General features: G+C 70.7%; 116 protein-coding genes and 2 pseudogenes (1 of these 118 running past the window's edge). 63 read left to right on the plus strand and 55 right to left on the minus strand.

Annotated features, from left to right (window positions below):
- Positions 1-197: IS200/IS605 family transposase (gene tnpA / locus KIK09_RS51950; protein ID WP_214327033.1), on the plus strand; the 197-nt coding region annotated here is incomplete at its 5' end.
- Positions 198-487: 290 nt separating this feature from the next.
- Here tnpA and KIK09_RS51955 read toward each other — a convergent pair.
- From KIK09_RS51955 to KIK09_RS51985, 7 genes are all read right to left on the minus strand, one after another.
- Positions 488-1,012 carry a hypothetical protein gene (locus KIK09_RS51955; RefSeq protein WP_214327034.1) on the minus strand — a complete coding sequence of 175 codons (525 nt, stop codon included), beginning with the start codon at positions 1,010-1,012 and terminating at the stop codon, positions 488-490.
- Positions 1,013-1,295: 283 nt separating this feature from the next.
- Positions 1,296-1,913, minus strand: coding sequence for a 2'-5' RNA ligase family protein (locus KIK09_RS51960; RefSeq protein ID WP_214327035.1), 618 nt, complete (start codon positions 1,911-1,913; stop codon positions 1,296-1,298).
- 722 nt (positions 1,914-2,635) lie between these two features.
- Positions 2,636-3,256: a phosphotransferase gene (locus KIK09_RS60430; protein ID WP_214327036.1), complete on the minus strand. Its 621-nt coding sequence runs from the start codon at positions 3,254-3,256 to the stop codon at positions 2,636-2,638.
- Between the two features lie 20 nt (positions 3,257-3,276).
- Complete coding sequence (gene narI, locus KIK09_RS51970; RefSeq protein WP_214327037.1) at positions 3,277-3,945, minus strand: respiratory nitrate reductase subunit gamma; 669 nt, start codon at positions 3,943-3,945, stop codon at positions 3,277-3,279.
- Positions 3,942-4,496 (minus strand): nitrate reductase molybdenum cofactor assembly chaperone, encoded by a 555-nt coding sequence (narJ, locus tag KIK09_RS51975; RefSeq protein ID WP_214327038.1) that lies wholly within the window; start codon positions 4,494-4,496, stop codon positions 3,942-3,944. The genes narI and narJ overlap by 4 nt, the downstream gene beginning before the upstream one ends.
- Positions 4,493-6,097: a nitrate reductase subunit beta gene (narH, locus tag KIK09_RS51980; RefSeq protein WP_214327039.1), complete on the minus strand. Its 1,605-nt coding sequence runs from the start codon at positions 6,095-6,097 to the stop codon at positions 4,493-4,495. The genes narJ and narH overlap by 4 nt, the downstream gene beginning before the upstream one ends.
- Positions 6,098-9,625: a nitrate reductase subunit alpha gene (locus KIK09_RS51985; protein WP_372455817.1), complete on the minus strand. Its 3,528-nt coding sequence runs from the start codon at positions 9,623-9,625 to the stop codon at positions 6,098-6,100.
- Between the two features lie 166 nt (positions 9,626-9,791).
- Here KIK09_RS51985 and KIK09_RS51990 point away from each other — a divergent pair, with 166 nt between their 5' ends.
- The 3 genes from KIK09_RS51990 to KIK09_RS52000 all read left to right on the plus strand — a co-directional run bounded on the left by KIK09_RS51990 (position 9,792) and on the right by KIK09_RS52000 (position 14,617).
- Positions 9,792-11,000: an MFS transporter gene (locus KIK09_RS51990; protein WP_214327041.1), complete on the plus strand. Its 1,209-nt coding sequence runs from the start codon at positions 9,792-9,794 to the stop codon at positions 10,998-11,000.
- 180 nt (positions 11,001-11,180) lie between these two features.
- Positions 11,181-12,839, plus strand: coding sequence for an ABC transporter ATP-binding protein (locus tag KIK09_RS51995; protein ID WP_214327042.1), 1,659 nt, complete (start codon positions 11,181-11,183; stop codon positions 12,837-12,839).
- Positions 12,839-14,617 carry an ABC transporter ATP-binding protein gene (locus KIK09_RS52000; RefSeq protein WP_214327043.1) on the plus strand — a complete coding sequence of 593 codons (1,779 nt, stop codon included), beginning with the start codon at positions 12,839-12,841 and terminating at the stop codon, positions 14,615-14,617. The genes KIK09_RS51995 and KIK09_RS52000 overlap by 1 nt, the downstream gene beginning before the upstream one ends.
- Here KIK09_RS52000 and KIK09_RS52005 read toward each other — a convergent pair.
- A complete protein-coding gene (locus KIK09_RS52005) occupies positions 14,577-15,944 on the minus strand; it encodes an alpha/beta fold hydrolase (protein WP_214327044.1) in 1,368 nt (455 codons plus the stop codon). The two genes, KIK09_RS52000 and KIK09_RS52005, sit on opposite strands and share 41 nt — an antisense overlap.
- A 145-nt stretch (positions 15,945-16,089) precedes the next feature.
- Positions 16,090-16,740, minus strand: coding sequence for a DUF998 domain-containing protein (locus KIK09_RS52010; RefSeq protein ID WP_214327045.1), 651 nt, complete (start codon positions 16,738-16,740; stop codon positions 16,090-16,092).
- An 83-nt stretch (positions 16,741-16,823) separates the two neighbouring features.
- On the opposite strand from KIK09_RS52010, the gene KIK09_RS52015 reads away from it, so the two are divergent.
- Entirely contained in the window at positions 16,824-17,141 is a 318-nt protein-coding gene (locus KIK09_RS52015) for a YciI family protein (RefSeq protein WP_214327046.1), read from the plus strand.
- A pseudogene (locus tag KIK09_RS60880) lies at positions 17,138-18,364 on the plus strand (RNA polymerase sigma factor); the annotation flags it as partial. The gene KIK09_RS52015 and the pseudogene KIK09_RS60880, both read left to right, overlap by 4 nt.
- A gap of 754 nt (positions 18,365-19,118) precedes the next feature.
- Here KIK09_RS60880 and KIK09_RS52025 read toward each other — a convergent pair.
- Positions 19,119-21,185 carry a S9 family peptidase gene (locus KIK09_RS52025; RefSeq protein WP_214327048.1) on the minus strand — a complete coding sequence of 689 codons (2,067 nt, stop codon included), beginning with the start codon at positions 21,183-21,185 and terminating at the stop codon, positions 19,119-19,121.
- A 29-nt stretch (positions 21,186-21,214) separates the two neighbouring features.
- On the opposite strand from KIK09_RS52025, the gene mshB reads away from it, so the two are divergent.
- From mshB to KIK09_RS52050, 5 genes are read left to right on the plus strand one after another with little or no spacing between them, the layout of a single operon-like run.
- Positions 21,215-22,087, plus strand: a complete 873-nt coding sequence (gene mshB / locus KIK09_RS52030) for an N-acetyl-1-D-myo-inositol-2-amino-2-deoxy-alpha-D-glucopyranoside deacetylase (protein ID WP_214327049.1) — start codon at positions 21,215-21,217, stop codon at positions 22,085-22,087.
- Between the two features lie 10 nt (positions 22,088-22,097).
- Positions 22,098-22,511 (plus strand): DUF6113 family protein, encoded by a 414-nt coding sequence (locus tag KIK09_RS52035; protein WP_214327050.1) that lies wholly within the window; start codon positions 22,098-22,100, stop codon positions 22,509-22,511.
- A gap of 18 nt (positions 22,512-22,529) precedes the next feature.
- Entirely contained in the window at positions 22,530-23,024 is a 495-nt protein-coding gene (locus KIK09_RS52040) for a flavin reductase family protein (RefSeq protein ID WP_308164806.1), read from the plus strand.
- 36 nt (positions 23,025-23,060) lie between these two features.
- Positions 23,061-23,714 (plus strand): TetR/AcrR family transcriptional regulator, encoded by a 654-nt coding sequence (locus KIK09_RS52045; protein ID WP_214327051.1) that lies wholly within the window; start codon positions 23,061-23,063, stop codon positions 23,712-23,714.
- The gene (locus KIK09_RS52050; protein ID WP_308164822.1) at positions 23,711-23,986 is read left to right on the plus strand and encodes a DUF6204 family protein; all 276 of its coding nucleotides are present in this window, start codon (positions 23,711-23,713) and stop codon (positions 23,984-23,986) included. The genes KIK09_RS52045 and KIK09_RS52050 overlap by 4 nt, the downstream gene beginning before the upstream one ends.
- Before the next feature lie 47 nt (positions 23,987-24,033).
- Here the strand turns inward: KIK09_RS52050 and KIK09_RS52055 are convergent, their stop codons facing one another.
- Positions 24,034-24,948 (minus strand): hypothetical protein, encoded by a 915-nt coding sequence (locus KIK09_RS52055; RefSeq protein ID WP_214327053.1) that lies wholly within the window; start codon positions 24,946-24,948, stop codon positions 24,034-24,036.
- Between the two features lie 75 nt (positions 24,949-25,023).
- Between KIK09_RS52055 and KIK09_RS52060 the strand changes: the two genes are divergently transcribed.
- Complete coding sequence (locus tag KIK09_RS52060; protein ID WP_214327054.1) at positions 25,024-25,476, plus strand: hypothetical protein; 453 nt, start codon at positions 25,024-25,026, stop codon at positions 25,474-25,476.
- On the opposite strand, the gene KIK09_RS52065 is transcribed toward KIK09_RS52060, so the two are convergent.
- The 3 genes from KIK09_RS52065 to KIK09_RS52075 form a co-directional block, all read right to left on the minus strand.
- Positions 25,429-26,229: a hypothetical protein gene (locus KIK09_RS52065; protein ID WP_214327055.1), complete on the minus strand. Its 801-nt coding sequence runs from the start codon at positions 26,227-26,229 to the stop codon at positions 25,429-25,431. The two genes, KIK09_RS52060 and KIK09_RS52065, sit on opposite strands and share 48 nt — an antisense overlap.
- Before the next feature lie 63 nt (positions 26,230-26,292).
- Positions 26,293-28,776 (minus strand): penicillin acylase family protein, encoded by a 2,484-nt coding sequence (locus KIK09_RS52070; protein ID WP_214327056.1) that lies wholly within the window; start codon positions 28,774-28,776, stop codon positions 26,293-26,295.
- Positions 28,777-29,127: 351 nt separating this feature from the next.
- A complete protein-coding gene (locus tag KIK09_RS52075; RefSeq protein WP_214327057.1) occupies positions 29,128-29,841 on the minus strand; it encodes a FadR/GntR family transcriptional regulator in 714 nt (237 codons plus the stop codon).
- Positions 29,842-30,113: 272 nt separating this feature from the next.
- On the opposite strand from KIK09_RS52075, the gene KIK09_RS52080 reads away from it, so the two are divergent.
- Positions 30,114-31,652 (plus strand): 2-isopropylmalate synthase, encoded by a 1,539-nt coding sequence (locus KIK09_RS52080; protein WP_443678894.1) that lies wholly within the window; start codon positions 30,114-30,116, stop codon positions 31,650-31,652.
- A 3-nt stretch (positions 31,653-31,655) separates the two neighbouring features.
- On the opposite strand, the gene KIK09_RS52085 is transcribed toward KIK09_RS52080, so the two are convergent.
- Together KIK09_RS52085 and KIK09_RS59785 are read right to left on the minus strand one after the other, a co-directional pair.
- Positions 31,656-32,786, minus strand: coding sequence for a hypothetical protein (locus KIK09_RS52085; RefSeq protein WP_214327058.1), 1,131 nt, complete (start codon positions 32,784-32,786; stop codon positions 31,656-31,658).
- 84 nt (positions 32,787-32,870) lie between these two features.
- A complete protein-coding gene (locus KIK09_RS59785) occupies positions 32,871-34,310 on the minus strand; it encodes an FAD-dependent monooxygenase (RefSeq protein ID WP_214327059.1) in 1,440 nt (479 codons plus the stop codon).
- A gap of 47 nt (positions 34,311-34,357) precedes the next feature.
- Here KIK09_RS59785 and KIK09_RS52095 point away from each other — a divergent pair, with 47 nt between their 5' ends.
- On the plus strand, positions 34,358-34,978 hold the full coding sequence (locus tag KIK09_RS52095) for a TetR family transcriptional regulator (protein WP_214327060.1): 621 nt from the start codon (positions 34,358-34,360) through the stop codon (positions 34,976-34,978).
- On the opposite strand, the gene KIK09_RS52100 is transcribed toward KIK09_RS52095, so the two are convergent.
- From KIK09_RS52100 to KIK09_RS52130, 7 genes are all read right to left on the minus strand, one after another.
- On the minus strand, positions 34,975-35,610 hold the full coding sequence (locus KIK09_RS52100; RefSeq protein WP_214327061.1) for a hypothetical protein: 636 nt from the start codon (positions 35,608-35,610) through the stop codon (positions 34,975-34,977). The genes KIK09_RS52095 and KIK09_RS52100 overlap by 4 nt on opposite strands.
- Before the next feature lie 9 nt (positions 35,611-35,619).
- Complete coding sequence (locus KIK09_RS52105) at positions 35,620-37,449, minus strand: sigma factor-like helix-turn-helix DNA-binding protein (protein ID WP_214327062.1); 1,830 nt, start codon at positions 37,447-37,449, stop codon at positions 35,620-35,622.
- Positions 37,450-37,496: 47 nt separating this feature from the next.
- Complete coding sequence (locus tag KIK09_RS52110) at positions 37,497-39,317, minus strand: UvrD-helicase domain-containing protein (RefSeq protein WP_214327063.1); 1,821 nt, start codon at positions 39,315-39,317, stop codon at positions 37,497-37,499.
- A gap of 3 nt (positions 39,318-39,320) precedes the next feature.
- Entirely contained in the window at positions 39,321-41,432 is a 2,112-nt protein-coding gene (locus KIK09_RS52115) for a cell envelope integrity TolA family protein (RefSeq protein WP_214327064.1), read from the minus strand.
- 102 nt (positions 41,433-41,534) lie between these two features.
- On the minus strand, positions 41,535-42,326 hold the full coding sequence (locus KIK09_RS52120; protein ID WP_214327065.1) for a class I SAM-dependent methyltransferase: 792 nt from the start codon (positions 42,324-42,326) through the stop codon (positions 41,535-41,537).
- Positions 42,327-42,400: 74 nt separating this feature from the next.
- The gene (locus KIK09_RS52125) at positions 42,401-43,447 is read right to left on the minus strand and encodes an ABC transporter substrate-binding protein (RefSeq protein ID WP_308164807.1); all 1,047 of its coding nucleotides are present in this window, start codon (positions 43,445-43,447) and stop codon (positions 42,401-42,403) included.
- A 17-nt stretch (positions 43,448-43,464) separates the two neighbouring features.
- Entirely contained in the window at positions 43,465-43,686 is a 222-nt protein-coding gene (locus KIK09_RS52130) for a putative acetyltransferase (RefSeq protein ID WP_214327066.1), read from the minus strand.
- Positions 43,687-43,791: 105 nt separating this feature from the next.
- On the opposite strand from KIK09_RS52130, the gene fdxA reads away from it, so the two are divergent.
- The 3 genes from fdxA to KIK09_RS52145 all read left to right on the plus strand — a co-directional run bounded on the left by fdxA (position 43,792) and on the right by KIK09_RS52145 (position 45,982).
- Positions 43,792-44,118, plus strand: coding sequence for a ferredoxin (fdxA, locus tag KIK09_RS52135; RefSeq protein WP_214327067.1), 327 nt, complete (start codon positions 43,792-43,794; stop codon positions 44,116-44,118).
- Positions 44,119-44,173: 55 nt separating this feature from the next.
- A complete protein-coding gene (gene dapC / locus KIK09_RS52140) occupies positions 44,174-45,244 on the plus strand; it encodes a succinyldiaminopimelate transaminase (RefSeq protein WP_214327068.1) in 1,071 nt (356 codons plus the stop codon).
- Between the two features lie 66 nt (positions 45,245-45,310).
- Complete coding sequence (locus KIK09_RS52145; protein ID WP_250575210.1) at positions 45,311-45,982, plus strand: DUF4178 domain-containing protein; 672 nt, start codon at positions 45,311-45,313, stop codon at positions 45,980-45,982.
- A 2-nt stretch (positions 45,983-45,984) separates the two neighbouring features.
- Here KIK09_RS52145 and KIK09_RS52150 read toward each other — a convergent pair whose 3' ends face one another.
- Positions 45,985-46,815, minus strand: a complete 831-nt coding sequence (locus KIK09_RS52150) for a hypothetical protein (RefSeq protein WP_214327069.1) — start codon at positions 46,813-46,815, stop codon at positions 45,985-45,987.
- A gap of 36 nt (positions 46,816-46,851) precedes the next feature.
- Between KIK09_RS52150 and KIK09_RS52155 the strand changes: the two genes are divergently transcribed.
- The 4 genes from KIK09_RS52155 to KIK09_RS52170 all read left to right on the plus strand — a co-directional run bounded on the left by KIK09_RS52155 (position 46,852) and on the right by KIK09_RS52170 (position 50,368).
- The gene (locus KIK09_RS52155) at positions 46,852-47,676 is read left to right on the plus strand and encodes a 2,3,4,5-tetrahydropyridine-2,6-dicarboxylate N-succinyltransferase (RefSeq protein WP_214327070.1); all 825 of its coding nucleotides are present in this window, start codon (positions 46,852-46,854) and stop codon (positions 47,674-47,676) included.
- On the plus strand, positions 47,676-48,731 hold the full coding sequence (dapE, locus tag KIK09_RS52160; protein WP_214327071.1) for a succinyl-diaminopimelate desuccinylase: 1,056 nt from the start codon (positions 47,676-47,678) through the stop codon (positions 48,729-48,731). The genes KIK09_RS52155 and dapE overlap by 1 nt, the downstream gene beginning before the upstream one ends.
- 231 nt (positions 48,732-48,962) lie before the next feature.
- Complete coding sequence (locus tag KIK09_RS52165) at positions 48,963-49,757, plus strand: LOG family protein (protein ID WP_214327072.1); 795 nt, start codon at positions 48,963-48,965, stop codon at positions 49,755-49,757.
- A 23-nt stretch (positions 49,758-49,780) separates the two neighbouring features.
- The gene (locus KIK09_RS52170; protein ID WP_214327073.1) at positions 49,781-50,368 is read left to right on the plus strand and encodes an LOG family protein; all 588 of its coding nucleotides are present in this window, start codon (positions 49,781-49,783) and stop codon (positions 50,366-50,368) included.
- Here the strand turns inward: KIK09_RS52170 and KIK09_RS52175 are convergent.
- On the minus strand, positions 50,345-50,626 hold the full coding sequence (locus tag KIK09_RS52175; protein ID WP_214327074.1) for a hypothetical protein: 282 nt from the start codon (positions 50,624-50,626) through the stop codon (positions 50,345-50,347). The two genes, KIK09_RS52170 and KIK09_RS52175, sit on opposite strands and share 24 nt — an antisense overlap.
- A 28-nt stretch (positions 50,627-50,654) precedes the next feature.
- Between KIK09_RS52175 and KIK09_RS52180 the strand changes: the two genes are divergently transcribed.
- Positions 50,655-51,428: a DUF2339 domain-containing protein gene (locus KIK09_RS52180; protein ID WP_214327075.1), complete on the plus strand. Its 774-nt coding sequence runs from the start codon at positions 50,655-50,657 to the stop codon at positions 51,426-51,428.
- Positions 51,425-51,973 carry a DNA-3-methyladenine glycosylase I gene (locus KIK09_RS52185; protein ID WP_214327076.1) on the plus strand — a complete coding sequence of 183 codons (549 nt, stop codon included), beginning with the start codon at positions 51,425-51,427 and terminating at the stop codon, positions 51,971-51,973. The genes KIK09_RS52180 and KIK09_RS52185 overlap by 4 nt, the downstream gene beginning before the upstream one ends.
- Before the next feature lie 175 nt (positions 51,974-52,148).
- On the opposite strand, the gene KIK09_RS52190 is transcribed toward KIK09_RS52185, so the two are convergent.
- The 3 genes and pseudogenes from KIK09_RS52190 to KIK09_RS60435 all read right to left on the minus strand — a co-directional run.
- Positions 52,149-52,925, minus strand: coding sequence for an enoyl-CoA hydratase/isomerase family protein (locus KIK09_RS52190; RefSeq protein WP_214327077.1), 777 nt, complete (start codon positions 52,923-52,925; stop codon positions 52,149-52,151).
- Between the two features lie 15 nt (positions 52,926-52,940).
- Positions 52,941-53,549, minus strand: a complete 609-nt coding sequence (locus KIK09_RS52195; protein WP_308164823.1) for a PaaX family transcriptional regulator — start codon at positions 53,547-53,549, stop codon at positions 52,941-52,943.
- Between the two features lie 3 nt (positions 53,550-53,552).
- A pseudogene (locus KIK09_RS60435) lies at positions 53,553-53,717 on the minus strand (PaaX family transcriptional regulator C-terminal domain-containing protein); the annotation flags it as partial.
- A 180-nt stretch (positions 53,718-53,897) separates the two neighbouring features.
- On the opposite strand from KIK09_RS60435, the gene KIK09_RS52200 reads away from it, so the two are divergent.
- Together KIK09_RS52200 and KIK09_RS52205 are read left to right on the plus strand one after the other, a co-directional pair.
- On the plus strand, positions 53,898-54,065 hold the full coding sequence (locus tag KIK09_RS52200; RefSeq protein WP_020545024.1) for a DUF3117 domain-containing protein: 168 nt from the start codon (positions 53,898-53,900) through the stop codon (positions 54,063-54,065).
- A gap of 74 nt (positions 54,066-54,139) precedes the next feature.
- The gene (locus KIK09_RS52205; RefSeq protein WP_214327079.1) at positions 54,140-55,546 is read left to right on the plus strand and encodes a leucyl aminopeptidase; all 1,407 of its coding nucleotides are present in this window, start codon (positions 54,140-54,142) and stop codon (positions 55,544-55,546) included.
- A 33-nt stretch (positions 55,547-55,579) separates the two neighbouring features.
- Here the strand turns inward: KIK09_RS52205 and KIK09_RS52210 are convergent, their stop codons facing one another.
- Positions 55,580-56,218, minus strand: a complete 639-nt coding sequence (locus tag KIK09_RS52210; protein WP_214327080.1) for an O-methyltransferase — start codon at positions 56,216-56,218, stop codon at positions 55,580-55,582.
- Positions 56,219-56,379: 161 nt separating this feature from the next.
- Between KIK09_RS52210 and sigE the strand changes: the two genes are divergently transcribed.
- The 3 genes from sigE (at position 56,380) to KIK09_RS52225 (ending at position 59,071) form a co-directional block, all read left to right on the plus strand.
- Complete coding sequence (gene sigE, locus KIK09_RS52215; protein WP_214327081.1) at positions 56,380-57,009, plus strand: RNA polymerase sigma factor SigE; 630 nt, start codon at positions 56,380-56,382, stop codon at positions 57,007-57,009.
- A gap of 2 nt (positions 57,010-57,011) precedes the next feature.
- Positions 57,012-57,512 carry an anti-sigma factor family protein gene (locus tag KIK09_RS52220; RefSeq protein WP_214327082.1) on the plus strand — a complete coding sequence of 167 codons (501 nt, stop codon included), beginning with the start codon at positions 57,012-57,014 and terminating at the stop codon, positions 57,510-57,512.
- A gap of 125 nt (positions 57,513-57,637) precedes the next feature.
- Complete coding sequence (locus KIK09_RS52225) at positions 57,638-59,071, plus strand: S1C family serine protease (RefSeq protein ID WP_214327083.1); 1,434 nt, start codon at positions 57,638-57,640, stop codon at positions 59,069-59,071.
- Positions 59,072-59,468: 397 nt separating this feature from the next.
- On the opposite strand, the gene KIK09_RS52230 is transcribed toward KIK09_RS52225, so the two are convergent.
- Complete coding sequence (locus KIK09_RS52230; RefSeq protein WP_308164808.1) at positions 59,469-60,191, minus strand: TetR/AcrR family transcriptional regulator; 723 nt, start codon at positions 60,189-60,191, stop codon at positions 59,469-59,471.
- A 106-nt stretch (positions 60,192-60,297) separates the two neighbouring features.
- Between KIK09_RS52230 and KIK09_RS52235 the strand changes: the two genes are divergently transcribed.
- Positions 60,298-61,782 (plus strand): MFS transporter, encoded by a 1,485-nt coding sequence (locus tag KIK09_RS52235; protein WP_214327085.1) that lies wholly within the window; start codon positions 60,298-60,300, stop codon positions 61,780-61,782.
- 73 nt (positions 61,783-61,855) lie between these two features.
- The gene (locus tag KIK09_RS52240) at positions 61,856-62,221 is read left to right on the plus strand and encodes a sec-independent translocase (RefSeq protein WP_214327086.1); all 366 of its coding nucleotides are present in this window, start codon (positions 61,856-61,858) and stop codon (positions 62,219-62,221) included.
- Positions 62,222-62,712: 491 nt separating this feature from the next.
- Here the strand turns inward: KIK09_RS52240 and KIK09_RS52245 are convergent, their stop codons facing one another.
- Positions 62,713-63,855: an Mrp/NBP35 family ATP-binding protein gene (locus tag KIK09_RS52245; protein ID WP_214327087.1), complete on the minus strand. Its 1,143-nt coding sequence runs from the start codon at positions 63,853-63,855 to the stop codon at positions 62,713-62,715.
- An 84-nt stretch (positions 63,856-63,939) separates the two neighbouring features.
- On the opposite strand from KIK09_RS52245, the gene KIK09_RS52250 reads away from it, so the two are divergent.
- Positions 63,940-64,392 (plus strand): MarR family winged helix-turn-helix transcriptional regulator, encoded by a 453-nt coding sequence (locus KIK09_RS52250; RefSeq protein ID WP_308164809.1) that lies wholly within the window; start codon positions 63,940-63,942, stop codon positions 64,390-64,392.
- Here the strand turns inward: KIK09_RS52250 and KIK09_RS52255 are convergent.
- Both KIK09_RS52255 and KIK09_RS52260 read right to left on the minus strand, forming a co-directional pair.
- Positions 64,310-64,846 (minus strand): DUF1003 domain-containing protein, encoded by a 537-nt coding sequence (locus KIK09_RS52255; RefSeq protein ID WP_214327088.1) that lies wholly within the window; start codon positions 64,844-64,846, stop codon positions 64,310-64,312. The two genes, KIK09_RS52250 and KIK09_RS52255, sit on opposite strands and share 83 nt — an antisense overlap.
- Complete coding sequence (locus KIK09_RS52260; protein ID WP_308164810.1) at positions 64,833-66,047, minus strand: magnesium transporter MgtE N-terminal domain-containing protein; 1,215 nt, start codon at positions 66,045-66,047, stop codon at positions 64,833-64,835. The genes KIK09_RS52255 and KIK09_RS52260 overlap by 14 nt, the downstream gene beginning before the upstream one ends.
- Positions 66,048-66,141: 94 nt before the next feature.
- Between KIK09_RS52260 and KIK09_RS52265 the strand changes: the two genes are divergently transcribed.
- Positions 66,142-67,098, plus strand: a complete 957-nt coding sequence (locus tag KIK09_RS52265; RefSeq protein ID WP_214327089.1) for an EamA family transporter — start codon at positions 66,142-66,144, stop codon at positions 67,096-67,098.
- On the opposite strand, the gene KIK09_RS52270 is transcribed toward KIK09_RS52265, so the two are convergent.
- Positions 67,070-67,417, minus strand: coding sequence for a hypothetical protein (locus KIK09_RS52270; RefSeq protein WP_214327090.1), 348 nt, complete (start codon positions 67,415-67,417; stop codon positions 67,070-67,072). The genes KIK09_RS52265 and KIK09_RS52270 overlap by 29 nt on opposite strands.
- A gap of 112 nt (positions 67,418-67,529) precedes the next feature.
- Between KIK09_RS52270 and KIK09_RS52275 the strand changes: the two genes are divergently transcribed.
- Entirely contained in the window at positions 67,530-68,462 is a 933-nt protein-coding gene (locus tag KIK09_RS52275; protein ID WP_214327091.1) for an HpcH/HpaI aldolase/citrate lyase family protein, read from the plus strand.
- Here KIK09_RS52275 and KIK09_RS52280 read toward each other — a convergent pair.
- On the minus strand, positions 68,452-68,997 hold the full coding sequence (locus tag KIK09_RS52280) for a DUF6529 family protein (RefSeq protein WP_214327092.1): 546 nt from the start codon (positions 68,995-68,997) through the stop codon (positions 68,452-68,454). The two genes, KIK09_RS52275 and KIK09_RS52280, sit on opposite strands and share 11 nt — an antisense overlap.
- Complete coding sequence (locus tag KIK09_RS52285; protein WP_214327093.1) at positions 68,994-69,659, minus strand: hypothetical protein; 666 nt, start codon at positions 69,657-69,659, stop codon at positions 68,994-68,996. Before KIK09_RS52285 ends, KIK09_RS52280 begins: the two co-directional genes overlap by 4 nt.
- Positions 69,660-69,814: 155 nt before the next feature.
- Here KIK09_RS52285 and KIK09_RS52290 point away from each other — a divergent pair, with 155 nt between their 5' ends.
- From KIK09_RS52290 to KIK09_RS52300, 3 genes are all read left to right on the plus strand, one after another.
- A complete protein-coding gene (locus KIK09_RS52290) occupies positions 69,815-70,714 on the plus strand; it encodes a CPBP family intramembrane glutamic endopeptidase (protein WP_214327094.1) in 900 nt (299 codons plus the stop codon).
- A gap of 227 nt (positions 70,715-70,941) precedes the next feature.
- On the plus strand, positions 70,942-73,914 hold the full coding sequence (locus KIK09_RS52295) for a hypothetical protein (RefSeq protein ID WP_214327095.1): 2,973 nt from the start codon (positions 70,942-70,944) through the stop codon (positions 73,912-73,914).
- A 75-nt stretch (positions 73,915-73,989) separates the two neighbouring features.
- The gene (locus tag KIK09_RS52300) at positions 73,990-74,772 is read left to right on the plus strand and encodes an Imm10 family immunity protein (protein ID WP_214327096.1); all 783 of its coding nucleotides are present in this window, start codon (positions 73,990-73,992) and stop codon (positions 74,770-74,772) included.
- On the opposite strand, the gene KIK09_RS52305 is transcribed toward KIK09_RS52300, so the two are convergent.
- Complete coding sequence (locus KIK09_RS52305; protein ID WP_214327097.1) at positions 74,745-75,419, minus strand: hypothetical protein; 675 nt, start codon at positions 75,417-75,419, stop codon at positions 74,745-74,747. The two genes, KIK09_RS52300 and KIK09_RS52305, sit on opposite strands and share 28 nt — an antisense overlap.
- A 61-nt stretch (positions 75,420-75,480) precedes the next feature.
- Between KIK09_RS52305 and KIK09_RS52310 the strand changes: the two genes are divergently transcribed.
- Positions 75,481-75,798, plus strand: coding sequence for a hypothetical protein (locus KIK09_RS52310; RefSeq protein WP_214327098.1), 318 nt, complete (start codon positions 75,481-75,483; stop codon positions 75,796-75,798).
- Here KIK09_RS52310 and KIK09_RS52315 read toward each other — a convergent pair.
- The 5 genes from KIK09_RS52315 to KIK09_RS52335 all read right to left on the minus strand — a co-directional run bounded on the left by KIK09_RS52315 (position 75,788) and on the right by KIK09_RS52335 (position 78,890).
- Positions 75,788-76,561, minus strand: coding sequence for an alpha/beta fold hydrolase (locus KIK09_RS52315; protein ID WP_214327099.1), 774 nt, complete (start codon positions 76,559-76,561; stop codon positions 75,788-75,790). The genes KIK09_RS52310 and KIK09_RS52315 overlap by 11 nt on opposite strands.
- Positions 76,558-76,932, minus strand: a complete 375-nt coding sequence (locus KIK09_RS52320) for a VOC family protein (RefSeq protein WP_214327100.1) — start codon at positions 76,930-76,932, stop codon at positions 76,558-76,560. Before KIK09_RS52320 ends, KIK09_RS52315 begins: the two co-directional genes overlap by 4 nt.
- Positions 76,933-77,032: 100 nt before the next feature.
- A complete protein-coding gene (locus KIK09_RS52325) occupies positions 77,033-77,989 on the minus strand; it encodes a helix-turn-helix domain-containing protein (RefSeq protein ID WP_214327101.1) in 957 nt (318 codons plus the stop codon).
- A 10-nt stretch (positions 77,990-77,999) separates the two neighbouring features.
- Positions 78,000-78,401, minus strand: a complete 402-nt coding sequence (locus tag KIK09_RS52330; RefSeq protein WP_250575211.1) for a hemerythrin domain-containing protein — start codon at positions 78,399-78,401, stop codon at positions 78,000-78,002.
- Between the two features lie 102 nt (positions 78,402-78,503).
- Positions 78,504-78,890, minus strand: coding sequence for an NUDIX hydrolase (locus KIK09_RS52335; protein ID WP_214327103.1), 387 nt, complete (start codon positions 78,888-78,890; stop codon positions 78,504-78,506).
- Between the two features lie 47 nt (positions 78,891-78,937).
- Here KIK09_RS52335 and KIK09_RS52340 point away from each other — a divergent pair, with 47 nt between their 5' ends.
- From KIK09_RS52340 to pqqE, 10 genes are all read left to right on the plus strand, one after another.
- Positions 78,938-79,597, plus strand: a complete 660-nt coding sequence (locus tag KIK09_RS52340) for a DUF6758 family protein (protein WP_250575212.1) — start codon at positions 78,938-78,940, stop codon at positions 79,595-79,597.
- A gap of 27 nt (positions 79,598-79,624) precedes the next feature.
- Complete coding sequence (locus tag KIK09_RS52345) at positions 79,625-80,239, plus strand: MarC family protein (protein ID WP_308164812.1); 615 nt, start codon at positions 79,625-79,627, stop codon at positions 80,237-80,239.
- 11 nt (positions 80,240-80,250) lie between these two features.
- Positions 80,251-80,958, plus strand: a complete 708-nt coding sequence (locus KIK09_RS52350; protein ID WP_214327105.1) for an MBL fold metallo-hydrolase — start codon at positions 80,251-80,253, stop codon at positions 80,956-80,958.
- Positions 80,959-80,985: 27 nt separating this feature from the next.
- Positions 80,986-81,807: a RecB family exonuclease gene (locus tag KIK09_RS52355; RefSeq protein WP_214327195.1), complete on the plus strand. Its 822-nt coding sequence runs from the start codon at positions 80,986-80,988 to the stop codon at positions 81,805-81,807.
- A 10-nt stretch (positions 81,808-81,817) separates the two neighbouring features.
- Positions 81,818-82,987: an MFS transporter gene (locus KIK09_RS52360; RefSeq protein ID WP_214327106.1), complete on the plus strand. Its 1,170-nt coding sequence runs from the start codon at positions 81,818-81,820 to the stop codon at positions 82,985-82,987.
- A gap of 118 nt (positions 82,988-83,105) precedes the next feature.
- The gene (locus KIK09_RS52365) at positions 83,106-83,261 is read left to right on the plus strand and encodes a hypothetical protein (protein WP_214327107.1); all 156 of its coding nucleotides are present in this window, start codon (positions 83,106-83,108) and stop codon (positions 83,259-83,261) included.
- Between the two features lie 9 nt (positions 83,262-83,270).
- The gene (gene pqqB, locus KIK09_RS52370; protein WP_214327108.1) at positions 83,271-84,071 is read left to right on the plus strand and encodes a pyrroloquinoline quinone biosynthesis protein PqqB; all 801 of its coding nucleotides are present in this window, start codon (positions 83,271-83,273) and stop codon (positions 84,069-84,071) included.
- Positions 84,068-84,739 (plus strand): pyrroloquinoline-quinone synthase PqqC, encoded by a 672-nt coding sequence (pqqC, locus tag KIK09_RS52375; RefSeq protein ID WP_214327109.1) that lies wholly within the window; start codon positions 84,068-84,070, stop codon positions 84,737-84,739. The genes pqqB and pqqC overlap by 4 nt, the downstream gene beginning before the upstream one ends.
- Positions 84,736-84,975, plus strand: coding sequence for a pyrroloquinoline quinone biosynthesis peptide chaperone PqqD (gene pqqD / locus KIK09_RS52380; RefSeq protein ID WP_214327110.1), 240 nt, complete (start codon positions 84,736-84,738; stop codon positions 84,973-84,975). Before pqqC ends, pqqD begins: the two co-directional genes overlap by 4 nt.
- A complete protein-coding gene (gene pqqE / locus KIK09_RS52385; protein WP_214327111.1) occupies positions 84,972-86,033 on the plus strand; it encodes a pyrroloquinoline quinone biosynthesis protein PqqE in 1,062 nt (353 codons plus the stop codon). The genes pqqD and pqqE overlap by 4 nt, the downstream gene beginning before the upstream one ends.
- Here the strand turns inward: pqqE and KIK09_RS52390 are convergent.
- Together KIK09_RS52390 and KIK09_RS52395 are read right to left on the minus strand one after the other, a co-directional pair.
- Complete coding sequence (locus KIK09_RS52390; protein ID WP_214327112.1) at positions 85,969-86,898, minus strand: oxygenase MpaB family protein; 930 nt, start codon at positions 86,896-86,898, stop codon at positions 85,969-85,971. The genes pqqE and KIK09_RS52390 overlap by 65 nt on opposite strands.
- A gap of 13 nt (positions 86,899-86,911) precedes the next feature.
- Entirely contained in the window at positions 86,912-87,802 is an 891-nt protein-coding gene (locus KIK09_RS52395) for an alpha/beta fold hydrolase (protein WP_214327113.1), read from the minus strand.
- Positions 87,803-87,884: 82 nt separating this feature from the next.
- Here KIK09_RS52395 and KIK09_RS52400 point away from each other — a divergent pair, with 82 nt between their 5' ends.
- Positions 87,885-88,454, plus strand: coding sequence for a GNAT family N-acetyltransferase (locus KIK09_RS52400; RefSeq protein WP_214327114.1), 570 nt, complete (start codon positions 87,885-87,887; stop codon positions 88,452-88,454).
- 45 nt (positions 88,455-88,499) lie between these two features.
- Here KIK09_RS52400 and KIK09_RS52405 read toward each other — a convergent pair whose 3' ends face one another.
- Positions 88,500-90,335 (minus strand): DEAD/DEAH box helicase, encoded by a 1,836-nt coding sequence (locus KIK09_RS52405; RefSeq protein ID WP_214327115.1) that lies wholly within the window; start codon positions 90,333-90,335, stop codon positions 88,500-88,502.
- Positions 90,336-90,644: 309 nt separating this feature from the next.
- Here KIK09_RS52405 and KIK09_RS52410 point away from each other — a divergent pair, with 309 nt between their 5' ends.
- The 4 genes from KIK09_RS52410 (at position 90,645) to KIK09_RS52425 (ending at position 92,323) form a co-directional block, all read left to right on the plus strand.
- Positions 90,645-91,289, plus strand: coding sequence for a ferritin-like fold-containing protein (locus tag KIK09_RS52410; protein ID WP_214327116.1), 645 nt, complete (start codon positions 90,645-90,647; stop codon positions 91,287-91,289).
- 61 nt (positions 91,290-91,350) lie between these two features.
- Positions 91,351-91,692, plus strand: coding sequence for a VOC family protein (locus tag KIK09_RS52415; protein ID WP_214327117.1), 342 nt, complete (start codon positions 91,351-91,353; stop codon positions 91,690-91,692).
- The gene (locus KIK09_RS52420) at positions 91,680-92,030 is read left to right on the plus strand and encodes an ArsR/SmtB family transcription factor (RefSeq protein ID WP_214327118.1); all 351 of its coding nucleotides are present in this window, start codon (positions 91,680-91,682) and stop codon (positions 92,028-92,030) included. Before KIK09_RS52415 ends, KIK09_RS52420 begins: the two co-directional genes overlap by 13 nt.
- A 38-nt stretch (positions 92,031-92,068) precedes the next feature.
- A complete protein-coding gene (locus tag KIK09_RS52425; RefSeq protein ID WP_214327119.1) occupies positions 92,069-92,323 on the plus strand; it encodes an SRPBCC family protein in 255 nt (84 codons plus the stop codon).
- 73 nt (positions 92,324-92,396) lie between these two features.
- Here the strand turns inward: KIK09_RS52425 and KIK09_RS52430 are convergent, their stop codons facing one another.
- From KIK09_RS52430 to ligD (KIK09_RS52450), 5 genes are all read right to left on the minus strand, one after another.
- Positions 92,397-92,627, minus strand: a complete 231-nt coding sequence (locus tag KIK09_RS52430; RefSeq protein WP_214327120.1) for a DUF3107 domain-containing protein — start codon at positions 92,625-92,627, stop codon at positions 92,397-92,399.
- A gap of 82 nt (positions 92,628-92,709) precedes the next feature.
- On the minus strand, positions 92,710-93,330 hold the full coding sequence (locus KIK09_RS52435; RefSeq protein ID WP_214327121.1) for a TetR/AcrR family transcriptional regulator: 621 nt from the start codon (positions 93,328-93,330) through the stop codon (positions 92,710-92,712).
- A 65-nt stretch (positions 93,331-93,395) separates the two neighbouring features.
- Positions 93,396-93,605 (minus strand): hypothetical protein, encoded by a 210-nt coding sequence (locus KIK09_RS52440; protein WP_214327122.1) that lies wholly within the window; start codon positions 93,603-93,605, stop codon positions 93,396-93,398.
- A 42-nt stretch (positions 93,606-93,647) separates the two neighbouring features.
- Positions 93,648-94,520 carry a non-homologous end-joining DNA ligase gene (gene ligD, locus KIK09_RS52445; protein WP_308164814.1) on the minus strand — a complete coding sequence of 291 codons (873 nt, stop codon included), beginning with the start codon at positions 94,518-94,520 and terminating at the stop codon, positions 93,648-93,650.
- Positions 94,517-95,431, minus strand: coding sequence for a non-homologous end-joining DNA ligase (gene ligD, locus KIK09_RS52450; RefSeq protein ID WP_250575213.1), 915 nt, complete (start codon positions 95,429-95,431; stop codon positions 94,517-94,519). Before ligD (KIK09_RS52450) ends, ligD (KIK09_RS52445) begins: the two co-directional genes overlap by 4 nt.
- A 48-nt stretch (positions 95,432-95,479) precedes the next feature.
- Between ligD (KIK09_RS52450) and ku the strand changes: the two genes are divergently transcribed.
- Complete coding sequence (gene ku, locus KIK09_RS52455; RefSeq protein WP_214327124.1) at positions 95,480-96,328, plus strand: non-homologous end joining protein Ku; 849 nt, start codon at positions 95,480-95,482, stop codon at positions 96,326-96,328.
- Between the two features lie 492 nt (positions 96,329-96,820).
- On the opposite strand, the gene KIK09_RS52460 is transcribed toward ku, so the two are convergent.
- The 3 genes from KIK09_RS52460 to KIK09_RS52470 form a co-directional block, all read right to left on the minus strand.
- On the minus strand, positions 96,821-97,594 hold the full coding sequence (locus KIK09_RS52460) for an SDR family oxidoreductase (RefSeq protein ID WP_214327125.1): 774 nt from the start codon (positions 97,592-97,594) through the stop codon (positions 96,821-96,823).
- A 193-nt stretch (positions 97,595-97,787) separates the two neighbouring features.
- The gene (locus KIK09_RS52465) at positions 97,788-98,075 is read right to left on the minus strand and encodes a hypothetical protein (protein ID WP_214327126.1); all 288 of its coding nucleotides are present in this window, start codon (positions 98,073-98,075) and stop codon (positions 97,788-97,790) included.
- A gap of 518 nt (positions 98,076-98,593) precedes the next feature.
- Positions 98,594-98,884, minus strand: a complete 291-nt coding sequence (locus KIK09_RS52470; RefSeq protein ID WP_214327127.1) for a hypothetical protein — start codon at positions 98,882-98,884, stop codon at positions 98,594-98,596.
- Positions 98,885-99,092: 208 nt separating this feature from the next.
- Between KIK09_RS52470 and KIK09_RS52475 the strand changes: the two genes are divergently transcribed.
- The 9 genes from KIK09_RS52475 (at position 99,093) to KIK09_RS52515 (ending at position 108,886) form a co-directional block, all read left to right on the plus strand.
- Complete coding sequence (locus tag KIK09_RS52475) at positions 99,093-99,989, plus strand: alpha/beta fold hydrolase (protein ID WP_214327128.1); 897 nt, start codon at positions 99,093-99,095, stop codon at positions 99,987-99,989.
- 41 nt (positions 99,990-100,030) lie between these two features.
- Positions 100,031-101,212, plus strand: coding sequence for an adenylyltransferase/sulfurtransferase MoeZ (gene moeZ, locus KIK09_RS52480; RefSeq protein WP_214327129.1), 1,182 nt, complete (start codon positions 100,031-100,033; stop codon positions 101,210-101,212).
- 19 nt (positions 101,213-101,231) lie between these two features.
- A complete protein-coding gene (locus KIK09_RS52485; protein ID WP_214327130.1) occupies positions 101,232-101,951 on the plus strand; it encodes a hypothetical protein in 720 nt (239 codons plus the stop codon).
- Positions 101,945-103,147 carry a S8 family serine peptidase gene (locus KIK09_RS52490; protein WP_214327131.1) on the plus strand — a complete coding sequence of 401 codons (1,203 nt, stop codon included), beginning with the start codon at positions 101,945-101,947 and terminating at the stop codon, positions 103,145-103,147. The genes KIK09_RS52485 and KIK09_RS52490 overlap by 7 nt, the downstream gene beginning before the upstream one ends.
- Before the next feature lie 69 nt (positions 103,148-103,216).
- Entirely contained in the window at positions 103,217-104,119 is a 903-nt protein-coding gene (locus KIK09_RS52495; RefSeq protein ID WP_308164815.1) for a hypothetical protein, read from the plus strand.
- Complete coding sequence (locus KIK09_RS52500) at positions 104,113-105,279, plus strand: S8 family serine peptidase (RefSeq protein ID WP_214327132.1); 1,167 nt, start codon at positions 104,113-104,115, stop codon at positions 105,277-105,279. Before KIK09_RS52495 ends, KIK09_RS52500 begins: the two co-directional genes overlap by 7 nt.
- Before the next feature lie 22 nt (positions 105,280-105,301).
- Complete coding sequence (locus KIK09_RS52505; RefSeq protein ID WP_214327133.1) at positions 105,302-105,643, plus strand: hypothetical protein; 342 nt, start codon at positions 105,302-105,304, stop codon at positions 105,641-105,643.
- On the plus strand, positions 105,637-105,945 hold the full coding sequence (locus KIK09_RS52510; RefSeq protein ID WP_214327134.1) for an MGMT family protein: 309 nt from the start codon (positions 105,637-105,639) through the stop codon (positions 105,943-105,945). Before KIK09_RS52505 ends, KIK09_RS52510 begins: the two co-directional genes overlap by 7 nt.
- A gap of 103 nt (positions 105,946-106,048) precedes the next feature.
- Positions 106,049-108,886 carry a CDP-glycerol glycerophosphotransferase family protein gene (locus KIK09_RS52515; protein WP_214327135.1) on the plus strand — a complete coding sequence of 946 codons (2,838 nt, stop codon included), beginning with the start codon at positions 106,049-106,051 and terminating at the stop codon, positions 108,884-108,886.
- Here KIK09_RS52515 and KIK09_RS52520 read toward each other — a convergent pair.
- Both KIK09_RS52520 and KIK09_RS52525 read right to left on the minus strand, forming a co-directional pair.
- A complete protein-coding gene (locus tag KIK09_RS52520) occupies positions 108,883-109,599 on the minus strand; it encodes an SGNH/GDSL hydrolase family protein (RefSeq protein WP_214327136.1) in 717 nt (238 codons plus the stop codon). The genes KIK09_RS52515 and KIK09_RS52520 overlap by 4 nt on opposite strands.
- 15 nt (positions 109,600-109,614) lie before the next feature.
- Positions 109,615-110,694 carry a serine hydrolase domain-containing protein gene (locus KIK09_RS52525; protein ID WP_214327137.1) on the minus strand — a complete coding sequence of 360 codons (1,080 nt, stop codon included), beginning with the start codon at positions 110,692-110,694 and terminating at the stop codon, positions 109,615-109,617.
- 427 nt (positions 110,695-111,121) lie between these two features.
- On the opposite strand from KIK09_RS52525, the gene KIK09_RS58785 reads away from it, so the two are divergent.
- On the plus strand, positions 111,122-111,329 hold the start of the coding sequence (locus KIK09_RS58785; RefSeq protein ID WP_308164816.1) for an ATP-dependent helicase. It continues 3,293 nt past the right edge of the window; the window shows 208 of its 3,501 coding nt (coding positions 1-208); its start codon is at positions 111,122-111,124; its stop codon lies beyond the right edge, outside the window.

A 111,329-nucleotide genomic window follows, 5' to 3' on the forward strand; every position in this document is an offset into this window, starting at 1 on the left:
AGGTCGCCCTGTCCAAACTCGTCAACTCGCTCAAGGGGGTTTCGGCTCGGATGCTTCGTAAGGAATACAGCGCACACGTAGGCAAATACCTCTGGGGCGGACATTTCTGGTCTGGTTCCTACTTCGCCGGGTCGGTCGGCGGGGCGCCGCTCACCGTGCTCGAGCAGTACATCGAGCAGCAGAAACGACCTGTGTGAGTGAAACTGCTGCCGACAAACCTGAAAGGTCAGGGCACGCTCGCGCCCTAGCGGGCACTCCCATGTGGGCCTTCACCTCCGGCGTAACGCCGGAGCACTGGCCCACATTCTGGTAGATCCGCCCGGGGGCGCTGGCCGCGACCCGATCCAGGTAGTCGATGGAGCTCATGCCGAGCAGCCAAGCAGACGGACGTGCGCTCGACGCGGAGGCGATGTCAAGATCCGGTGCACGGCTCTCCATTTCCGCTTCGGCGGCGCCGTACCGGATGAGGTGCGTGAGCTGCCGTCATCTAGGCGCTGAGCGCCAGCATCGCCAGCACCAGCAGGGAGCCGCCGAGGACCACGACGTGCCTGACGTTCTGCAGCCCGGGCATCACCCAGGTCGGGAACCCGCGCTCGGCGGCCTTCAGGAACGCGCGCACGTCGATCCGCGCCAGCACCGGGTCGTTCTTCCGCCTGAACGCCGTCTCGACAGATTTCACCGCGGTCAGGTTGCTGTAGATGATCAGCAGGTTCCCCAGCAGGACGATCGGCTGGAACACCCACGACAGCGTCACCCCGAGCCCGGCACCCGCCAGGTTGAGCACGGCCAGCGTCACCATCACCACCGCGACCGTGGCAGGGACGGCGGTCTCGTGCCCGCCGGCATCGAACCGGATCTTGTTCTCCTCGAGCACGGTGACCGGGATCCCCTGCCGCCGCAGCTCACCCTCGGCCGCCGCCTTGGCCTGAGGCCCGTAGCGATGCCGTACCACCGGGATGCTCACGAAGGCCAGCGCGATCAGAATCTGCAGGACAGCGGCGAAGCTCATCATCGGGATCTCCTGTTAGGGGTGCTCGTCGTTCATCGACGAGAAGACGATCCCGTGACCGACTGACACGCCCCTGACCCGCCGCTGTCACGCCCTGACACCGGGCTGATCCGTACTCCATACTGTCTGAACCGCTCTCGCCCGAGTGGGACGGGTGAGCCTTTCCGGCAGGCGGCACGATGGGTGAGCCTTTCCGGCAGGCGGCACGATGATGCCCAAGCCGACGCCGTCTGCGAGGTCCTGCTGGACGGCGGGACCTTGGGCTGGACGGCGGGACCTCGGGAGGTCAGCCGAGGAGGAGGGCGGAGCCGATGTGGCGGCAGTCCCAGTCGCGTTCGGCGCCGAACTGGATGATCAGGCTCACCGCGTCGACGGTGAAGTCGCACCGGGTCAGGCGGTGTCCGAGGGCCTCGACGATGAGGGCGGCCGGTTGGTCGGCTGTCGAGTAGGCGATGGTCGTGTGGGGTGACCAGAGGGCTTCGGCGTGGGCCTCGCGGCCGAGCACCTTCCTGGCGGCCGCCTGTGTCGCTTCCCTGATCGGGTTGAGATCAGTCGGCTCGAGTTCGAGCAGGATTTCCTCCGGGCTGTAGATGATCCGCTCCATGGCCACCTGGATCGGGGGTGTCCCGGCCAGCGACTCGGAGGCGGCGCCGAGCATGTCGTAGGCCTCGTCCAGGGAGATGTCGTAGGTGCTGCCCAGGGTGAGCACGGTCGCGTGCAGCCACCTCAGCGGCGTGAGATGCAGCCCCGGGAAGGGGAGGAGGCGTTCCTGAGCATCCCGCACGGCGGCTCGAACCCGGGGATCGCGGCCCGTCAGCACCTGCCAGTACAGAATTCCCTGGCCCGGATACGGCTCCACCCTGTCGTGCCATCGATCGACCAGACGGGCGGGATACCTGCTCATCGACCCTCCACGGCGGCTCGTCTGAGGCATGGGCAGGATGGGCCTCAGGCGCACGATACCTGGGAGAACGTCCCCACGTCTGGTTTATGAGCAACAGAGGGTGTTCGACGGCTTACCTTCTGCACATGACGGGCTGTCCTACGGCGGCGCTCCGCTGCGCGGCCGGGTCGTCAGGCCATTCGGGTACCGGGACGCTGCGAAGTTCTGGGGGCGAGCCGCGATCCTGCGGTGGTCATATCCTCCGATCATGAGATGACTTGTCCCTGACGTGGGTTGGATACGTGAGCCTCGCGACCGAGTTGTTCATGTGGCCGGGACTATAAAGCTTGCTGACCGTGATCGATGATGCACGCCCACGGCTCATCAGCGGACCTTGATGCGCAGTTCGGCCAACAACGCCACGGTGCGCCGACCTGTAGAGCTAGCAGGTTTGAGCAGAGGGTCTGCAGAACCCGGAGGGCGACTCCGTCTCTGGGTGGGTGTCAGGTGGGTAGTGGGCCGGGCGGGTCCGGGGTGGGGCCTTCAGAAAAACAGTCCTCGCTTTAGCGAGGGCCTATGCGCGCCGGAGGCGCGAAACCCTGAATCAGCAGAGCCCGAGCCGGAGGCGAGGTCGGCGCGGGTGCAGGGGCGCGCCCCTGCCAGGGGGTCGTGGGGGGTTTGGCCCCCCACTGAGGTCAGCCCGAAGCCGGATCCGCGAAGCGGCAACGCGAAGGGCCTTGTCTTTAGGGGGTCCAGGTTGAGGTGGTTTCTGTGCGTTTTCTCCAGAGTTTTTCGGCGTTTCCGCCGGGTTCCCAGCGGGACACGAAATCCAGGAGGTCCTGGCAGCGGGTGAGCATGGCGGCGTGCCGTACCTCCCATGAGGGCTGGGGCGCGCCGTAGGCCGTGTAGAAGGCGGGAAGGTGGGGGATGTCCGTCGGGTGGTGGGTGCGGATGATCCATTCGCACCAGGCGAGGTCCTCGACGGGATCCCCGGGGTGGGCCCATTCCCAGTCGAGGATGGCGACCGGTTCGAGGGGATCGGGGGAGAAGAGAAGGTTCTGCGGGCCGTAGTCGCCGTGGACTATCCCCAGGGTGTGGATGCGCGCCAGCAGACCGCCGCAGGCGGCGAGGACCTCGGCGGCGTGGCCGGCGTCCAGGAGGTCCTGGCCGTGCAGGCCGGGCACGAAGCGGGTGGTCAGGCTGGTCGCGGTGACCTGGTGCAGGGCCGGCACGGGCAGGCGGCCGCGCAGGCGGCGAAGGTAGCGGGACTCCGTGCGGAGTCGGCGGGCGGCGTCAGGGCCCTGGTAACACTTGACGACGAGGGCGCCGTCGCCGAACGTGCTGTTGGTGTAACCGTGCCTCACAGCGTCTGATTCTGGCCTACCTAGCGGCTCCGGTAGACGATGTAGGGACGGAAGAGATACCCGATGGGCGCCGACAGCGCGTGGACCAGGCGCGTGAACGGGAAGACGGCGAAAAGAACCATGCCCGCCAGCACGTGGATCTTGAAGACGGTGGTGGCGGCCGCCATCGCCTCGGCGTCCGGCTGGAGCGTGAAGATCCCGCGGAACCAGGGCGAGACCGTCTCGCGGTAGTCGGCCTGCTCAGGCAGCACGCCCGAGACCGTGGCCGCCAGCCCGGCCAGGATCGCCAGCCCGAGCAGCACGAACATGAGCTTGTCGTTGCGGGTCGTGGCCAGGAACACGGGCCCGGTGACGCGCCGCCGGTAGATCAGCAGCGCCAGCCCGGCCACCGTGCACAGCCCGGCGATCCCGCCGAAGACCAGGGCAGCCAGATGGTAGGCATGAGCCGGGACGAACTGGATCCAGGACGCCGGGATCAGCAGCCCGATCGCGTGGCCGACGATGACGACGAGCAGCCCGTAGTGGAACAGCGGGCTGGCCACCCGCAGCAGCCGCCCCTCGTACAGCTGCGACGAGCGCGTCGTCCAGCCGAACCTGTCGTAGCGGTGGCGCCAGATCAGCCCGCCGACCAGGATCACCAGCGTCACGTACGGCGCCACGATCCACAGCGCGCTCTCTCCCCAGCTCATCGGTAGGTCCCCACCGACTCGGCGGGCGGGCCGCTGCGTGCCAGCCGTACGGAAAGGTCCCGCTCGGCCGCCGTCAGCGGCGGCAGGGTGGCGCACACGACCTCGACCACCAGCGAGTACGGCGAGCCCTCCTGGCGCAGCGCCGCCAGCAGCGTCTCGAGCTGCACCCGGTAGGAGCGCAGCACGTCGGTGCCCGACGGGGTGAGCGCGGCGAACTCCAGCATGACCGGCAGGAAGTCGGGCAGCTCGTCCTCGAGCAGCTCCCACCCGGCGGCCCGGTAGTGGGCCTTGAGCACGGCCAGCGACTGGCCGCGCCGCCTGGTGTCGCCGTCGGTGTAGTAGGTCAGGTACAGGCAGCAACGCCGCTTGAGGTCGAAGGTGTCGACGTAGTGGGCGGCGAGCTCGCCCGGCCCGAGAGCCTCGATGCGCGCGATGAATCGGCTGAAGTGCGGCAGCAGGGCGGGGCGGAGCAGCGGCAGCCGCGCCCAGAAGCGCTCGTCGGGATAGGCCAGCAGGTGCGAGGCGCCCTGCCAGGTAACGGCCGGATTCACGATGGTTCCCCCTTCCGGGGCGGGAAGAGCCCGGCAGGTGTGCCCCTGCCGTCCCAGTTGAGGAGGTTCACCCGCTCGTGGGTGACCTTGTCGCCGGTCTGGCGCTGTTTGAGCCCGTGGAACGACTCGATCGACACCGGCACCGGCCTGCCCGAGGTCTCGCCGAAGGGCCCCTGCATGCCGGGGCCGCCGTCGTAGTCGAGGCTGCAGCCGGCCTCCTCGACGTCGCCGGGGGTGTTGCCGTAGGCGGTGGGGATGACGTACCGCTCGTCGTACTTGGCCAGGGCGAGCAGCCGGTACATGTCGTGGATGTCGTCCTCGTTGAGCCCGGTCTCCGCCAGTTCCGGCTCCTCGCCGAGGTTGACGGCCCGCATGTAGGAGCGCATCGCGGCCAGCCGGCGCAGCGCGGCGACCACGGGCACGGTGTCGCCCGCGGTGAACAGCCCGGCCAGGTACTCCACCGGGATCCGCATCGACTCGACGGCGGCGAAGAGGTTGCCCGCGTCCTCGCCGTCGTGCCCGGTGGCGGCCAGCGCGTCCACGACGGGGGACAGCGGCGGGACGTACCAGACCATGGGCAGCGTCCGGTACTCGGGATGCAGCGGCAGCGCGATCCGGTAGCGCATGATCAGGTCCCGCACCGGCGACCTGCGGGCCGCCTCGATCCAGTCGTCGGGCAGCCCGGAAGCGGCCACCGCGGGGTCGTCGGGGTCGACGAACACCGACAGCTGCGCCTCGTACAGGTCCTGCTCGGAGGCCACGGAGGCGGCCTCGGTGACCCTGTCGGCGTCGTAGAGCATGACGCCGAGGTAGCGCAGCCGGCCCACGCACGTCTCCGAGCAGACCGTCGGCAGCCCGACCTCGACCCGCGGGTAGCAGAACGTGCACTTCTCGGCCTTGCCGGTGCGGTGGTTGAAGTAGATCTTCTTGTACGGGCAGCCGGTGACGCACATCCGCCAGCCGCGGCAGCGGTCCTGATCGACCAGGACGATGCCGTCGTCCGTGCGCTTGTAGAGGGCGCCCGACGGGCAGGAGGCCACGCACGACGGGTTGAGGCAGTGCTCGCAGATGCGCGGCAGGTAGAACATGAACGCCTGCTCGAAGTCCAGCTTCACCTTCTCCGACATCCTGCTCAGCACGGGGTCGGGTGACGGGTCGCCGCCGAGGTCGTCGTCCCAGTTGGCGCTCCACGTGATCGTGGTCGGCTCGCCGCTGATGAGCGACCGGGGCCGCGCGACGGGGATGTCGGGGCCAAGCGCGGCGCCGAACAGGTTCTCGTAGTCGTAGGTCCAGGGCTCGTAGTAGTCCTGGATGGAGGGCATCAGCGGGTTGGCGAAGATGCCGAGGAGCTTGCGCATCCGCCCGCCGGCCCGCAGCCGGAGCCTGCCCTTGGCGTCGACCTCCCAGCCGCCGCGCCAGCGTTCCTGGTCCTCGTAGCGGCGCGGGTATCCCTGGCCGGGGCGAGTCTCGACGTTGTTGAACCAGGTGTATTCGACGCCCGCCCTGTTGGTCCAGGTCTGCTTGCAGGTGACCGAGCAGGTGTGGCAGCCGATGCATTTGTCCAGGTTCATCACCATGGCGATCTGGGCCATCACGCGCATCTAGTAGCTCACCTCCTGCGAGCGGCGCCGGATCACGGTGATCTCGTCGCGCTGGTTGCCGGTGGGGCCGAGGTAGTTGAAGGCGTACGAGAGCTGGGCGTACCCGCCGATCATGTGCGTCGGCTTGATCATCACGCGGGTCAGGGCGTTGTGTATCCCGCCGCGTCTTCCCGAGGTTTCGGACTTGGGGACGTCGATCAGTCGATCTTGCGCGTGGTGCATGTAGACGGTCCCCGACGGCATGCGATGGGAGACGATCGCGCGCGCGACCACGACCCCGTTGCGGTTCACCGCCTCCACCCAGTCGTTGTCGGCGACCCCGATCTTGGCGGCGTCCTCGCGGGACATCCAGATCGTCGGCCCTCCTCGCGACAGCGACAGCATGAGCAGGTTGTCCTGGTACTCGGAGTGGATCGACCACTTGGAGTGCGGCGTCAGGTAGCGCACCACCAGCTCCCCCTCCGGTCGGTCGCCGAACAGAGAGAAGATGTCCAGCGGCGGCCGGTAGACGGGCAGGGCCTCGCCGTACTCGTGCATCCAGTCGTGGTCGAGGAAGAAGTGCATGCGCCCGGTCAGCGTGTGCCACGGCTTGTGGTGCTCGACGTTGATGGTGAAGGGCGAGTAGCGCCGGTCGTGCGACTCCTTGCCGGACCACTCCGGGCTCGAGGCGACATGGGTGGGTCTGGCCTGCGTGTCGGCGTAGACGATGCGGTGGTCGCCGTGCATGAGCTCGTCCATGTCCGTCCCTGTCCGCTCGGCCAGCTGGCGGAAGCCCTGCACGGCCAGCCGCCCGTTGCTCACGCCCGACAGCGCCAGGATCGCCTCGCACGCGTTGGAGTCGGTGTCGAGCAGCGGCCGCCCCTTGGCCACGCCGTGCGCCTCGACCCCGCAGCGCTCCGCCAGCCAGGCCACCTCCTTGTCGGGCAGGAACGTCACGCCCTTGACCGGCAGCCCCGCCTTCTCGGCCAGCGGCCCGAGCGCGGCCATCTTGGCCGCGACCGCGCCGTAGTCGCGCTCGACCACGACCAGGTTGGGCTCGGCCTGCTCGGGCGCGCGCCCGCCGGGCTGGGCGATCTCTCCCGGCGTGTCGTGCTGGTACGGCACGGCCACCACGTCGCGGCGCACCCCCAGGTGCTCGGCGGCCAGCTCGCTGAAGGCCCGCGCGATGGCGTGGAAGGCGTCGAAGTCGGTCTTGGTCTGCCAGGGCGGCGAGATCGCCGGGTTGAAGGCGTGCACGAACGGGTGCATGTCGGTCGAGGACAGGTCGTGCTTCTCGTACCAGGTGGCGGCGGGCAGCACGATGTCGGAGAACATCGTCGACGAGGTCATCCTGAAGTCCAGCGTGAGCAGCAGGTCCACCTTGCCCCGCGGCGCCCGCTCGTCGGCGTGCGGCAGGTTGGACTGGGCGCCGAGCAGGTGGTGCAGGAAGTACTCGTTGCCCTTGGCGCTGGAGCCGAGCAGGTTCGAGCGCCACAGCGTGACGACGCGCGGCCAGTTGCGCGGGTCGTCGGGATCGTCGGCGGCCCACTTCAGGCGTCCCGCCCGCAGCTCCTCGCGGGTGTGCGCGACGGGGTCGTCGGCCTCGCCCAGCTCCAGCGGGTTGCGGTCGAAGGCGGGCGCCATCGGCATCCAGCCGTTGCGTACGGCCTGCGCCACCAGGTCGGCCGTGTGCCTGCCGCGGAACAGGCCGGGTCCCAGCGGCGAGCTCAGCTCCCCTGCGTCGAAGCGGTCGTAACGCCACTGGTCGGTGTGCAGGTACCAGAACGGCGTGCCGGGCGTCTGCCGCGGCGGCCGCGCCCAGTCCAGCGCGCCGGCCAGCTGCGCCCATCCGGTCTGCGGCCTGCACTTCTCCTGGCCGACGTAGTGTGCCCACCCGCCGCCGTTGCGCCCCTGGCAGCCGGTGAGCATCAGCAGCGACAGGAACGCCCGGTAGATCGTGTCCCCGTGGAACCACTGCGTGGTCCCCGCCCCGAGCACGATCATGCACCGGCCGCGCGTCTGCTCCGCGGTCCTGGCGAACTCGCGCACGATCCGCTCGGCCCGCCGCGCCGGCACCCCCGTGATCGGCTCCTGCCAGGCAGGCGTGTACGGCGCGGCCGCGTCGTCGTAGCCGGTCGGCCACGTGCCCGGCAGCCCGTCGCGGTGGACGCCGTACTGGGCCAGGAGCAGGTCGAAGACGGTGGTGACCAGGTGGCCGCCCACCCGCGTGACCGGGACGCCGCGCGTCAGCGGGTCGCCGCCGTCGAAGCGGGGCAGCAGCACCTCCACCGACTCGCCGCCGGGCACCGTGAGCAGCGGCTCGGTGCCGAGCTCCAGGTTCCAGCGCCCCTTGCCGGATTCGGTCCACCGGAAGCCCACCGACCCGTTCGGCACCACCGGCGTCCCGTCGGCATCCAGGAAGACCGTCTTCCACTCGGCGGCCTCCTCGTCGGAACCCAGGTCGGCCGCGGTCAGGAACTTGCCGGGCACGTGGGCGCCGTCGTGCTCGGCCAGCCGTACCAGGAAGGGAAGGTCGGTGAACCTGCGGACGTAGTCCTGGAAGTAGGGCACCTGGCGCTCGACGAAGAACTCGCGCAGCAGCACGTGACCCATCGCCATGGCCAGCGCGCCGTCGGTGCCCGGGTTGATCGCCAGCCACTCGTCGGCGAACTTGGCGGCGTCGCTGTAGTCGGGCGCCACCACGACCACCTTCTGGCCGCGGTAGCGGGCCTCGGCCATCCAGTGCGCGTCCGGGGTGCGCGTGACCGGCACGTTGGCGCCCCACAGCATCAGGTAGGCCGCGTCCCACCAGTCGGCGGACTCGGGCACGTCGGTCTGGTCGCCGAAGACCTGAGGAGAGGCCACCGGCAGGTCGGCGTACCAGTCGTAGAACGACAGCATGGTCCCGCCGATCAGCGACACGAACCGGGACCCGATCGCGTGCGACACCATTGACATGGCCGGGATCGGGGAGAACCCGGCGATCCTGTCGGGCCCGTAGACCTTGATCGTGTGTACGTGGGCGGCCGCGATCATCTCGGTCGCCAAGTCCCAAGAAATCCGGACAAGTCCTCCGCGTCCGCGGGCTTCCTGATATTTCCGGCGGAGCTCGGGATCGGTCGTGATCGACGCCCACGCCTCGACGGGGTCGTGCCCTGCCTTCCTGGCCGCGCCGTACATCTCGACCAGGACGCCGCGGGCGTAGGGGTAGCGGATGCGCGTCGGCGAGTAGGTGTACCAGGAGAAGGCCGCGCCGCGCGGGCAGCCGCGCGGCTCGTACTCGGGCCGGTCGGGGCCGACGCTCGGGTAGTCGGTCTGCTGCGTCTCCCAGGTGATGATGCCGTCCTTGACGAACACCTTCCACGAGCACGAGCCCGTGCAGTTCACGCCGTGTGTGGAGCGGACCACCTTGTCGTGGCTCCACCGGTCGCGGTAGAAGTCGTCGCCCTCGCGCCCGCCCCGCTTGGTGATCGTCCGCAGGTCGACGCTGGTGGCCGCGCGCCGGAAGAACCGCCCGGTCTTCAGCAGCAGGCTCTCGGGGTCGGCCACCGGTCCTCCTTCGGTCAGGGCCACTTTTCTGCGACGGTATGAGCCGTTCCTTTGGAGAAATAGGGGCTTTAGTCCCTTATCGCCGGAATGGCTTCCATGTGACGATCCCCCTGATCGGCGCCAAAAACACATTGAGCTACGATCTGTTACACAGAGTAGGGGGTGCGTGGTGGTCGAACTGCGCAGGGGTCAGGTGCCGAACCTGGCGCTGGCCACGACGGCCTTCGCGGTGACCTTCTGGGCGTGGAACCTGATCGGGCCGCTGTCGGGCAGCTACAGCAAGCTGCTCCACCTGTCGCCGACGCAGACCTCGGCGCTGGTGGCCATCCCGGTGCTGGTCGGATCGCTCGGGCGCATCCCGGTGGGCGTGCTGGCCGACAAGTTCGGCGGCCGGCTGATGTTCACCGTCATCTGCTTCGTGTCGATCGTGCCCGTGCTGTTCGTCGGCCTGTCCAGCTCGTACGGCGCGCTGCTGTTCTGGGGGTTCCTGCTGGGCATCCCCGGCACGTCGTTCGCGATCGGCATCCCCTTCGTCAACGCCTGGTACGAACCCGCCAGGCGCGGCCTGGCCACCGGCGTGTTCGGCGCGGGGATGGGCGGCACCGCCCTGTCGGCGTTCTTCACGCCCCGGCTGGTCGAGGCGTTCGGGCGCACCACCACGCACCTGATCATGGCGGCGGCGCTTGCCGCGATGGGCGTGATCATGTGGCTGTGCTCGAGGAACTCGCCCGCCTGGACGCCGTCGACCGAACCCGCGCTGCCGCGGCTGCGCGACGCCATGAAGATCAAGGCGACCTGGCAGTGCGCGTTCCTGTACGCGGTGGCCTTCGGCGGGTTCGTGGCCTTCTCCACCTACCTGCCGACGTTGCTGCAGAACGTCTACGACTTCGCCCAGACCGAGGCCGGCCTGCGCACCGCCGGGTTCTCGATCGCCGCCGTGGTCGCCAGGCCGCTCGGCGGCATCCTGTCTGACCGGTCCACACCCGTCAGGATCCTGCTCGTCGCCTTCACCGGGACCCTCGTGATGGCGGTCGTGCTGGCGTTCAAACCGCCGCTCGAGGTCCCCGCCGGGGTGAGCTTCGTGTTCATGGCCTTCTTCCTCGGGCTGGGCACCGGCGGCGTGTTCGCGCTGGTGGCCAGGCTGGTCGAGCCGTCCAGAGTCGGTACGGTCACCGGCCTGGTGGGCGCCGCGGGCGGGCTCGGCGGATACTTCCCGCCGCTGGTGATGGGCGCCGTCTACACCGCCACCGGCGCCTACACCGTCGGCTACCTGCTGCTCGCGCTCACCGCGCTGATCGCCCTGTTCTATACCGTCCGGGCGTTCGGGTCGCTTCCCAAGCAGGCCCCGCGCATCCGGCCCACGGCGGAGTCGTAGCGGCGGGGACGCGTCACCGACTCGCCGCAAGCGCCGCTCGCGGGCCCTTGGCCGAAGTATGGCGGGCGGCGGTGGTGCGGCCTGCCGTACAAGATCATTGTGGAAAATGGTTTGCTGGGCCGAGCGGCCGTTTGTCAACCTTGACGGGCTATGCGCTCCCTTCCTGAAGCCGATCCCGGCATGCCCGACATTCGCAGCCCGCTGCGCTACCTGTGGTGGAACGCGCGCAGTCAGGCGCCCAGCTTGTTGCTGGGCATCTGCTTCGCGACCCTCTGGTGGCTGGTGCAGGCTCTGGTTCCGGCTGTCCTGGGCAAGGGAGTGGACGCCGTCACCGCCAAGGACACGGGGGCGCTGGTCACCTGGAGCGCGATCCTGCTGGGGCTCGGCCTCATGCAGGCCTTCACCGGGATCATGCGGCACCGGATGGCCGTCTACAACTGGCTGGCCGCCGCCTACCGCACGGTCCAGGTGACCACCCGGCAGGCGGCCAGGCTCGGCGCGACCCTGCCCAAGCAACTGTCGACCGGCGAGGTCGTCAGCGTCGGAAACTCCGACATCGCGCACATCGGCGGCTCGATGGACATCCTGCTGCGCGGCACCGGCTCGATCGTGGCGATCATCACGGTCACCGTGATCCTGATCTCCACCTCGCTGCCGCTCGGCCTGATGGTGCTGTTCGGCGTGCCGATCATGGCGGTCGCGGTCGGTCCGCTGCTCAAGCCGCTGCACCGGCGGCAGAAGCGGCAGCGCGACCTGACCGGTGACCTGTCGACCAGGTCCGCCGACATCGTGGCCGGGCTGCGCGTGCTGCGCGGCATCGGCGGCGAGCAGGTCTTCGGCGAGCGCTACCGCGAGGAGTCCCAGCGGGTGCGCCACGCGGGCGTCGGCGTGGCCAGGGTCGAATCGCTGCTCGAGGGCGCCCAGATCCTGCTGCCCGGCCTGCTGATCGCCGCCGTCACCGGCATCGGCGCCTCCTTCGCCGTCGGCGGCCAGATCACCGCCGGCCAGCTGGTGGCCTTCTACGGCTACGCGGTCTTCCTGATCGGCCCGATGCGCACGCTCACCGAGATGGCCGACCGGCTGACCAAGGGCCACGTGGCCGCCCGCCGTGTGGTCCGCATCCTGTCGATCCAGCCGGAGGTGGGCGGCGGCACCGCCACCAGCCAGGGCGGCGTGCTGCGCGACAGCTTCAGCGGCGTCACCGTCCAGCCTGGCGAGCTGACCGCCCTGGCGGCCGGCGCGCCGGAGGACGCCATCGCCATCGCCGACCGGCTCGGCCGCTACGCCGACGGCGACGTCACCTTCGGCGGCGTCGACCTGGCCACGCTGCCGATCGAGGAGATCCGCACGCGCATCCTGGTCGCCGACAACGGCGCCCGGCTGTTCACCGGCCGCCTGCGCGACGAGCTCGACGTGCGCGGCACCGCCACCGACGAGCAGGTACGGCAGGCCCTGCACGCCGCCTGCGCCGACGACATCGTCGAGGCCCTGCCCGAGGGGCTCGACGCGCAGGTCGCCGAGTCGGGCAGGGAGTTCTCCGGCGGGCAGCAGCAGCGCCTGCGCCTGGCCCGCGCGCTGCTGGCCGACCCGGAGGTGCTCATCCTGGTCGAGCCGACCAGCGCCGTCGACGCGCACAGCGAGGCCCGCATCGCCGAGCGCCTGGCCAAGGCGCGCGCCGGCCGCACCACGCTGATCTGCACGACCAGCCCGCTGGTGCTCGACCGCACCGACCAGGTCGCCTACGTGGAGGACGGCAGGGTGCTCGCCGAGGGCGCGCACCGCGACCTGCTGGTTTCCTCGCCCGAATACGCCGCGACTGTCACGAGGGGGGAAGACTGATGGCCCGCGAGATCCTGCCGGTCGCCGACCAGAAGCAGGTCCGCGCCTACGCCAGGCGGCTGACGCTGAAGTACCCGCGACAGCTGGCCTTCGCCCTGGCCCTGCACGGGCTGGCCGCGGTGGCGGGGCTGTTCGTGCCCTGGCAGCTGGGCAGGCTGGTCCAGCAGGTCCAGGACGGCGCCGACGTCAACGTCTGGTTCGTCGCGCTGGCCATCGGCGGCTTCCTGTTCCTGCAGGCGGCCCTGATCCGCTACGCCGTGCTGGCCTCGGCCAAGCTCGGTGAGAAGGTGCTCGCCGAGCTCCGCGAGGAGTTCGTCGACCGGGTGCTGGGGCTGCCGCTGTCCACGGTCGAGCGGGCCGGCTCCGGCGACCTGCTCACGCGGACCTCCCGCGACGTCGACTCGCTGTCACGCTCGGTACGGCACGCCGTACCGGAGACCCTGATCGCGCTGGTCGCCTTCGTGATCACTGTGGGCGCGCTGGTGCTGGTGAGCCCGCTGCTGATGCTGCCCATGCTGGTGGCCACGCCGATCCTGTGGATCTCCACCCGCTGGTACCTCAACCGGGCCCGCGACGGCTACCTGCGGGAGAACGCGGCCTACGCCGACATGACCGAGGGCCTGGCCGAGACCGTCGAGGGCGCCCGCGCCGTCGAGGCGCTCGGCCTGCAGGACCGGCGCAGCCGGCGCACCGACGGCGACATCCGCGGCTCGTACGCGGCCGAGCGCTACACGCTGGGCCTGCGGACCGTGTGGTTCCCCTCGGTCGAGCTCGGCTACGTCATCCCGGTCGTGTCGACGCTGCTGGTGGGCGGGCTGTTCTACGCCGGCGACTGGGTGACGCTGGCCCAGGTCACCGCCGCCACGCTGTACGCGCAGCAGCTGATCGACCCGCTCGACCGGTTCCTGATGTGGATCGACGAGCTGCAGGTCGGCGGCGCGGCCATGGCCAGGCTGCTGGGGGTGTCCAACGTCGGCGACGACCGCGAGGCCACCGGCTCCGCGCCCTCGGGCGAGCTGCTCGAGGCGCGGGCGGTGCGCTACGCCTATCGGGAGGGCCGCGACGTGCTGCACGGCGTGTCGCTCACGGTCAAGCCGGGCGAGCGGCTGGCCATGGTCGGGCCGTCGGGCGCGGGCAAGTCCACGCTCGGGCGGCTGCTGGCCGGCATCCACGGCCCGCGCACCGGCGCGGTGACGGTCGGCGGGGTGCCGCTGGTGGAGCTGCCCCTGGACGATCTGCGCGGCCACGTCGCGCTGGTCACCCAGGAGCACCACGTGTTCAAGGGCACGCTGCGCGACAACCTGCTGATCGCCCGGCCGTCCGCCGACGACGAGGCCGTACGGCAGGCCCTGGCGGCCGTCGACGCGCTCGACTGGGTGCTGGCCATGCCCGACGGGCTCGACACGATGGTCGGCTCCGGCGGGCAGGACGTCTCACCGGCGCACGCCCAGCAGCTCGCGCTGGCCCGGCTGGTGCTGGCCGACCCGCACACGCTCGTCCTGGACGAGGCCACCTCGCTCATCGACCCGCGCGCGGCCCGCAACCTGGAGCGTTCCCTGGCGGCCGTGCTCGACGGGCGCACCGTGATCGCCATCGCCCACCGCCTCTACACCGCTCACGACGCCGACCGCGTCGCGGTGGTCGAGGACGGGCGCATCAGCGAGCTCGGCGCGCACGACGAACTGGTGGCCGCGGGCGGCTCCTACGCCGCGCTGTGGCGGAGCTGGCACGGCGCGCCTAACAAGCCGTCCCTCGCGGGGGAAGCACCGCCTCGGTGAGGTAGCGGTCGATGTGGGCCCGGGCACACGTGTTGGACAGATAGAGCGTGTGCCCCGGGCCTTCGTGGCGGACCGTGACGCTGCCCGGCACCTGGCTCAACACCCGCTCCACGGCGTCCGACTCGCCCCAGTTTCCCGCCCCCAGCAGCGGCGGCAGGCCCTTGGGCAGCGGCTTGGGCGGGTTGGTGACCGGGACCGGCCAGCCCACGCAGCCCAGCGTGGCCTCCGCGATCGTCCCGGCCGTGCCCGTGTCAGGGGCGATCCTGCGCAGCCGCTTCACCAGCGTCTCGAGTTCCGCGCGATCGGCGGGCCGCGGCCAGTCGAGGCATTCCGTGACGCCGGTCGACTGGTCGGGGTAGCGCATCCCGTGCTCGGGCACGAAGGCGGAGGCGTCCCCGCGGTCGGCCGCGGAGATCGCCTTGGCCAGCGCGGGCCACGCGCCGGGTCCCTGGCGGGCGATCCCCAGGGCGAGACCCTGCAGATCGCGCGCGTTGTAGGCGACGTCCTTGGCGCGGACGGGGTTCCTGTCGGCCTTGGCGAGCAGGGTGCGCCAGGTGTGCCTGGCGTCGCGGCAGTCGTGGGCGGCGCACCAGGTGAAGAAGCGGTCCATCGCCTTCTGGCCCGCCCCGGCCAGCTCGTCCAGTTCGGCGTTCCAGTCGGGGGCGCTGTGGGACCAGGTGCCGTCGAGCGCGATCGTGCGGACCTTGTCGGGGAAGAGGCGGGCGTAGTCCTGGCCGTAGAAGCCGGCGTAGGAGGCGCCGTAGAAGTTGAGCTTCTGCTCGCCGAGCGCCTTCCTGATCGCCTCCATGTCCCTGGCCTGGTCGGCGGAGCTCATGTGGGCGAAGAAGTCGGGGTCGTTCTGGCGGCAGGCCTCGGCGTAGCCGCGGTTGGCGTCGGACATGCGCCCCCACTCGGCGTCGTCGCGCGGGAAGGCGGGCATGGGCAGGCGCGTCCACGTGCACGGCAGGCCGGTGCCGAGGCCACCGAACTGCTTGCCGTAGCCGCGGGTGTCCCAGGTGACCACGTTCATCCGCTTGCGCAGGCCGGCCCAGGTGTCGGGGATGCCCTGGGTGATGGCGATGCCGGGCCCGCCTGGCCCGCCGTACGCCACCAGGACGGAGCCCTCGGGGGTGCCGGTGGCCTTGAGCCGGCCCAGCTTCAGGGTGATCCTGCGGCCGTCGGGCTTGTCCCAGTCGAGGGGGACCTGCAGGTCGGCGCACTCCATGCCGATCTTGTCGCCCGGGCACTGAGCCCAGTCCAGGGCCGAGTACGCCGTGGGGGTGGGCGACAGGAGAAGGGCGAGCGCCACTGTCGTCGTTGTGAACATGGCGTTCACGGTCGCCGAAGGGGCTCGCCACCCGCATCGGACCATGGTCGGGATCTGCCTGCCGCGGGTCAGACCTGGGGATGTCAGCCCGCTGTGGACATGGCTGAGCCCCGGTCCCGGCTGTCGCCGGGACCGGGGCTCGTCTTCAATGGGACTTGCGCAGGTGAGCGGCCACCAGCGAGACCCAGATCATGGCGAGGGTGACGCCGATGGCCAGGGTCAGCGAACCCATCCGGCCGCCGCTGATCGCCCAGCCGGCGCCGGCGATCACGGCCACGCCCGCCAGCCGGGAGGCGATGGCCGCGGCGCGGGCGCCGATGCGGCTGAAGTACCGGCCCAGGACGAATCCGGTCGCCGCCAGCGCGATGAACGACAGCGAGCCCGAGACCATGTGCATGATCGAGTGCCAGCTCATCGTGGTGGGCACGCCTGCCGGGGTGCCGACGGGGAAGCCGTCTCCCGGGTCCATCACGAAGACGCCGGAGGCGAGCATTCCCAGGCCGTAGCCCATCACCAGGCGCGGTGCCCAGGTGCCGCCGGGCCGGCCGTGCAGGGCGCGGCGCAGGCCGAACGAGCCGGTGATGTACAGCGTGCCCACGAGCAGGAAGTCGGTGATCTGGATCCAGCCGGGCGAGCCGGTGGACAGCTGGCTCAGCGGGTGGCGGGTGATGTCGTAACCCTCGCGGGTGAGGGTCTGGACCAGGTTCATGACCGTCCAGATAGGCGCCGCGGCGGCCGCGGCGGTCAGCAGGGTCCGGGTCGAGATGCGGGTGGCGCTGAGGGTGGTGGCGGTCATTGCCCTGTCCTTTCGTCGTCTTCTCATCCATGCGACGATCCGGAGATATGACAGGGAATGCATCTCGTCTCTAAGGTGGAGGCATGCGATTCCTGCTGACGAGCGTGAGCGAGAAGCGGACCGACGAGGCGCTGCACATCGAGATGGGCAAGTTCATCCAGGAGCTCACCCAGGCGGGGGTGCTGATCGCCACCGGGGGCATGGAGCTGGGCGGCAGCGTGCTCAAGTCCGCCGGGGGCGAGTTCTCCGTGATCGACGGGCCGTTCGCCGAGGCCAAGGAGATGGCCGGCGGGTTCGCGCTGATCGAGGTGGGCTCGAGGGAGGAGGCGCTGGAGCTCTCCCGGCGCTTCTTCGCGGTCATCGGCGACGGTGAGGGCAGGATGCAGCAGATCTACGGATGACCGCCGGCGTCCACGCGGCGGTCAATGCGGTCTGGCGGCAGGAGTCCGCGCGGATCATCGCCGGGCTGACCCGCATGGTCCACGACGTGGGCCTGGCCGAGGAGCTCGCCCAGGACGCGCTGGTCACCGCGCTGGAACGCTGGCCCGAGCGGGGCGTCCCCGACAACCCGGGCGCGTGGCTCATGACCGCGGCCAAGCGCCGCGCCCTCGACCACCTGCGCCGCGACCAGCGCCAGTACCGCACCCACGCGCAGCTCGCCCACGCCCTGGAGCAGGAGGACCAGACCTCGGCGGCACGGCAGGCCGCGCTCGACGACGACGTGCTGCGGCTGATGTTCATCTCCAGCCATCCCGTGCTGCCGACCGAGGAACGGGCAGCGCTGACGCTGCGGCTGCTCGGCGGCTTGACGGCGCAGGAGATCGGCCGCGCCTTCCTCGTGCCGGAGCGGGGCGTGGCCCAGCGCATCGCCACCGCCAAGCGCACCCTTGCGGAGCGGCGGATCCCCTTCGAGCTGCCGCCCGGCGACGAGCTGGCCGGCCGGCTGGCCTCCGTGCTCGAGGTCATCTACCTGATCTTCAACGAGGGATACTCGGCGACGGCCGGAGACGACCTGATGCGTCCCGCGCTCGCCCTGGAGGCGCTGCGCCTCGGCCGCCTGCTGGCCGGCCTGGCGCCCGGCGAGGCCGAGGTGCACGGGCTGGTGGCGCTGATGGAGATCCAGCAGTCGCGCTCCGCCGCCCGCACCGGCTCGTCGGGCGAGCCCGTCCAGCTGCACGAGCAGGACCGCTCCCGCTGGGACCGGGAGCTGATCGACCGCGGTTTCGCCTCGATGCTGCGGGCGCGCGAGGCCGGCGGCCCGCTCGGGCCGTACGTGCTGCAGGCCGCCATCGCCGTCTCCCACGCCCAGGCGCCCAGCGCCCAGGAGACCGACTGGGCGCAGATTGCCGTGCTCTACGCGGTGCTGGCGCGGCTGGTGCCGTCCCCGGTGGTCCAGCTCAACCGGGCGGTCGCGGTGGGCATGGCGGAAGGGCCGCGGGCGGGCCTGGCGCTGCTCGGCGAGCTGCTGTCGGATCCGGCGCTGAAGGACTACCACCCGCTGTCGGTGGTCCACGGTGACCTGCTGGCCAGGTTCGGACGGCACGCCGAGGCGGGAGCCGCCTTCGAACGTGCCGCCGCCCTCACCCGCAACGCCGCGGAGCGCGCCTTCCTGCTCAGGCGGGCAGCCACCCAGCACACCCGGTCCTCGCAGGCCACGGCGGAGCTGACGCTGGGGCAGGCCGTGGACGCGTTTCTGGCCCGTGACGATCTGGACGCGGGGACGATCAGGTCCTACGGGCAGACGCTGCGCCGCCTGCGCCTGGACCTGGGCGCGGGCACCCGGCTGGCCGAGGTGGACGCGGCGCGGGTGGCCAGGGTGTTCGCCGTCGCCTGGGGTTCGGTCGCGCCCAGGACGTGGAACCGGCACCGCGCCGCCGTACGGTCCTTCTCCGCGTGGGCGGCGGCCGGGGACCTGGCGGCCGAGCTGGGCAGGCGGCACGAGAGCCGCCGGCGGCGCCCGGCCGTCGACGCGGTGAGGCTGGAGGCGCTCTGGCGCCACCCGTCGGTGCGGGAGCGGGCGCTGTGGCGGCTGCTGTACGAGTCGGGCGCCTCGGCCAGGACCGCGCTGGCGCTCAACGTCGAGGACCTCGACCTGCCCGCCATGCGCACCAGGAGCGGGCCCGTCACGATCACCTGGGAGTACGGCACGGCCGCCCTGCTGCCCGAGCTGGTGGCGGGCCGGACCCGTGGCCCGCTCTTCCTGGCCGACAGGAGACCGGCCCCGGCCCGCATGCCGGGCAGGCAGGACCTGTGCCCGCACACGGGACGGCGCCGGCTGTCGTACGAGCGGGCCGAGTACCTGTTCAAGCAGGCCTCGGGCGGCTACACCCTGCACCAGCTCTCACCGGCGCAGGATGCGCGGGCCGCCGGCTGACGGGTCAGCCGCCCAGCGACTTCTTGAGGAACTCGACCTGGAGCAGCAGCAGGTTCTCCGCCACGACCTCCTGCGGCGTCATGTGGGTCACGCCCGACAGCGGGAGCACGATGTGCGAGCGCCCGGCCGCCAGCAGCGCCGACGACAGGCGCAGCGTGTGCGCGGCCACCACGTTGTCGTCGGCCAGCCCGTGGATCAGCAGCAGCGGCCGCTCCAGCTTGGCCGCGTCGCCGAACAGCGACGAGCGGTCGTAGACCTCCGGCTGCTCGTCCGGGTGCCCCAGGTAGCGCTCGGTGTAGCAGGTGTCGTACAGCCGCCAGTCGGTCACCGGCGCCCCGGCCACCGCCGCGTGGAAGACGTCAGGCCTGCGCAGCACCGCCAGCGCGGCCAGGAAGCCGCCGAACGACCAGCCGCGGATGCCCACCCGCGACAGGTCCAGGTCGTCCGGGTACTGCTCGGCCACCCCGCGCAGCGCGTCGACCTGGTCCTCCAGCGCCGGGGTCGCCAGGTCGTCGAGCACCTCCCGCTCCCAGGCGGGGCCGCGGCCCGGCGTGCCGCGGCCGTCGGCGACGATCACGGCGAAGCCCTGCTCGGCGAACCACTGGCTCTCCAGGTAACCGCCGTGGCGGGCCAGGACCCGCTGGGCGTGCGGCCCGCCGTACGGGTCCATCAGGACGGGCAGCTTGCGCGAGCCGGGCTCGTGCCAGGACGGCAGCACCACCGCGGTGGCCAGTTCGCGACGGCCGGAACGGCCGAGCGAGACGCGCAGGTCCAGGCCGGGACGCTCGGCCACGGACGGGATCGGCAGCGCCATGCCGTCGCGCAGCACGACCGTGGTGGACACGCCCTCGGCGTCGAGCGTCTGCTCGGTCAGCACGCCGACACCGCCGGACATCCGCCCCGAGAACACCCCGGAACGGGTGGAGACGGGCAGCAGCGAGTGGCCGTCCCAGGTCCACAGCTGGATCTCGGTCGGGTCGCCGCTGGCGCGGAACAGCACGCTGTCGTGGTCGACGTCGAGCACGTCCCGCACCTGCAGCGTGGGCGGGGTGACGGCGCGGTCGCCGACGAACAGCCGGTTGCCGCCCTCGTGCGCGGCCACCCACACCAGCGACCCGTCGTCCAGGTGGGCCGGCACGCCGCCGACCACGTCCACCCAGGCCGGGTCGGAGTCCTCGCGCACCAGCGTGGACGCGCCGGTGGCCGGGTCGACGGTGAACAGCCGCAGCGACTTCTGGTCGCGCGACATGGTCACGATCGACAGCGCGTGGGAGTCCCAGGACGCGGTCGTCAGGTATTCCTGCTCGTACGGCACGGCCACCCGCGACCCGTCGAGCCCGATCACGAACAGCTCGGTGACGGCGTTGGGCGTGCCCGCGGCCGGGTAGCGCTGCTCGGCGGCGGGCTTGGAGGGGTTGGCGGGGTCGGCGATGTACCAGGTGCGGACCGGCGCCTCGTCGGCCCGCTCGACCAGCAGCGCGTCGCTGTCGGGCGACCACCAGTAGCCGCGCATGCGGTCCATCTCCTCGGCGGCGATGAACTCGGCCAGGCCGTAGGTGACGGTGTCGGACTCGGGCGCGGCCAGCGCGCGGTCGTCGCCGGTGGCCAGGTCCTGGACGCGCAGCGCGCCCTGGCTGACGTAGGCGACGGTGCGGCCGTCGGGCGACAGTCGCGGGTCGATGACGCCGCCCGGCGTCTCCAGCTTCTGGGTGTCGCCGGTCGCCAGGACGGTGACGTAGAGCTCGCCCGACAGGGCGAAGACGGCTTTGGCGACCTCCTTGTCGGCGGCGTAGCCCACCACGCCGCCCGCCGACTCCCTGCTCCGCTCGCGCCTGGCGCGCTCCTCGGGCGGCAGGTTCTCCTCGTCGGCGTTCAGCGTGCGCGGGTCGACGACCAGCCGCTCGACATGGTCGCGCGTGTCGAGCTCCCACAGGCACGTCACGGGATCGGTGCCGGACTTGGTACGCAGGAAGACGACCCGACCCCCGTCGGGGGAGATCGTGAACCCGCGAGGCACCCCGAGGGTGAAGCGGCGGGTCCGGGCGGACAGGCGCGGGAAGCTCTCACTCATGGTCCCAATCCTGCCAGTACGCTCGTGCCATGACTGACCGACGGCTGCTGCTCGTGCACGCCCATCCGGACGACGAGTCGATCGGCACCGGCGCCACCATGGCCATGTACGCGGCGCAGGGCGCGCACGTCACGCTGGTGACCTGCACGCTGGGCGAGGAGGGCGAGATCATCCCCGCCGAGCTCGCGGATCTGGGGCCTGACGAGCTCGGTCGGCACCGGATCGGCGAGCTGGCCGCGGCCTGCAAGGCGCTCGGCGTCGAGGACCACCGCTTCCTGGGCGGCGCGGGCCGCTACCGCGACTCCGGCATGATGGGCGCGGCCTCCAACGACCGTCCCGACGCCTTCTGGCAGGCCGACGTGGAGAAGGCGGCGGGCCTGCTGGCCGAGGTGATCCGCGAGGTGCGGCCGCAGGTCATGGTCAGCTACGACGACAACGGCTTCTACGGCCACCCCGACCACATCCAGGCGCACCGGGTCGCCAGACTGGCCTTCGAGCTGGCCGGCGGCACGCCCTGGCAGGTCGCGAAGTTCTACCACACCGCCCAGGCCAGGTCGGTGATCAGGCGCTCCACCGAGGCGCTGCGCGAGGCGGGCACGGGCTTCCTCGTCGAGGACGACCTGGGGTTCGGCAGCCCAGACGACGCGATCACCACCGAGATCGACGCCCGCCCGTGGGTGGCCAACAAGCTCGACGCGATGCGGGCGCACGCCACCCAGATCACGGTGCGCGACCCGTGGTTCGCGCTGTCCAACAACATCGGCCAGGAGGCGCTGGGCGTCGAGCACTTCGTGCTGGCCGCCGGGAGGCCGGGGCCCGCCCTGCCGGGCGCCCCGCCGGAGGCCGGCGGGCTCGGCGAGCCGTACACCCGCGAGAACGATCTGTTCGCCGGAATCCACTAACCTCTGCGGCATGGAACAACGCAGCCATGCCGAGGCGGCGCTCAAAGGGGCGGCCTACGGCATGCTGTTCGTGCTCGGGCTGGCCATGGGCCTGGTGGGCGGCTTCACCCAGGCCTTCAAGGTGGGCGTGGTGCCCGTGGCCGCCATCATCTGGGTGATCGTGCTGTTCTGCGTCTGCCTGGCCGCCGGACGGGTGATGCGGGCCAGGCTGGCCGCCGCGCTGCCGGCGCTGGGCTGGCTGCTGGTGTCGATGCCGCTGTCGTTCCAGCTCGCCCCCGGTGACCTGGTCATCGAGGGGTGGTCGGGAATCATCTACCTGTACGGCGGGATGGCCGCGGTCGTGGTGGCCTTCTACCTGTCGCCCCCGTCGCGTCGCGACGGGTCCTGGCTACTGCGTGGGCAGCTTCCGAAGAGTCCGACATAGGGTCATAAAGTAGCGATCGTGCACTCTTTTGGGCAGGCCGTCGACCGGGCAACGTATCGCAAAGTCGTCGGCCGGTTCGCCACCGGTGTCGCGATCGTCACCACCGCCCTCGACGGTGTCGACCATGCCATGACCGTGAACTCCTTCACCTCGGTCTCGCTCGACCCGCTGCTCGTGCTCTTCTGCGCCGAGAAGGTCGCCCGCTTCCATGACGCCGTGCTGGCCTCGGGGACCTGGGGCGTGTCGATCCTGCCCGCCTCCCTGGAGGACGCCTCCCGCTTCTTCGCCCACCGCGGCCGCCCGCTGGACGGGCAGCTTGAGCGCTGGCCGCACCACCGCGGCGCCTCGGGCGCCGCGCTCTTCGACGAGGCCATCGCCACCCTGGAGTGCGCCACCACGGCCGTCCACCCGGGCGGCGACCACTCGATCGTGGTCGGGCAGGTGCTGGCGATGGGCATCCCGCACGACGGCTCGCCGCTGATCTACCACGATGGGCAGTACAAATCTTTGTAGTCGACTGCATTTTTGGAGTGCAGTTAGACTTTGCGTGTGAGTGAAGGACTGCGGGAGCGGAAGAAGCGCCAGACCCGGGAGCGGATCTCCCGGGTGGCCACCGCCCTGTTCGTGGAGCGCGGCTTCGACCAGGTGACGATCGCCGAGGTGGCCGAGGCCGCCGAGGTGTCGGTCAACACCGTCTACAACTACTTCGACACCAAGGAGGACCTTGTCCTGCCGCCGGACGAGGCCTCGCCCGACCGGCTGGCCGCGATCGTGCGCGCGCGGGCCGCCGGGGTGCCGGCCGTCCGGGCCGTGCTCGACCACCTGCGCGAGGAGGTGCGGCGGCGCGACCGCCGGGTGGGGCTGACCGAGGGGTTCGGGCGGGTGCTCGAGATGATGCGGGCCGCGCCGACGCTCACCGCCCGGCTGGGCGAGCTGGCCGAGCAGATGACCGACGCGCTGACGGCGGAACTGGCCGCCGAGACGGGGGCCGCCCCCGGCGACCCGCTGCCCCGGGTCGTGGCCTGGCACCTGGGCGGCGTGCACTCCCTCGTCTACACCGAGATCGGCAGGCGCGTCACGGCCGGCGAACCGCCCGACGCGATCGCCGCGTCGGTGCTCGCGCTTCTCGACACCGTCGAGCAGCTGCTGGGCGAGCGGATTCTCCGTTACGCCATCAGAGAGGACAAGCCTTGTTCAGAGTGATCGTTTCCGGCGTCTTCGAGTCGATGCCCGAGGCGGGCAAGCAGGCCGTGCTGGCCGTGGAGGGGGTCGCCTTCACCGAGGAGGGCACCTTCACCCACGACGGGACGCTGTCGTCGTTCACGTTCCGCTGCCAGGTCGAGGGCGAGGACGCGCAGGAGGCCACCGGGCGCGCGATCGCGGCACTGGAGAAGTACGGCGTGGAGTACCGGGTTCTGCGCACCGCGGTGACGGACATGCGCGACATCAAGATCCGGCGCAAGCGGAAGGGCTGACACGACGCGGCCGCCCCCGGGAACACGGGGGGCGGCCTGCGGTGCGGCTACTGGGCCGACGGGGTGGGGGAGTCGGTGGGGGTCTGGGTCGGGGTTTCAGACGGGGTTTCAGCAGGGGTGGGGCACGTCGGGATCTCCGTGTCGGAGACGGTCGGCGTGGCCGTGGGCGAGTCGGTGACCGTCGGGGTCGAGGTCGGGGTGTCCGAAGGCGTTTCCACGACCGTGGACGGCGTTCCCGATGGTGTTCCCGATGGTGTTCCCGACGGCGTTCCTGACGGGGTTCCTGACGGGGCTTCCGTCGGGGGCAGGCTCGGGGTCGAGGTGCCGGGCTGGCAGGTCACGTAGACCGTGACCGTCGCGGCGGGAGCCGGGGCCGAGTCCGAGGAGCTCTGCGAGGGTTCGGCCGTGACCGTGATCTGCTGGGTGACGGTGGCCTGCTCGGTGACCGTGGCCTGGTCGCTGACCGTGACGGTGGCGGCGGGCGCCGCGCTGCCGGTGACCGTGGTCGTGGCGCTTGGCGTGGCGGTGACCGTACGGGTGGGCCAGGGGAGCACCTTGATCTTGACCGTGGGCTTGCCCGTGAGCTTGTACGCGCCCTTGCCGATCTTCTTGGCCGCCGTGCCCGCGCCCGTCGTGATGGGGAGCTCCGCGGTGGAGGTCTTGCAGGACTTCGAGGTCCTGCACGCCTTCTGCTTCACGGTGAAGCGGGCCGCGCCGCCGTATTTGATGGACACATCCAGATAGGACACGCCCTTCTTCTTGACGACCCTTGTCTTCAGGGTGTACTTCCCGACCGTGGGGGTTGGGCTGGGAGTCGTGGTGTTGGGTAACGCCACCCGGATCCCGAGAGGGGTGTCGGTGGAGGGAAGTGGATCGCTGAATGCGGTCTGGGTGATGGCGAGGCCGCCCGCAGCCGCCATGGCCACGGTGCCGAGCAGCGCGCCAACGGTGATAAGTCGCATGATCCTGCTCTTGTGGGAGATTTCAGGACGTGGATCATTATCCCGGCTTGTCAAGATTGGTCAAGGTTGAGACGCATGGAACGTCGATACCGGTTCCGCCGGGTGGTGAACTACATCAACCTCGCCACCCCCTTCGGGCTGCTCATCTCCGTCATCGGCGGAGCCACCAGGACGCCAGGCCCGAACGGCCTGGTTTTCGCCTTCGGCTACCGCTACCGCTTCCCGATCGCCGGGGCTTTTACCGTCGGCAACGTCATCCTGACCAAAGAGCAATCGCTCGACGACCGGCTGGTGCTGCACGAAGGGCGCCACTCCACGCAGTGGGCCTGGTGCGCGGGCCTGCCGATGCTCCCGCTCTACCTGCTGTCCATGCTCGTGTCGATCATGCTCTGCGGGCACCAGGCCTCTTACAACGTCTTCGAGCGCCTGGCGGGCCTCGACGACGGAGGCTACCCGCACCAGCCGCTGTGGTGGAAGAGATCACGACCTGATCCTGCGCAGGGCCAGCGCACCGATGCCGAGCCCTGACACGGCGCCGGCGGCCAGGATCGAGGCGATCGACGGGCTCACCGGCTCGATGCCGGCCACGGCCAGCGCGGAGACGATCCCGGCGATCGCCGCGTAGGTCCAGGTGGCCAGCCGTACCAGGCGCAGCCGTACGGCCTCGTCGAGGGGGAGTGCGGCCAGCGCGGGCAGCAGCAGGACCCCGTGCATGAAGACCGCGTGCGCGGGCTTGACCGAGGTGGCGACCGTGTATGCCAGGTCCTGGTCGCCCGAGAACACCTCGACCATGCCGCGGGCGATCATGACGCCGCCGAACACCATGGCCGCGAGCAGCGTGCCGAACCCGGCGCGCACGGCCAGGTTCATGCTGGGCGCGACGTCAGGATTGCGGCGGAACGCGGCTACGGTCATCACGATGCCCACGGCGATCAGCACCCCGCCGCCGACCGCCAGCGAGCGGGCGATCAGCGAGTCGACCGGGGTGGACATGTTGAAGTGCGAGGGCACGCCCCGCCACGCCTGCACGGTGATCATCAAGACCTCGTACACGGACGCCACGGCGAACGCGCCGACCAGGAGCCCGCGCCGGCGCGTCCTGACGTACCGGGCCACCCACGTCATCGTCAGCACGCTCAGGCCGAACGAGATCCCGAACGTGAACGGCTTGCGGAACGACACCGGCCCGTCCCACGGACCGCCCTCGACCACCAGCACGCCCAGGTGGAACAGCCCGGCGAGCAGGAGCAGGACACCGATCGCATACCAGAAGCGAGTCATGCCGCGATGGTGTCGCGGCACGCGCCTCGCGGAATCGGGCACGCGTCTCGTGTCCGGATACCCCTACGGATGTAGCCGGAGCGTGTGGACGGGCTCCGACTGCATCGGCAGGAGGTCCCCCTTCGTCCACAGCGGGGCCTGGTCCCAGTAGTTGTCGTGGAAAGCGTGCCCGGAGGCGCCCGTCAGGTTGATCCACTGCGACTTCGACAGGTCGCTCAGATCCACGACCATGCGCATCGACGGGACAGCGGTGACCTCGTAGCCCTTCTGGGCGTTCCAGCCGGTGGCGTCCACGGCGTCCTTGCTGCCCGGCACGCCGAACGGGCCACGGTTGAACAGCGCCTCGATCGGGGCGATGCCCGAGGTGCCGAGCGAGCCGTTGGTCAGCGTCAGCTGGTGCACGTCGCCCCAGTGCCACGCCTTGACGTCGGTGCCGAGACGGTCGGCCAGCTCCTGGTAGCCGGAGGCCAGCGCCTGCCGCAGGATGTCGTCGCGGGTCTCCTTGACCTGCTCGGTCGTCGTGTCGTCCCAGAACGGGTCGTCCGGGGTGTCGAGCAGCCTGCCGACCACCTCGTACCAGCGGTCGCCACCGCCGGGCCGCGCTCCGGCCGGCAGGTCGTCGTCGAAGGTCAGCTTGAGCAGGTGGCGCCAGACCGCGTTGAAGTACGCCGCGGGGGCCGAGTCCTGGTCCTGCGCGCCGTCCCAGCCCTTCAGCAGGTCCCTGGCCTGCGCGGCGGGGCCCGCCACGTCGATCTTCAGCAGCTCGGGAACCAGGGTCTGGGCGAAGCCGTTGCGGGTGTCGCGCTGGACGGCGGTCATGGTCGCCGCGTCGATCTTGCCCTTGTCGGTCTCCTGCTTGAGCCGGTCCAGGATGCGCTGGGAGCGGTAGCCGTACGCCCAGTCCCAGGTCAGCAGCGGCTCGTAGCGGCGGGGGTCGATGACGGCGTTGTTGGCGGTGACGATGTAGCCCGCGTCGGGGTCGCGCACGCTGGGCAGCTCGTCGTAGGGGATCGTGGACACCCAGTCGTACTCGCCGGTCCAGCCGGGCACGGGCCAGGTGCCGTCGCCCTTGGCACGGACCGGGATCCGGCCGGGCGCCTGGTAGCCGATCGTGCCGTCCGTGTCCGCATATATCAGGTTCTGGGCGGGGACCTCGAACGACGCGGCGGCCTGCCTGAACTCCTGCCAGCTCGTGGCCTTGTTCATCTCGAAGATGGCGTCGGCGGTCCTGCCCGGGGTCAGCGCGGTCCACTGCAGCGCCACCGCGTTGGCGCCGTCGGACGGCTTGACGTCGCCGATCACGTCGTTGATCAGCGGGCCGTGCCGCGTGGTGCGCACCGTGATCGTGACCGGGTCGCCGCCGGCCACCTTGATCGTCTCCTGGCGCGTGGTCAGCTTGGGCCACTGGTCCTTGTAGCGGTACGTGTCGCCCTTGACCTGCTCCAGGAACAGGTCCGCCACGTCGGGGCCGAGGTTGGTGAAGCCCCAGGCGATCTTGTCGGTGTGGCCGATGACCACGCCCGGCAGGCCGGAGAAGGTGAACCCGGTGACATCGAAGGGGCAGGCGTCCGAGAGCCGGCGGCAGTGCAGCCCGGCCTGGTACCAGACCGACGGCATCGCGGGGGACAGGTGCGGGTCGTTGGCCAGCAGCGGCTTGCCGCTCTTGGTGTGCTCGCCCGACACCACCCACGAGTTGGAGCCGATGCCCTCGCCGCTGCCCAGCGTGCTCGGGATCCGGTCGAGCGTGCCGGCCGCCGACTGGAAGAGCGCCGGGGTGCCGGTGGGGGCGGGGCGGGCCGAGGCCTCGAAGCGGCCGTGCCTGATCGCGCCCTGCGTGACGATCGGGGCGTGCTCGTCGAAGGGGTAGCCGGGGTAGAGCTGCTCGACGCGCTGCCTGGGCAGCTTGGTGGCGGCCAGCGCGCGGTCGATCTCCTCGTCCATGTTGGAGCGCAGGTCCCAGGCCATGGCCTTGAGCCAGGAGATCGAGTCGAGCGCGGTCCACGGCTCGGGGGCGTAGGAGCTGTTCTGCAGCTTGAGAATCGAGTACTCCAGGCTCCTGGACGAGGCGTCGGGGTTGGCCGACAGCCAGGCGTTGACGCCCTTGGCGTAGGCGTCCAGGTAGCGGCGGGTGGGCTCGGCCAGTTGCGGCAGCTCCTGCTCGGCCACGCGGCGCCAGCCCATGGTGCGGATGGCCTTGTCGTCGTCGATCGTGGACTTGCCGAACATCTCCGACAGGCGGCCCGCGGTGACGTGGCGGCGGAAGTCCATCTCCCAGAAGCGGTCCTGGGCGTGTACGTAGCCCTGGGCCATGAACAGGTCCTCGGCCGTGTCGGCATAGATCTGCGGGATCCCCCACCGATCCCGCTTTATGTCGACATTTCCGCTCAAACCGGGCAGGCGGAGGGTGCCGTCCACCTGCGGGAACGACCTGCGCACGGTGTACACCAGCACCCCGGCGAGCACCAACGCCAGAACCAGGAGAACGGTCAACACCCGGGCGAGCCACCGCAGCGGCCACGGCATCCACGCGTAGGGTCTCAACCTCATGGGCACCAAGTTTGGCACTGGCTTGAACGCCTCGTGACCAAAGATCACCCACTTCCTCCCGTACGCCCAGCCCAGCCGCCACCAGCCCAGATTTCTACCCCACAGCCCCCGAAACCAGGGCAACCCGCATGCAACCCCACATCACCTACGTTGTCTGTCGCGTGCGCCATCCTCACCCCCGCTCGGATGGCGTGCGCCCGGGCGGACGGCCCCTACCACCCCGTCCGCCCCTCCCTCCACCCAAACCACGCACTCCCACCCACCGAGCCCGCCCGCACCGTGTGCGCGTGTCGCGTCACCCTCACTGCGCCGGGGCGCCCCGCGCTGTGTTGCGTCTGTGGTGGGTGGGGGTTAGCGGGTGCGGAGGTGGGAGAGGGTGCGGTGGAGTTCGTCGTGGAGGGCTTGGGCGGCTGTGTCGGGGGCGCCGGTGATGACGGCGTTGACGAGAGTGGTGTGGGCCTCGTCGCCGTGGTCGGCTTCCATGGTGCGGACGTCGAGCAGGTCGACCAGGTCGATGAGGCCCTGGCGCATCGCGGGGACGAATTCGGCGAACAGGTCCGTCAGCACTGGGTTGTGTGCTGCCGCGACCACCGCGGCGTGCAGGGCCACGTCGGCGTCGACGAAGGCCACGCCGGAAGAGGTCGTCCACGGGCCGCCGGGGCGGGGGGCGAGGTCCCGGCGGCGGGCCAGGGCGGCTCGGAGGGCGTCGGCGTCGGCGGGGGTGCGGCGGCGGGCGGCCAGGCGGGCAGCCTCGACCTCCACGAGCATGCGTACCTCATAGACGTCGGCGATCGCGGCCCTGCGCAGGCGGGAGGCCCAGTCTTCCACCGGTGAGGCGGCGATCACGAACACGCCCGAACCCTGGCGGGCCTGCACCAGCCCTCCGCCCGCCAGCGCGCGCAGGGCCTCGCGGACGGTGGAGCGGCCCACGCCGAGCGTCTTGGCGAGCGCGGTCTCGGCGGGCAGTTTGGTGCCGACCGGCCAGGCGCCGCCGGTGATCTGTTCGCGCAGCGTGCGGGTCGCCTGTTCGACCAGCGGGCTGGGCTGGAGTTCGCCGAGGGCCACGATCCGGGAACCTCTCAGGTTGTCTGAGGAGCTGAGGTGTGCCACTATACCCGGCATGACGCTGCGGGCTCTCCTTCTCGGCTGCCGCGGCGGGGCCTGACCAGACCGGCACCCCGCCGCGGGTGCCGTGCTGCCGGTCACCCGACTTCCGCGACCGGTGAATGCGTGTGGTGCCTTCCCGGTCGGATGACCTCTGTGACCGGTGACGGCCGGTTGCTTATCACCGTGGCCGGAGAGCGCGTGAGCTCTGCTGCCGGTCGAGAGAAGGAATCATGACCGGGTTTCCCACTCTGAACACGCCCAGCGGTCCCGTGCCCGACGGTGCGCCCGCCTGGAATCCGCAGCGGCGCAGCGGCATGCCGTACGAGAAGTACCGTCCCTTCCACGAGCGGGTGGTGGTGCCGGCGCTGGATGATCGGCGCTGGCCGTACAAGGTCATCGAGCGGGCGCCGCTGTGGGTGCCCGTGGATCTGCGCGACGGCAACCAGGCGCTGGCCGAGCCGATGGACACGCCGCGCAAGCGGCGGATGTTCGACCTGCTGGTGGCGATGGGGTTCAAGGAGATCGAGGTCGGCTACCCGTCGGCCAGCCAGACCGACTACGACTTCGTCCGGCATCTGGCGACGCGGACGGACATTCCCGATGACGTGACGGTGGTGGTGTTCACGCCTGCGCGGGCCGAGCTGATCGAGCGGACGTTCGCCTCGATCGAGGGGCTGCCGCGGGCGGTGGTGCACCTGTACACGGCCACCGCGCCGATCTGGCGCGACGTGGTGCTCGGGCGCGGCCGTGCCGAGATCAAGGCCATGATCATGGAGGCGGCCACGCTGATGGCGCGGCTGGGTCCGTCGGTGCGGTTCCAGTTCTCGCCTGAGGTGTTCAACCTGACCGAGCCGGACTACATCCTGGAGATCTGCGACGCGCTGACCGCCCTGTGGGACGCCTCGCCGGACCGGCCGATGATCCACAACCTGCCGGCCACCGTGGAGATCGCCACGCCGAACGTGTACGCCGACCAGATCGAGTACATGCACCGCAACCTGGCCAGGCGTGACTCGGTGATCCTGTCGGTGCACCCGCACAACGACCGCGGCACCGGCGTGGCCTGCGCCGAGCTGGCGATGCTCGCCGGGGCGCAGCGGGTGGAGGGCTGCCTGTTCGGCAACGGCGAGCGCACGGGGAACGTCGACCTGGTCACGCTGGCGCTCAACCTGCACGCCCAGGGCGTCGACCCGATGATCGACTTCTCGGACATCGACGTCATCAGGGACACGGTCGCGGAGTGCAACCGCCTGCCCGTCCACATCCGGCATCCGTACGCCGGGGACCTGGTCTACACCGCCTTCTCCGGCACCCACCAGGACGCGATCAGCAAGGGCTTCGCCGCACGCACGGGCCCGCTGTGGGAGGTCCCGTACCTGCCGATCGACCCCGCCGACGTGGGACGCTCGTACGAGGCGGTGATCCGGGTCAACAGCCAGTCCGGCAAGGGAGGCATCGCCCACCTCCTCCAGACCCACTACGGCCTGTCGCTGCCGCGGCGGATGCGGGCGGAGTTCTCCGCGATCGTCCAGCAGGCCACGGACGCCTCGGGCAAGGAGTACGGCGCCGCCGACCTCCACTCCCTGTTCACCGCCACCTACCTGGTGCCCGGCGCGGCCTCGGTACCGGCGGACACGGAGGTCGTCGCGCGCGAGCACGACGACCACCTCGCCTACGCCGAGATCCGCACCCCCGAGGGCACCTTCTGGGGTGCGGGCCCCACCCCGGACGCCGCCGTCCTCTCCGCGGTCACCCGATCGCGGCGCTGACGGTCAGTAGCCTCGCGGGAAGTCCACGTTGGCCACGCCGTGCGGCAGGGCGACGGCGGAGTCGTTGCCCATGTCGTGCCACATCTTCCAGCCGTAGAACACGCCGAGCACGGCATACCAAGCGGCGAAGGTGATGCCGATCTTGGTCGCGAACCTCTCCTTTATGAGGAGCGCACCGGGGTAGAAGCGGGCGGCGATGCTCAGCCCCATGAGGATGAGGATTTCCTCAGTGGCGGCGTAGAGGAGGGACTTGTAGAGCTTGTTCAGGGCGTAGACCGCCTTGCGCAGCGCGTCGAACTTGGCCACGGCCCGGTCGGTGAGCTGGATGCCCGCAGTGACGAAGTCGCGCAGCTTCAGATCGGCCGCATCGTGTGCAGGGCTGTCCCATGCCCTGGCCAGTTCATCCCGTTTCATGGGATCGCCTGCGCCGAAGACCCCGGACATCCACGCGGCGAGCGTGTGCCACTCGCTCACGCACTGGTCGATCTCGAAGTCGGACCTGACCGCGATGGCGGCGAAAATGGCGATCGGGACCAGGATCTGCGGCGAGAGCAACCTGGCGCCGCTGAGCCTGGTCTTGATCATCTCGCTATACCTTCCCGCTGTGCTCCCTCCATACAGCTCAGCCAGGTAGGCGCCGACTCGTACGGCCCCGACCGCGGCCGCACCACCCATGCCGATTTCCATCAGCCGATACCGCTGTTCGTCGGACAAGTCGGACTGCGGGATGCTGTGGCCGAGCCAGTTCTCGGAGTAGTCCTTCGCGATCAGCTTCTTGGGGATCACGCTGTAGTCCGTGTGCACATCGCGCGAGTCACGCGCGGTGCGCGCCACCAGCGCCTGGATGGCGGCGTCATTCGCGCCCAGGTAACTGCCGTTGGTCTTCCCCAGGTTGCCGACGAGCCAGTCCGCCGACTCCGCGCCATGTCCCAGCCGCTCGGCGTAGTTGTCCACGCCCATGTTGTGCCGGATCGCGGCGGGCATGCCGATCAGTCCGAGCGCGGCGAGCGGAAGCCGCACCAGGTCCATCGTCCCACCGGTCCGAAGGGTGTTGAGCTCGTCGCGGACCAAATCGGTGTTGAGACCGGCCTTGCGGAGGCCGTCATGCTCGACGGAAATGGAGGAATCGGCCATCGGTGACGCTCCCTCAGACAGCGGCAAATGTAGTAGACCAGTGTTTACCAAGCCGCCCTGCTGGACGATCGATACCGAACGGATCTACACATACCTGTTATGGATCTTGAGGGCGACAGTCAGGGCCTCGAGGTCGGGGGTGTCGTCGGTGGCCCAGGAGACGTAGCCGTCCGGGCGGATCAGGAGGGCCGCCGGGAGGCCGGGGACGGGCTTGGCACGGGTGGCGTCCAGGTCGGGAGGGAGGACGCCCGCCAGGTCCAGGAGGACCGCCTGACCCGAGCGGAACAGGGACGACAGGCGGACGTCACCCAGGTCGAGGTCCGGGACCCGGTGGCCGACCAGCGGGTGGTCGCCCGGCAGGTCGTAGGACAGGGCCAGGCCCGACATGAGCCCGGCCAGGTGCCGGTTGGCGTCAGGAAGGCGCATCAGGTCCATGAAGATGTCGCGCAGCGCCCGGACGTCCTCGTCGATCCGCGGGCTCGCCAGGACCCGCTGCGCCGCCGTGTGGTGCAGGACCTGGGCGCCCACGGGCTGACGCTCGGCGTGGTAGGTGTCGAGCAGCGAGTCCGGCGCGCGCTCCTGGAGCACGGCGGCCAGCTTCCAGCCCAGGTTGAAGGCGTCCTGCACGCCGAGGTTCAGCCCCTGGCCGCCGAGCGGCGGGTGGATGTGCGCCGCGTCACCGGCGAAGAACACCTGGCCCACCCGGTAGGACTCCACCTGCCGGGTCGCGTCGGAGAAACGGGACGCGTTCTCGATCTCCGCTAGCACCGTTTCGTCGCCGTAGACGACGCGAAGCGCGCCGGCGATCTCCTCGAAGGCCACCGGCGTCTCCCGCGAGACCTCCGTGGGCTCCCCGCCGGTGAACCGGTAGCGGTCGCCGCCCAGGGGAACCAGCATCACCCAGTGCCCATCCACCTCCCGCACGAGGTCGCTGATGTGCCCGATCTTGGACGGCACCAGGTCCGACACCGACGACATCCGGATGTCGGCCAGGATCGCCGTGTAGGTCCCTGGCCGTCCGGGGAACGGCGCGTCGAGCAGCTTCCTGACCGTGGAGTGCCCGCCGTCGCAGGCCACCAGATAGCGAGCGCGGATCCGCTGGTCGCCTGCGGTCACCACCACGCCGTCGCCCTGTTCCACGGCCGTCACGGGCGCGTCGCGCACGACCTCGACCCCCAGACCGGTGGCGCGCTCCTCGAGGACCTCCTCCACCTCCCACTGCGGGATCGCGATCGGGTGCGGGTGCCGGGTGTCCCACGGCGTGCAGTTGAGCTGCACGGGCAGCAGCGCGAAGTGCCCGCCGACCGGCTCGCGCGCCAGCGTCCTGCGCTCGATCGGCTCGAGCAGGCCGCGCAGCTCGAGCAGCTCGGCGGTGCGGGGCTGGATCGCGCCGCCCTTGGTCTGCTCGATCCGCCGCGGCAGGCGCTCCACCACCAGCGTCTCGACCCCGGCCAGGGCCAGCTCGCAGGCCAGCATCAGCCCCGTGGGTCCCGCTCCGGCGATGACGACCTCTGTCTCACGCAAAGCTCCTCCAAGTGCAAATGTAGACCGAGTGCAGTTATCATGATGCCATGACCGGGCTACGCGAACGCAAGAAGCGGCGAACACACGAGGCCATCTCCGAGGCGGCCATCGCGCTGTTCCTCGAGCACGGCTTCGACCAGGTCTCGATCACCCAGGTGGCCGAGGCGGCCGAGGTCTCCAGGCGCACGCTGTTCGCCTACTTCCCGGCCAAGGAGGACCTCGTGGTGCACCGCTTCGCCGACCACGAGACCGAGCCCGCCCGCGTGATCCGCGCCCGCCCGCCGGGCACCGCCCCGATCGAGGCGCTCCGCGACAACTTCCTCGACGGCCTGCGCAGGCGTGACCCGATCACCGGGCTCAACGACATCCCGGAGATCCTCGCTCTGTCCGGCATGATCCTGCGGACCCCCGCCCTGGTGGCCAGGATGACCCGCTTCCAGCAGGGCGCCGAGCGGGCGCTGGCCGAGGCGCTCCAGGAGACCGCGGGCACCCCGGCGCTCGCCGCGCGCGTGGCGGCCACCCAGGTGGTGGCGGTGGAGTGGCTGCTTGCCCTGGACAACGCCCGCCGGCTCACCGAGGGTCAGACCGCGGACGACCGGTTCGAGAAGGCGACGGAGGAGGCGGAGCAGGCCTTCGCGCTCCTCACCGAGGGCCTGGCAGGGATCTAGCGGCCGATCTGCGCCGGCAGGTCGAGCGCGAGCACGTGGTCGACCTGCAGGAACGACTCGAACTTGGCCCCCGGGGGCACCGCGGGATCCTCCGCGAGCACGGCCAGCTCCCGCAGCGCGCCGGGCGTGTCCAGATCGTCGTCGAAGCGATCGAGGACCCGCGCCACGTGCGAGGTCGCAGGCGGCGCGCTCGGCGACTCCGCCCACGTCGCCACCTGCGAACGCCATCCGAGCAGCGCCGCCTCCGCCTCGCCGAGCGCCTGCGCGGTCAGCTTCATGGGCTGCCGGTAGTGGCCCTGCAGCAGGGCCAGCCGTACGGCGAGCGGATCGAGACCCGGCACGTCGGGAAGGTCGGGCATGGGCGCGACCTCGACCCGGCGCCCCGGGCCGACCTCCAGGTCGAAGTCCGCGGTGCCGTCCAGATGCTCGGGCGGACGCAGGTTCAGCTCACCGGCGTAGGAAGGCAGGCCGGCCCACCAGGCGACCGTGCGGACCCGGTGACGCTCGAGCACGCGCCTGATCACGTCCGACAGCACGAGCGTGCGCAGGTCGCCCTCGCAGTAGACGCGCATCGCCCGCTTGGCGGCGAGTTCCTCGACACGTCCGGTCCGCGGGTCGTACAGGCGCAGCATCCTCCGAGCCTAGCTGCCCAGGAACCCCAGGATGTCGCGGTCGCCACGCTCGCGCAGCCGGCCGAGCACCTCCTCGCGCCCTGCCAGGTCGGGCAGCCCGATCCTGGCGCCGATCAGGCGCAGCCCCTCCAGCTCCGACGTCACGGGAGCGGTGTAGCCGATCAGGTAGAGCGCCCGGTTCAGCGGCGGCATCGACGGCGGCGCCGCCGGCAGGTGGCGGGTGAGCAGCTCGCCGCCGTCCGACACGGTCAGGAACACGTGGTCGCCCTCGCCGGCCTTGAAGTCGGCCAGCACGTTGCGGATGGAGCCCATCGTCGGCTGGTTGTGCCAGGAGATCACCACGTCGCCCGACGGCGTGGCGGCCGTGAGCTGCCCGCCGGGCGCCATGCCCAGATAGGCGGCGAACCCGGTCGGCAGCGGCGAACCCGAGCCGCGCAGGTGTTCGGCGTTGACGTCCACCCGGTGCCACCAGCGCCCGTCGCGGCTGCGGAAGCTGCGCCGCGTCTCCGAGACGTCCTTGCGCGGCTGGTACGGCTCGACGTCCCCGGACCCGGCCACCCGGATCCACCCGCGCTGCGTCCGCTCGAACCCGGGCCCGCCCGAGTAGGCGCGCACGGAGCTCTCGCTGACGTCGTACCTGGAGGTCAGGTTCGTCACGATCGTGCTGACCGAGGCCTCGCCCCCGGCCCGCTCGATCTCCCTGGCGATCATCTCCCTGATGCCCAGGTACTCCTCGCCGCCCCAGCGCGCCAGTCCGTACTTGTTGCGGTCGACCCGCATGAAGCGCTCGTCGGCGGTCAGCTGGTTGCGGATGCCGACCAGGCTGTAGTCCTCGCCGATGCGCTCCTGGATCTCCTCGGGCGACAGCGGCCGCCCGGCCACCGCCAGCACCGCCTCGGCCTTCTCGTTGATGCTGCGCGGCCACGGCACCACGTGCTGCTCGAGCACCCGAAGCTGCGGCACCGCCAGGATCCACCGCTCGGCCACGTCCTCGCGCACGCCGAGCTGGGTGACCATGGTCACCGCCTCGCCCAGCGGGCGCGGCCCGTCGGCGAACAGCTGCCTGGTCTTCTCCCGCAGCTCGTCCGCCCCGCCCGCGACCAGCCAGCCGTCGGCCTGCTCGTAGCCGGTCAGCAGCGTCCGGACGAACCGCCACACGGGGATCCCCAGCGTGCGCAGCTCGCCGCGGTGCCACGGCACCGCCGCCGCCAGATCGTCGGCCGGTACGGCGGAGCCGAGCCGTCCCCGCAGCCACGAAACGTGCGCCACCAGCGCGGCCGCCTCGGGGCTGCCCAGCCAGGCCTCCACGTGGTCGCGCAGGTCGCGCTCGATCTGCCTGATCCGCTCACGGGTGACCGAGAAGCGCTGGGCCAGCTCGTCCAGCGTGGCCCGCTGCCCCGCGTAGAGCCGGTCCCTGGCGATGGCCCGCTGCCGGTCGTCGAGCGCCGCGAACACGTCCTCGATCGGCTCGGGCAGCGGCTTGTCCACCTTGGGCACGACCGGCTGCGGCGTGGGCTCGAGCAGCCGGTCGAACACGCCGCCGAACAGCTTCTGCACGACGTCCTTGCCCAGCATCTCGGGCGTCCGTTCGGCCTCGGCGGGGTCGGAGAAGCGCACCAGCGGCAGGATGTCGCCGAGCAGCAGGTGACCCCAGCAGGCCAGGGCCAGTTCGGCCAGGTGGCCCGCCACGGTCTGGGTCCCGGCGATGGCGCACGCGCGGTCGAGCGGAATCGCCGCCCACCATGCCTCCGGCAGCTGGGGCTCTTCCACGATCGGCGCGATCTGACCAGGTGGGGTCCAGCGCAGGGGTGGCGCGAGGTCGCTCAGGCTGAGGTTCATAGGGGTCCAACCGGCAAGGGGAGATATCCGCAGTTCAGACTATGTGATCAGAGGGACAGAAATGGGCTGCCCCGTCCGGAGTGAGAGATGTAGAGCAGGGTACGGGCCCGTGTGCACGCCACGAACAGCATGCTGCGCTCCCGTTGTAAGGCTCGGGCACGGGCCGCGGGGTCGGCGGGCGGAGGTTCCGGAACGACACCCTCCGTCACTCCGAAGACCGCGACACGCTCGAATTCGAGGCCTTTGAGCCCCTGGAACGTCGCCACCCGCACCGCACGCTCGCCCAGCGCCCGCTTGGCCGCGCTCACCAGCGCCCTGGTGCGGGCCGTGACCGCGATCTGCTCCGCGGGCACGCCCTCCTCCAGCCAGGCGTCCACGGTGTGCGCGAGCCCGGCCAGCTCGGCCTCCGGTGTGTCGTACGCCCTGATCACCGGCCGTTCCCCGTTGTGGGTGGCGCGGAAGCCGTACAGGGCGGCATAGCCCTTGACCAAGCCATCCGCCGGACCCCCACCGCGCAGTCGGACACCGAAGGAAAGGATCTCCTGGGGCAGGCGGTACGAAACCTTGAGCGTGTGCTGGACCGCGGGGATCCCGACCGCGCCCAGCGCGATCCGGGTGTCGGTCACGCGCTGGTGCGGGTCGCCGACGATGAACATGTCGTCGGCCGCGCGCGGCACCGCCGCCCGCAGCAGCCGCCACTGCGCTGGGCTGATGTCCTGCGCCTCGTCCACCACGATGTGACGGTACGGCTTGCGCGCCGGATCCACGTCGTCGAGCAGGTCCCCGGTGGTCCTGGACAGCAGCCGCAGCGCCTCGTCGGTGAGTTCGGCCAGCGTGCGCGCGCCGGGGCCGACCAGGGCGGGACGCTTGCCCTCCGCGTCGGCCACGATGCGCATGGCCAGCCGTTCAGGGTTGCCGACCTCGATCCGCTTGCGCGCCACCTCGTCCTGGACGAGCAGGTCCAGCCTGGCCGCCAGGTCCTCACCGAGCCCCTGCGAGAACGTCACGAGCAGCACGGGACCTGCGCCGCGCTCGGCCAGGTGGGCGGCGCGGTGCAGGGCCACCAGTGTCTTGCCGGTGCCGGCCCCGCCCACCACCAGCACCGGATGGTCGTAGCGCGGGGCGCGGGCCAGCCGGTGCTGCGGCGGGTGCAGGAACGTGCACCAGTCGGGCGCCTGGAGCACCCTGTCGAGCTGGATCTTGTCGGCGACGAAGACCGCCCGGTCAGGGCTGCGGCGCATCGCGGCGTGGAAGTCGTCCGGGTCGATCGGGCCGGGCTCCTCGGCCACGGCGCGGCAGCCGTCGAGCTCCTGCCAGGCCTCCGTCAGGGTGCCGCCGCGGGCCAGCACGGCCAGCGGCAGGTGCTGGGTGGGCGGCAGCAGCGGCTCGAGCGCCTCGACGTCCGCCTCGGTGGTGATGAGCCTGACCAGCGGGAGCGCCCGCACGTCGATGCCGAGCGCGAGCAGGTCGCCGTCGCAGATCGGGTCGAACAGCCGCGCCGCGCCCGCGGAACGCCGTAGTGCCGGCTCGACCATCTCCAGCGTCTCGGCGTCCCATTCCTCGATCACGCCGATCACCGGGTTGACGCCGAAGCGGTGCCGCCTGGCGTCCGACCAGGCCTCCGGGTCCGGCAGCACGTTCCGCAGCCAGTAGACGTCCCGCTGGCGCACCACGATCGCGCGGTGCCCCTCGGTCAGCCGCAGCGTGGCGACCCTGGCGTCGCGGGCGCCCCTGACCCGCTCGGGGTGCGGGGCGCCGGCGGCGTTGAGCAGGAAGCGGCGAAGTGCGACCACGACGTCCCTGCGCACCGGGTGATCCAGTGCGCTGAGCTCCCTGGGGAAGTCGGGGCCGATCGCCAGCCGCGGCATGGCTCAGTCCAAGAGTTGGAGCAGGTCGCGGTCACCGCGTTCGCGGAGCCTGGTCAGCAGATCCGGTAGCCCGACAGGTCCTGTCATGCCGATCCTGGTGGCGATCACCCGGGCCGCCTGGTCCCTGGTGCCGCCCGGAGCGGTGTAGCCGACCAGGCGCAGCGCCTTGGTGATCTTCTCGGCGCCCGCCGCGGCGACCGGCAGGTGCCTGGCGCGCAGCACCCCCTCGTCCGACAGCGTCAGGAACAGGTGGCCGCCCTCCTTGGCGCCCACGTCGGCCAGCAGCCGCTCCACGTTCTCGAGCACGGGCCTGCCGTGCCAGGTCATCGTCAGCTCGCCCGCCGCGCTGCGGACCGTGCGGGACTCGCCCGGCGACAGGCCCAGGTAGGCGGCGAAACCGGTCGGCAGCGCGCACTCGCCGCCGGTCAGCTGCTCGCCGGTGACGTCCACCCGCAGCCACCAGCGGCCATCCGGCTGGCGGAAGCAGCGCCTGGTGTGGGCGACGTCCTTCAGCGGCTGGTACGGCTTGGGCGGCTCCTCCGCCACCCCGTTGGCCGGCGCCTGGACCGAGGGGGTGAACGCGTGGAACTGCGGCTCCGCCTCGTGCGGCTTCTCGACCTGCGGCGCCTGGGGTGGCGGGGTTCGCTTGGGCAGGGGCTGGGCCGCCTCCTGGGCCTGGCGCTGCTCGGGCATCGTGGCCAGGACGAACTGCCAGGCGGGCACGTCCAGGGCGCGGATCACCCTGCGGTGCCAGTCCGCGGCGCGGATCAGCCGCTCCTTGGGCGCGGCCGGGCCGATCGTCCTGCGCAGCTCGTCCAGATGCGCGCGGTACGGCGCGGCCTCGCCGCTGGCCAGCCACTGGTCGAGCTTGGCGCGCAGCTGGATCTCGGTCTCGTCGATCTCGGCGGGCGGGACGGCGAACAGCTTGGCCAGCTGGTCCACGGCCGACGGCTCGTCGGTGAACACCCGGTTCTGCGCGACCGCCCAGCTCTTGTCGTCCAGCCCCGCGAACGCGGCCTCGATCAGATCCGCCAGCTCGACAGACTCGGATGCCTCTTCCTGCGCGCCCGGCTCCTCTTCGAGCTCGGCAGCGGGGGCAGCCAGAGGCTCGTCATCAGCCTCCGCGCCCTCGGCCTCGGCCTCGGCAGGCTCCGCCTCGTCGGCCTGCGCCTCAGCGGACTCGGCGACGTCGGCAAGCTCGTCCTCGGCAGGCTCGTCGGCCTCGGCGTGCCCCTGGGGACGCTCGTCGGCTGCAGCATGCGCCTCGGCGAGCTCGTCGTCCTCGGCATGCCCCTCGGCAGGCTCGTCGTCCTCGGCGTGCTCGTCGGCCTCGGCCCGCGCTTCGGCGAGTTCGTCGTCCTCGGCCTGCCCCTCGGCAGGCTCGTCAGCTTCGACGTGCCCCTCGGCTTCGGCATGTGCCTCCGCGGGCTCGTCGGCTTCGGCGGGCTCGTCGGTCTCGGCGGGTTCCTCGGACGCCTGCTCCTCGGCGAGTGCGGCGGGTTCCTCGACAGGCGCATCGTGAGCGGCGGGAGCCTCGGCGGCATCCGGGGATGCGGCGGGCTCCTCGGCGGCTTCCTCGATCGCGGCGGGCTCGGCCGGTGCGGCGGGCTCCTCGATCACCGGGGCCTGGACGGACTCCTCGGCCACCGGAGCTTCCGCGGGGTGGACGGCCTCGGAGGACGCCGGAGGCTCGGTGTGGCGCGCCGGGGCGGGGGACGCCAGCCGTACCAGGATCGTGGCGAAGAGCGTCGTGAGGACCGGGCGCGCCTGGATGAAGGGCTGGTCGGCGAGCTCGCGGCTGGTGAGGGCGAGCAGGCCGGGCCAGGAGCCCGCACGGTCGAGCGCGATCGCCACGTGGGGCTCGTCGGCCTCGTCCGGGTCCAGCACGTGCAGCGCGGGCAGCACGTCGCCCACGGCGGCCGCGGGCCAGTGCTCCAGGGCGATCTCCGTGAGCAGCTCGCCGAGGGATTCAGGGCCGATGGCTGCGAGCACCCGCGGCATGGGCAGGCTGCGCCACCAGGCGTCCGGCAGGTCCGGCTGCCCGGTGAGCAACGTGATCGTGGACGCGTCGCTCCACCGCAATGGTGGTACGAGGTCGCTCAGGCAGAAGTTCATCCCGTTCCGTTCACCAGCCCCTCACTCCGCCGTATCGGCGCAGCCATCCCACGGAACAGACCATAGTCTGGCAAAAAGGCCCTACGCACCATGGACTACGCATCAGCGCCGAACGGCGGCGAAGCGTAGGCGAACGTAGTCGGCCATCCATCCGCTCTCGCGCCGCAGCGCGGGCGCCGCCAGCTCGTTGACCCGCCTGAGCAGCGGATCCACGATGTCGGGCGGGAGCCCGTCAAGCACCGAGGCCGCGTACATGCGCACCCAGTCGGCCGCCCCGCCGGGGCACTCGTCGAGCGGCGTGGTCCTGTCGAAGTATTCGAGCAACCTGACCACGAAGCCCTCGCGCTCCAGGCGCTGGGCGTACTCGGCAGGGGTGGGAAAGTACCACGGCAGGTCCGGCTCACGCAGGCCGTACTCCCGCCATGCGGTGAGCATCGCGGCGGTCAGCTCCGCGCAGTTGCCCGCCCCGCCCATCTCGGCCACGAAGCGGCCGCCGGGGGCGAGCGCCTCGCGCACGTTGGCGATCACGGTGCCGGGGTCGCGGCTCATCCAGTGCAGGGCCGCGTTGGAGAAGACGGCGTCGTAGGCCTGGACCACAGTGAAGTCGTGGCCGTCGCCGACGATGAAGTCGATGCCCGGGTGCTGCGCCAGGGCCTTCTCGATCATGGCGGGGGAGCCGTCGATGCCGAGCACCTCGGCTCCCCGCAGGGCGATCTCGGCGGTCATCACGCCGGTGCCGCAGCCGAGGTCGAGCACGCGCTCGCCCGGCTGCGGATCGAGCAGGTCCACCAGCGGACGACCGTTGGCGGAGACGTATCCGAAGCTGTTACTGCGAAGACGCTCCAGACTCGGTGTGTCGTATCGCAAGACGATCAGCTCACATTCGTCAGACATCGGGCCCCCGTGGCCGTGCTGTCCGCTCACTTTAGAGCCTGATTGTCTCTACGACATATCAAGTCACATCCGCATCATCGCCATTCGTGCTTGATGTATGCCTTTGCGGCATCTTGCTGCGGGATCGTCAGCAGCACCGGAGCCCCAGGTGCGGCGGGGAGTCTGGCCGCCTGCTCGGTGTCGAGAGTGCCGCGCATCATCATGGCCTCGCCGCGCGCGGGGCGGGCGTAGCCCTTCTGCAGCAGGTTCTGACCCTCGTCGGAGAACAGGAACTCCTGCCAGAGCCGGGCGGCCGCCGGGTGCGTGGCGTTCTTGTTGATCGCCTGCACGTAGTAGGCGCCGAGCGGCGCGTCGCGCGGGATCGTGACCTTCCACGCCTCGGCGTCCTTGGCGGCCCTGGCGGCGTTGAGGTGGTCCCAGTCCACGATCACGTTGGCCTTGTCCGCGGTCGTCAGCCGGCCCGCCTGCTTGATCTTCTCGAACAGGTTGACGCCCTGCTCCACGCGCGGGGTGCCGGACTGCAGCGAGGCCGCCATGACCCCGTCGAAGGCGGCCGCCGAGCGCAGCGGGTCGCCGTCGAGCGCCACCGTGTAGCCGGGTTTGACCAGGTCGGCGAAGGACGTGGGCGCCTGCACCCTGCGCGGGTCGTACCCGATCGACATGTAGCCGCCGTAGCCCGCGTACCAGGCGCCCTTCGGGTCCTTGACGTGGTCGGGCAGGTCCTGCCAGCCCAGCACCTTGTACGGGGCGAACTTGCCGGCGTTGGCGACGGCCACGTCCAGGGTCAGGTCGAACACGTCGGGCTTGAGCTCGCCGGCGGCCTCGATCTCGCGGCTGCTGTTGGCGCCGGGCTCGAGTTCGTTGACCTTGACGCCGTACCTGTCGGCGAAGGTGTCGATGATCTCGCCGTAGTTCACCCAGTCACGGGGAATGCCGATGACGTTGAGCGAACCCTCCTTCTTGGCCTCCTCGGCCAGCCGCTCCATCGTGCCGAAGCCGACCTTCATGGAGGCGGCGTGCGCGTTGACGGGCGGTGGAGGCTTCTGTGTGGTGGTCGACGCGCCGCAACCGGCGCTGACGAGGATCGCTGCAAGAGCTGCTGCGCTGGTACGTACGGTCACAGACTGAATACTTACCGCTACCCACCCTGGGGTCGAGGAGGCACCACGCGGGCGGCGACCAGCATCTCTTCAAGGATTTCCACGACCGTGCCGTCCTGTTTGCGAACGCGCAACACTCCGGCGTCCCACGATTCGAGAATTCCCACCGCGTCGCTGAACCCGCCGGGGACCCGCCTGCGCGTGGTGATCCGTGCGCCTATGTCGGCAGATGTGATCCTGATCACCAGGCGTGCGGGCACGAGTTTGCCACCCTCCGTTTCGGCCAGTTGGCAAGCACGGCAATACTAGGTGACAGCAAACCGCGGTCGGAGTCGTGCCATGGTGCGGAGAAGAAGGAGCTCGAGGTGACCTACGTCATCGCGCAGCCTTGCGTGGACGTCCTGGACAAGGCGTGCATCGAGGAGTGCCCCGTCGATTGCATCTACGAGGGCGAGCGCATGCTTTACATCCACCCCGACGAGTGCGTGGACTGCGGCGCGTGCGAGCCTGTGTGCCCCGTCGAGGCGATTTTCTACGAGGATGACCTTCCCGAGCAGTGGAAGGACTACTACAAGGCGAACGTGGACTTCTTCGAGGACCTCGGTTCGCCCGGTGGCGCCTCGAAGGTCGGCAAGATCGACAAGGACCACCCCCTCATCGCCGCTCTGCCGCCGCAGGCCGAGGGCGAGTAGTCAGTTCCCGGGGGTTCGGTACGGCCGGCCGTACCGGACCCATGTCTGGAGAGCCGTGAACAAGCTTCCCGATTTCCCGTGGGACCGGCTGGAGCCGTACAAGGAACGCGCTCTGGCGCATCCCGACGGGATCGTCGATCTGTCGATCGGCACGCCGGTCGATCCGGTGCCCAGGGTGATCCAGGATGCCCTGATCCAGGGCGCCGACAGCCCCGGCTACCCGCTGACGCACGGCACTCCCGCGCTGCGTGAGGCGGCGGCGGGGTGGCTGGCGCGCCGCCACGGCGTCACGGTCGAGCCGCGGGACGTGCTGCCGCTGATCGGCTCGAAGGAGTTCATCGCCGCGCTGCCCGGCTACCTGGGCGCACAGCGGGTGGTGTTCCCCGAGCTCGCCTACCCCACCTATGACGTAGGGGCCAGGTTGGCGGGGGCCTCCGCAGTCGCCTCGGACGGGCTGCTCGCGCTCGGGCCGGAGAAGGTGGACCTGGTCTGGGTGAACTCGCCCAGCAACCCCACCGGACGGGTGCTGCCCGTCGAACACCTGCGCAAGGTGGTCGCCTGGGCGCGCGAGCGCGGCGCGATCGTGGCCTCCGACGAGTGCTACATCGAGCTGGGCTGGGAGGAACAGCCGGTCTCGATCCTGCACCCGTCGGTGTGCGAGGGCTCCCACGAGGGGCTGCTCGCGGTCCACTCGCTGTCCAAGCGCTCCAACCTGGCCGGATACAGGGCCGGGTTCGTCACGGGCGATCCCGCGCTGGTCAAGCGGCTGCTGGAGACCCGCAAGCACGCGGGGATGCTGATGCCGCAGCCGGTGCAGTCCGCGATGACGGTCGCGCTGGGCGACGACGCGCACGCCGAGGCGCAGCGGGAGCTGTACTCGGCCAGGCGGGCGGTCCTGCGGCCCGCGCTGGAGCGGGCGGGGTGGCGCATCGATCACTCGGTGGCCGGGCTGTACCTGTGGGCGTCGAACGGGGAGAACGCCTGGGATCAGGTAAGCAAGCTCTCCGAAATCGGGATTTTGGTCGCGCCGGGCGAATTCTACGGACCAGCAGGTGAGCGACACGTCCGCGTGGCGCTGACCGCGTCCGACGAACGCATCGGTGCGGCGGTGGGCCGCCTCCAGTAGGATCGCGCCTCATAAGTTGATAAAGGGCGTTAGCCGAGGCAGACCGCGAGTGGAGCGAGCTGATCGATGAGCATGACCTCCATGGTCGTACTCGGGCTGAGCATCGCCACCGTCCTCCTGCTGCTTGGGGCCTTCGTGGCCACCATGCGCCAGGACAGGAAGGGCCGCACGACCGCGCCGCCTGCCGAGGTCGCTCCCGTCGAGACCCCGCTCGCGGCGCCCGTGAGTGTGCCCGGCCATGTCGGCTCGGACTACGACGATCCCCGGACCATCAAGGTCGGCGATCGGATCGAAGTGCACGGCTCGCCCTCGCGCGTCCGCGGCGCCGTCTTCGTGTCCTGGCAGGGGCAGGAGTGGACGGAGTACGTCCTGGAGGAGGGCGTCGCCCGCACGCGCTGGCTCTCGGTGGAGGTACGGCAGGGCCTCGCCTCCGGCGATCCGCCCCACCTGGAGGTCCTCGTCTGGACCGACGTCCCGACGCAGGGCATGGTGCCGGCCAAGAGCATGCTCATCATGGAGGGCATGGAGTTCTTCCCCATCGAGCGCGGCACGGCCGCCTTCCGCACGGAGGGCGACAGCGGCTACCCGGAGCGGGGCCTGCTGGACTTCGCCGACTACCGCGCCTCTGACGGCCGCCTGCTCTCCTTCGAACGCGTCCAGGGCGCCTCCTGGACCGCCAGCTACGCCGAGCCCCTGCCCCCCGGCTCCATCACCATCGTCAGCCGCGCCCCCAACTGAGGTCAGGAGAGTTCGACCGCGTTGGCGGTGGGTTTGGTGGTGGGCCGCCAGCCGTCGTCGTCCGTGGCGGCGGCCGCGGCGGACCAGGCGTTGCCGCCGTAGGCGACGCGCTGCAGGCCGTACTTCTGGGCGTGCGCGACCGACCAGGAGGCGATCAGCCAGCCGCGGCGCTCGGTGACGGTGTCGGTGCTGCCGAGCGCGCGGGTGAGCTGGCGGCGGGCCTCGTCGGTGCGCGGCTGCGGCTTGGGCGTCTGCGCCTTGGGCGGCGGGTAGCTGCAGTGCAGGGCCTTGGGGACGCGGCCGGTGAAGGCCGAGGCCAGCAGCTTGGCGTCCTCCTCGTGCACGGCGTAGGCGTAGCCGCCGGCCGAGCGCTGCACCGCCTGGGCGGCGTCCGCGAGCGGGATCTTGCGGTAGTTCTTGACCTTCACCAGCGCGGCGAAGAATTTGTTCGAGGCGTAGACCGGGTCCATCAGCTGCTTCTTGGTGCCCCACCCCTGCGAGGCGCGCTGCTGGAAGATGCCCACCGAGTCGCGGTCACCGTACTTGAGGTTGAACAGCTTGGATTCCTGCAGCGAGGTGGCCAGCGCGATCACCACGGCCCGCTCGGGCAACCTGCGGCGCGCCGCGACGGCGGCGATCGTGGCCGACATCTGCGCCTGCTCGGGGTCGAGCCCCAGCTCGCCCTTGTCGGTCTTGACCATGCAGTGAGCCTCGGCGACCACCAGCGGAGCGGTCTTTTTGAGCAGGTTGTACAGGCCCACGGAGATTCCCACCGCGAGCACGACGACGATGACCGCGATGGCGATGACTCCGCGGGAGAAGCGCAGGCGCACCCTGAAAAACTACCCGGCCAGATAGGCTCCGTGGCCATGAGTCTGCAGTCACCCTTGCCCGCCGCGATAGACGAGCTGTGGGCGCGCCGCGACACGCTGTCACCGGAGGACGCCGAGGCCCGCAGCCTCGTCGTGGGCGCCATCGACCAGCTCGACACCGGCAGGGCCAGGGTCGCCCGGATCTCCGGCGACGAGGTGACCGTGGACGAGCGGGCCAAGAGGGCGATCCTGCTCAGCTTCAAGGTGCTGGGCATGGCCCGGTCGCAGGTGGGTGACTTCCAGCATCTCGACAGGCATCCGCTGAAGACCACCTTCGAGGGAGTGCGGGTGGTGCCGGGGGCGATCGCCCGCTGGGGCGCCTACCTGGCCCCGGGCGTGGTGCTCATGCCGTCTTTCACCAACATCGGGGCCTACGTCGACCAGAACACCATGGTGGACACCTGGGCCACGGTCGGCTCCTGCGCCCAGATCGGCAAGAACGTACACCTGTCCGGAGGAGTCGGCATCGGCGGCGTGCTCGAGCCGCCGAACGCGGTCCCGGTGGTGATCGAGGACGACGCGCTGATCGGCAGTCGCGCGATGATCGTCGAGGGCGCCCGGGTGGGCCGCGGCGCGGTCGTCGGCGCGGGCACGATCCTGTCGGCGTCGATCCCGGTCATCGACGTCGAGAGCGGCGAGGAGCTCGGCCGCGGCCGCATCCCCGACTGGTGCGTGGCGGTCAGCGGCACGCGCCAGAAGCGGTTCCCCGGTGGCACGTTCGGCCTGCCGTGCGTGCTGGTGCTCAAGCGCCTCGAGCCGGGCCAGCGACACGACAAGGCGGCACTCAACGAGGTGCTGCGCGAGCACGGGGTGAACGCCTGATGTTGGACCTCACGCAGGACGTCGGTGACCTGACCGCCGCCATCGTGGACGTCGAGTCGGTCAGCGGCGACGAGAAGGCGCTGGCCGACCTGGTCGAGGAGGCGCTGCGGGCGCTGCCCCACCTGACCGTCGACCGTTCCGGCGACACGGTCGTGGCCCGCACCTTCCTCGGGTACGGCGAGCGGGTCCTGATCGCGGGCCATCTCGACACCGTGCCCGTGGCGGCCAACCTGCCCAGCCGGGTCGAGGGCGACCTGCTCTACGGCTGCGGCACCACCGACATGAAGGCAGGCGTGGCCGTCGCGCTCAAGCTCGCCGCGACCGTGACGAACCCCGCCAGGGACGTGACCTACGTCTTCTACGACTGCGAGGAGGTCGAGGCCGAGCGCAACGGCCTCAACCGGGTCGCCCGCGACCACGCCGACTGGCTGGCCGCCGACTTCGCCGTGCTGATGGAGCCCACCGACGGCGTCATCGAGGGCGGCTGCCAGGGCACGCTGCGCGTCGACGTCACGGTCAGGGGCAAGCGTGCCCACAGCGCCAGGTCCTGGTTCGGGGTCAACGCCATCCACGGCGTCGAGCCGGTGCTGGCCAGGCTGAACTCCTACGAGGCCAGGCTGCCCGTGGTCGACGGCCTGCAGTACCACGAGGGGCTCAACGCGGTCGGCATCAGGGGCGGTGTCGCAGGCAACGTCATCCCCGACGCGTGCGTGGTGTCGGTGAACTACCGCTTCGCCCCCGACCTGACGATCGAGCAGGCGCAGGACCACGTGCGCGAGGTGTTCGACGGGTTCGAGCTGGACTTCACCGACGCCGCGCCCGGCGCCAGGCCCGGGCTCACCCATCCGGTGGCGGCCGCCTTCATCGCCGCGGTCGGCGGCACGCCCCGCGCCAAGCTCGGCTGGACCGATGTCGCCCGCTTCTCCGCGCTCGGCGTGCCCGCCGTCAACTACGGTCCTGGTGACCCGAATCTGGCGCACCAGCAGGGGGAGTACGTGTCGCTGCCGCTGATCGCGGAAAGCGAGCGGGCCATGCTCGACTGGCTCCGCACATGAAAGTGGCTCTCCTCGCCGGCCATTTGGCGGGGAGAGCCACTTTCAGTCCCGAGCAGCACCCTCGCCGATTAGACGTAGGCTCCTCGAAATCCGGTTCCCTGTTTCTTTCAAGATTTTTTAGAGAAGCTGAAATGGCCTCTGACCAGGGACTCCTCCATCGGGATGGGCTCGGAGGGGAGCTCGGACGCCGGGAGACGCCCAATTCGCGCAAGACGGGCTAGCGTGCTCCCTATGAAACAGACACGTCCGGAACGCCGCCAAGGACAGGCCGTGGTCCGTGGCAATCTGGTGCCCTCCTCCACGCACGACCAGCGCCTGCTCGACCGGCAGGGGCCCGCCGACTGGGTGCACATGGACCCGTGGCGGGTGCTGCGCATCCAGGCGGAGTTCGTCGAGGGTTTCGGCGCGCTGGCCGAGCTGCCTCCGGCCGTGACCGTGTTCGGCTCGGCGCGCACGCCGGACGACTCGTCCGAGTACGAGCTCGGCGTGCGGCTGGGCCGGGCGCTGGCCGACGCCGGATACGCGGTGATCACCGGGGGCGGGCCGGGCGTCATGGAGGCGGCCAACCGCGGCGCCACGGAGGCCGAGGGCATCTCGGTCGGGCTCGGCATCGAGCTGCCGTTCGAGCAGCGCATGAACGACTACGTGGACCTCGGGATCGAGTTCCGTTACTTCTTCGTCCGCAAGACGATGTTCGTCAAGTACTCCTGCGGCTTCATCGCGCTGCCCGGCGGGTTCGGCACGCTCGACGAGCTGTTCGAGGCGCTCACGCTGGTGCAGACGCGCAAGGTGACCTCCTTCCCCGTGGTGCTGATGGGCAGCGACTACTGGGGCGGGCTGCTGGAGTGGATCAAGCATTCGCTGCTGGGCGGCGGCAAGATCTCGCCCCAGGACCTCGACCTCATCCACCTCACCGACGACGTCGACGAGGCCGTGCGCATCGTGGCCGACGCCGACCTGGCGCGCTCCAGGCAGCGCGAGGAGGAACTGGCGGCGGTCGCGAGCCAGCCCGCCGAACCCCAGTAGAGGGCCCCGAATAAGCTCGCTCCGTGAATATCTGCGTCTTTTGCTCCTCCAGTCAGAAGATCGACCAGAAGTACGTGGACCTGGCGGCCGAGGTCGGCACCGAGCTCGCCACGCGCGGGCACACGCTGGTGAGCGGCGGTGCCACGGTCTCCTGCATGGGGGCTGTGACCAGGTCCACGCGGGCGGCGGGCGGGCGCACCGTGGGAGTCATCCCGCAGGCGCTGGTGGACATCGAGATCGCCGACACCGAATCGGACGAGCTGATCGTCACCGCCGACATGCGCGAGCGCAAGGGCATCATGGACGCCCGCGCCGACGCCTTCCTGGTGCTGCCGGGCGGCATCGGGACGCTCGAGGAACTGTTCGAGATCTGGACGACCCGCGTGCTCGGCCTGCACGACCGGCCGCTGGTCATCCTGGACCCGTGGGGGCTGTTCGAGCCGCTGCGCCAGCTCGTCGACAACCTGTACGAGGCGGGATTCACCCGGGCCAACATCTTCGACGCGGTGTCGTGGACGACCTCGGTGGAGGAGGCCTTCGAGCACCTGGAGGGGCGGGCCAAGCCGGTGCGGCCGAGCGTGGAGGAGCTAGGCGAGTCCGCGGCGGGTTAGCGCAGGGGGCCGGTTGCCCGCCAGGGAGTCGGTCATCTCCAGGGCCTGCCGTACCTCGTCCATGTATTCCGTGACGAATACCCGCGCTCCATGCCAGAAGTAGACGGCCGCCGCGGCGAGCGCGGCGTCGAGCGGGGACGGCAACGTGACCAGCACGGTCACGCCCGCGGCGGACAGTTCGGCGGCCTCCGCGGGGGTCCGGGCCTGCGTCCACGCGGGATCCCAGGGCGCGCCTGGGGTGACAAGTGCGGGCATCATGCCCCGATGGTATGAGTACGATGCCAATGTGCTGGTCGTCGTACTCGCCATCGCCGCGCTCGCCATTCTGGCCTGCGTCGTCTTGGTCTCCCTCGGTAGGGGCGGTGAGCTGACCGAGTTCCCGCCGGACGTGCCGCCGCTCGATCTGCCCGAGCCGGGGCAGCTGACGGCGGTGGACTTCATGGCGCTGCAGCTGCCGGTCAACCTGGTCGGGTATCACACGCAGAGCGTCGATGAGACCCTGCGGCGGGCCGCCAGCGCCATCAGCGCCCGCGACACCAGGATCGCGGTGCTCGAGCAGCGCGTGTCGGAGCTGCTGTCGAGCCGCCTGCACGCCCGCCAGGAGGTCTACGCGGCGCCGGGCAACGGACCGCGCACCGAGCACGAGCCGGAGGCGCCCGTCCGCCCCGCGCTGCCGGAGGAGGGCGACCAGGTCTACGCCCCACCGTCGTTCGGCAGGAACGACCAGCCCGAGGTACGGCAGGCCGCGACGCACCCCTACGAGGCGCTGACGTCCAAGCCGGGACCGGCCGAGGAGCCGGAGAGCCCGCCCGCCGTGGAGCCCGTCGAGGCACGTCAGGACGAGGCACGTCAGGACGAGGCCGACCAGGCCGAGGTCTTTGAGGGAGAGGCCTTCGAGGGCGAGGTCCGCAAGGCCGAGGACCTCGAGGGTGAGCCCGAGCACGTCGAGGCCGATGAACCGCAAGGGGAGCAGGTGCGCGTCGAGGAGCCGGCGGCGCGGGACGAGGACGAGGAAGCCGTGCGGGTCTCGTGGGGCAAGGACGAGGGCGAGCGCCAGTGACCGAGCTCATCCGCTGCGAGTGGGGAAACTCCACTCCGCTGTACACGGCCTACCACGACGAGGAGTGGGGCCGCCCGGTCCACGGCGACGACAAGGTCTTCGAGCGCGTCACGCTCGAGGCGTTCCAGTCGGGCCTGTCGTGGATCACGATCCTGCGCAAGCGGGAGAACTTCCGCAAGGCCTTCGACGGCTTCGAGATCCCCAAGGTCGCCGCCTACACCGAGCATGACGTGGAGCGCCTGCTGGCCGACGCCGGCATCGTCCGCAACCGGGCCAAGGTGGAGGCCGCGATCGCCAACGCCAGGGCCGCGCTCGACCTGCCGGGCGGGCTGTCGGAGCTGGTCTGGGGGTACGCGGATCCTGCCGCGCCCGTGCCGAAGACGATGGCCGACGTGCCCGCCGTCACGCCCGGGTCCAAGGCGCTGGCCAAGGAGCTGAAGAAGCACGGGTTCCGCTTCGTCGGCCCGACGACGGCCTACGCGCTGATGCAGGCGATCGGGCTGGTCAACGACCACATCGAGGGCTGCATCGCCCGTCAGCCCTGAGCCCGCCGAGCCCAGGCCGCAGCTGTAGCGCGCCTCTGCACACCCCCAAGGACATGCGGGGCTTCAAGTGCGCCCACCCTCCGCAGGACGGCGACCGGGCCTTCCAGGACGGCCTGGAAGGCGCTGAGGACGCCGTGGAGCGGCAAGCAGGGCTTCGTGCACCTGGTGGGGGACCTCACTTCCCCTGGAAGGTGGGCCGCTGTTTGGCGAGGAAGGCCTGCGTGGCGTCCTGGTGGTCCTGGGTGGCCACGCAGGCGTCCTGCAGGTCGGCCTCCAGGGCCAGCGACTCGGCCAGGGAATGCGTGGCGGCGAAGGCCAGGGCCTGCTTGGTGGCCGCGTAGGCCCTGGTGGGTCCGGCGGCCAGCCGTACGGCCAGCTCGTGCGCGGTCTTCAGCACGTCGTCGGCGGGCACCACGCGCGTGACCAGGCCGAGCTCGAAGGCACGGGCCGCGTCCAGCGGCTCGCCGAGCAGCAGGTGCTCGGCGGCGCGGCCGGGGCCGACCAGGCGCTGCAGCGTCCAGGACATGCCCGAGTCGGGCGCCAGCCCGATCCCGGTGAAGGCGGCGGCGAACTTGGCCTTCTCCGAGGCGACCCGCAGGTCGCAGGCGAAGGCCAGGGCGGCGCCCGCGCCGGCGGCCACGCCGTTGACCGCGGCCACGACCGGCTTGGGCATCGTGGTGATCAGCTCGACGATCGGGTTGTAGTGCTCGCGCACCGTGTTGGCCAGGCCGCGGCCCGCCTCGAGGTTGTCGGCGTGCTCGCGCAGGTCCTGCCCGGCGCAGAATGCCCTGCCCGACCCGGTCAGCAGCACCGCCCTGACCGATTCGTCGGCCGCGGCGTCGCGCAGCGCGCCCAGCAGGGCGGTCTTGAGCTCGGCGGTGAGTGAGTTCATCGCGTCGGGTCGGTCGAGCGCGATGGTGGCGACGGCGTCGGTCACGTCATAGCGGATCAAAGAGTGCTCCCTCGGTCATGTCAGCTGTCTGTCGACGAAGGCGGCCGCCGCCGGCAGCAGGCGGGCCGCCTCCTGCTCGAAGTAGATCCTCGCCTTCTCACCCGGCCACCCGGCGGGCAGGAGCTCGGCGGGCAGGCCGGGATCGCGGAACAGGAAGTTGCGCCACCCGTGCACCAGTCTGCTCCTGGTGGCGAACACCTGATCACCTGGGGCGTTCTCCGGCAGCGCCGCGACCAGTGTCACGGCCTCGGAAAGCCACTGCTCGTAGGCCGCGCCGATGGCCTCCAGATCCCAGGCCCTGGCCAGCAGCTCCCGCGGATCGCCCTCCAGCGCCGCGTCGAACCTGTCGGCCTCGATGCCCTCCGCCTCGAGCAGGTGGTCCAGCTCGATCGACGAGCGCGGCCCGATCCACGTCGTCTCCGACAGCGAGGCGTAGCCGAGGAAGGTCAGGTCGGCTCTGATCCGCTCCCTGCGCGGGCGCTCCTTGACCGGTGCGAAGACGATCAGGTGCCAGCGGCCGCGCCAGGTGATCGTCCCGGCTCGGTAAATTCTCAGCGCTGCCTCATCCAGGCGTCTGACGCACTTCGGGGTCAGTCCGTAGCCCGGCCCGGGCGGTAGTCTCACCGGCCGCAACCACCCCTGACGCACCATCCGCGACACTGCTGTCCGCACTGCGGGAGGCGCGATTTCCAGGGGTTTCATGAGCCTGACGAGGGCGGCCACGGACGCCTGACCACCGCGTGTGCGCAGGTGGTCTCCATAGAGGTCGAACAAGCCAGCACGCGCATGCACGAAGTCCAGTTTGGACGCCTTCGACCACCTCGACAACGCATTCTGGGAGGAGATCGTTACCCATGAGGGCTCGCGATGCGGGAGAATAGGACATCACAGAAGACGTGAATGCGCCGGTCGCCTCCGTGGGCGGCCGGAAATCGCGGGCCGCGGGAGCCCAAGGCAGGAAGGGATGCACGCATGGCGGCGATGAAGCCGCGGACCGGCGATGGTCCGCTCGAGGTCACCAAGGAAGGGCGCGGCATTGTCATGCGGGTCCCCCTGGAGGGTGGCGGCCGGCTCGTCGTGGAGATTTCCGCCGACGAGGCCAAGGCACTCGGCGAGGCGTTGAAGAACGTCGTCGGCTGAGAGCTCCCCGGATTAGATGACGGCCCTGGCGTGCGAGAACTCGCGCCGGGGCCGATTACGTTTGGAGATATTCCGTGCCCATTGAGACCACTGCCGCGGTGGTCGCCGAGGTCCCCCACGACGCCGAGCTGCTGGCCGTGCCGTACTCCTCGGACCTCATCCCCGCCCTTCCCTTCGACCTGCCGGTCCCCGTCGCCGGGCTGCTCGCCCACCACGAGGCCAAGGGCGAGCCGGGCGAGATCGTCGAAGTGCCGGTGACCCGCGGTGACGCGGTCGGCAGGGTGCTGCTCTACGGCGTGGGCGACGCCTCACAGAAGGCGCTGCGCAAGGCCGCCGCCGGCCTCACCCGCAAGGCCAAGGGCCGCGCGTCGCTCGCCGTGGTCGTGCCCGACGGCGACGTGGCGGCCTTCGCCGAGGCCGCCCTGCTCGCGGCCTACACCTTCAAGATCGGCGCCCCCGGCAAGACCCCTGTCGGCACGCTCACCCTCGTCACGTCCGACGAGCAGGCCGTACGGCGAGGCCGCCGCATCGCCGAGGCCGTCGCGCTCGCCCGCGACCTGGCCAACATGCCCGCCTCGGTCAAGAATCCCGCCTGGCTGGCCGAGCGCGCCGCCGAACAGGGCGTTCCCGTGCGCGTGTGGGACGAGGAGCAGCTGCAGGCCGGCGGCTTCGGCGGCATCCTGGCCGTCGGGCGCGGCTCGGCCAGCCCGCCCCGGCTGATCCAGCTGTCCTACACGCCCGACTCCTACGACAAGCACGTCGTGCTGGTGGGCAAGGGCATCACGTTCGACTCGGGCGGCCTGTCGCTCAAGCCGACCGACAACATGAAGACCCAGAAGACGGACATGGCGGGCGGCGCCGTCGTCATCGCCGTGATCGGCGCGCTGGCCTCGCTGGGTGCCCGGGTCCGGGTGACCGGTCTGATCGCCTCGGCCGAGAACATGCCCTCCGGCACCGCGCAGCGGCCCAGCGACGTCATCACCCACTACGGCGGCCGCACGGTCGAGGTGCTCAACACCGACGCGGAAGGCCGCCTGGTGCTCGCGGACGCCCTGGCCTACGCCGACTCCGAGCTCGACCCCGACGCGGTGGTGGACATCGCCACGCTCACGGGCGCGATCTCGGTGGCTCTCGGGCGCAACATCGGCGCCGTGTACTCCTCCGACGACGAGCTGGCCGAGGCGCTGGTGTCGGCCGGGCGGTCCAGTGACGACCGGCTGTGGCGGATGCCGCTCATCGACGACTACGCGCCCGCGCTGGAGTCGTCGATCGCGGACCTGGCCAACGTGGAGTCGGGGTCGCGCTTTGGCGCGGGCTCGATCACCGCGGCGCTGTTCCTGCGGGAGTTCGCCGGCAAGCGGCCGTGGGCGCACCTGGACATCGCGGGCGTCGGGCGGAGCACCGTGGACGAGGGCATCCTCACCAAGGGGGCCACCGGGTTCGGGGTCCGGGTGCTCCTCGACTGGCTCACTAATTCCTGAAATTTCGGGGTTTTAGGCGGCTCGCCGTACGTCTCAGTCAGAGAGCTTGACGGCGGCGAGCAGCCCATCGCCCAGCGGCATCATCACCGCGCGCAGCCGGTCGTCGGCCTGCACCAGCTTGCCCAGCTCGCGGATCGCCACCGTGTCGGGGTCGCGCTGGGCCGGGTCGGCGACGCGGTCGTGCCAGAGGGCGTTGTCGAAGGCCACCACGCCGCCCACGCGCAGCAGGCGGACCGCCTCTGCCAGGTAGTCGGCGTACTCCTGCTTGGCGCCGTCGGCGAAGACCATGTCGTAGCCGCCGTCGGACAGGCGGGGGAGCACGTCCAGGGCGCGACCTGTGATCAACCTCACCCGGCCGCCGGAGAAACCCGCCTCCGCGAAGGCCTGACGGGCCAGTCGCTGGTGCTCGGGTTCCACGTCGACGCTGGTCAGCGTGCCGTCACCGCGCATGCCGCGCAGCAGCCAGAGGCCCGAGACACCGCAGCCGGTGCCGACCTCCACCACCGACTTGGCGTTGAGCGCCGTGGAGAGGAAGCAGAGCGCTGCCCCGCCCCCGGGAAGGATGGGCACCGCCCCCATCTCCAGGCCGCGCTGCCGCGCCGCGTGCAGGATCTCATCCTCGTGATGGAACTGCTCCGCATAGGCCAGAGTGGCCTCCACCGGGCTGGTCATCGGCCACCTCCCCCCACTTTCGTGCGATTGTTCACCGATCGCAGCCTAGGGGAGACACGCCGGTACGGGAACTCAAGTCGCGCCTTAGGCGTTGCAGGTTTAAACGGGCTTTGCCGGTCCGGAAGGTAGTCAGTACGCACGAGGGGACGAAAGCAGGCACTATGGCTGTAGCGGTGGTCCCAGAGAGAGGAGCCTTGGTGGACGAAAGCGACCACCAGGTGTCCGAGTGGACTCCCCCCACCTGGGAGGAGGTCGTGCGGACGCACTCCGCGCGCGTCTATCGGCTCGCCTACCGGTTGACCGGCAATGTCCATGACGCCGAGGACCTCACCCAAGAGGTCTTCGTCCGGGTCTTCAGGTCCCTGTCCAGCTACACCCCCGGCACGTTCGAGGGCTGGCTGCACAGGATCACCACGAACCTGTTCCTCGACATGGCGCGCCGCAAGCAGCGCATCAGGTTCGAGGGGCTCGCCGACGACGCGGCCGAGAGGCTGCGCGGGCGCGAGCCGTCACCGGCGCAGGCGTTCGACGACGCGCATCTCGAGCCGGACATCCAAGCCGCGCTCGACTCGCTCGCGCCCGAGTTCAGGGCGGCGATCGTGCTGTGTGACATCGAGGGCCTGTCCTATGAGGAGATCGCGGCCACGCTCGGCGTCAAGCTGGGTACGGTCCGAAGCCGTATTCACCGTGGCCGGGCGCAGTTGCGTGAGGCACTCGAGCATCGAGCGCCGCGCAGCTCTCAACTCCCCCCGCCAGTAAACCCGTCGGGGATCCGTGGGGAGGAAGTCTGAATATGTCGCATCTTGGAGAGCGTGTATCCGCACTCGTGGACGGCGAGCTCAGCCACGCCGAACGTGAGCGGGCCCTTGCCCACCTGACCTTCTGCGGCGACTGTCGGCGTGAGGTGGAGTCGATGCGGGCGCTGAAGTCGCGCCTGCGGTCGCTCGACGGTCCGGCGATGCCGGCCGACCTCACGATGTCGTTGCTGCGCATGGCAGAGCCTGGCGGGCCGTTGCCGCCTCGGGAGCGGCCTTTCCCTACCCGCACGTTCGGAGGGGTGCCGCTGCCTGGGCCGCACAGTATCGCCCCTTTGGACAACCGCCCCCGCACCGCTGGTGGGGCCACCGGCCCCGGTCGGGGGAGTAGGCGCCGCACGACGTACGTGGCGGTTGGCGTGGTCTCTGCCGCCGTGGCGCTCGGCACTTTCTTCGCGGTCGGCGGCGTCGGGCAGAACACGCCTCCGCCGGTCCAGTTGTTCGAGCGGCCTGTCACCACCCCTACCGCTACTCCGTAGCTGGGATACTTGGTAGGACGCAGCCAGCCGCGCTGGGGGCATACGATCGTGGTTTGTTGCTTTACGACTCTCGTATGCCGTGCGGACCAGGGTTGCGGTGTCCGAGCTAGGAGTGGTGATCGACAGTGACCGACGAGACGCGCCGTAGCACGCCGTCGGAGCGGCCGGACTTCCTGCCCGCGGGCGAGGGGGAGACGGCCTCGTTCGAGAACCCCTCCACGGGCTGGGGCGACCCGTCCGGCCGGCCACAGCCCTTCTTCCCTCAGGAGACCCTGTCGTTCGGCGTGCCCCAGGGGCCTCCTGCCGCCGCGTTCGGCGCGCAGGCCCCCGGCGGCGGCAACCCGCCGCCTCCGGCCGGGGCGATGGGGATGGGCGCCGGTTGGGCGCCGCCTCCCGGGCAGGGGTACGGCTCCAGCCCGGCACCCAAGCGCGGCGGGCCCAGCATCGGCCTGCTCGTCGCCCTCGCCGTGGTGATCGCGCTGGTCGCCTCCGCGCTCGGCAGCATCGGCACCTACCTGCTGACCAGGACCAGCGTCGGCAGCAACCCCTCCTACAGCCTCGGCCCGCCGCCGAGCGGCGTCATCAACCGCCCGCCCGACTCCGTGGCGGGCGTGGCCAACCGGGTCCTGCCGAGCGTGGTCTCGCTCGAGGTCAGCGGCTCGTCGGCCGACGGCGCCACCGGCTCGGGGTTCCTGGTCAAGGACGGCTACGTGGTCACCAACAACCACGTGGTCGCCCTGGCCGCCAAGGGCGGCGAGATCAAGATCATGTTCTACAACCGCAAGACCACCACGGGCCGCATCGTCGGCCGTGACCCGGGCTCCGACCTGGCCGTGGTCAAGCCTGAGGAGACGTTCGGCACCCCCGAGATCACGCTCGGCAACTCCGACCAGGTGGTCGTCGGCGACCCGGTCATCGCGATCGGCTCGCCGCTCGGACTGACGGGCACGGTCACCACCGGCATCGTCAGCTCGCTCAACCGCCCGGTCATCGCCGGCGACGAGAGCGGCACCAGCAACGAGGAGCCCGCCTACATCTCGGCCATCCAGACCGACGCCGCCATCAACCCCGGCAACTCCGGTGGCCCGCTGGTGAACGCCAGGGGCGAGGTCGTCGGTGTCAACTCGGCCATCGCCACGCTGAGCCGGTCGACCACCAGCCAGAGCGGCAGCATCGGCCTCGGCTTCGCGATCCCGGTCAACCAGGCCCGCCGCGTCGCCCAGGAACTCGTCACGACGGGCCACGCCAAGCGCCCCAAGATCGGCGTCACGCTGGACAAGGACTACCGCGGCGCGGGCGTCAAGATCGCCACCGGCAACCAGGGCGGCCGCCCGCCGGTCGACGCCAACGGCCCCGCGGCCAAGGCGGGCCTCAAGGCGGGCGACATCATCCTCGAGGTCGACGGCCTGCGCCTGCAGGACGGCAACGAGCTCATCGCCCTGATCCGCAGCAAGGCGCCCGGCTCCAAGATCACCATCCGCTACCAGCGCGCCGGCCAGGACCACACCGCCACCCTCACCGTCATGGGCGAAGACGAGCCCACCCCCACCCCGTCCTGACCGCTCTCGCCGCGCCGTTTGATCCTCGCCGCCGTACGACGCCCGGCCCCGCCGTCGTGCGGTTGATTCTCGCTGCTGTACGGCGGGCCGCCGCCACCGGCCGCCCGCCGCACTCCGGCTGACGACCCGCGCCCGGCGCTTCCGGCGAGTCGAGCACACAACCCGCCGCAACGCCGCCCCCAACCCGCCTACCGCGGCCCTCCACTCCGCCGCACGACAGCGCCGGGTCCCGCCGCCCCACATCTCGCCGACCCGGCGCTTGAGGGACCGCCGTGGTGGGCTCCGTCCTCGCACGTCCCTTGCTGCGCCGCGCAAGCGTCGGACGCTCCCGCACGCCTCCTCATCGCCCCTGGCGCGACCACCAGCGCCGTACGAGAGCGCCGGGCTCCGTCGCCCCCTAGTGGGGGAGTTGGGCGGCTAGGCCGTCGAGGAGCCAGGTTACGCCGAGGGTGAAGTCGGCTTCGTTGGTGTGCTTGGGGTCTTGCTGGCGTTTGGCGGTGTAGAGGGTGCGCAGGCGGGGGTGGTCGCGAACGGCGCGTTCCGCGGTGGGCCAGAGGCGGTCGTTGAGTTCCCGCTCGTCCATGCCGAAGCGGGCCAGCGTCGTGAGGAAGGCCGCGTCGGCGGAGCTGGCGCCGAGGATGAAGGCGACCAGGACGCTCATGGCGTGGTCCGCGAGCTCGAGCGTGAAGCCCGCCGACTCGAACAACGCCAGGAGATCCTCGGACAGGCGGACCATGTTGGGGCCGAAGTAGATCAGTCCGACCGCGCCGATGACAGAGGCCACCCAGGGATGGCGCAGGATCGTGGCGCGCAGGCTCGCCGCGAACGTGGTGGCGGCCTCGCGCCAGCCGTCGGGGCCCTCGGCGGCGGGGACCGTGACCTCGCCGAAGACCTCGTCCACGACCAGCTCGATCAGCTCGTCCTTGTTGGCCACGTGCGTGTAGAGCGAGGTGGCGCCGGCGTTGAGGCGGGTGCCGAGCTTGCGCATGCTCAGCGCGTCGACGCCCTCCTCGTCGAGCAGCTGGATGGCCTCCGCCACGATCTGGCGCTGGCTCAGCGCGGGCTGCTCGCGCCGCGTGCGTGGCGGGCGGGCCCACACCGAGGGAATCGGATCTGACACGGCATCAGGATAACGCCCAACCGTACATCGTGCGACTTGCCGCACAGTGTGCGGCGACCGTACACTGTGCGGAGTTACGTACACCGTGCGAGGCAAGGGAGTGTCCATGAATCCGCGGCGCTGGTGGATCCTCGGGGTCCTCTGCCTGACGCTGCTCGTCCTGAGCGTCGACAGCATGATCCTCAACCTGGCGATCCCATCGCTGATGCGGGACCTGAACGCGGACCCGGCCGACGTCCAGTGGGTGCTCGACGCCTACATCCTGGTGTTCGCCGGCGGCCTGATCACCGCGGGCAGCCTGTCCGACCGGTACGGTCGCCGGCGCCTGCTCGTGCTCGGGCTCGCGGTGCTGGGCGGGGCGTCGTTACTGGCCGCGTTCGCCTCGCTGCCGTGGCAGGTGGTGGCCTGCCGCGCGGTGATGGGGCTGGGGGCGGCGCTGGCGATGCCGAGCACGCTGTCGATCCTCATCACCGTCTTCGAGGAGGAGGAACGCAGGAAGGCGATGGCGGCCTGGAGCGCGGTGGGCATGCTCGGCGTCGTGGCAGGGCCCACGCTGGGCGGTCTGCTGCTGCAGCACTACTGGTGGGGCGCGGCGTTCCTGGTCAACGTGCCGCTGTCGATCGCGGCGATCGTGGCGGCGCTCGTCCTCATCCCCGAGTCGCACGCGCAGGCACGGCCCGCCGACCCGATCGGCGTGGTGCTGTCCATCGGCGGGATGACCGCGCTGGTGTGGGTGATCATCTCGCTGCCGCACGAGGGCTGGTCGGCGAGTCTGATCGTCTGGCTGGTCGTGGCGGCCGTGGCGCTCACCCTGTTCGCCGTGTGGGAGTCGAAGACGCCGCACCCGATGCTGCCGCTGTCGATGTTCCGCGACCGCGACTTCACCGGGGCGAGCCTGTCGGTGGTGCTGCTGATGTTCGCCACGGGGGCGCTGGAGCTGGGGCTGACGCAGTACCTGCAGTTCGTGCTGTCCTACGGGCCGATGAAGGCCGGGCTCGCGCTGGTGCCGATGGCCGTGGCCGCGGCCGGGTTCAACGTCGTGGGCGCCACCCTGGGCAAGCGGCTCAGCGACAAGACGCTGCTGGTGGCGGGGCTGCTGGTGATCGGCGCCGCGTTCGGCATCCTGGCCACGGTCGGCCCCGGCGACGGCTACCCGCCGGTCGCGCTCGCGCTCGTGGTCATCGGGATCGGGTCGGGGCTCGGCGGTCCCGCGGCGTACACGATGCTGATGGGGGCCATCCCGCGCGAGCACGCCGGGGTGGGCTCGGCGGTGAACGACACGATCCAGCAGGCGGGCCTGGCCGTCGGCGTGGCCGTCCTGGGCAGCGTGCTGTCTGCCGCCTACTCGGGCGCGCTGCCCGCGACCGTGCCCGAGGAGGCGAGGACCTCGATCGCGCACACGCTGGAGCTGGCCGCCACCAGGGGCTCGGCGGAGCTGGCTGACGCGGCCAGGGAGGCGTTCGTGTCGGCGATGTCGGTGGTGTCGATCGCCGGATTGCTGTTGTCGATCGCGGGTACCATCTTCGCCCTGGTCGTGGTGCGCGGCCGGACTCCGGCGGCCGATCGCCCAAAAGTGGACATAATTGGGTGAACCCTGGAGTCCGACCTGTGCCGTGGAAGGCATAGTCTGTGAGTGGTGCGATCGGACTGCAGTAGGAGCTCAGGTGTTCAATCTCGGGTGGTTGGAGATTGGAGCGCTGATCGTCATCGGCCTCCTCGTCTTCGGTCCCGACAAACTGCCTCAGGTCGCCTCTCAGGCAGGTAGGACGCTGCGCAACCTGCGGCGCATGGCCAACAACGCGCGCGACGACCTGCGGGCGGGGCTGGGTCCCGAGTTCCAGGACTTCGACCCGGCCGACCTCAACCCGCGCAACTTCGTGCGCAAGCACCTGCTCGACGAGGCCGAGGACACCTGGAACTCCCAGCCTGGGTCGCCCTCGCTCGAGCCCGCCATGGTCTCCCACATCGACGACCAGGTCGACGAACTCGGCTACGGCGAACTCCCCCCGTACGACGCCGAGGCCACGTAGGCCTTCTCTGCGAAGACGTTTCCCGTACGGGCTCTTTCCGCCTGTACGGCAGGCCGCCGCCCCCGGCCGCCCGCCGTACTCCGGCTGAGGGCCCGCGACCGGCGCTTCCGGCGAGTCGGTGCCATGTCCCGCCGTCACGGCGCTTCGTTCTCGTGGCACGCTCGGTCGCGGCTTCCCCGCCGCACAGGGCGCCGCCCCTCACCGCCCCACACCCCGCCGCCCCGGCGCCTGAAAGCCCCTGGACGCACCTGAGCCCCCACGGGACCCGCTCGGCCGGACTCCCCGGGATCCGCCTGGGCGGGCTTCTTGGGGCGTCCAGCGCGTGTGCGGCGGAGCAGGAGGCCGCGGTAGGCGGGTTACGGGCGTCGTAACGGCGCTCAGCCACCTATCGCCGGAGGAGCGTCTCCCTGGACAGAGGCCGGCCCTGTGCGGCGGGTGGCGTGAGCGGTGGCCCGCCGTACAGGGCCAAGCCTTACAAGACCAGGAAAGCGTCAGGAGGCGCGCGTCGGGGAGAGGTTGAGGTGGAGGCCCTTGAGGCTGCTGGAGCGCTTGCCGAGACCGTTGGCGATCTTGATGAGCTCGGCCGCCGCGGGCGTGTCGGGGTCGGTGAGGACCAGGGGCTTGCCCTCGTCGCCGCCCTCGCGCAGCCGCAGGTCGAACGGCACCTGGCCGAGCAGCGGCACCCGGGACCCGAGTGTCCGGGAGAGCGCGTCCGCGACCGTCTGGCCGCCGCCCTCGCCGAAGACCGGGATCCGCTCGTCGCAGTGCGGGCACGGGAGCCAGGCCATGTTCTCGATGACGCCGGCGATCTGCTGGTGCGTCTGGGCCGCGATCGAGCCCGCCCGCTCGGCCACCTCGGCGGCGGCCATCTGCGGGGTGGTGACGACCAGGAGCTCGGCCGTGGGCAGGCGCTGCGCGACCGAGATCGCGATGTCGCCGGTGCCGGGCGGCAGGTCGAGCAGGAGGACGTCGAGGTCGCCCCAGAACACGTCGCTGAGGAACTGGTAGAGCGCGCGGTCGAGCATCGGCCCGCGCCACACGACGGGGGAGTTGCCCTCGGGCTTGAACATGCCGACCGAGATGACCTTGATGTCGTGCGCCACCGGCGGCAGGATCATGTCCTCGACCTTGGTGGGGCGCTCGGAGGCGGCGAGCATGCGGGGGACGCTGTGGCCGTAGATGTCGGCGTCCACGATGCCGACCTTGAGGCCGTTGGCGGCCATGGCGGCGGCCAGGTTGACCGTGACGGACGACTTGCCGACGCCGCCCTTGCCGCTGGCCACCGCGATCACGCGGGTCAGCGAACCGGGCTGGTTGAAGGGGATCTCCTTCTCCGGGCCGCGGTCGCCGCGCAGCTTGGTCTGCAGGGCCTTGCGCTGCTCGGTGCTCATCACGTCGAGCTCGATCTCGACGCCCGACACGCCCTCCACTCCGGAGACCGCGTTGGTGACGTCACGGCGGATGGTGTCCTTCAGCGGGCATCCGGCGACCGTGAGGAAGACGCCGACGCGGACCGTCCCGTCAGGGGCGATGTCGATGCTCTTGACCATGTCGAGGTCGGTGATCGGGCGGCGGATCTCGGGGTCGATCACGGTCGCGAGGGCGGCCGTCACCTGGTCCTGGGTTGGTGCCATCGAAGTCTCGGCAGTCCTTAGTCGGGTATGTGAGACAGCTTCGCGAGCTGTTTAGGTGTCTGTGCAACGTTCTAAGGTTACTGCGTGACTGTTCTGCGCGACGAGGGCCTCACCACCGAGGAGCTGACTGTCTGGCGAATGCTGCAGCGCGCCCAGGTGCGGATCACCCGTCACCTGGAGGCGGAGCTCCTGCTCGCCCACGACCTCCCCCTGGCCAGCTACGACGTGCTCACGCAGCTGGCGGACGCGCCGGGGCGGCGGCTGCGGATGAACGACCTGGCCGACCGGGTGCTCCTGTCGCGCAGCGGGCTGACCAGGCTCATCGACCGGTTGCAGCGCGACGGGCTGGTCTCGCGGGAGGCCTGCGAGAGCGACGCCCGCGGCCTGTTCGCGGTCCTGACCGACACGGGAACGGTACGGCTGGCCGAGGCGACCCCCACCTACCTGCGCGGAATCAGGTCCCAGTTCCTCGATCTGCTCGGCCCGCAGGGGATCCGTCAGGTCCACGATCTGGCGGTCCGGCTGGATCTGCCCTGAGGTCCTCGGCCAGACGCTGGAGTTCGGAGCGGAGGAAGTCGCGGGTGGCCACCTCGTTCAGTGCGATCCTGAGCCCGGCGATCTCCCTGGTCAGATACTCGATCTCGGCCTGATTGAGCTCGGCGGCCTCCCTGTCCTGCTCGTACTGGATGCGGTCGCGGTCGCCCTGGCGGTTCTGCGCCAGCAGGATCAGCGGCGCGGCGTAGGAGGCCTGCAGCGACAGCATCAGCGTCAGGAAGATGAACGGGTACGGGTCGAACTTCAGGTTCGGCGGGGCGAAGATATTCCAGCCCACCCAGACGCCCACGAAGGCCGTCATGTAGACGATGAACCGCCCGGTGCCGAGGAACCTGGCGATCTGCTCCGACAGCCGGCCGAAGGCTTCGGGGTCGTAGTGCGGCCGGAGGCTGCGGCGCAGCGCCCTGGGCTGGTCCAGGCGTTCAGTCGTCGTCACTGGGATCCCCCTCGCGCCAGTCCTCGGGCAGCAGGTGGTCGAGCACGTCGTCGACCGTCACCGCGCCCACCAGGCGGCCGAGCTCGTCCACCACGGGCGCCGCCACCAGGTTGTAGTTGGCCAGGTAGAACGTCACCTGGGGCAGGGCCAGGTCCGGCCTGATCGGGTCGATCGACGGGTCGATCACGGCGCCGAGCAGCGTGGACGGCGGCTCGCGCAGCAGCCGCTGGAAGTGGGTGACGCCCAGGTAGGCCCCGGTGGGCGTCTCGGTCGGCATGCGCGTGATGTAGACCTGCGCGGCCACGGCGGGGGTGAGGTCGCTCTGCCTGATCTGCGCCAGGGCCTCGGCGACCGTGGCGCTCGGCGGCATGATCACCGGTTCGCTGGTCATCATGCCGCCCGCGGTCAGTTCCGGGTAGACGAGCAGCCGGCGCACGGGCGCCGCCTCCTGCGGTTCCATCAGCGACAGCAGGTGCTGCGCGTCGGCGGCGGGCAGGTCCTGCAGCAGGTCGGCCGCGTCGTCGGGACCCATCTCCTCCAGCACGTCGGCGGCGCGCTCGGGCTGCAGGGTGCCGAGGATGCCGATCTGGTCGGCCGGCGGCAGCTCCTCGAGCACGTCGGCCAGCCGGTCGTCGTCCAGCGCGGCCGCGATCTCGATGCGCCGCTTGCCCGGCAGTTCGTGCAGGGCGCTGGCCAGGTCGGCGGCGCGCATGGTCTCGAAGGCGGCGATGAGCCCGGCGGCGCCCTGATCCTTCTGGAGGATGTCGAACCCGGTGACCTCGCCCCAGCCGACGATCCTGGGCTCGCGCCGCCGCCTGCCCTTGTAGACGGCCACCTGGGTGACCTGCCAGGTCGACGTCCTGATCTCTTCGATGGCCACGTCGTAGACCGTCATCGGCTGGCCGTCCACGGTGACCTGCAGGTCGAACATCTGCCCGATGACGAGCGTCTCGGTGGCCCGCTGCTCGAAGCGGCGCATGTTCAGCCTGCCGGTGAAGACCACGGCGCCCGCCTCGATCCCGCGTACGCGGGTGATGGGCAGGAAGACCCTGCGGCGCGGCTGCACCTCCACGACCATGCCGTGGACGGCGGGCGGCTGGCCGTTGCGCAGGCCGACCACGACGTCCCTGATCCGGCCGATCTGGTCGCCCGCCGGATCGAAGACCGGGGTCCCGGCCAGGCGGGCCACGAAGATCTTCACGTCAGAAGGCTAACAGCCTGGGCGGATTGCGCCTTTGGTGCCTGGCATGTCAGTATCTAAAGGAGCAAACGGTAATTACTGCAAGGTGGTAGCAATGAGGCTCGGGGGGCTCGCGCTGGCCTTCGTGTCGGCGTGTTGTTTCGGGTTCTCGGGACCCATGGCCAAATATCTGATCGCGGCTGGGCTGGCGCCGATCGAGGCGGTCTGGGCGCGGATGGCGGGGGCGGGAATCCTGCTGCTGATCCTGCTGGCCGTCTTCAAGCCGCGGGCCCTGCGGATCCCCAGGTCGCGGCTGCCCTTCTTCGCCGCCTACGCCATCATCGCGGTGGCCGCGGTCCAGTCGCTGTACTTCGTGGCCATCACTCGGCTGCCCGTGGGCATCGCCCTGCTGCTGGAGTTCATGGCCCCGGTCATGGTCGTCGTCTGGGTGCGCTTCGTGCGCCGGGTACGGCTGGCCAGGGCCGCGTTCGTGGGCGCCGTGGTCGCCGTCGTCGGGCTGGCCATCGTGGTCGAGGCCTGGCAGGGGCTGCGGATCGACGCGCTCGGCCTGATGCTGGGGCTGCTGGCAGGGGCGTGCTGCGCCGGATACTTCCTGATGAGCGACAGCTTCGGCGACGATGTCGACCCGCTCGGCCTGATCGCCTGGGGCATGACCGGGGCGGCCGCGGCGCTGATCCCCTTCTCCAAGCCGTGGAACATCCCGTGGAGCAGGTTCACCGAGTTCGCCACCCCCGAGGGCGGCCACACGCTGCCGGTGCTCGGCGCCTACCTGTGGATGGTGGTCGTGGCCACGCTGGTGGCCTACATCCTCGGCGTGAACGCGGTGCGCCGCCTGTCGGCCGCGGTGGGCGCGACGGTCGCCTCGCTCGAGGTCATCGCCGGCGCCGTGGTCGCCTGGGGACTGGTCGGCGAGACGCTGGGCGGCTACCAGATCGTGGGCGGCCTCATCGTGCTGGCGGGCGCGCTGGTCGCGCAGACCGCCACGTCGAGGTCGCAGCCGCCGGTGCCCGCCCCCGAGCCGGTCACGCTGAATCTGGAACGGTCAGCCTGAACACGGTCGCCTCGGCGGCCCAGCGCTCCACCAGCCCCTCGGGGGCGTTGAGCCGCTCCTTGGCCAGGGCGGCGATCGCCTCCGGGTCGGTGGACCTCTCCACCCGGGCGTCGAACTCGACCAGCCTCGCGCCGTTGTCCTTGCTGCGCAGCGTGACGTGGACGGTGTCGAGGTCCTCCAGACCGGGCAGTTGCTGCTCGCCCTCGCCGGAGACCAGGTAGATCGCGCCCTCGTGCCAGGTGTGCCAGGCCAGGCGCGGCCGGTCCAGGGTGAGCCAGAGGATGCTGGACTTCTTGGCTCCCTCTTCGATGACGGTCACGCTCCGACTGTAGCCCCGATCGGCGGTACGGCCAGGCCGTACGAGATCCGGATGGGGGGCATAGACGGGGGCCCTCTGGCAGGCGTTCGAGGCGGGCCATTACCGTGTGCGCATGCGCTCACGTCGTTCCGTGCTGGCGGTGCCAGGCAGCAGCCCGCGCTTCCTCGAGAAGGCCCAGACGCTCCCCGTGGACGAGGTGTTCCTCGACCTGGAGGACGCGGTCGCGCCGCTGGCCAAACAGGAGGCGCGCAAGAACATCGTGGGCGCGCTGCGCGAGGGCGACTGGACGGGCAAGACCCGCGTGGTGCGCGTCAACGACCTGACGACGCAGTGGACCTACCGCGACGTGATCGAGGTCGTCGAGGGCGCGGGGGAGTTCCTCGACGCGATCATCCTGCCCAAGGTGCAGGACTCGACCGAGGTCGTCTGGCTCGACACGCTGCTCACCCAGATCGAGAAGACGATGGGCATGGAGGTCGGGCGGATCGGCATCGAGGCGCAGATCGAGAACGCCCGCGGCCTGGTCAACGTCGACACCATCGCCGGCTCCTCCAAGCGGCTGGAGGCGCTGGTCTTCGGTCCTGCCGACTTCATGGCCTCGATCAACATGCGCACGCTCGTCGTCGGGGAGCAGCCGCCCGGCTACACCGAGGGCGACGCCTACCACTACATCCTCATGCGGCTGCTGATGGCCGCCAGGATGCACGATCTGCAGGTGATCGACGGGCCGTACCTGCAGATCAAGGACGTGGAGGGCTACCGGCGGGTGGCGCGGCGGGCGGCCGCGCTCGGGTTCGACGGCAAGTGGGTGCTGCATCCGCTGCAGGTCGAGGCGGCCAACGAGGTGTTCTCGCCGTCGCAGGAGGACTACGACAGGGCCGAGCTGATCCTGGAGGCCTACGAGTACTACACGACGGTCGAGAAGCGCGGCGCGGCCATGCTGGGCGACGAGATGATCGACGAGGCCTCCCGCAAGATGGCCCTGGTCGTGGCCGCCAAGGGCCGCGCCGCGGGGATGCGGCGGACGCAGCGCTTCACACCTTGATCCCGATCGTGGTGAAGAACCAGAACGCCGAGGTCAGCCAGAGCCCGACCAGCGCGGTGAACACCAGCCCGCCGAGCACGGGCAGCGACCAGCCGGGCAGGCCGCGCTTGGGCAGCGCCAGCATCTTCGCGGTGAAGACGCCGTAGAAGAAGCAGCCGAGCAGCGAGTGGGCCATGACCCTGGGCACGTCGTACTGCAGGCCGAGCGCGTACAGGCAGTGGAAGGCGACCGGCACGGTCAGCAGGAACGCCAGCCGTCCCGACCAGCGGTGCACCCAGGCCGGGATCTTGATCCCGATCTTGCCCCACATGCTGAGCGCAGAGACCACCTGCACCACGGCCAGGACCAGGGCCCCTGTGGTCAGCCAGACCTTCATCGGCAGCGCGCCGGAGAACCCCGCGGGGCCCACCGCGAACCCGGTCGGCGTGTGGAGCTTGCCGTACACCCCGAGCGCGACCATGACCAGCCCGCCGACCAGCAGCGGGAGCAGCAGCACGGCGGCCGAGCGCCGCGGCGTGGTGGTGGCGGTGGTCATTGCATCTCCTGGATGAAGCCGTCGACGTCCTTGGGGTAGACCGTGGTCTGACCGAGCGTGACCGGATCGGTCGGCCGCTCGTCGTTGACGTTGGTGATCTGGATCTGCTTGTCGCCCTCGAAGGCGGCGCCCACCTGGTAGAAGCCGCCGCGCGGCTTGGCCAGCACGATCCATCCGGCGCGCAGCTTGGCGCCGCGGACGAACGCCGTGGCCCGGTACAGGCCGGACGGCTTGACCACGGTCGCGGCGGAGAAGTCCCACCGGTGGCCGCTGACCGCCAGCCAGCCCTTCGCCTTGCCGCCGCCCAGCGTGGCCTTGGCCTTGGCGTCGCCGAACCCGGCCAGGGCGACCTTGCCGTCGGCCTCGGTGCCCTTGAACCAGGCCTCGGTCTTACCGTCGCAGAAGTAGCCGATGGCCTTGCCGTTGCGCACGGAGACGGCGATCAGGCCGCCGTTCCCCTTCACGTATCCGGCGTAGTCGGCCTTCTCGATCGTCTTCGGCTTCGCCTTCGTGGGCGCCGGCGGGGCCGCCGACGTGGTGGTATCCGTCGTGGCGTACTCGTTGGTGTTGCTCGTCGGTGTCGCGACGACGCTGGCGACACCGAGCCCCGCGGCGAGCACTGCTCCCGCCGCCAGGGTGATGACAGGTCCCAGCCTTGACATGGCCTGCTCCCAGGTTCGAATGGCTTACGCCAGGAATATCCACCTCCTGGGGCGGGCCGTCTGTGAACAAATGCTCACCCGCCAGCCAGAATGTAAAGATGCACCCGTACGGCCAGCCGCCCTCTCCCTACCCGCACCCACGGCCCCCGTGGTTCATGCCTACCCCGCCAGGGCTGCGTTATGACCATCTGGCCAGGAACGCGGCCAGGCAGCCGTGGCAGCCGGTCGTCGGCACGATCGCGGTGGGGATCGCGTTCTTCGTCGTCGGGCTGGTCGTGCTGGTGGCCGGGGTCACCTTGGCGGCCTTCACGGGGCTGCCGCGCCCGATCGGCGACAACGGCCAGTTCACCGGCGACCCGGTGTACTCCATGGTCCTCCTGCTGCTGTCGATCGCGGCCGTGCTGCCCCTGGTGTTCGGCGCCGCCGCGCTGATCCAGCGGCGCAGACCCGGCACGCTGTCGTCGGTGGCGGGCAGGCTGCGATGGTCGTGGCTGGCGCAGTGCATGGTCGTCGCGGTGGTGGCGCTGGCGCTCGGTCAGGGCGCCCAGTACCTGGCGCTGTCCGCGGCCGGGCTGAACACCTCGGACATGCTCGGGTGGGCGGGCTGGGCCGGGTTCCTGCCCGCCCTCATCGTGATCGTGCTGCTGGTGCCGTTCCAGGCGGCCACCGAGGAGTACCTGTTCCGCGGGTGGTTCATCCAGGCGTTCGGCACCTACGTCCGCAACCCGGTGTGGTCGATCCTGCTGGGGTCGCTGCTGTTCGCCTCGCTGCACGGATACACGTGGGCGGGGTTGCTCGACGTGTTCAGCTTCGGCGTGGTCATGGGGTGGCTGGCCGTGCGGACCGGCGGGCTCGAGGCGCCGATCGCGATGCACGTGAGCAACAACATGCTGGCCTTCGGGCTGAGTGCGGCGGCCGGCGATCTGAACAAGGCGCTGCAGCAGGGGGAGGTGCCCTGGCAGTCGCTGGCGGGGACCGTGGTGCAGCTCGGGGCGTTCACATTCGGCGTGCTCTACCTCTCCAAAAAGCGGTCAATCAGCACCGTTTCTAAATAAATCACTCTGTGGTGTGGTGAATCTCACTAGAGAGGTCTCGCCATTCCGGCTCGGGCGTGTTGCTCTGGATCCTGTGGGGTCGAGGATTCCGGAGGTGATCATCGTGGCGTGGCGGGGTAGGGATACCCGCGTGCATCAGATTTTTCTCGAAAAATGCGCTTAAAACAGGACAGGCTGCCTGGAACGGTCCGTTAGTCCCCGACCAGTTCGACTAGGAGGTACGAGGCGTGGCCCCCGGCCCCAGCGACCCGCCACGGCGACCGCAGGACGGCGACCCGGACACGCCCGAGGAGCCGCGGATCAGCCACTCCCCGCCGGGACCCAGCGATGACAGCAGGCGGGGCATGCCCCTGGCCTCACCGTGGGGGATGCCGCCGTTCGCGGCGCCCACGCCCGAGGACGAGGAGCCGCCCGATCCGCCCAGGGGACGCCGGCCCTACAGCTCTCCCACGGCCGAGCCCGAGTCGCCGCCGCGCCGACGCCGGGTGGTGAACCGGCCCGACAAGCTCGTCGCCGGAGGCCCGCCGCGCGAGCCCGCTCCCGAGCCGCCCACAGAAGAGCGGCATCGCCCGCCCTACCGCGAGCCTCCGTACCATCTGCCGGAGCCTGTCCCCGTGGAGCCGGAACACCTCCCCGGCGAGGACGCTCCCCGCGAAGGCGAGGTCGCGGGGGACACCACCGAGGACCAGCACCCGGCACCCGACGTCTCCTACGACGACGTCTCCTACGACGAGGACTCCTACGACGAGGACGTCGCACCCGTTCACGACGAGGCCGCACCCGATCACGACGAGGTCGAGGCCAGCGGTGAGGACGAGGCCGTGCGGCGGGTCGGCCGTCCCCCTGGAGGCCGTCCCACCCGGCCCGACCTGCTCGTGGCGTCGGGACCGCCGCGCCCCACGGGCTCCAGCGGCCGCCACCACCGCGGCCCGTTACCAGCAGCCCTGCGCCGGTCGCTGCCCAAGCGGCGGCGCCGCGTGATGATGCCGATCGCCCTCCTGGCGGTGCTCGCCCTGGTGATCACGGCCGGGGTGATCGTGTGGCGCGACCAGACGACGCAGGAGACCGGCCTGCGCCTGGCCGCCGGCGTCGGCCGCGCCGCCGACGACCTGTTCACCGTCCCCTCCGCGGGCGACGGCTCCAACCAGAAGCTGATGGACCTGGCCTCGGTCGGCAAGGCCGTGGTCGCCGTGGGCAGCGACACCACCAGCCCGACGCCGCGCCCGCTGTTCCTGTTCTCGCCCGACGGCGGCCGCTCCTGGCAGCTCGGCCAGGTCACCGGCGAGTCCGGCACCTCAACCGTGCAGCGCGTGGTCGGCGGCAACGGGCTGTGGCTGGCCAGCGGCGGCGACGAGGTCGGCGGCGCGCGCGGGCTGTGGACCAGCGCCGACGGCTTCAGCTGGACCGCGGTCGAGCAGAGCGGCCTGACCGCGTTCCGTGGCGGCGACCTGGTCTACGACATCGCCAGGACCGGTTCGGGGTTCGTCGCGGTCGGCCGTACGACGCTGGAGGACGGCAGCGCGGGGCCCGCGGCCTGGCAGTCGGCCGACGGGCGGGCCTGGGAGCGCGTCGACACGCGCGGACTGGACGTGCGGGAGCTCAGGTCCGTGGTGGCCAGGGGCGACACCGTGGTGGCGCTGGCCCAGCCCGCGCAGGGCTCCGGGTCCCGCGTCGTGCGCTCCGTCGACGGGGGGCGGGGCTGGCAGGCGACGCCGTTCCTGCTTCCCGAGGCGGAGCCGCGGACGGGGACGCTGGCCGTGCTGCCCAAACAGTTCGTGCTCGTGCCGGTCCGCTCCCGCACCAGTGCGGGGGACGTACGGGTCTACTGCTCGCAGAGCGGCACGCAGTGGGCGCAGTGCGGCTCCATCCACGGGCTGAGCGGCCAGAGCCCGGGCATCGACGAGATGATCTCCTACCGCGGCGGGATCGCGGCCGTCGCCCAGGCCAACCTCGGCAAGTACGCGGTGCTGACCAGCGGCGACGGGCGAGGCTGGGCCAAGCGGGCCGAGCTGGGCAACCTGTCGGGCGCCACGCTGCGCGGCTTCGCGATCGCCGACTCCGGCACGCTGTTCGCCGGCGGAGACCAGGCGGCGGCCGACGTCGACAACCAGATCGTGCTCATGACAGCCCCGCCGCGCGGCGCCGCCTCGCGCGTGCCGCTCAACCGCGTCGACGGGCTGACCAGGATCGCCCGCGAGACGGCGCGCCTGGCCAACCACGCGGGCCGCTACGTCGCGGTCGGCTCGGCCTCCGGCGACGCCGCGATCTGGACCAGCCTCAACTGGAAGGGCTGGACCTCGATGAGCCTCGGCGGCCCGCGCCAGCAGTCGCTCTCGGACGTCGTGTACGGCAGGCGGGGCTGGCTCGCGGTCGGCAGCACCCAGACGGACGTGTCGGTCACCGAGCCGCTCCTGGTGGGCTCCTCCGACGGACGCACCTGGAAGCAACTGGCCGCCACCGGCGACCTCGCCCGCGACCAGGGCCACCCCTACCTCGACCTGCACGCCGCGGCCGCGGGCCAGAAGGGGTACGTGCTGGCGGGCGAGTCGAGGGACGCCTCGGGCACGGCCGCCGCGGCCCTGTGGTTCACCCCCGACCTGCGCAAGTTCACCAAGTCCAAGAAGCTGCCGCAGGGCGGCTCGGGAGTGCGCGTCCACGCGGTGGCCGCCACCTCCACCGGCTACGTCGCGGTCGGCGGCTCAGGGACGGGTGAGCAGGAGAGCAGCGTCGTGTGGACCTCGGAGGACGGCGTCAACTGGACCCCGCGCAAGCGGGTCTCCCCGCCGGACGCCAGCGCGGCCGGGCTGCGCCAGATCACGGCCTACGGCGACCGGCTGGTCGCCATCGGCGTCGGCAACACCGACCGCCCCTTCTCGGCGGTCTCGGAGGACGACGGCAAGACCTGGACCACGGCCTGGATGGACGAGTCGTCGGCGGTCACGGACCTGGCGGCGACCTCGGACGGCCTCGTCGCGGTCGGCTGGCACGGCCGCCCGGGCGAAGCGGACAGCGCCGCCTGGACCTCCACGGACGGCCAGACCTGGACCCGCCACGACCTCACCACGGATCGGCTCGCGGGGCAGGGCATGCAGTGGCTGGCCGCCGTCACCATCGCCGGCCGCGACGTCGTCGCCCTGGGCCGCTCCACCACCTACAACGCCGACCACCTAACCCTCTGGACGTCGACTCTTACGCCTTGACCCCCTTTGCAGGATCATGGCCCGATGAAGCGCCAACGTGGGCACGAACTCTGCGTCGAGATCGGCAGGAGAGTGATGTCCCAGGCCCCGGAAGGGTGGCAGGACGTCGAGCTCGACCGCCTCCAGCTCGGCACCTCGCACATCACCACGATCACGTTCCTGATGGCGGACGGCACCCGACAGGCGGGGCACATCGACGGACTCGACGACCTCTATCTGGGGCTCAAGGCCGCCGATTACGATCCTGGCGAGGGGACATGGTTCCGCCACAAGCTGCAGTACAGCCTCCATGGCAGCTCCTACAACGCAACGTCGCACACCTTCATGCGCGATTCACCTTTCGACGAGGGCCGTGACCTGCCTTCCGCCGCGTATGCGGAGGAGCTGTCCAGGTTTCCGCGCAGGAGCAAATTCGTGCCGCCGTGGATGCTCGCGCGCTGGCCCGACGACCTCCCGGTACCCTTCGCGGCCGAGCCGAGCCTGTCCTTCATGGCGGCCCGCATGGTCGGGCGGGATGACGGGCCGGAGGTGGTCACGTTCGGGCTGGCGGAAGAGGAAGACGGGACCGGCCGGGCGCTGATCTTCATGATGTCCGTGGACGAACCGGACGACGATTACTGCATCGTGCGCGAGGACCAGGCAGGCACCACCTACGGCGGTGTGACCGAATGCGGGCTCTCCTCCAGGCGCCTGAGGCTGTGTTTCACGGAGGAGGCCGCTGAGGAGCTCGACGTGGCGCCCGTGGTTCACATCGACCTGGTGGTTGATGACGAGGGGCTCGAGCTGGTGCGGCGTAGTTTGCGGGAGATCTTGATGTCGGGGCCGGTGGATCAGCGCCCGCGCGTTCTGAAGCTGTGAGCGGAGGCGCGGATGCGGTCCGTGAGGCCGGAGGCGGTGGCCAGGTTGAGGAGGATCGTCAGGGTCAGGCCCACGAGAGCCCACCTCAGTGACGACCGCAGGTCGGCGTCGGACGTGGGGCGGGGGGAGAGGCGGCCGGTGGGGTCGTAGGCGACCTGGATACTGGCGCCCTTGCCGGCCGTGGCGTGGGTGGTGGTCATCGTCGTGATCGACGGGGCGGCGCAGCGGAGGGTGTGGTCGTAGTAGGTCGTGCTGCTGGAGCTGCTGGTGCCGTCGGCGTGGGTGGTCGTGGAGTACACCGTGCGGGTGTTGACCTTGAGGATGGTGCAGGCCGTGACGGCGCCGCGATCCTGCAGGACCCAGGCCTCGTAGGCCGTGCGAGCCTGGAAGGTCGCCGTGCTGAGGGCGAGGAAGACCAGGATGCCGACCAGGCAGCCGTCGTGGACGGACACGTTGCCGAAGATCAGCAGGAAGGCGCCCAGCGTGATCAGGATGCTGAGCACGCTGCCGACCCAGTTGTCGAGGAAGGGCGGGGGAGTGGCCGAGATGGCGGCGGCGCCCACGGCCACCGCGACGGGCAGAAGTGGGTAGCCGATCGATACGAGCGGCCACATGGCCACCCGCCGCACCCCGCTCAGTCGCTTCACCACCGCCACCAAGATCCCCCATGTGACGCAGTGCGGTCAACCCATCACGCATACTCGGCACATGACACCGCAGGAAGATTTCGACCGGATCGGGACAGAGATGGCCGACCTGGGCGTGGTGATCGCCAAGGTCTTCGGCAAGCCGTCCTACAAGGCCGCCAACGGCAAGGCGTTCGCCTGCCTGTTCCAGGAGGGGCTGGCGTGCCGGCTGGTCCAGGGGAGCGCCGAGCACGCCGAGGCGCTGGCCCTGGAGGGCGCCACGCTGTTCGACCCGTCGGAGCGGCACCGGCCGATGAAGGACTGGGTGTCGGTGCCGCACGCGCACGCCGGCCGCTGGCAGGACTACGCCGAGACGGCCCGCGAGCGCGTCATGCGGTGAAGAACTCCAGCAGTTCCGGCGCGAGCGCCTGAGGGTCCACGTTGTGGGTCTGGCCCTCCAGCACCCGGTGGGTGGCGTTGGGGACCGCCGCGGTGACGGCCAGCGCCGCGTTGGCCATCCAGGCCGGGCCGGCGCCGCCCGACAGCACCAGCGTGGGCTGCCGGATCGTCGCCAGCCGCGCCGCGGGCAGTGCGTTGCCCGGGCCGAGCACGGCCGCCTCGTAGGCGAGCGTGTGCGCCACCGCCTCCGACTCCTTCCAGTACGGCTGGCCCCGCATCCCGGCGACCACCTCCGCGGGTACCTCGGCCGCCTCCGTCATGAACACCTCGACCGCGTCTCCGCGGCGGCCCTGCCGTACCAGGGAGGCCAGGCGGTCGGCGAAGTCGTTGCCGATCGGGGGCGCGGAGGGGTCGACGTGGTAGGGCGGCTCCCAGACGGCCACCTTCGTGATGGCGGGCAGGCGCGCTGCCGCCTCGAGGACGAGGGCCCCGCCCGAGGAGCCGCCGAAGACCATCGCGGTGCCGGGGATGAGCGCGGCCACGTCCTCGATCTCGCGCTCGACGGCGTAGGGCGGGGTGTCGCCGCTGTCGCCGCGCCCGCGGCGGTCGTAGTTGACGACGGTGAACCAGGGCGCCAGGGCCGACGCCACGCCGCGGAGCGTGGCGTGGCGCCGGTCGGTGAAGGCGCCGTGCACCAGGACGACCATGGGGCCGGAGCCCGTCGTGTCACTGGCGATGCGGGTGCCGTCCGCCGAGATCGTCATGGCTGGATCAGGCACAGCGCGGCCCAGTGGTGGCCGTCGAGGTCGCGGAAGCCGCGCAGGTAGCGGCCGTCGGCGTTGGTGGGCTCGCCGACCGGGGCGGCCCCTGCGGCCAGGGCCTTGTCGAGCAGGGCGTCGACCTCCTGCGGGTTCTCCAGGCCGAGGACCAGGATGGCCTGGGTGCTCTCGCGTGGATCGCCGACCTGCTTCTCGGCGAACGTGGCGAAGGTGGGCTCGGCGATCAGCATGACCTGGGTCGTGTCGCTGATGATCACCGAGGCCATGTCCTCGGTCGCGCCGAAGTGGTCGAAACCGAGGTCGGTGAAGAACTGCTTCGAGCGGTTCACGTCCTTGACCGGGATGTTCACAAACATGACGGGCATCTCTGGGTTCCTCTCTCATTCGTGCTGATGTGCCATCAGTCTGCGTTCGGAGAGGGTGCCGAGTCTTGGATGTGCGTGCCGGGTCGATTGACTATGCGCGCATGCGCCGGTATTCGGCGGGCGGCATGCCGTACGTCTGCTTGAAGAGCCTGCTGAAGTGGGCGGCGTCGGGCAGGCCCCAGCGGGCGGCGACCGCGCTGACCGGCAGCGTGCGCAGGAGGGCGTCGGCCAGATCGGCGCGGCAGCGTTCCAGGCGACGGTGCCTGATCCAGGCGGCGACCGTGGTGTTCTGCGACTCGAACAGCCGGTGCAGGTAGCGCAGCGAGACGTGGTGGGCGGCGGCGATCATGCCGGGGTCGAGGTCGAAGTCGCCCAGACGCTGCTCGATGAAGTCGTGGACGCGCATGAGCAGCGCGCGCTGCTGTGTCTCCGGCGGTAGCACGGCGGTCTGGTCGGCGCGCTCGGCGATGGCGGTGGTGATCAGGTTCAGCACCACCGACGACAGCCTGGCCGCGCTGGCCGGCTGGTAGGTCTCCAGGTCGAGTGCCACCCGCCGCAGCAGCGGCCCGGCCAGCGCCGCGGCGCCCTCGTCGGGGGCGAACGGCACCGCGGTGAGCGCGCGGACGGGATCGCGCAGCAGCGTGAGCGACTCGTGCGGCAGGCTGAAGACCGCGAGCTCCACCGCCGAGTCGTAGGCCACGTCGTAGGGCTGGGTGAAGTCGTAGACGGCGAACTCGCCGGCCCGCAGCCGTGACGAGCGCTCGCGCTGCGTGAGCACGAGGCTGCCCGACATGACCAGCACCACCCGGTACAGCTCAGGGTTGTCGCGGCGGATCAGCCCGGGGGTGCGGTGCATGCTGTGCGGGGTGGAGGTCATGGCGTGCGCCACGGTCACGGTGTCGAGTCGCCCGGCCTCGATCTGGCCCCTCAGTGGCGCGTCTGGGTCGATCCGCAGGTCGAGGGGGCCGAGGGTGTCGCAGACGATCCCGCGCCAGGCGTCGTGGCGGCGGTTCTCGGGAACGTCGGAGGCCCGGATGAGGATGGCCATGACAGGCGCATCATACGGTCAAGCCTTCGAGTTCCTCCAGGCCGTTGAGCGCCTCGACGATCTTCCGCTCCTCGAAGGAGAAGTGGGATTCCATGATGGCCGCCAGGCCGTCCAGCTCGCTGTCCCTGGCCTGCGGATCGTCGATCACGGCCTCGATCCTGAGCAGGATGTCGGTGATGAGTCCGTGGTCGCGGCTGAGATCCTCGAGCACCGGGCGGAGCTCGGGGTGCCGCTCGGCCAGGGTGGGGAAGACGCTCTCGTCCTCGCCCGAGTGGTGACGGGTCAGCGCCGAGCAGAAGGCCAGGCAGTGCGACCGCAGATCCTTCGGCCCCTCGGAGCCGGAGCGGAGCCGGGCGAGCTCCGTGCGGAGCAGGTCGTGCATCTCGATGAGTTGGGTACCGAACGCCTTCATGCGCTCATGTGAGGTTTCCAAGGATTTCCCATGGTCCGACGCCTCCATGCCCGCGGTGGTCTTGTTGCCGGGTGCACGCGACGCTGAGGCGGGATTTCACCATCAATCGGGCAAACCGTCAAGCGTGCCCCACGAGGTCAGCGTCGGCAGGAGGCCCTCCGTCAGCGGCATCCCGCGCATCTCGGCCATGGTGCACCAGCGGGCGTCGGCGGCGTCGTCGCCGGGCGTCAGGGTGCCGCCGGTGACCGTGGCCAGGTAGTCGCGGATCAGGTAGTCGCCGCGGACCACCGTGCCGGCCAGGGGGCCGACCTCGACCACCAGGCCGGTCTCCTCCAGCACCTCACGCTCGACCGCTGCCACATCCGACTCGCCGGGTTCGACCCGGCCGCCCGGGATCGACCACAGGCCCTCGCCGGGTGGATGGCCCCGCCGTACCAGGAGCAGCCGGTGGTCCAGCAGGATGACCGCGCCGACACAATTTACGAGCACATGACCAAGATTACGACGCGATAACGGGGCGCGCTCTTGACGGAACCATGGTGCAGGAAGCACCGTGGGTAGCTGTGAGAGCGGCTCCAACCTGCCCACGGTGCTTTGGCCCGCTTCACGGGCCCAGTGTGTGGTCCAGCGCCTGGCGGTGTGACGCGCACGGTGACGTCCTGCCCTACCAGCCGCCCTGGCCGCCGTCCTCCTCGGCGATCGAGAACCTGCGCAAGACCTCCGTCGTGCCCGTCTGGCTGCCCTGGCCGCTGCCCGCGGGCTGGCTGGTGACGGGGTTCGGCGAGGTCGGCGACGGGCGTAGCGGGGCCAGGGCCAGCGTGGTGGCGCTGTCGGGTCCCGCGCTCGCGCAGGGGCCCGCCGACCTGCTGATCATCGCGGAGGAACCCGGCGTCGGGCTGGGTGCCGCCTTCGCCGGGCTGGACGGGCCCGACCCCGGGCAGGGGTTCGACGCGGGACCGCCCAACGCGAAGATCGACGTGCTCGGCCACCCGACCGCGCTGTGGTGCGTGGGCGGGGTCGAGGATCGCGCGGTCTACGCGGGCGAGGCGCTGGGCAACTGGCTGTGGACGATCGCCTGGCCGGCGGACGCGGGCTGCGTGATCGCGTTGCTGCAGCTCAACCTGCGCGACCTGCGCGACCAGGACCAGGACCTCGATCTGCCGTTCGGGGCCTTCTCTCCTAGACTGGACGACTGAGACGCCTCCCCCCACGCAGGGGGAGTGGTGTTCGACATCCGGTTCTTCGTCGAGGCGTTCGTGACGATGTTCGTCATCATGGACCCGCCCGGCGTCATCCCGCTGTTCCTGGCCTACACCGGTGGCCGCACCCAGCAGCAGCGCAGGCGCATCGCCTGGCAGGCCGCCGTCACCGCCTTCTGCCTGATCGTGATCTTCGCCGTGTTCGGCCAGGCCATCCTGAGCTATCTGCACGTCGAGGTGGCCGCCATGCAGATCGCGGGCGGCCTGCTGCTCCTGCTCGTCGCGCTGGAGCTGCTGCGCGGCCAGACCGAGCCGCGGGCCGACTCGGTGCCCTCCAGCGTCAACGTGGCGCTGGTGCCCCTGGGCACGCCGCTGCTCGCCGGGCCAGGCGCGATCGTGGCGACCATCGTCTTCGCCCAGCAGGTCGGCAGCCACAGCGGCGGCATCCTCGCGCTCGGGCTGGCGATCGCCGCGGTGCACCTGATCCTGTGGCTGTTCATGCGCTTCTCGGTCAGCATCATCCGGGTCATCAAGGAGAACGGCGTGGAGCTCGTCACCCGCATCGCGGGTCTGCTGCTTTCCGCGCTGGCAGTGCAACTCATCATCAACGCGATTCGCTCTCTCTCCCAGACGGGCTAGGCTTCGGAATCGTGACAGCGCGTATCGAGCGAGTGGTGACCGAGGGCGTCGTCGACATCGACGGCGTCGAGCACAAGGTCGAGAACAATACCTGGATCGTGGGCGACGACGACGAGGTCATCGTCATCGACCCCGCCCGCGACGCCGAGAAGATCATGGAGCAGGTCGGCGACCGCGAGGTGCTCGCGGTCATCTGTACGGCCGGCCTGCCCGACCACGTGGGTGCCGCCATCGAGGTGGCCAGCCGCGACGAGGCGATCGTCGCCCTGCACCCCAAGGACAAGCCCCTGTGGCGGGAGACCTGGTCGGAGACCTGGCCCGACATCGACATGGAGGACGACGGCATCTTCGGTGTCGCCGACGTCCAGCTCGACGTCATGGAGACGCCCGGCGTCACCCCTGGTGGGGTGTCGCTCTACTGCGAGGCGCTCGAGGCGGTCTTCACCGGCAAGACGCTGCAGGCCGACGGCCCCGGCAAGCTGGGCGGTGAGTACCCCGGCCTGGCCGACCAGCTCACCGCGATCGGCGGCAGGCTGTTCACGCTGCCTGGCGCCACCCGGGTGCTGGCCGTCCACGGTGACGAGGTGACGATCGGCGACCTGGAGCCGCACTTCGACGACTGGGTGTCGGGGTCGCTGACCCGCGAGGACAAGCCGGAGGGCCCGCTGACCGACGCCTCGGGCATCGCCGGGATCAAGATCGAGCCGAGCGACGACTAGGTGTACGACCAGCTCCCGCTGGACGGGATGCCGCGGCGGCTCTACTCCTGCACGCCGTCGCGGTTGAACAGCTGGCTCGACTGCCGGCGCCGCTACCGGTTCACCTACCTCGACCGGCCGCAGCCGCCCAAGGGCGCGCCGTGGGCGCACAACAGCGTGGGCGCCAGCGTGCACAACGCGCTGGCGGGCTGGTGGCGCGAGCCGTACGAGAAGCGCACGCCGGCGATGGCGGGCATCCTGCTGACCAACGGGTGGATCACCGAGGGGTTCAGGGACGCCGAGCAGTCGGGGCAGTGGCTGGCGCGCGCCCGCGAGCTGGTCTCCGGCTACGTCGCGACGCTGGATCCCAGCGACGACCCGGTCGGCGTGGAGCGCACGGTCGCCACCCGCACCAAGGTCATCGCCGTGTCCGGGCGCATCGACCGGCTCGACCGGCGCGGTGATGAGCTGGTCGTGGTCGACTACAAGACAGGGCGGCGCCCGCTCACCCAGGACGACGCGCGCTCCTCGCTCGCGCTGGCCATCTACGCGATCGCGGCGTCCCGGATGATGCGCACGCCCTGTCACGCCGTCGAGCTGCACCACCTGCCCACCGGCGAGATCGTGGAGTGGCGGCACACCGACGAGTCGCTCGGCCGCCACCTGCGCCGCGCCGAGGACGTGGCCGTCGAGGCCGCCGCCGCCGACGAGCGCTACCGCGAGGCGGCGCCCGGCGGCCCGCCCGAGCTCGACGAGGTGTTCGCGCCGAACCCTGGCCCGTTCTGCTCCTGGTGCGACTTCCGCCGGCACTGCCCGGAAGGGCGGCAGGCGGCGCCCGATCGCCGATCATGGGACGGGCTGGCCGACTAGAGTCGGGCATATGCCCGTCCTTCAGCGCATCCCGGCCACGGTGGCGCTGGGGGCGTTGTTCAACCCGCTGAACTCCTCGATGATCGCGGTCGCGCTGGTGCCGATCGCGGCAGAGTTCCACGTCGGGATCGTCGCCGTGACCTGGCTGGCCGCGGGGTTCTACCTCACGGCCGTGCTCGCGCCGCCCGTGATGGGCATGCTGGCCGACAGGATCGGCCCGAAGGCGGTCTTCATCGGCGGGCTCGCCCTGATCGGCGTGACCGGCGCGCTGGCGGCCCTGGCGCCCGGGTTCGGGTGGCTGGTGGCGATGCGGCTGCTGCAGGCGTTCGGCACGTGTGCCACGTTTCCCGCGGGGATGGCGATCGTGCGGGCGGCCATCCCCGGGCCCGACGGCAGGCCGCCGCCGAGGCTGATCGCGGTCATCTCGATGGTGCTGACCTCGAGCGCCGCCGCCGGGCCCGTGCTCGGCGGGCTGCTGGTCACGATCTGGGGATGGCGCGCGGTCTTCCTGGTGAACGTGCCGCTGTCGCTGCTGGCCATGACGCTGGGCTGGAAGTGGCTGCCGCGCGTGGCGGCGGACGGGCGGCGCGAGCGTCGCCTGCCCAGGCCGAAGGCCGCGCTGCTCGGCACCTGCGGGCAGAACGCGCTCGTCAACGTCGTCTTCTACCTGGCCTTCATCGGGGTGCCGCTGTGGGCGCAGCACGTGGCGGGCGTGTCCGCCGGCGTGGCGGGGCTGCTGGTGCTGCCGATGGCGGCGCTGGCCGTACTGGCGATGCCGGCCGCCGTCGCGGTCGCCGCCAGGTCCGGGCTGCGGATCGTGCTGGTCGTGGCCGCGCTGCTGATGGCGGGCGGGTCGGCGGCGATGTTCGCGGTGGGTCCCGTGGGCATCGTGCTCGTGGCCACCGCGCTGCTCGGGCTGGGGGCGGCCTTCAACCAGTTCGGGCTCAACTCGCTGGTCTACGTGCACTCCGACCGGCGCGACACCGGATCTGCGGTGGGGCTGTTCCAGGCGTCGCGGTTCGTCGGCGCGGGGGTGGCCGCGCCGGTGACGGGGCTGCTCTTCGGGGCGGGAGTGACGGATGGTGGCTGGGCGATGGCCGCCATCTCCGTGGTCGTCCTGGCCGCCAGCTTCGTGCTGCCGGTAAAGACATCGGATGAAGAGTCCCCAATGAGTGGCTAGGGTCCACTAGAGAGCGAAGTTTCCGGAAATAGATCGGATCTAAGGATTGACGACTGCCCCTGCCGGCAGTCATATCGTCAGTAACTCGTTGTTCTGACGGAAGGCAGGTGCATCGCGCATGGCTCAGCCCAAGGACCCGGGCAGGAAGCAGCCCCCCAGGACCCACGCCAAGAAGGTCAGGACCCGCGGTGAGGCCACGACCTGGCACAAGCCCGACTACCAGGTCGTCGAGGCGTCGATGGAGATGTCCGCGTACTTCCTCGCCACGCGGTAAGCCGGCGTCGTGCGCCTGCAGGTGCTCGGCACCGCCGCGGGCGGCGGCGTCCCCCAGTGGAACTGCGCGTGCCCCGGCTGCACCGGGGCGCGTGCCAACCCGGGGTGGCGCCGGCGTCACGCCAGCATCGCCGTACAGCGCGAGGACGGCTGCGTCCTCGTCAACGCCACGCCCGACGTCGCCGACCAGATCGCGGAGTGCGCCTGGTTCGCGCCCGGCCGCGGGATCGCGCCGCGCGTGGTGCTCACCGACGCCGAGCTCGACCACACCATCGGCCTGCTGCGATTGCGCGAGGCCGCCGCGCTCGAGGTCTTCTCCACCCCGGAGGTACGGCGGGCCCTGCATCCCTTCGCCACCCTCCTCCGCCCCTACACCACGCTGACCTGGCACGACCTCGACGACGCGATCCCGCTGTCGGACAAGCGACCCCGCTACGCCCGCCAGGACCCGCCCGCCCCCGGTTGGGTCTCGGCCGCCCGCTTCCGCGAAGGCTCCCGCAGCGTGGTGTACGCGCCCGCGATGGGCGTCTGGAGCCCACTGATCGAGGACGCCGACTGCGTGATCGTGGACGGCACCTTCTGGGACGACGAGGAGCCGCGCCGTACCGGGATCTCCACCAGGACGGCCACCGAGATGGGCCACCTGCCGATCGAGGCCACCATGAAGCGCCTGGCCCGGCTGCCCGGCCGCTGCCTCTACACCCACCTCAACAACACCAACCCCCTCGTCGACCCGGCCGCCGAGCAGCACCAGGTGCTGGCCGAGCTGGGTCTCGAGGTGGCCGCGGACGGGATGGTGATCGAGCTGTGACCCCCTTCGAGGCCGAGTTGCGTGCCGTACCGCAGCGGCACTACCACCACCTGCACCCGTTCAACCTGCGCATGCACGCGGGCGAGCTGGGCAAGGAGGAGCTGCGGACCTGGGTACTCAACCGCTTCCACTACCAGCGGCACATCCCGGTCAAGGACGCGCACATCCTCGCCAAGCTGGAGACGCCCGAACTGCGCAGGATGTGGCTGCGCCGCATCCAGGACCACGACGGCACCCAGCCCGGCGAGGGCGGCATCGAGCGCTGGCTGCGGCTGGGCGAGGCCGCGGGCATCGACAGGGAGCGCCTGCTGTCGGGCGAGGAGGTGCTGCCCGGGGTGCGGATGGCGGTCGACGGCTACGTCAACCTGTGCCGCAACGGCTCGGTCCTCGAGGCGGTCGCCGCCTCGCTGACCGAGCTGTTCGCCCCCGACCTCATGCGCACCCGCATCGCCGCCTTCGACAAGCACTATCCGTGGATCGACCCCGAGGGCCTGCGCTACTTCCAGATCCGCGTCGGGCAGGGGCGCCAGGACAGCGGCGAGGCTCTGGCGCTGGTCCTTGACTGGGCGCGCGACCGTGCCGACCAGCGGCGGGCCGTCGAGGCTCTGCGCTTCAAGTGCGAGGTGCTCTGGGCGCTGCTCGACGCCGTGGCGGGAGCGCGCCGATGACCTGGCGGCCCGCCCTCGCGCCCTCCGCGATGCTGCGCCACGACCCGGTACGGCAGGCGGAGCTGCTCATCGTGCCGGAGCGGATCGTCGTGCTGAACGAGGAGGCCGCGGCCATCGTCGCCCTGTGCGACGGCACGCGGACCGCGCAGGAGATCGTGGCCGAGTTCCCCGGCGAGGTCGCCGGCGACGTGGTGGAGTTCCTCGACAGGGTGCGCGGCGAGGGGTGGCTGCGGTGAAACCGCCCTGGGCCATGCTGGCCGAGCTCACCCACGGCTGCCCGCTGCGCTGCCCCTACTGCTCCAACCCCACCGAGCTGGTGGCCAGAGCCGGCGAGCTCGGCACCGGCGAGTGGCGCGAGGTCTTCCGCCAGGCGGGCGAGCTTGGCGTCGTGCACGCTCACCTGTCGGGCGGCGAGCCGCTGCTGCGGCGGGACCTGGCGGAGATCGTCGAGGCCGTCACGGCGGCCGGTATCTACAGCCAGCTCGTCACCAGCGGCCTCAGCCTGACCGCCAGGCGCCTGGACACGCTGGCCGAGGCCGGGCTGCGCAGCGTCCAGCTGTCCGTACAGGCCGCCTCGCCTGAAGTCTCGGACAAGATCGCCGGGGTCAGGTCGTTCGAGGCCAAGCGGAAGGCGGCGGCCGTGATCGTGGCGGCCGGGCTGCCGCTCGGGCTCAACGTCGTGCTCCACCAGCACAACCTGGACGCCGTCGAGGACGTCATCGAGCTGGGCATCGCCTGGGGTGCCGAGCGGATCGAACTGGCCAACACCCAGTTCTACGGGTGGGGGCTGGCCAACAGGGACGCGCTGCTGCCCACGCGCGAGCAGCTGGCCCGCGCCGAGGCATCAGTCACGAAATTTCGAGAGAAAACGGATGTCGAGCTCATCTGGGTGATCCCCGATTACTTCGACGGGATCCCCAAGCCGTGCATGGGCGGCTGGGGCGCGATCTCGCTCACCGTGGCGCCCGACGGCCGCGTGCTGCCCTGCCCGGCCGCCTACGACCTGCCGCTGGAGCTGCCCAGCGTCAAGGAGCACTCGCTGGCCTGGATCTGGGCGCAATCGCCTGCCTTCAACGCCTACCGCGGCACCGGCTGGATGCCCGAGCCCTGCTCCAGCTGCCCGCGCAAGAGCCTGGACTTCGGCGGCTGCCGGTGCCAGGCCTACGCGCTGACCGGGGACGCCGGCCGTACCGATCCCGCCTGCCGGCTGTCGCCGGACCACGGGCTGCTCACGCGGCTGAGCGGTGGTGGGGAGTTCGTCTATCGCCACCAGGCCAGCGGCGCGGGTCGGTGAGCCCCTTGAGCCCCTTGCTCACGTCGTAGCCCGCCGCGCCGAGGCGTTGGCGTGCGCGGGCCAGCATGTCCCTGGTCGAGGGCATGAACGCGCGGTCGTGGACCGGCTCGGGCAGCGAGTTCATGGTCAGCCGGAAGGCCTTGAGCGCCGCGGTCACCGTGGCCTTGGGCACTTCGGGCAGCACGCCGTACATCCGCCTGGCCCAGTCGGGCAGGGTGTAGTAGCACAGCGCGCCGAAGGGGAAGTAGGCCGGTTTGCCCGGCGACAGCAGGCGCAGCTCCTGCGGCAGGCGCGGCCACAGCAGGAACCTGACGGTCGCCGCGGCCTCCGGCGTGACCTGGAGGCTGGGCCGCGCCTGCTTGAAGTAGGCGTCCATCTCGGCCAGCGACCCGGGCACGTCCTCCAGGTGCAGGCCCACGTAGGTGGCGCTCTTGCGCTGCTCGCGCAGGTAGCGGTCGGCCTGGCGCTCGGTGATGCCGAGCCCGCCCCGCCTGGCCACCTCCAGGTAGGAGGAGACCTCCGCGCAGTGGACCCACAGCAGCAACTCGGGGTCGTCCACGCGGTAGGTGCGGCCCTCGCTCTGGATGCGCAGCTGCCGGTGGATGCCGCGCACGCGCCGGCCGATCTCGTCGGCGTCTTCAGGGCTGCCGAACGTGACGCGCCCCACGAAGTCCGCGGTACGGCGCAGCCGCCCGAACGGGTCCTCCTGGAAGTTGGAGTTCTGCCAGACGCCACGCATCGCCAGCGGGTGGAGGGCCTGCAGCATCAGGCCCCTGACGCCGCCGATCCACATGGCGCGGTCGAGGTGCACCTGCCAGGTGACGCTCTGCGGGGGCTGGACGACGATCTCTTCGATGGTCGGCATAGTAAGTAGATAATTACACGCTATTGGGCCGGATGTCCAAGGAGCGCTTCTCCGCCGCGTTCCAGAACCTGACCAGCGTCTGCGCCGTGGTCTCCGGCGCCTCGACCGCGGGGGAGTGGACCGCGCCCGGCACCACCATGACCTCCGCGCCCAGCCGGTTGGCCATCTCGCTCTGCACCACCGGCGGCCAGCCGTCGTCGTGCTCGCCGAACAGCACCAGCGTGGGCACCTCGATCTGGCGCAGCTCGTCGGTGCGGTCGTGCATCGTCAGCACCTGCTCGGCCATCGTGGCCAGGCCCGTCGCTGAGTTGGCGAGCAGCCGCTTGCGCAGGAACGCCACGATGTCGTCGGGCACGCCGTTGGCCAGCGCCTCCGGCTCGAACCTGGTGTGCCACAGGTGCTCCAGGCCCAGCCGGGGGAGCTCCTGCACGATCTTGACGCCGTTCTCGGCGCGCGGGCCGACGATCGCGGCCGGGCCCGAGCTCATCAGCGTGAACGAGGCGAACTTGGTGCGCCCGTCGATGACCGCCTCGCGCGCCACCAGCCCGCCGAAGGAGTGGCCGACCAGGTGCGCCGCCTCGCCGCCGCCGACCAGCTGGGCCAGCAGGTCCACATCGGCGCCCAGCGCCGCGCAGGTGTAGGCCTCGGGATCGTCGGGACCCGGCGTCTCGTACTGGCCGCGCAGGTCGATCGCCAGCACCCGGCGGCCGGACTGGGCCAGGGTCTGCAGCACCGCGATGAAGTCTTCCTTGCTGCCGGTCAGGCCCGGCACCAGGATCGCCGGCAGGCGCTCCACCACGCCGCTGACCGGCAGCGCCTCCAGGGCCGCGAACGTGCCCTGGGGCGTCTCCAGCCTGCGGGGGGCGACGCCAGGAGGCAGGTTCAGGAATTGCGGCGTACTCACGTGGGGCAACAATACCCAGAGGTCAGAGCCTCGACACCGGCGAACACAGTACGCTGGTGCAGTTCTGGGAAGATGCGCGCTTATGACCGAGCTTGACATCCGTCCCGCCACATCGTGGCCCGACGTGGAAGCCGTCTTCGGTCCGCAGGGGGCGCACGGCGGCTGCTGGTGCCTGTGGTTCCGCGCCACGGGCGCGCACTTCCGCGAGCTCAAGGGAGAAGGCGCCCGAGACCGGCTGCGCGCGCTCGTCGACGCCCCCGGCCCCGCGCCAGGAGTGCTCGCCTTCCTCGACGGCGCCCCGGTCGGCTGGTGCGCGGTCGCGCCCCGTGAGGATCACCTACGGCTGGCCAAGTCGCCCGCCATGAAGCCGCTCGACGCCGCCGAACCCGGGGTATGGGCCGTGACCTGTTTCTACGTGACCCGTTCTGGACGCGGGAAGGGCATTCCCGTGGCGCTGCTTTCGGGGGCCGTGGACTACGCGGCCTCGTGCGGGGCCAGGGCGGTCGAGGGCTATCCGATCGACACCGACCGCAAGCTGATGGCCGCCGAGCTCTACCACGGCTGGCGCGCGCTCTTCGACGCGGCCGGGTTCCGCGAGGTGGCCCGGCGCACGCCGACCAGGCCCGTCATGCGAAGGGACCTGCGGGCATGAAGAAGGGCGCGCGCCGGTCGACGGCGCGCGCCCTTCTTCATCGAGCTAGGCCCGGCGGCGAGCGCCGCCGCCGCCTCCACCGCCACCGCCACTGGGACGGGGACGGCGGCGCTGCTGCTGCCGTTCGCTGGCGGCGGAGGGGGCGATGTCGTCCTCGTCCGTGGCCAGGTCGGGCGACTGGAAGATCACCGTGAACGCGTTCGGCGGGACGATGCGCTCCGGCTCCCTGCGCACCACCGGCGGCGGCGTGACCAGGAAGCTCGGCTCCTGCTCGACCTCGTGGTCGGAGTAGTCCACCGGCTGCGGCTCGGCCGCCCTGACCCGCGTCTTCGCCGCGGGCTTGGTCTCGACGACCGCGGGCTCGGGGGCGAGCTCGGGCTGCTCGACGACCGGGGCCGCGGTGCGGCGGGTACGGCGCGCCCGGGGCGCCTCGGCCTCGGGGGCGAGGACGTCGGTCGTGGCCAGGGCGCTCTCGATGGCGTCCGTCGCGGCGCCGCGACGGGTCCGGCGGGCGCGGGCGGTCGCCGCGGGCGCGGCGGCTGCCTCGATCTCGTCGGCGGTGATGATGGCGGGGGTCTCCTCACTGCTGCTCATCTGCTCGACCTCCGGCGTCTCGACGGAATCGGCGGGCTGGCCGCCACGGGTGCGGCGGCGCTGGCGAGGCGCGCGGGGCGGACGCTCTCGCTCCTCGCGGCGGCCCCGGGTGCGGGACCGGCCGGTCTCGCCCAGGTCCTCGATCTGTTCGGCCGACAGGCCCGCCCGGGAGCGGCTGGCGTGCGGCAGCACGCCCTTGGTGCCCTCGGCGATGCCCAGCTCGGTGTAGACGTGCGGCGAGGAGGAGTAGGTCTCCTCCGGCTCGGCGAACTCGAGCCCGAGCATCTGGTTGATCATCTTCCAGCGCGTCAGCTGCTCCCACTCGACGAAGGTGACCGAGATGCCCGTCTTGCCCGCCCGGCCGGTGCGGCCGATGCGGTGGACGTAGGTCTTGTCCTCGGTGGGTGCGTCGTAGTTGACCACGTGGGTGACGTCGTCGATGTCGATGCCGCGGGCCGCGACGTCGGTGGCGACGAGCACGTCGATCTTGCCGTTGCGGAACGCGCGCAGCGCCTGCTCCCGCTGGCCCTGGCCGAGGTCGCCGTGGACGGCCGCGACCGCGAAGCCGCGGGTGTCGAGCTGCTCGGCGACCATGTCACAGGCCCGCTTGGTCTCGCAGAAGACCATCGTGAGACCGCGGCCCTGGGCCTGCAGGATGCGGGCCAGGAGCTCGATCTTGTCCATGCGGTGCACACGCCAGACGAACTGGCGCACCTGCGGGGTGATCTCGGCCTCGTCCACGTCGCTGTTCTCTGCGCGCACGTGCGTGGGCCGGTTGAGGTACTTCCTGGACAGCGCGACGATCTCGCCCGGCATCGTGGCCGAGAACAGCATCGTCTGCCGCTCTTCGGGGATGAGCTTGAAGATGCGCTCGATGTCGGGCAGGAAGCCCAGGTCGAGCATGCGGTCGGCCTCGTCGAGCACCAGCGAGGTGATCTGCGACAGGTCGAGGTGCTTCTGCTTGACCAGGTCGAGCAGGCGTCCGGGGGTGCCGACGATCACGTCGACGCCGGCCTTGAGCGACTCGATCTGCGGCTCGTAGGCGCGCCCGCCGTAGACGGTCAGGACGCGGGAGCCGAGCTTGCCCGCGGCGGTGACCAGGTCCTCGGAGACCTGGACGGCGAGCTCGCGGGTCGGGACGATGACCAGTCCGCGCGGCTTCTTGCGGTTCTTGCGCGGCTTGCCGATGCTCTGCAGCATCGCGATGCCGAACGCGTAGGTCTTGCCGGTGCCCGTGCGCGCCTGGCCGATCAGGTCCTGGCCGCTCAGCGCGAGCGGGAGTGCCATCTCCTGGATGGGGAACGGTGTGACGATGCCCTCGGTCTCGAGGGCATCAGCGATCTCTGGTGTGACTCCGAGGTCTCGGAAAGTCGTCAGCGTGGCCTGCCTCAGTCTCAAATGAAGGCGGACCTGCCGGGACCAGCGTCGAAACCGGGGTCAGCCCTCTCCAGTCATTAGCGACCGCGGCCCGGGGAGCGGGGACATCGGGAGGAATCCCCCGAAATAACACAGTGCGGTCGCACTTTCACAGAGCAGTGTACTCGATAGCACAACGCCAGCCGAGTTTCGCGTTGTTCCCGAAGTACGCTGCCAATCATGGATGAGTCCCCTGGTGTCGTCGATCTCCTCGGTGTTCTGGCCTATGCGGAACTGAGCGCGTTCCTGCAGATGGCCGGTGACGCGTCCCGGTTCGCACCCACGGTCGGTGACCGGGCTGCCCTCGGCGAGCTGGCCGTGGCCGAGTACGCGCACTTCAGGCTGCTGCGCGACAGGTTGTCCGCAATGGGCGCCGACCCGGAGGCGGCGATGTCCCCGTTCGTCGAGGCGTTCGACGCCTGGCACACCCAGACCGCGCCGGCCGACTGGTTGCAGGCGCTCGTCAAGGCCTACGTCGGGGTCGGCATCGCGCTCGACTTCTACCGCGAGGCCGCCAGGCATATCGACCCGTCGCTCGGCGACCTGGTCGACGAGGTGCTGGCCGAAGAGGACCGCTCGGAGTTCGTGGTCGAGCGGGTCAGGGCCGCGATCGAGGCGGATCCCGCGGCGGGAGGGAAGCTCGCGCTGTGGGCGCGACGGCTGGTCGGCGAAGGCCTGAGCCAGGCCCAGCGGGTGGCGGCTGCCCGCCCCGAGCTGGCCACGCTGCTGGTGGAGAAGGCCGCCAACGACCAGGCGGAGATCTCCCGGCTGTTCGCCCGGCTGACGGAGGAGCACGGCAAGCGCATGGCCGCCCTCGGCATCTGAAGCGTTAGTTGACACTTACGAAAGTCGCCACTAACGTTAGTGGCGACGAAAGGAGCATGCCATGGGTCGTCCAGTAGTGTTCTTCGACATCGCCACCACCGACGCGGCGCAGCTTTTCGGCTTCTACAAGGAGCTGTTCGACTGGAAGATCGATGCCGACAACCCCATGGGGTACGGCATGGCCGACACGGGAGGCCTGCCGGGCGGCATCGGCACGGCGCAGGAGGGCGCCGCGAAGGGAGTCAGCATCGTGGTCGACGTCGACGACGTGCCCGCCTACCTCGCCAGGGCCGAGGCGCTCGGCGGGAAGACCGTGGTCCCGCCGTACGACATCGAGGGGACCGGCACGCTGGCCGAGTGCACCGACCCGCAGGGCAATCGGATAGGACTGTGGAAGAGATAGACCCCGACTCGATCGACAACGCCATCAAGGCCATCTCGGAGCCGCGGCGCAGGGCCATCCTCAAGCTGGTGGCCCACCAGGAGCTGCCCGCGGGACGGATCGCCGAGCACTTCGAGGTGACCAGGCCCGCCATCTCCCAGCACCTTCAGGTGCTGAAGGAAGCGGGTCTGGTCATCGAGCGGCGCGAGGGGACGAAACGGTTGTACCGTGCCAGGCATGAGGGCCTCGCGCCGCTACGGCAGTTCCTTGACGAGATGTGGGCCGAATCACTGGACTTCGCGCGCCGTATTGCGGAGGGTGAGCGCGGACTGTCCGACCACCGAGCAGAAGCGGGATGACGTCGCCCGTCCCCGGCGCGCCCGGGGCTGCACCATCCGTGGTTGAGCCGATCCGCCGCTCGGTGACGGTCCGCAGCGATCGCGACCACGTCTTCGACGCCTTCGTGCGGGAGATCGGCCAGTGGTGGCCCACCCACCCGCTGTCCATCGGCGGCGGCGAGCGCGTCGTCAAGGTGCTCGTCGAGGAGCGCCTGGACGGGCGCGTCTACGAGGTGTGGGACGACCTACGAGGAGGGGTACAGCGGAGGCTGGGCCATGGTGCTCGACAGGTTCGCCGGGCATTGCGAGCATAAGCCTCACACCCGGTAGCAGGACGCCGTGCCAGGGGTACGGCGCGGCTCGCCGTACCCCCTCGCGGAGGGCGACCTAGAGGGTGCCGCCGAAGCCGACCGGCCTGTTCTCGTCTTCGCCGATCTCGATGAAGCCGAGGGATGCCGTGGGGACGATCACGCGCCGGCCCTTGGTGTCGCTCAGGGCGAAGACGCCGCTGTCGACGGCGAGCGCCTGCCTGACTGCCTCCTCGACCTGCTCGGGGCTCAGGTCGGTCTCGATGATGAGCTCTCGGTGCACGGACCGTACGCCGATCTTGACTTCCATGCTGTTCCCTTTCGACGGGCTCGATCCCATGGTCGCCCCTGAACAGCGCAAACGAGTGGATGATCGCGCCAAGCGAACGGGGTTACGCCGTACGCGGAAAACCGCTGATGCCGCGCCAGGCGAGTCTGGCCATGAGCTGCTCGGCGGCGTCCTTGGGGATCGAGTCGTGCTGGGTGACCCAGTAGCGGGCGCTGACCTCGGCCATCCCGACCAGTCCGACACCCAGCAGGTGGGCCTCGTCGCTGGTGCAGCCGGTGTCCTCCTGGATCACCGCGCTGACCATCTCGGCGCACTCGCGCAACGCGCGCTCCACCCGCTGGCGGACCGGCGCCACGTTGCGCAGATCGGACTCGAAGACGAGGCGGAAGGCCTCGCCCTGGCTGGAGACGAAGTCGAAGAAGGCGCTGAAGGTGGCCTGCACCCGCAGCTTGTTCTCGTGGGTGGAGGCCAGTGCCTCGCGGCAGCGGTTGACCATGTCGTCGACGTGCAGGTCGAGCAGCGCGAGGTAGAGCTCAAGTTTGCCGGGGAAGTGCTGGTACAGCACCGGCTTGCTGACGCCTGCACGGTCGGCGATCTCGTCCATGGCGGCGGCGTGGTAGCCGTTCTCCACGAACACTTCCTGCGCCGCGCTCAGCAGTTGCCTGCGGCGGGCTAGACGGGGCAGCCTGGTGCCCCGGGGCTTGGCGTCCGGGGTGGCGGTCATGCCCCCTCCTTCGTCGGGCTCGTACGGGCTCGGTTGGGACATCCTATGGGTGGGTCGCCGTCACCTCACCGGTAGTCGTCGTCATCGTCGAGGCTGACGACCCGGTCCTGGTCAGCGGCGTCTGCGGGATCGACGTCGAGCGGGAACTCCCGCCGGAGGGCGCCGTCCTGCTCACGCAGCTGACGGGCCTGTTCGGCGGCGTCGGCCTCGGATGCCTCGATGGGCATCTCCTGCTCGTCGAAGTCGAAGGGGCGCTCGTCCCCGCGTACGTCCATCTCCGACATCTCAGTCCCCCTCCACGTGTGGACGGCTCCAGCCTACGCCTGACTGAAAAGGTCGCCGTGCTTGTCCACTCTGGCCAGCACGTCGGGTGCGGTGAAGACGAGGTCTTCTGGAGTCCTGCACGCTTCCACCTCTTCCCACAGCAGCGGCGTCGACACCGTGGGACGGTGCCTGGCACGCAGCGAGTAGGGCGCCACGGTGGTTTTGGCCGGGTTGTTCTGGCTCCAGTCGATGAACACCTTGCCCGGCCTGGCCGACTTCGTCATCACGCTGACCACGTGCCGCGGGTGGTCCTTGGCCAAGCGCTGGGCCAGCTCCTTGGCGTACACGGAGGGCTCCTGCCCGCCGTCCCAGCGCGTGTACAGCTGCATGCCCTTGTTGCCGCTCGTCTTGGGCACGGCCGTCAGGCCGTCGTCCTCGAGCAGGCCGCGCAGCAGCTGCGCCACCTGGCAGCACTCCACGATCGTGGCGGGCGCGCCGGGGTCCAGGTCGAACACGAGCAGGTCGGGCGGCTCGGCCTGGCCGTCGTCGGAGACCCGCCACTGCGGCACGTGCAGCTCGAGCGCGGCCAGGTTGGCGTAGTACACCAGCGAGGGCAGGTCCTCCACCACGGCGAAGTCGATGGTGTCCCGGTTCTTGCCGCTGCCGGGCACGGGCAGCCGCACGCGCCTGACCCAGGCGGGCGTGTGGCCGGGCGCGTTCTTCTCGAAGAAGTACGCGCCGTCCACCCCGTTGGGGTAGCGCTTGACCGTCAGCGGCCTGCCCTTCAGATGCGGCAGCAGCACCGGGGCGATGCGCGAGTAGTAGTCGATGACCTCGGCCTTGGTGAAGCCGACCTCGGGGTAGAGCACCTTGCCGAGATTGCTGAGCGTCAGCTCGCGCCCGTCCACCTTCACCGGGACCTTCACAGCCGCACCTCCGCCGGGATCTTGTCGGGCCGCAGACCGCGCCAGACGGGATGGCGCAGGCGCAGTTCGTCCGTCCACATCGTGTAGGCCACCTCCCCGACCAGGTCGGGTCTAACCCAATGGTTACGCCAGGGCACGTCGTTGGCGAAGGGGCTGCGCGCGATCTCCATCGGGCGCAGCACCGCGTACAGCTCTTCCAGCGTCACCTCGGTGAACCCGGTCCCGACGTGGCCCACGTACGTCAGGCCCGCCTCGGTGAACACGCCCATGATCAGCGAGCCGATCCCGCCCGCGCGCCTGCCCTTGCCCGCCTTCCAGCCGCCGACGACGATCTCCCTGGTGCTCAGGTTCTTCACCTTGATCCACCACGGCGACCGCACGCCGGGGCGGTAGGGGGAGTCGAGCCGCTTGGCGACCACCCCCTCGAGGCCCTGCTCATGGGTCGCGCTGAGCAGGTCGGACTCTCCAGGGAAGTACGGCGGGGCCCCGATGTCGAGCTCGTCGAGCAGGCTCCTGCGATCGCGGTAGGACAGGTCGAACAGGGGAGTGCCGTCGAGGTAGAGCAGGTCGAAGGGGAAGTAGGTGACCGGGTAGAGCTCCAGCATGCCGGGCTCGGGGTCGGTCAGGTGCATCCTGCGCTGCAGGCGTTCGAAACTGGGCCTGCCCCGCTGGTCGAGTGCGACGACCTCGCCATCCAGCACCGCATTCTTCACCCCGAACCCCGAAATTTCGGGATAACGGCGGGTGTATTCGGTTCCGTGGCGTCCTGTCACCCTGAGGCCGTTGTCGATGTGGACCAAAGCCCTGATGCCATCCCACTTGACCTCGAGTCCGTAACGATCACGATCTATGGGTAGTTCCCCAGGTACGGCCAGCATTGGCTCTACCGGGTATGGCATTGGTTGGCCCATGAGGGGTATGTGCCCAATTGGTGTGCCGACGACAGCAGAGGAGTCCCCATGCGCAGCATCTGGAAGGGTGCGATCTCCTTTGGGTTGGTCACCATCCCCGTCAAGCTGTACTCGGCCACCGAGCAGAAGGACGTCACCTTCCACCAGGTCCACCGCGAGGACGGCGGCAGGATCCGCTACAAGCGCGTGTGCACGCTGGACGGCGAGGAGGTCCCCTACAGCGACATCGCCAAGGGCTACGAACTGGCCACCGGCGAGATCGTCGTGCTCACCGACGAGGACTTCGAGGACCTGCCGCTGAGCACGTCCCGCCGGATCGACGTGCTCCAGTTCACCCCCGCCGAGGAGATCGACCCGATCTACTTCGCCAAGTCCTACTTCCTGGAGCCCGACGGGCAGGGGGCCAAGCCGTACGTCCTGCTCCGCAACGCCCTGGAGTCCTCCGGGCAGGTGGCCGTGGTCAAGGTGGCGCTGCGGCAGCGCGAGTCGCTGGCCACGCTGCGGGTGCGTGACGGGGTGTTCGTGCTGGAGACGATGCTCTGGCCCGACGAGATCCGCGTGCCCGACTTCGCCTTCCTGGAGGAGGACATCGAGGTCAGGCCGCAGGAACTGCAGATGGCCGAGTCGCTCATCCAGACGATGGAGGGGGAGTTCGACCCGACCGAGTACCACGACGCCTACCGCGAGGCGCTGCAGCAGGTGATCGAGGCCAAGGTGGAGGGCAGGGAGGTCATCGCGCCTCCCGGTGGCGAGGAGGAGGCGGGTCCCGCCGTCGACCTCATGGCCGCCCTGCGCGCCAGCGTCGAGGCCGCCAAACGCGAACGCTCCGGCGAACCCCCCAAGGCCGAAAAGAAACCCGCCAAAGAATCCAAACGCAAACCCCGCAAAACCGCCTAAACCCCACGGTGTGGCGCTTTCGTGCGCTGCCACCCGACACTCCCGTAGTGCGGTGCGGTGCGGCGCGCACCCCCGCACACCGGCGCTCACGAGCGCGCCCGCCCGCCCCGGGCAGCGCGCCCGCGGCACGCTTTCACGTGTCCGAGTGCGCCCACGCAACCTCGCGCTTCCGGCGGTGCGTCACCACGCACTCCCCGCGCGCCGCGCGTCCACGCGACGTCGCGCTTTCGTAGGCGCGGCGCCCTCGCCGCACGACCCGCGCGAGTCGACCCGCGCCGCGCGAGACGACGCGCCTTCACGTGAGCGTGTTCGCTCACGCGGCGGCGCGTCACCACGCATCCCCGGCGGGTCGTGCGGCGGCGGGCTCCCTCGTGACCGTGCGGCTCGATACGGCCGCGCGTGAGTGTATGGGTGGCGTCTCGCAACGCGTTCCCCGTAGGGCGTGCGTCTCACGTGGGTGGGCCGCATGTGAGTGCGTGATGCGGTCCGGGGCTAGTGGGTGGGGGTGTTGAGGCGTTCGGTGAGGAAGGATTCCCAGGTTCGGGGGGCTGTGGTGGTGCCGGTCAGGGAGAGGTTCTCGCCTGCGCGGTAGGCCTTGCCGATTTTGCCGGGGACCCGGATGGGGAGGGTGGGGCGGCGCTTGCCGAGGGCGTGGAGGTAGCCACGGGCCAGGTCCGCCAGGCCGTACACCGTGGGGCCCGCGATGTCGGGGACGAGGCCGGCGGGGGTGCCGAGGGCGAGTTCGACGAGGCGTTCCGCGACGTCGCGAGCGTCGACAGGCTGGAAGCGGATGCCGCCGGGCGACGGGATGAACGGCATCCTGGCCATCGCGCGGACCGCGTTGAGTGCGAAGTCGTGGAACTGCGCGGCCCGCAGGATCGTCCAGGGGATCCCGGAGTCGGCGACGGCCCGCTCGGCGCCGTGCTTGGCGCGGAAGTAGCCGATCGGCATGCGGTCCGCGCCGATGACCGAGATGTACACCAGGTGCCGCACCCCGGCGGCCGAGGCGGCGCGCACCAGGTTGGCGGTCGCCACGTCGTCGCCCTTGGCGCCGCCCGCCAGGTGCAGCACGATGTCGGCGCCCGCGACCGCGGGCTCGATGCCCTCGCCCTTCAGCAGGTCGACGGCGAAGTAGCGGACGCCGTCGCGCGGCTCGCGGGCGGAGCGGCTCAGCACCCGCACCTCGTTGCCGGCCTCGCGCAGCAGGGGGACGACGAGGCGTCCGAGAGTGCCCGTGCCACCGGTGACCAGGATCGTCGCGCTCATGACTTGCTCCAGTTCGTAGCGTGCTTCTACTGCCCTGACGCCTCCCGGACTGGGTTTGTGACAGCGTGCCGGTGGGCGGCCATACCCGGTCGGGTATGGCCGCTTTCCCGAACGTCAAGCCGCACATAAGAAAAGGGAGTGGCAGGGGGCTTCGTGGGTGAAGCCCCCTGCCACTATTGGCTGTCCGGTCTATTTACCAGAAGAAGTTCCTGGTGCGGACACAGCCACGCTCACGGTGGATGTGCCAGCCGCTCCAGACGCGGAAGCGTCCGTGAACCTCGTTCTCGTAGTGGCCCCTCTTGACGCCTCCCGCAGGGCCGAGGAAGACGCAGCGCCCTCCGCGCCCGTTCCAGACATCCATCGCCGAGCCGCTGCTGACGGCGCTGGCGTGGGCGGTGGTGACGGTTCCGAGGCCGACGATGCCGCTCGCCAGCGCGGTGCTGAGAGCCGCGGCCGCGAGCGTTCTGTTGAGATTGAACATGATGTGCTTCCCCTTGACGGTCTCTTGCACTTCAGGCGCTTGTGCCGGAATTGTCGGCGAAGGGCCTGGGATTGCTCTTTCGCCTAGAGCCTTCCTGGTTGTCAGAATTGCCGACCATTCATGATCATAAACGGCATTCAGCAGGCTTTTGCTGTCCACTAACCCGCTGATTGCATTTATTGGGGTGCTATTTGAGCATTTAGCAGTATTTATCCGTAAATGTCCGCAATTCGCGGTGCCGGAAAAGCGGCGAAAACACGACAACGCCGCGGAACCTTCGAGGTTCCGCGGCGACGGGGTCGCTAAGGCGAGGCGGGTGCTACCACTTCCAGTCGCGCAACCGCGGCCAGTGGAGGTGGTGGTGCCGGAAGAAGCGGTGGCAACCGGTGAGGTGCTGGCCCTTCCAGGTGTTCACGTGTGGTCGTGGTCGCTCTGGCGCCAGGCGGCGCTCGCCCCGACTTGAACAGTTGGGGCGAGCCGGCGCCCTCAGTGACGCGAACGGATCATCCTGTCTGGCCCTACTTCTTGGTGCCCATGCTGGTGGTGGTCTTGGTCGTGGAGGTCTTGGCCTTCTTCTTGGCCTTGAAGAAGTTGACCCGGACCCTGGCCCTGCAGTGCTTGAAGGCGGGGAAGTGCGGCCAGATCTTCCCCGGGTGCGCCTTGGGCCAGTGGGGCCACCTGGGCGGATGGGGCTTCGCGGCGTCGGCGCTGGCTGAGGTCGTGTTCACGGCTTCTGTCATAGCCAGGCCGCCGGCGGCCATGGCGACAGTGAGAATGCCCGTGGCGAGCGCGGTTCTGAGCTTGGACATTTGTGCTTCCCCCTTGAGCGGTTCTGCAGCACTTCGGGTGAGCTGCCCTCGATGACGCAATCGGGGTCATCTTGCCTGGCCTTATTGCCGGGAGTTTGTGGCGATAAACGGCAATTCGCCCCTTTTAGTATCTATTTATCCACTCCATGCTGATCTTTGTGGATATGTGCGGATTTGTCCGAAAGGTCGGGGCGGATATCGTGGAGAGATGGAGCAGCCGATTCCCCACTGGCCCGGGCGGATGGTCGGTCCCGTTCACGTCCGGTCCACCCCTGAAGGCCCCGCAGACCAGGCGGTCTTCGTGCACGGCCTGGCCGGCGCGGCCACCAACTGGACCGACCTGATGGACGAGCTCAAGGACGAGGTCACCGGCCACGCCGTCGACCTGCCGGGCAACGGGCGCTCGCCCGCGCCGCAGGACGGCGACTACTCCGTCGCCGCGCACGCAAGAGCCGTGATCGGGCTGCTCGAGGAGACCGGACCCGCGCACCTGTTCGGCAACTCGCTGGGCGGCGCCGTGTCCGTGGCGGTCGCGGCCACCAGGCCCGACCTGGTGCGCTCGCTGACGCTCATCTCGCCGGCGCTGCCGGACCTGCTGCCGAGGTACGGCCCGGCCCGGGTGGCGGCCGCGGCCGCGCCACGCCTGGGGGAGTGGGTGTCGGCCAAGCTCCGCCTCATCCCGGCCGAGCAGCGGGTCAACGCCTCGTACTCGATGATCTTCGCCGACACCACCCGCGTCCATCCCGACCGGCTCCGCGAGGCGGTGGAGGAGCTGCGCCGCAGGGACGGCCTGCCGTACGCGGGAGCGGCGATGATCGGATCGGCCAGGGGGATCGTCACCGAGTACTTCCGGCGCGGCGAGCGGAACCTGTGGCGGCTGGCGGCCAAGGTCGAGGCGCCCACGCTGATCATCCACGGCAGGCACGACAGGCTCGTCCGTCCCGCCATGGCCGCGAAGGCCGGCCGTACGTTCAGGCAGGTCAGGCTCGTGTGGCTGCCGAACGCCGGGCACGTGGCGATGATGGAGCAGCCGCGCGTGGTGGCCGCCGAGGCCCGCCGTCTGATCAGTGAGACGCGATTGGGGAATGCCCCACTGGCCAGCTAGGTTGCATCTTGCAAAGACCCCTGAAATGGGAGCGTAGAACCGTGTCCTTGCCACCCCTGGTCGAGCCGGCCGACGAGCTGACCGTCGACGAAGTGCGCCGTTACTCGCGCCATCTGATCATCCCCGACGTGGGGATGGCCGGGCAGAAACGGCTCAAGAACGCCAAGGTGCTCGTGGTCGGCGCCGGTGGCCTGGGCTCGCCCGCGCTGATGTACCTGGCCGCGGCGGGCATCGGCACGCTGGGCATCATCGACTTCGACGTGGTCGACGAGTCGAACCTGCAGCGCCAGATCATCCACGGCCAGTCCGACGTGGGCCGGCTGAAGGCTGAGAGCGCCGCCGCCTCGGTCCGCGAGATCAACCCGCTGGTCGAGGTCATCATCCACAACACGGCGCTGACGACAGAGAACGTGATGGAGATCTTCTCCGGTTACGACCTGATCGTCGACGGCACCGACAACTTCGCCACCCGCTACATGGTCAACGACGCGGCCGTGCTGCTCGGCAAGCCGTACGTGTGGGGGTCGATCTACCGCTTCGACGGGCAGGCCAGCGTGTTCTGGGCCGAGCACGGCCCCTGCTACCGCTGCCTCTACCCCGAGCCCCCGCCTCCCGGCATGGTCCCCAGCTGCGCCGAGGGCGGCGTGCTCGGCGTGCTGTGCGCCTCGATCGGCTCCATCCAGGTCAACGAGGCCATCAAGGTGCTGACCGGCATCGGTGACCCGCTGGTCGGGCGGCTGATGATCTACGACGCCCTGGAGATGAAGTACCGCGACGTCAAGGTCCGCAAGGACCCCGAGTGCGTGCTGTGCGGCAAGAACCCGACCGTCACCGAGCTGCTCGAGGACTACGAGGCGTTCTGCGGCACGATCTCCGACGAGGCCGCCCAGGCCGCCACCGGCTCCACGATCACCGCGCAGGAGCTCAAGGCCATGCAGGACAACGACGAGAACATCTTCCTCGTCGACGTCCGCGAGCCCAACGAGTACGAGATCGTCTCGATCCCCGGCGCCACGCTGATCCCCAAGGGCGAGTTCCTCAACGGTTCCGCGCTGGAGAAGCTGCCCCAGGACAAGCGCATCGTCCTGCACTGCAAGTCGGGCGCGCGCTCGGCCGAGGCGCTGGCGGTCGTCAAGTCGGCCGGCTTCTCCGACGCCGTCCACGTCGGCGGCGGCGTGCTCAGCTGGGTCAAGACGGTGGATCCGAGCCTGCCCACCTACTGACGCGCATTAGTGTCGGTGTGTGGACGATGCCCGCGCCTGGCCCGCCCTCGCGGCGGCCTCCGTGCTCACCGTGCTGTGCGCGGTGGTCGCGGGGGTCTCGGCCAGTGCGGCGGGCTCGGAGCTGACCAGGGGCCCCAGCACCGCTGAACTGCACGCGGCGGCCAAACGCGAGGTCGCCGCGCGCTGGCGCACCTGGGCGGCCGGCCGGATCTTCCCCGCCAGCCTGCCCTACTCGGCCGAGCAGGGCGGCCAGGAGCGGGCCAGCCGCATCGGCATCTCGCCGCGCACCGACTGCGCGGCCGCGGTCGACGCCAAGGCCGCCAAGGCGCTGCGCAAGGCCGGCTGCCGTGCGGTACTGCGGGCCACCTACATCGACGCCCTGCAGGGCGTCCTCGTCACCGTGGGCGTCGTGGCGCTGCCCGACGAGCTGGACGCCGTCCGGGCCAAGAGCGCCTTCCCCGAGTCGGGCGGTCCCGTACCCGGCCTGCGCCCGCTCCCCTTCAGCGGCACGGTCGCCGACCGCTTCACCGACCCCGTACGGCAGGCAGGAACGGTACGGCAGGCCGGCCCCTACCTCGTGCTGACCACCGCCGGCCAGGTCGACGGCAGACCCGCCCGCGCGGTGGGCGAGCAGCGTCCGACCATCTTCGCCTTCGCCGGGGAGATCTCCGAGCGCGTCCTGGCGGACCTGAGCACGCCACGGATGCCCGACTGCACCGCCGAGGAGTGGCGATGCTGAGGCGGGTCGCCGCCCTGGCGCTCGGCCTGGCGGTCACCACCGCCGCGGCAGCGCCCGCGCATGCCGACGACGTGCGCGGCGGGCAGCAGCCGGTCATCAAGACGCTCGCGCTCAACCAGGCGTGGCGGCTCAGCAAGGGCTCGGGCGTGCTGGTGGCCGTGCTCGACTCCGGCGTCGACCCGCGGCACCGCGATCTGGCCGGGTCGGTGACCGTGGGCAAGGACTTCACCGCGGGCGCCAACCCGCCGGGCGTGGCGCCGCGCCGCCTGCACGGGACGTACATGGCCTCGCTCATCGCGGGTCACGGCCACGGGTCAGGCGGGCGGCTGGGCATCATCGGGGTGGCGCCGCAGGCCAGGCTGCTGTCGGTGCGGGTGATCCTGGAGGACGAGGAGCCGGGCTTCCGCGAGTTCAACTCGGCCGAGCGCTTCGAGAACGTGGTGGCCAGGGGCATCAGGTACGCCGTCGACCACGGCGCCGGCGTGATCAACATGTCGATCTCCAAGGAACTGGCCACCAAGGAGGAGCGGGCGGCGATCCGCTACGCGATCTCCAAGGGCGTGGTGCTGGTGGCAGCCGCGGGCAACGACGGCGCCCGCAAGCCGGAAGCGGGCGGCTACGCCCCCTACTCCTACCCGGCCGCCTTCCCCGGCGTGGTCTCGGTGGGCGCGACCGACCGGCGGCTCAGGCGGGCCTCGTTCTCCAACTGGAACTCCTCGGTCCTGGTGGCCGCGCCCGGCGTCGACATCATGGGCGCGGGGCCCGGCGACGCCTACTGGGTGGGCCGCGGCACCTCGCAGGCGACCGCGCTGGTGTCGGGGGTCGCCGCCCTCATCAAGTCGAGGTATCCGGGCATGTCGCCGGCGCTGGTGGCCCAGGCGCTGACCGCGAGCGCCACCGACCGCCCGCCGGGCGGCTACGACATCGGCACCGGCTTCGGCGTGGTCAACGCCGCCAAGGCCCTGGCCGAGGCGGGCCGGCTGGCCAAGCACACCGAGACCGCGCAGGGTCCGCAGACGCAGGATCCCGGCAAGCCGATGGCGGGCGGCGCGGCCGTGCCGATCCCCGTGATCGTCCGTGACAGGGAGCGCGTGACGGTCTACGGAGCGACCGCCGCGGCCGCGGCCGTGGGCGCGCTGGCCTCCCTGACCCTCATGTTCGTGCTGGTCAGGCGCACGCGAAGGGGGCGGGGATGACAAGACGCATGATCTCCCTCCTTAGGGGGACGAACTAGACACGAAGCCGAACCCGGGAACGAGGCGGTGGTGAAGGGACGTAGGTCGACATCAGGGCTGCCGCGCGCCGGGGGAGATGCCGCGCCGAGCAGCAACCCGCTCGGTGCCCCCGCCGGCCGCCGGTCGCGCGTGCGCTCATGGCCCGCCGCAGGACCGGGCCGCGCCAGGGCCGCCGCCAAGGAGCGGGCCGAACTCGCCGAGCTGCGCGAGGGCGTCCGGATGCGCGGCATCTTCCTGGTGATCGTCGGCGCGATCGTGACCGTCTCCGCCGTCGTCGTGCTCCTGGGTACCGTGGGGCTGCTCGGCGAGACCAGGTCCCGCCCGTTGACCGCCGCCGAGCAGAACCGCTACCAGCAGGAGGAGATCGCCCGCCGCTGGCAGGCCTGGCCGGCTGAGGAGGTCTTCCCCGACGAGCTGAAGTACCTGGGCCTGGACCGCGCGCAGCAGTACGCCAGGCGGGTCGGCATCGCACCGCAAACCGAGTGCGCGGGCGCCATGGACCCCTCCGTGGCAGGCATCCTGGCCGACCACGGCTGCGTCACGGTGCTGCGCGCCACCTACGTCGACCAGACCGAGACGTTCGTCATCACGGTCGGCGTCGCCGTGCTGAAGGACGAGGAGTCCAGGCTGTCGGCGACAGACCAGCTCTCCCAGGACGACCGCGTGGGCGTGCTGCCCGTCTCCTTCCCCGGCACCGTGACCGAGCGCTTCGGCACCGACCAGCGCCAGCGCAACGGCTGGGTGGGCGCGGGCCCCTACATCGTCTTCTCCACCGCCGGGTACGCCGACGGCCGCACCCGCGCCGCCGTATCGCCGGAGGAGCTCCTGCACAGCGAGCTGTGGCCGGCCGCCAAGTCGATCGGCAACCAGATCGCCTACTTCCTGGCGGATCCCCCCAAGGCCCCGCCCTGCACCCAGGGGAACGTGTGCTGACCGCCGTCGTCAGAGCGCTGACCGCCGCCGCCCTCGCGCTGTACGGCCCGGCCACCGCGCCACCCGTCAGGCAGCAACAGCAGTGGGTGCTCGACGCGCTCAACGTCGAGCAGGCCTGGGGCCTGACCAAGGGCAAGGGCGTCACCGTGGCCGTCGTCGACAGCGGCGTAGATCCCCAGGTCAAGGAGCTGAAGGGCCGGGTCACGCTCGGACCCGACATGACCTCGGCGACGCTGGAGCGCGACGTGACGCCGGGCGCCCACGGCACCGCCATGGCCGGGCTGATCGCCGCCTCAGGAGCCGACGGCGGCCTGATCGGCGTCGCCCCCGAGGCGAAGATCCTGTCGCTGCCCATCGTCGAGGACGAGGGACCGGAACCGGGACCCGACGTCGTCCCGCCCAACGAGGACTCCCTGACCGCGCTGGACAGCCCGCTCGGCCGCGCGCTGCGCTACGCCGCCAACCACGGCGCCCAGGTCGTCAGCATGTCGATCGGGACGTACGGCGTGCTCAAGTCCGAGCGCGAGGCCGTCTCCTACGCGCTGGGCAAGGGCGTGGTGCTGGTGGCGGCCGTGGGCAACGACGGCGAGACCAACTACGCCAAGCAGAACGGCAGCTCCTTCTGGAGCTTCCCCGCCGGATACCCCGGGGTCATCGGCGTGGGCGCGGTGGACAAGCAGGGCAACAGGGCCGCCTTCAGCACCGACAACCTGTCCGTGCTGGTGTCCGCGCCTGGCGTCGGCGTGCCGGTGGTGACGCGCAAGGGCTACCAGCAGGCCGACGGCACCAGCGCCGCGGCCGCGCTGGTCGCGGGCGTCGTGGCGCTGATCAAGTCGCGGTACCCGAGCCTGCCGCCCGAGCAGGTCGCCCAGGCGCTGACCGCCGGCGCCCGGGGCAGGCCGGCGACCGGATACGACGACAAGATCGGATTCGGCGTGGTGGACGCGGCCGCCGCGCTCAACGCCGCCCAGCGGCTGACGGGCGAGCAGCGCGAGGTCGCGGTGCCCCCGGGCAAGCATTTCGGCGCCGGCGAGGACTCGCCGGGACCGGCCCGTCCGGGGCCCGATCCGTGGCGGTTGTGGCTGTACGGCGGGGGCGTTCTCCTGGCCTTGGTCACGTTCTGTGGCGCGATCATCGTGCTGAATCAGCGCAAGGAGTAAACATCCGCTATGGTCCCGCGTCATGGGATACGAGCTGCGCGTGGTTCGTGAATCGCCACTCGCCTTCGCCGAGGTCGCGAAGGCGATCGCGCGGGCCGGGTTCGAGCTGCGCGGATCGGACGAGATCGTGGCCGGCGACCACAGGATCGGCACGTGGCGCGGGCAGGTCGTGGGCGCGCCCGACTCCGACTGGCACCTGGCCCAGCTCCTGCGGCTGGCGGCGACGGTCGGCGGCAAGCTGATGGGCGAGGACGGCGAGGCCTACGTCGTGCGCGACGGCGTGATCGAAGTGATCGCCGACGGCGTCGCCATGGAGGTCGGCAAGTTCGACCAGATCGTCGAGGCGGGACCGGAGTCGTGGTAGACGCGTTCGCCGAACGCGTCCTCGACGTGGTCGAGCGCATCCCGCCCGGCAAGGTGATGTCCTACGGCGACATCGCGGAATTCCTCGGCGAGGGTGGCCCCCGCCAGGTCGGCAAGGTCATGTCCACCTGGGGCGGCGGCGTGCCGTGGTGGCGCGTGGTGCACTCCGACGGCACCTGTGCCGCCCCTGATCACCTGGTGCGATGCCTGGCTCACTGGCGCGAGGAGGGCACCCCGCTGCGCGGCGAGCGGGTGATCATGCGCGAGGCCCGCTGGGACGGACGTCCAGCGAACTTTCAGTAATCGTCCCGACCTGCACTGGTATGCCCAGATGGGACCCGACACCGGTGACTCCCATTACCATGGGCAGAACAGTGATGGCGGTCCGAAAGGCGGTGCCTCCCCGATGGCCACCGGCGTCACAGCCTCGAGCCCGGGCGGCGACACCGCCGCCGATCGCATCAAGGCTGTCCAGGACCTCTGTGACCGGGGTGAACCGCTCGAGACGATCATGGCAGCGGTCGCCGTCGAAGACGCCTCCGAGGTGCTCAGCGGGCCTCTCGGCGCGCGGATGGACCAGGCCGTCAAGCGCGGTCCCGCCCGGCGGCGCGAGCTGGTGGAGCTGCTGCGCCCCTTTCTCGCCAAGGTCGACCCGAAGGTCAAGCGTGACCTGCCCGTCGCCCGCCGGCTGCTGTGCCACCTGATCGAGCACCGGCCTGTCGAGGAGCTCGTCGACGGCGAGACCCTGGTCACCGTCGTCACAGCCGCGGCCGAGCCGTCCAAGCGCATCCGCAAGGGCCTGCGCTGGTACGCCGACCTGCCCCTCCGTGACGAGCTGCCGCCCGACCTCTACCGGCTGCGCCGCTCCGACCTGGTGCCCGTCACGCACATCGACGACATCGTCTGGGAGAACGGCAGGCTGCGCGTCTCCGGGTTCGCCTATCTGGCCGGGCTGTCGGTCCGCAGCCGCCGGTTCAATTGGGCCACCGTGGTGCTGCGCGGGCCGCGCTGGCTGCCGCCCGTGCGGCTGCGCACCCGGCGGGTGCTGGCGCCCGAGGCCACGCACGGGGCGCGCGAGCCCGGCTGCAACTACGACTGGTCGGGTTTCACCGCCGAGCTGAACCCGTGGGCGCTGCGCTGGCGCGGTGCCGTGCGCGGGATCGTGTCGGGGGTGCGGCGGCGGTTGCGGCATCGGCCGGCCGTACGCGACACGACGACCTGGCGCGCTGAGATCGTGTTCTGGAGCCGCGGCGCCAGGGCGACCGGCCTGCTGCGCGGCGCCGCCGTGGGCCGCACGGAGCGGCCGTCCGGGCTGCGGGTCAAGCCCGGCTGGTGGGTGCGGCCCGTGTGGACCTCCGACCGGGCGCTGCAGGTCGTGCTGCAGCCGAACAGGGCCGAGCTGACCGGCGTCTCCGTCGACGGCGAGCGGCTCGAACTGAAGGTCCTCCTGCCGGGGCGGAGCGTGACCAAGGGCCACGCCAGGCTCGGCGGCCACCGCATCGCGGCCGACTTCACGCCGGGGCCCGAGGGCACGACCGTGAGCGTCGGGCTGCCCGTGCCCGCGCTGCTGCAGGAGAAGGACGGACGGCGGCTCTGGGTCGAGCCCAAGGGCGACCCCGCCGCGTCGGTCATGCTCGCCGACCTGGTCGAGACGCGCACGCCGGTGGGCGACCGCGAGATCACCGTGCTCGGCGACCGGCGCGACCGCGTGCTCGTCTCCGCCCACCGGATCAGGCCGGTGATCACCTCCGCCGTCTGGGAGGACTCGGCGCTGGTCCTGCGCGGACGCTACCCCGACGCGGCCGGTCCCCGCGCGGTGACGCTGCGCCACCGTTCCGGCCTGGCCTATACGGTGCCCATGGAGCGCTCCGGTTCGGCGTGGGAGATCCGCCTCGAGCCGGGGGCGATGGACCGGTTCGGCGAGCGCGTGCCGCTGTCGTCCGGCACCTGGAACCTGTCGCTGCGCCACCCGTCGGGCGAGATCGTGCCGGTCCGGATGGACCACGGCGCGCTGACCGGGCTGGACGAGGCGCCGCGCACGATCGGCGGCCACACCTTCCGCATGCTGTCCACGCGCTTCGACGTCCCCGTCGTCATGGTCGAGGAGGTACGGCCGGCCGACGAGAAGGGCGTGGCGGGCACCCACGTGCTGCGGCGGGTCTTCTACCCGGCGCAGCGCTCGGAGCCGCTGACCGACGCGACAGTCTACGCCGTCAACGACGGCCGCCTGTACGCCGACAGCGTGCGCGCCGTCTTCGAGGAGCGGGTGCGGCGCGGCGACGACCGCGAGCACATCTGGATCGTCAAGGACGGCGCCTTCGAGCCGCCGCCGGGCGCCAGGGCCGTGCGCGCCGGGAGCAGGGAGCACCACGAGGCGCTGGCCCGCTCGCGCTACATCGTCACGAACGCCTTCCTGCCCGCCTGGTTCCGCTCCCGCGAGGACCAGGTCGTGGTGCAGACCTGGCACGGCACGCCGGCCAAGAAGGTGGGCAACGACCTGCCGCACATGAGCCGCGACCCGCGCCCGCCGGTGTGGCACCGGCAGGTGGCCGAGGTGCGCGGCTGGGACGTGCTGCTGTCGCAGTCGCCGTGGGCCACGCCGATCCTGCGGGAGGCGTTCGGGTACAAGGGCGAGGTGCTGGAGAGCGGGCTGCCGCGCAACGACGTGCTCGGCTCGCCCGACCGTGACCGGCTCGCCGCCGAGGTGCGCCGGCGGCTCGGGCTGGCCGAGGGGAAGCGGGTCGTGCTGTACGCGCCCACGTGGCGTGACTACGACCGCAAGAACGCGATGGTCAAGCTGGATCTGGCCAAGGCCAGGCAGGCGCTGGGCGCCGACCACGAGCTGCTGGTCAGGGCACACCCCATGCAGGCCATGCCCGCCGTCCCCGACATCGCCCACGACGTCACGACTTATCCCGATATCGCGGACCTGCTGTTGATCGCGGACGTGCTGGTGACGGACTATTCCTCCGTCATGTTCGACTTCGTGGTCACCGGGCGGCCGATCGTGTTCTACGCCTACGACCTGGCCAAGTACTCGGCCAGGCGCGGGCTCTACCTGGACCTGGCCGGGCAGGCGCCCGGCCCGGTCCTGTCGACCTCGTCCGAGGTGGTCGAGGCCCTGCGCGACATCGACACGGTCGCGGCCGCTCACGCCGACCGCTACGACGCCTTCCGCGCCACCTTCGCCCCCCGCGACGACGGCAAGGCCACCGCCCGCGTGGTGGACCACCTCTTCTCCTAGCCGAGGAAGTCGTCGATCAGGTCGGCGATCATGCCCGCGCCGCGGGAGTTCTGGTGGATCAGGTCCGTGGTGAGCTCCAGGCGGCGGCCGCGTGCGATGGCGTCGAAGGAGCGGCGCAGCAGGAAGTGCTGCATCGCCGCCCGCGCCTGGATGCTCCGGCCGTCCCTGTAGGTGACCTTCGGGGTGTGCCCGGCCTCGCGGAGGTGGGCGAGCTGGCGCTCGTTGAGCGGGAGGTAGGTGACGCCCACTTCCTTGGCGACCTCTCGGACCACCTCGGCGTACTCGATCGAGCGGCGCACCGAGGGGGAGTCGGGGTCCTCACCGAGGGTCGGGGGTGACAGGAGCGCGATCCTGGCGTGGGTCTCCTCCAGCAGGCGCCGGGCGATGGCGGTGAGGTTCTCCCGGTACCAGGCGATGGTGGGGCGGACCGGGAGCTGCTTCATCCGGGTGAACATCTGGACGTTCCGCTCGGTCATGCTCGCGTTGATGTCATTGCTGCCGAGCAGCACCGTGACCGCGTCGGGGTCCTCGGCCACCACCGCGTCCAGGCGCCGCAGGCCGTTGTAGGCCAGGTCGCCGTTGACCCCCTGGTTGACGAACAGGTCTTTCGGCCTGCGGCGGCCGAGCTCTGCCACGTAGTCCGCGCTGACCTGGGCGCGGGTGTTGCTGTCGCCCAGGCAGACGACGCGAAGCGCTGGTGAGTAAGTGTTCACTCACCAATACTACATCTAGCAGAAGGCGGTCCCGAAGGTGGCGAACAACTCCTTGTCCGACTTCGGGGTTCCCGTGACGTACAGGGTGGCCGCGCGGCCGGAGCGGTCACGGCCGCTGAGGACGCGGACGCCGGGCAGGCCGCCGTCGTGCATCCAGACGGGTCCGCAGGCCAGGCGGTAGGAGTAGACGCCGAGGCCGTAGCGGGAGCCGGGCGGGTCGTAGGCGGGCACGGCGCCGGCCATCATCGTCTTGATGGTGGCGGTGGGCAGCTTCTGCCAGAAGCGGTTCAGGTCGTCGGGGGTGGAGACCAGGCCGCCGGAGGCGCCGAAGAGGTAGCCGGGCTCCAGCGTGGTGTCCACGACCTGGCCCTTGTGCTTGGGGTCGAAGGGGTTCACGCCGTAGGTGTGGGTGTGCTCGCCGCGGATGCCCATCTCGCCCTGGCGCGGCCAGTAGCTGTGCGTCATGGGCTTCAGCACGTCCTCGCGGGTGACCGTACGGAAGTCCTTGCCCGTGACCTTCTCGATCAGCATGCCGGCGACCAGGTAGTTGGTGTTGGAGTAGAACCACTTCTGGCCGGGCTCGCCGACCGGCTTGGCGTCCAGGGCCAGGCGGAGGAAGTCGGCCTCGCCGCCGGGCTTGGCCGGGTTGATCAGCGTCCAGTACTCCGGCAGGCCGCTGGTCTGGCCCAGGATCTGCCGCACGGTGATCGGCCGGCCGTCGAGCAGGCCGGGCGCGTACTTCTCCACCGGCGCGTCCAGTTCGATCTTGCCCTGCTGGACCAGGCGCATCACCTCGGCCGCGATGATCGGCTTGGTCACGCTGGCGATGCGGAAATGGGCGTCGGCGCCGACCATCGGCTTGCCGGTGCCGCGCTCGGCGGTGCCCGACGTCCAGGTCCGCACGCGGCCGTCGGGCTCGCGCACCGACAGCACCGCGCCCGCCATCCCGCCCTGCGTGGTCAACCGGTCGAGCCCTGCCTGCACGGTCTGCTTGGCGTTGTCAGCAGGCTTGGGTTCGGCCGCGGCCAGGGCGGGGGAGGCGGCACCGAGAAGGACGATCGCGGCGGCGGCCGCGGCAAGGAGTCGCTTTGTCATGCCTCAATCCTCGGGAAGAGGCGAGGCAAGATCAGTCACGTCGGCAGGCATCACGAGGGTGGGGCCAGCACTACCGCCAGCGCGTCCCGAACCAGGTGCGCGTATGAGGCCCCGCCGAGTCCCCGGGGCGTGGCCAAGGGGTGGCGTTGCGGTGGGGAAGGATCCTCGACTCGCCGGAAGCGCCGGGCGCGGGTCCTCAGCCGGAGTGCGGAGGGCGTCCGGTGGGGGCGGCTCGCCGTACAGGAGTCTCGAAAAGGCTCTTGAAAGCACGGCGCGGCGGACGGCGGCGAGAAACCTGTACCGCTAGCTTGGCGAGAACGGTCAAGTCGGCACGATCTACCCCTGTGGTCTGGTGGAATCTAGTGTTGTGAGTGGTCAGACCTGGCGGCTGGTGCGACGTGGGGGCGGGGGACCCGTTGCGGCCCCTGTGCTCGATGAATACCAGCGTGCCGTGGTCGAACACCAGAGCGGACCGCTGCTCGTCCTCGCAGGTCCCGGCACCGGCAAGACGACCACCATCGTCGAGAGCGTGGTCGAGCGCATCGAACGGCGCGGCGTCGACCCCGAGCGGGTCCTGATCCTCACCTTCAGCAGGAAGGCCGCCGGGGAGCTGCGCGAGCGCGTGACCGCCCGGC

The sequence above is a fragment of the Nonomuraea sediminis genome (assembly GCF_018531495.1).
Taxonomy (GTDB): Bacteria; Actinomycetota; Actinomycetes; order Streptosporangiales; family Streptosporangiaceae; genus Nonomuraea; species Nonomuraea sediminis.

Bases quoted from the DNA above. Each gene is read 5' to 3' on its own strand.
- KIK09_RS52415 (WP_214327117.1), top strand. From the start codon at position 91,351: ATGGGTCGTCCAGTAGTGTTCTTCGACATCGCCACCACCGACGCGGCG.
- KIK09_RS52340 (WP_250575212.1), top strand. From the start codon at position 78,938: ATGGTGCAGGAAGCACCGTGGGTAGCTGTGAGAGCGGCTCCAACCTGC.
- KIK09_RS52490 (WP_214327131.1), top strand. From the start codon at position 101,945: ATGCTGAGGCGGGTCGCCGCCCTGGCGCTCGGCCTGGCGGTCACCACC.
- KIK09_RS52105 (WP_214327062.1), bottom strand. From the start codon at position 37,449: ATGAACCTCAGCCTGAGCGACCTCGCGCCACCCCTGCGCTGGACCCCA.
- KIK09_RS52470 (WP_214327127.1), bottom strand. From the start codon at position 98,884: ATGTCCAAGCTCAGAACCGCGCTCGCCACGGGCATTCTCACTGTCGCC.
- KIK09_RS52200 (WP_020545024.1), top strand. From the start codon at position 53,898: ATGGCGGCGATGAAGCCGCGGACCGGCGATGGTCCGCTCGAGGTCACC.
- KIK09_RS52000 (WP_214327043.1), top strand. From the start codon at position 12,839: ATGGCCCGCGAGATCCTGCCGGTCGCCGACCAGAAGCAGGTCCGCGCC.
- KIK09_RS52320 (WP_214327100.1), bottom strand. From the start codon at position 76,932: ATGTTTGTGAACATCCCGGTCAAGGACGTGAACCGCTCGAAGCAGTTC.
- KIK09_RS52210 (WP_214327080.1), bottom strand. From the start codon at position 56,218: ATGACCAGCCCGGTGGAGGCCACTCTGGCCTATGCGGAGCAGTTCCAT.
- ligD (WP_250575213.1), bottom strand. From the start codon at position 95,431: ATGGGCCAACCAATGCCATACCCGGTAGAGCCAATGCTGGCCGTACCT.
- KIK09_RS52355 (WP_214327195.1), top strand. From the start codon at position 80,986: ATGCCGCGGCGGCTCTACTCCTGCACGCCGTCGCGGTTGAACAGCTGG.
- KIK09_RS52245 (WP_214327087.1), bottom strand. From the start codon at position 63,855: ATGGCACCAACCCAGGACCAGGTGACGGCCGCCCTCGCGACCGTGATC.
- KIK09_RS52025 (WP_214327048.1), bottom strand. From the start codon at position 21,185: ATGAGTGAGAGCTTCCCGCGCCTGTCCGCCCGGACCCGCCGCTTCACC.
- KIK09_RS52010 (WP_214327045.1), bottom strand. From the start codon at position 16,740: ATGACCGCCACCACCCTCAGCGCCACCCGCATCTCGACCCGGACCCTG.
- KIK09_RS52465 (WP_214327126.1), bottom strand. From the start codon at position 98,075: ATGTTCAATCTCAACAGAACGCTCGCGGCCGCGGCTCTCAGCACCGCG.
- KIK09_RS52065 (WP_214327055.1), bottom strand. From the start codon at position 26,229: ATGACTCGCTTCTGGTATGCGATCGGTGTCCTGCTCCTGCTCGCCGGG.
- KIK09_RS52120 (WP_214327065.1), bottom strand. From the start codon at position 42,326: ATGTCTGACGAATGTGAGCTGATCGTCTTGCGATACGACACACCGAGT.
- KIK09_RS52330 (WP_250575211.1), bottom strand. From the start codon at position 78,401: ATGAAGGCGTTCGGTACCCAACTCATCGAGATGCACGACCTGCTCCGC.
- KIK09_RS51955 (WP_214327034.1), bottom strand. From the start codon at position 1,012: ATGATGAGCTTCGCCGCTGTCCTGCAGATTCTGATCGCGCTGGCCTTC.
- KIK09_RS52280 (WP_214327092.1), bottom strand. From the start codon at position 68,997: ATGACCACCGCCACCACCACGCCGCGGCGCTCGGCCGCCGTGCTGCTG.
- KIK09_RS52430 (WP_214327120.1), bottom strand. From the start codon at position 92,627: ATGGAAGTCAAGATCGGCGTACGGTCCGTGCACCGAGAGCTCATCATC.
- KIK09_RS52325 (WP_214327101.1), bottom strand. From the start codon at position 77,989: ATGGCCATCCTCATCCGGGCCTCCGACGTTCCCGAGAACCGCCGCCAC.
- sigE (WP_214327081.1), top strand. From the start codon at position 56,380: ATGGCTGTAGCGGTGGTCCCAGAGAGAGGAGCCTTGGTGGACGAAAGC.
- ku (WP_214327124.1), top strand. From the start codon at position 95,480: ATGCGCAGCATCTGGAAGGGTGCGATCTCCTTTGGGTTGGTCACCATC.
- KIK09_RS52015 (WP_214327046.1), top strand. From the start codon at position 16,824: ATGCGATTCCTGCTGACGAGCGTGAGCGAGAAGCGGACCGACGAGGCG.
- KIK09_RS52300 (WP_214327096.1), top strand. From the start codon at position 73,990: ATGTCCCAGGCCCCGGAAGGGTGGCAGGACGTCGAGCTCGACCGCCTC.
- KIK09_RS51960 (WP_214327035.1), bottom strand. From the start codon at position 1,913: ATGAGCAGGTATCCCGCCCGTCTGGTCGATCGATGGCACGACAGGGTG.
- narI (WP_214327037.1), bottom strand. From the start codon at position 3,945: ATGAGCTGGGGAGAGAGCGCGCTGTGGATCGTGGCGCCGTACGTGACG.
- KIK09_RS52505 (WP_214327133.1), top strand. From the start codon at position 105,302: ATGGGATACGAGCTGCGCGTGGTTCGTGAATCGCCACTCGCCTTCGCC.
- KIK09_RS51995 (WP_214327042.1), top strand. From the start codon at position 11,181: ATGCCCGACATTCGCAGCCCGCTGCGCTACCTGTGGTGGAACGCGCGC.
- KIK09_RS52145 (WP_250575210.1), top strand. From the start codon at position 45,311: ATGAGCATGACCTCCATGGTCGTACTCGGGCTGAGCATCGCCACCGTC.
- KIK09_RS52475 (WP_214327128.1), top strand. From the start codon at position 99,093: ATGGAGCAGCCGATTCCCCACTGGCCCGGGCGGATGGTCGGTCCCGTT.
- KIK09_RS52390 (WP_214327112.1), bottom strand. From the start codon at position 86,898: ATGCCGACCATCGAAGAGATCGTCGTCCAGCCCCCGCAGAGCGTCACC.
- KIK09_RS52315 (WP_214327099.1), bottom strand. From the start codon at position 76,561: ATGACGATCTCGGCGGACGGCACCCGCATCGCCAGTGACACGACGGGC.
- narH (WP_214327039.1), bottom strand. From the start codon at position 6,097: ATGCGCGTGATGGCCCAGATCGCCATGGTGATGAACCTGGACAAATGC.
- KIK09_RS52400 (WP_214327114.1), top strand. From the start codon at position 87,885: ATGACCGAGCTTGACATCCGTCCCGCCACATCGTGGCCCGACGTGGAA.
- KIK09_RS52110 (WP_214327063.1), bottom strand. From the start codon at position 39,317: ATGCCGCGGCTGGCGATCGGCCCCGACTTCCCCAGGGAGCTCAGCGCA.
- KIK09_RS52165 (WP_214327072.1), top strand. From the start codon at position 48,963: ATGAAACAGACACGTCCGGAACGCCGCCAAGGACAGGCCGTGGTCCGT.
- KIK09_RS52405 (WP_214327115.1), bottom strand. From the start codon at position 90,335: ATGGCACTCCCGCTCGCGCTGAGCGGCCAGGACCTGATCGGCCAGGCG.
- KIK09_RS52365 (WP_214327107.1), top strand. From the start codon at position 83,106: ATGGCTCAGCCCAAGGACCCGGGCAGGAAGCAGCCCCCCAGGACCCAC.
- KIK09_RS52460 (WP_214327125.1), bottom strand. From the start codon at position 97,594: ATGAGCGCGACGATCCTGGTCACCGGTGGCACGGGCACTCTCGGACGC.
- KIK09_RS52175 (WP_214327074.1), bottom strand. From the start codon at position 50,626: ATGATGCCCGCACTTGTCACCCCAGGCGCGCCCTGGGATCCCGCGTGG.
- KIK09_RS52035 (WP_214327050.1), top strand. From the start codon at position 22,098: ATGGAACAACGCAGCCATGCCGAGGCGGCGCTCAAAGGGGCGGCCTAC.
- KIK09_RS52275 (WP_214327091.1), top strand. From the start codon at position 67,530: ATGCGCTCACGTCGTTCCGTGCTGGCGGTGCCAGGCAGCAGCCCGCGC.
- KIK09_RS52005 (WP_214327044.1), bottom strand. From the start codon at position 15,944: ATGTTCACAACGACGACAGTGGCGCTCGCCCTTCTCCTGTCGCCCACC.
- KIK09_RS52525 (WP_214327137.1), bottom strand. From the start codon at position 110,694: ATGACAAAGCGACTCCTTGCCGCGGCCGCCGCCGCGATCGTCCTTCTC.
- KIK09_RS52515 (WP_214327135.1), top strand. From the start codon at position 106,049: ATGGCCACCGGCGTCACAGCCTCGAGCCCGGGCGGCGACACCGCCGCC.
- KIK09_RS52060 (WP_214327054.1), top strand. From the start codon at position 25,024: ATGGAACGTCGATACCGGTTCCGCCGGGTGGTGAACTACATCAACCTC.
- KIK09_RS52100 (WP_214327061.1), bottom strand. From the start codon at position 35,610: ATGCTGCGCCTGTACGACCCGCGGACCGGACGTGTCGAGGAACTCGCC.
- KIK09_RS52310 (WP_214327098.1), top strand. From the start codon at position 75,481: ATGACACCGCAGGAAGATTTCGACCGGATCGGGACAGAGATGGCCGAC.
- KIK09_RS52435 (WP_214327121.1), bottom strand. From the start codon at position 93,330: ATGACCGCCACCCCGGACGCCAAGCCCCGGGGCACCAGGCTGCCCCGT.
- KIK09_RS52080 (WP_443678894.1), top strand. From the start codon at position 30,114: ATGACCGGGTTTCCCACTCTGAACACGCCCAGCGGTCCCGTGCCCGAC.
- KIK09_RS52220 (WP_214327082.1), top strand. From the start codon at position 57,012: ATGTCGCATCTTGGAGAGCGTGTATCCGCACTCGTGGACGGCGAGCTC.
- KIK09_RS52285 (WP_214327093.1), bottom strand. From the start codon at position 69,659: ATGTCAAGGCTGGGACCTGTCATCACCCTGGCGGCGGGAGCAGTGCTC.
- mshB (WP_214327049.1), top strand. From the start codon at position 21,215: ATGACTGACCGACGGCTGCTGCTCGTGCACGCCCATCCGGACGACGAG.
- KIK09_RS52290 (WP_214327094.1), top strand. From the start codon at position 69,815: ATGCCTACCCCGCCAGGGCTGCGTTATGACCATCTGGCCAGGAACGCG.
- KIK09_RS52055 (WP_214327053.1), bottom strand. From the start codon at position 24,948: ATGCGACTTATCACCGTTGGCGCGCTGCTCGGCACCGTGGCCATGGCG.
- KIK09_RS52115 (WP_214327064.1), bottom strand. From the start codon at position 41,432: ATGAACTTCTGCCTGAGCGACCTCGTACCACCATTGCGGTGGAGCGAC.
- dapE (WP_214327071.1), top strand. From the start codon at position 47,676: ATGTTGGACCTCACGCAGGACGTCGGTGACCTGACCGCCGCCATCGTG.
- KIK09_RS52265 (WP_214327089.1), top strand. From the start codon at position 66,142: ATGAGGCTCGGGGGGCTCGCGCTGGCCTTCGTGTCGGCGTGTTGTTTC.
- KIK09_RS52070 (WP_214327056.1), bottom strand. From the start codon at position 28,776: ATGAGGTTGAGACCCTACGCGTGGATGCCGTGGCCGCTGCGGTGGCTC.
- KIK09_RS52360 (WP_214327106.1), top strand. From the start codon at position 81,818: ATGCCCGTCCTTCAGCGCATCCCGGCCACGGTGGCGCTGGGGGCGTTG.
- KIK09_RS52410 (WP_214327116.1), top strand. From the start codon at position 90,645: ATGGATGAGTCCCCTGGTGTCGTCGATCTCCTCGGTGTTCTGGCCTAT.
- KIK09_RS52155 (WP_214327070.1), top strand. From the start codon at position 46,852: ATGAGTCTGCAGTCACCCTTGCCCGCCGCGATAGACGAGCTGTGGGCG.
- KIK09_RS52235 (WP_214327085.1), top strand. From the start codon at position 60,298: ATGAATCCGCGGCGCTGGTGGATCCTCGGGGTCCTCTGCCTGACGCTG.
- KIK09_RS52085 (WP_214327058.1), bottom strand. From the start codon at position 32,786: ATGGCCGATTCCTCCATTTCCGTCGAGCATGACGGCCTCCGCAAGGCC.
- pqqD (WP_214327110.1), top strand. From the start codon at position 84,736: ATGACCTGGCGGCCCGCCCTCGCGCCCTCCGCGATGCTGCGCCACGAC.
- KIK09_RS52440 (WP_214327122.1), bottom strand. From the start codon at position 93,605: ATGGACGTACGCGGGGACGAGCGCCCCTTCGACTTCGACGAGCAGGAG.
- KIK09_RS52095 (WP_214327060.1), top strand. From the start codon at position 34,358: ATGACCGGGCTACGCGAACGCAAGAAGCGGCGAACACACGAGGCCATC.